Genomic DNA, 82,594 nt, shown 5'->3' with positions numbered 1-82,594 from the left:
GCCCTGGCGCCGTGCACGCCGTCGCCGTCCTGGGTGTAGCGGGCGTCGAACTCGGCCAGGCGGCAACCACCACCCCGCGAGACCTCCGCCGAGCCCTGTCGAGGCTCAGCGCACCGTCTCGGACACCGTGATGGCGGTGACCGGGCAGGCCCGGGCCGCCTCCCGGACCATCGGGTCGCCGGCGCCGTCCTCCCGGCCCGGCAGCAGGGTGCTGAGGCCGTCCTCGTCCTGGGTGAAGACGCCCGGCGCGGCGAGGGCGCACTGGCCCGCGCCGATACAGACGTCCCTGTCGATGTCGATGTGCATGACCGCAGCCCCTACCAGGTCACGGGGAGTTCCAGCATCCCCTGGATCGTGTCGCCGGGCTTGAAGGGGATCTCGTCCGCCGGGGCCGCGAGGCGGAGCGTGGGCAGTCGGTCGAAGAGGGTCCGCAGGGCGATCTCCAGTTCGGCGCGGGCCAGGTTCTGGCCGAGGCACTGGTGGATGCCGAAGCCGAAACTGACGTGGTGGCGCGCGGACCGTTGCCAGTCCAGGGTGTCGGGGTCGGGGTAGACGCCCTCGTCGCGGTTGATGACCGAGGTCGCGAAGACCACGCCGTCGCCCGCGCGGATCGTCGTCCCCGCCACCTCGATGTCGTCGGTGGCCAACCGCAGCAGCCCGTCGGCGATCGACAGCATCCGCATGAGCTCCTCGACCGCGGTGGGCAGCAGCGCGGGGTCGGCGCGCAACTCGGCCAGCCGGTCGGGGTGTCGCAGGAGCGTGTAGGTGCCCAGCGAGATCATGTTGGCGGTGGTCTCGTGGCCCGCGACCAGCAGGATGAGCGCGAGGGCGATCACCTCCTGACGGTCGAGTTCACCGTCGCGCAGCCGCTGGTGGACGAGTTCGTCCAGCACTCCGTCCCCGGGCTCCGGCTGCTTCTGCTTGTGGTCGATCAACTCGCCCAGGTACGCCTCCAGTCGGTCACGAGCGTCCGAGGTGTCCTCGGCCGTCGGTCCACGCAGCAGCCGTCGTGACTCGCCCTCGAAGAAGTCGTGGTCGGCGTAGGGGACACCGAGCAGAGCACAGATCACCGTCGAGGGCACGGGCAGCGCGAAGGCGCTCACAAGCTCGGCGGGCGGCCCCTGCGCGATCATCGCGTCCAGGCGTTCGTCGACGACCTGCTGGATGCGCGGACGCAGTTCGGTGGCGCGTTTCAGGGTGAAGGCGGGGATCATCATCCGCCGCTGGGCCTGGTGCTCCCGGCCGTCGACGCCCAGCAGCGCGGTCTTCCGGTTCCGGGCCGCGGCGAAGCGGGCCGTGGGCGCGGGGAAGTCGGGGTGGGTGCGGTCGGTGGACAGACGCCGGTCGGCCAGCAGGGCGCGGGCGGTGGCGTGCCCGCTGACCAGCCAGGCCGGACGGCCGTCGAAGAGCTCGATCCGGGTCAGTGGCCGGGTCTCGCGCAGCGGGTCGTAGGCGGTCGGCGGGTGATAGGGACAGGTGCGGTCCTGCGGGAAGGCGACGGATTCCGTTTCTGGCATGGAGACCTCGCAGACAGGGAGAACGTCGTGCAGATCTTCATTAGATGCTCCAGGCATCTATGAGGCGATGACAAGTTCGGCCAGATCAGCGACGCGCGCAATCTGGCCGGGGATGATCGCTTCGCGCCCGCGCATCGGAGGACGGCATTCGCCCCGGTGCCTCAGGCGGCGGACGTCCCAGGCCCTGGGAAAACGGGTTGTCGCCGCGCGGTCCGTACCCCCAGGATCTGGCCATGTCTACGATCGATGCCCTTCTGCCGCCCGCCGCCACAGCCGACCGTCCGGGGCGCGGCCGGCAGCAGTCCGGCCGACGGTGGAGTGCGACGCCGCCACGCTCATGACCGCCGCGCTCGTCGCGGGGCTGCTCGCGGGGTACGGCATCGCCGTGCCGGTCGGCGCGGTCGGTACCTATCTGGTCTCCCTCACCGCTCGTACGTCGTGGCGGACCGGGAGTTGCGCCGCGCTCGGCGTCGCGAACGCCGACGGTTTGTACGCCCTGGTGGCCACGCTCGGCGGCGCCGCTCTCGCCGGTGCCCTGCGGCCGGTGCTGGGACCGCTGCGCTGGGCCTCCGCGCTGGTGCTGATCGTGTTGGCGGTCGGGGGCGCGGTCACGGCCGTACGCCGGTACCGGGGCCACCGCCTCGCCACCCGTTCGGACCCGCCTCCGCCGGGCCCGATGCGGGCCTTTCTGGGACTGCTCGGGATCACCCTGCTCAACCCGACCACCGTGGTCTACTTCACCGCGCTGGTGCTGGGCACCCGGGCCGAGGACGCCGTACGGCCCCTGGAACAAGGGGTGTTCGTGCTGGCGGCCTTCACCGCTTCCGCGAGTTGGCAGGTGCTGCTCGCCGGTGGCGGCGCCTTGCTGGGCCGTGCCCTGACCGGGCACCGGGGGCGACTGGTGACGGCGCTGGTGTCGAGCGGCGTGATGACGGCCCTGGCGGCGCGGATGCTCGTGGCTCCTCAGTGAGCGGGCCGACGGTCCCAGGCGTGCGCGGGCCGGCCGGTCACGGGGTGAAGGCGCGAGCAACCGCGAGGCTGTCCTCGTACACGTGGTGTCGGACGATCAGGCCGTCCTCGACGGTGAGGTGGAGGGCGAACCTGGCGCGATAGAGGCGCCCGGTGGCCGCGGCGGTCTGCCGGATCTCGCCGAGCACCACGGCGTCCGAACCGTCCACCAGGACGCGTTCGATCTCCGTGCCCGCCTGCCCAGGGAGGTGATGGGCGGCCAGTTCGCGGTAGTGGGCCGCGGCGTCGGCCCGGGTGGCCCGGTGCCGGATCCAGGGAGTCTCGGCACTGCCGTGCTCGCCTTCGGGCCAGTTCAGCTTCCAGTCGGCCCGCTCGGCGTACAGCTCGGCGATCCGCTCCGGGTCGCCCTCGCCGATCCGCAGCAGCAGGTCCTGGACCACGGTACGGGTCGTCGGGACGGAAGTCATGGTCATGGGCGGCCCTCTCACTGGGACGGACGGCTGGCGTGCCGGGTCGTCCACGACGGTGCCGCACGCGGGCCGTCCGCGCGATTACCGGTGAAGTAATAGCCAGGGGTGCCCTTTGGTGTCGTAAGGGAAAAGAGTAAGGATGGATCTCGCCGGTTCGATGGTGAACCGTGCCGCGAGCAAGCCGTAGTCGATGACGATGGGACGGATGCCATGCCTCTTCAGGGCGAGTACGAACCCAGCCCGACGCAGTGGGTGCGCGACCAGGTGGAGCTGTACGAGAGCTCAGGCGGCACCAAGGGGACGACCCTGATGGACACGGGGATGCCGGTCATCCTGCTGACGACCCGGGGTGCGAAGAGCGGCAAGATTCGCAAGACGCCGCTGATGCGTGTGGAGCACGAGGGGCGTTACGCCGTGGTCGCCTCCCAGGGCGGGGCACCCAAACACCCCGTCTGGTACCACAACATCCAGGCCGATCCCCAGGTCGAGCTCCAGGACGGCCCGGTGAAGCAGGACATGACGGCCCGTGAGGTCACCGGGGCGGAGAAGGCCGAGTGGTGGGAGCGTGCCGTCGCGGCCTATCCCCCGTACGACGACTACCAGAAGAAGACAGAACGGGAGATTCCGGTCTTTGTGCTGGAGCCCGTCAACGGGAACTGAATCCGTCGGAAAAATATCGCCCGGCGGACGCATGGACCTGCGTCCGCCGGGCACCCGAGGGTCAGGCCCCGCCGCGCTCCCCCGTCGCGGCGGGGCTTTCTCGTGTCTCGGCGGCAGGCCGGTCGGTCACGTCGAGGAAGATCTGGTCCGCCTCCAGGACGAGGTCGGCGATCGACCGCTTGATCCGTACGGCGACCTCCTCGACCCGTTCGCTGTCCATTCCGGGCATCAGGTCGACGCGGGCGGCGACCAGGACCGAGTCCAGGCCCATCTTCATCGTGAACAGCGCCTCCACGCTGTCGATCTCGGGCTGGGCGTCCAGCAGGGCCCGGATCCGGCCGCTCGCCTCCGGGTCGGCCGCCTCTCCGATCAGCTGGTCCCGTGCCTCGCGTCCCAGCCGGTAGGCGACGTAGACGAGCAGCGCGCCGATCGTCAGTGAGGCGGACGCCTCCCACACCACCTGCCCGGTGACCATGTGCAGCGCCATGCCGATCATCGCGAGCGTGACGCCCAGCACCGCCGTGCCGTCCTCGGCGACGACCGTGCGCAGCGCCGGGTCACGCAGGCCGTCCATGCCCCGGCCCTGGCGGCGCACCTGGTACAGCGCCCTGATCAGCGAGGCCCCCTCGGCGAGCAGGGCGACGCCCAGCACGATCAGGCCCGCCACGTATCCGCTGTGCTTCTCCTCGGCCCCGTTGCGGAGCGCGTCGATGCCCTGGAAGAAGGAGAAGCAGCCGCCCATCACGAAGATCCCGACGGCCGCGAGCAGCGACCAGAAGAAGCGCTCCTTGCCGTAGCCGAAGGGGTGGCGCCGGTCGGCGGGGCGGCGGCTGCGGCGCAGCGCCGCCAGGAGGAAGACCTCGTTGAGGCTGTCGGCGACGGAGTGCGCGGCTTCGGAGAGGAGCGCCGGTGAGGCGGCGAAGATCCCGCCCACGGCTTTGGCGACCGCGATCACCAGGTTCGCGGCGAGCGCCACGAGCACCGTGACGCGTGTCTTCCGGTCGGCCTTCTGACTTGAGGATGTCCCTGTCACCTCCGCCGACTGCCCCGGTCATTTCGACTCACACCGTGCCGTCGGCGGAAAACGGGGAACGCGTTCACCAGGGCAGGCGTACCGCGGAGCACAGTGGCGGGCGTACCGCAAGGGACAGCAGGGAGGACGGCATGACCGCCGGCGAGGACGGCAACAGCGGGTACGGAAGGAAGGCGTTCAAGCGGTCCAAGAGCCACTTCGCGGACCGGATCACCGCGGACGGCCGCGACGGCTGGCCGGTGGAGGCCGGCCGCTACCGCCTGGTGGCCAGCCGCGCCTGTCCGTGGGCGAGCCGGGCGCTGGTCTCCCGGCGCCTGCTCGGTCTGGAGGACGCCCTCTCCCTCGCGATCGCCGACCCGATCCAGGACGACCGCAGTTGGCGCTTCACCCTGGATCCGGACGACCGCGACCCGGTCCTCGGCATCCGCTTCCTCAGCGAGGCCTATGACGCGCGGGAGCGGGACTACCCGGGCGGGGTGAGCGTGCCCGCGATCGTGGACGTGCCCAGCGGCAAGCTGGTCACCAACGACTACCAGCAGATCACCCTGGACCTCGCCACCGAGTGGACGGCCCTGCACCGGGAGGGGGCGCCCGACCTGTATCCGGCGGCGCTGCGCGACGAGATCGACTCGGTGATGGCGGAGGTCTACGAGGACGTCAACAACGGGGTGTACCGGGCGGGCTTCGCGACCGGTCAGGAGGAGTACGAGGCCGCCTGCGCCGGTGTGTTCCGTCGCCTGGAGCTGCTGACGCCGCGGCTTGCCCGGCAGCGCTATCTCGTCGGCGACACCCTCACCGAGGCGGACATCCGACTGTTCACCACTTTGGTCCGTTTCGACGCGGTCTACCACGGTCACTTCAAGTGCAACCGCTGGAAACTGGCGGAGAACCCGGTCCTGTGGGCGTACGTCCGCGATCTCTACCAGACCCCCGGCTTCGGCGACACGGTCGACTTCGACCACATCAAGCGGCACTACCACCAGGTGCACACCGGTATCAACCCGACCGGAATCGTGCCCCTGGGGCCGGATCTGTCGGGCTGGCTGACCCCTCATCACCGGGAGGAACTGGGCGGCCGTCCGTTCGGTGACGGGACCCCGCCGGGGCCGGCTCCGGCGGCCGAGACGGTTCCGGCAGAGCACCGGCCCACCCGCTGAAGTCCGACCCGCTGAAGACCCGCTCACACACGAAGGAGAGTGACATGGCGAAGAAGAAAAAGATGCCCCTCGCCTACAAGCCCATCGGCTTCCTGCTGGGCTGGACGAGCGGGACGCTGGCCGGACTGGCCTTCCAGAAGACCTGGAAGGTGATCCGGCACGAGGACGACGCGCCCGACGCGCTGGACCGGGACCGCGGCTGGGGAGAGATCCTTTTCGCCGCCGCGGTCCAGGGCGCCATCTTCGCCGTGGTGCGCAGCGCGGTGGATCGCGCGGGCGCCACGGCCATCGAGCGCTCCACCGGTGCCTGGCCCTCCGAGGAGAAGGGCGGCCGGGACTGACCCGCTCCCCGGCCGCCGGTTCGGACGGCGCTCAGGGGTCCTTTCACTATGAGCGACCTGATCGGACGGGCATAGTGAAAGGACCCCTCAGCCCTGCTTGGGCGCCGTCGACGGGACCAGGCGAAGGGTGAAGGAGTGGCCGGCCGGGTCGGCGAAACCGCGTTCCTCGTACGGCCCGCTGGCGTCCTTGGTCTCCAGCGGCCGCCCGCCGAGCCCGATGACCCTGCGCTCCGCGTCGTCCAGGTCCTCCACCACGAAGTCCAGGTGGGCCTGGAGGGCGTTCTCGGGACGGGGCCAGCTCGGTGGCGTCGCGTTCACGTCACGCCGGAAGGCGATCCGAAGCCCGTCGTCGGCCCTGATCTCCACCCGGTTGGCGCTCTCGTGTGTCTGCTCGGCCTCCAGCAGTTCCTTGTAGAACACCGCGAGCTTCTCCGGCTCGGCGCAGTCGAGCACGATGACACCCGCTTTCACCAAGACCATGACTCCTCCGAAGGGTTCGGGGCGCGGGACGTCTGTGCCCGGCCCTCTTCCTTGCGGATATCCCGAGCCGCCCGATTCAGTCGGTGACCGGCCGCTCACGGTGACCGGACTTCCCGGCGAACGGGGACCGGTCGCTCACGGTGACCCGCCTTCCCGACGAACGGTGACCGGCCGCCCACCGCGGCGCGACGCCCCTTGCGCCCCGATCACCGCCAGCCGTGCCGCCGCCGTGTCCAGCAACAGGTCCAGGGCCGCCGGATAGGAGCTGCGGGGCATCTCGGCGATCAGGTGGCGGGCCGTCGCCGCGATGTGCGGGTGGCTCTCGGCGGGCAGCCGGGCGTAGGTGGCGCGCCACACGGCCGCCTCCGCCTCCCGGGCGGCTCGCGGCATGGCCGCGCTCGCCGAGTCGAGGGCGCCGAAGGCGAGTGCCTGGTCGACGAAGGCGTGGTAGATCCGCACCGCCTCGGGGTCGGGGAAACCGGCCTCGCGCAGGACACCGAGGATCGCCTCGACGGCCTGGATCTCGTACGCCCGCCCGGTGACCCGGTAGGAGCTGAGCACGGCCGCCCGGGGATGGGCGAGGGCACCGGCGTGCATGCGCAGGCCCAGGTCCCGCAGGTCGGCGGCCCAGTCGCCGCCGGGCCGCCAGGTGCGCAGGGTACGGCCGATCAGTTCGTCGGCGATGGCCAGCATCAGGTCGTCGGTGCGGCGGAAGTAGCGGTACAGGGAGCTGGGGTCGGCGCCCAGGGCGAGGCCGAGACGGCGTACGGACAGCGCGTCGGCGCCGTGCTCCTCGATCAGCCGCAGCGCGGTGGCGACGATCAGTTCCTCGGACAGCACGACGCCCTGTTTGGTCGGGCGTCGGCGCCGCCGGCCGGCGGGTGGGACGACACGGTCGGTCATGGGTGCCTCCAGGGGCGGATGCGCGCACCTTATGACAACACCGTTGACCTGTTAAGGCCCCCGGCAGTTTCATGGCGGCTCACCGGGGCCGATCGGGCCCCCCGGTGCGAGCGGAGACCACACCATGTCCGACCAGCCCCTCAGAGTCGACGTCGACCCACCCGCGCGGCCCGCCCTGCGCAGGTCCCTCGGTGTGCTGGACGGCGTGGCGATCGCCGCGTCCAGCACGGCCGCGACCACCAGCATCGGCATCGGGCTCGGTGTCACGGCGGGCGTGGTCGGTCTCCACCTTCCGGCGATCATGTTGCTGGCGTTCCTTCCGGTGCTGGGAATCGCCGGCGCCTACTCCCGGCTGAACCGGGTGGAGCCCAACGCGGGCAACGGATACGTGTGGGTGGGCCGTTCGCTCCACCCGTGGCTCGGCTTCATGGTCGGCTGGGTGAACATCGTGGCGACGGTGGCGTTCCTCGCGTACACCACGGCGGTCACCGGCTCGGCCCTGATCCAGCTGGCCGGGGAGGCCGGTGTGCACCGGCTGGGCTCGCTCGCGCTGGATCCGGGGTCGACCGCGCAGACCACCGCGCTCGGGATCGTGACCCTGGCCGCGGTCACCCTGACCGCCGTCACCGGTGTCCGGACGGCGGCGCGGCTGCAGACCGGACTGCTGGTCTTCGAGTACGTCGTCCTGCTGGGCTTTTGCGGATACGGCATCGTCACCGGCCCGCACGCCTTCAGCCTGAGCTGGTTCGACCCGTTCGCGATCCCGTCGGCGTCGGCGCTCGCCCAGGGCATGCTGCTGTCGGTGTTCTGCTACTGGGGCTTCGAGGCCGCGTTCAGTGTGAACGAGGAGGTGCGCGACCCACGGGACGCGTCCCGGGCCGGCATCACCACCCTGGTGACCATGCTGGGGCTGTTCCTGCTCGGCTCGATCGCCTTCCAACGGGTGCTGTCCGAGGGGGAGTTGGCGGGGCATGGGGCCCAGGGGCTGGCGTTCTTCGGGGACCGGCTGGCGTCCCAGCCGCTGGCCGCGCTACCCCTGGTGGCCCTGATGTTCTCGGCGGTCGCCTCGCTGCAGGCCGGGGTGATCCCGACGGCCCGCGCGATGTTCGCGATGAGCCGGGACCGCACCCTGGGCCCGGTGTGGTCCAAGGTCAGCCCCCGGTACGGCACGCCGGCGGCCGGGACCCTGCTGATCGGCGCCCTGGCGACGGCGGTCGCGGTGCTCGCCCTGGTCATCCCGCGACTCTCGGACATGATCATGGCGACGGTGAACGCGGTGGGCATCGTGGTCGCCCTCTCGTACGCGCTGACCGCTCTCGCCGCCGCGGTCCGCTTCCGGTCGCTGCTGCGCGAGGACTGGCGGCAGGGCGTACGGGCAGTGGTGCTGCCCACGCTCAGCGCGACGGCCCTGCTGGGACTCGGCGGCTACCTCGCCTGGTCCTTCTACACCTCCACCGACCATCTCGAACTGCGTGCGGACAACGGCTGGTTCCTGCTGCTCACCCCCGTGCTGATGATCACGTCCGGCTTCGTGGCCGCCGCCTGGGCCCGGTGGGTGCGCAGATCCCCGTACTTCCGCACCGGCGAGGGCACCGACGCCGACGCCCCGCAGCTGCTCGCCGCCACCCCGCACTGACCTCACCGGGAACGGGACATGTACGCAGATCTCCTCTTCACCGGCGGCCCGGTCCTCACCCCCGAGGGCCGCACCGCCACCGCCGTCGCGGTCACCGGCGGGCGGGTCACCGCCGTCGGACGCGACGAGGTGCACGACCTCGCCGGGCCCCGGACCACCGTGGTCGACCTGGCCGGACGGCTGCTGCTGCCCGGGTTCCAGGACGCGCACGTCCATCCGGTACCGGCCGGCCTGGAACTCGGGCAGTGCGACCTGACCGGGACCAGGACCGCGGACGAGACCGTAGCCGTCGTGCGCGCCTACGCCGACGCGCATCCGGAGCGGGAGTGGATCACCGGCGGCGGCTGGTCGATGGAGGCGTTCGCGGGCGGCACGCCGACGAGGGAACTGCTGGACGCGGTGGTCCCCGACCGGCCGGTCTACCTGCCCAACCGCGACCACCACGGCGCCTGGGTGAACAGCCGCGCCCTGGCCCGCGCCGGCATCACCCGGCAGACCCCGGATCCGGCGGACGGACGCATCGAACGGGACGCGTCCGGCGAGCCGAGCGGGACCTTGCAGGAGGGCGCGATGCAGCTGGTCGGGCGGCTCACTCCCCCGGCCACTCCCGCCGACCGGCTGGCGGCCCTGCTGCACGCCCAGCGCCATCTGCACGCGCTCGGCGTCACCGCCTGGCAGGACGCCCTCGTCGGGGACTTCCTCGGCATGGACGATCCGTCGGACGCGTATCTGGCCGCCGCCCGGGACGGTTCGCTCACCGCGCGGGTGGTGGGCGCCCTGTGGTGGGACCGGGAGCGCGGGCCCGAGCAGATTTCCGAACTGGTCGAGCGGAGAAAGGAGTTGAGCCGGGGCCGGTTCCGCGCGGGCAGCGTCAAACTGATGCTGGACGGGGTCGCGGAGACGGGTACGGCCGCGCTGCTGGAGCCGTATCTGGACAGCTGCGGCTGCGCCACCGCCAACCGGGGGACCAGTTTCATCGAGGCCGCTCAACTCCCCAAGTACGTGACCGAGTTGGACGCTCTCGGGTTCCAGTGCCACTTCCACGCGCTGGGCGACCGGGCCGTACGCGACGCCCTGGACGCCATCGGGGCGGCGCGCGCGGCCAACGGGCCGACCGACACCCGGCCGCATCTGGCGCACCTCCAGGTGGTGCACCCCGACGACGTGCCGCGGTTCGCACGCCTCGGGGCCACCGCCAACATCCAGCCGCTGTGGGCCGCGCACGAGCCGCAGATGGACGAGCTGACCATTCCCTTCCTGGGATCCGAACGCGCCGCCCTGCAGTACCCGTTCGGCGCGCTGCTGCGCTCCGGCGCCACGCTCGCCGCGGGCAGTGACTGGCCGGTCAGCAGCCCCGATCCCCTGCACGGCATCCATGTCGCGGTCAACCGGGTGCCCCCGGGCGGCGGCCCGCCGGTCTTCCTGCCCTCCGAACGCATCGGCCTCACCGAGGCGTTGACCGCGTACACGGCGGGGTCGGCGTATGTGAACCACCTCGACGACACCGGTCAGGTGCGGGTGGGGGCGCTGGCGGATCTGGTGGTCCTGGACCGCGATCCGTTCGACGGGCCCCCGGAGGCGATCGCGCGGTCGAGGGTGGCCCTGACGTATGTGGGAGGCGAGCGGGTGTACGCGGCGCGGGATGCGTGAGCGGGGCGCGGATCGACTCCGCGGCGGGACTCTTGGACAGGTGTCCATGTATGATGGACACCTGTCCAAGAGTTTGTCGGTACGAAGTCGATATGAAGGAGTGTCCGCGCGTGGAGACGGTCGCGAATGTGCTGGTCGGGCTGGTGGCCGCCCTGCACGCCTACATCCTGGTGCTGGAGATGTTCCTGTGGCAGAAGAAGCCGGGCAGATCGCTGCACGGCTTCGATGCCGAGATGGCCCGGGCGACCGCCCCCATGGCCGCCAACCAGGGGCTCTACAACGGATTCCTCGCCGCGGGTCTGGTGTGGGGTCTGATCGCCGCCGATCCGACCGGTTTCCGCGCCCAGGTGTTCTTCCTGTGCTGTGTCGTGGTCGCGGGTGTGTACGGCGGCGTCACGGCGAACCGTCGCATCCTGTTCGCGCAGGCTCTGCCGGGCGCACTCGCCCTGGGCGCCGTCCTGCTCGCGCGATGACCCGCGGCGGACCCGGGGACCCGCGGGCCGCGCGCACCCGTGAGCGACTGCGCCGGGCCCTCCTCGACGAGTGCGCCGAGCGCCCCCTGTCGGAGGTCGGCGTGGCCGCGCTGGTGCGGCGGGCGGGGGTCGGCCGGGCGACGTTCTACGTCCACTACGCCGACCTGGAGGCGCTGGCGGTCGACGCCTGCGCGGACGTCGTACGGGAGGCCGTCGAGGCGCTGCACGCCTGGCGCGGACGCCCCGATCCGGTGCACGCGCCGCCCGCGCTGGCGGAGTTCTTCGCCTCCCTCGCCCCGCATGCCGCGCTGTACCGGGCCCTGCTCACCCCGGGCGGCGGCGGACCGCTGGGGCGTGTCCTGAACCGGGACCTGCGGGCCTACAGCCTGCGCGAGCGCGAACTCGCGGGCGCGGCCGACGCCCCGCTGGTCGCCTCCGCCGTCGCCGCAACCTTCGCCGGAGTGCTGGCCGACTGGCTGCACGGGCACCTCGAAGCCGACGCCGCCCACATCGCCGACCAGGTGTGGCAGCTGCTGGTCGCCCTGCACGCGAGCCGGTGAGAGCCGTCCGCGACGTCAGCGGGCGACGGCGGATGCCTTGAAGGTGCGCCGGTACGTCTGCGGCGCGACCCCGATCGCGGCCCGCAGGTGCTGGCGCAGCGAGGCGGCCGTGGCGAACCCGACCTGGCCGGCGATCTGGTCCACCGACAGGTCGCTCGCCTCCAGCAGGTGACGGGCCCGGGTCACCCGCTGCTGGATCAGCCAGCGGCCCGGACTGAGGCCGACCTCGTCGTTGAAACGGCGGGCGAAGGTGCGCAGGCTCATCCGGGAGTGGGCGGCGAGGTCGGCCAGGGTGAGCGGTTCATGGAGGCGTTCCAGCGCCCACGCGCGCGTGGCGGCCGTACTGACGGCGCCGAGCTCGGGGACGGGCTGCTCGATGTACTGGGCCTGGCCGCCCTCCCGGAAGGGGGGTACCACGCAGCAGCGGGCCACCCAGTTGGCCATCTCGCCGCCGTGGTCGGTGCGGACGACGTGCAGGCAGACGTCGACGCCGGAGGCCGCGCCCGCGGAGGTGAGGATCCGGCCGTCGTGCACGAAGAGCACATCGGGGTCGAGGTCGACGTTCGGATACGTGCGCCGGAACAGGTCGGCGACATGCCAGTGCGTGGTGGCCTTCCGGCCGTCGAGGAGGCCCGCCGCGGCCAGGACGAAGGCGGCGGTGCAGATGGACACGATCCGCGCGTCCGGGCGGATCAGGGCGAGCGCGTCGGCGAGCTCGGCGGACAGCTCGGTGGGGATGTGCGAGGACGCCATGGAGGCGACCACGACCGTGTCGGCCGTCGCCAGGATCTCGGGCCCGTGCTCGACACCGATCGTGAAGTCGGCGTTGGTGCGCACGGGTTGTCCGTCGACGCTGCAGGTCAGCACCTCGTACCGGCCGCCCGCCGCGCCGAAGATCCGGCTGGGGATGCCCAGTTCGAAGGGATACACACCGTCCAGGGCCAGCACCACGACCCGTTCCACCCGCTGTTCGCCACTCATGGCACGATCCTATCGAAGGTTGGCAATCGTGCCATTCCCTTGGGTGGGGCCTCTCCGGCAGGCTGGTGCGCATGAGCAGTGAGAACACGATGCGAGCCATCAGTCAGGACGTCCTCGGCGGTCCCGAGGTGCTGAAGGAAATGGAGCTGGCGCGTCCGCAGCCACGTGCGAATGAGGTACTGGTGCGGGTGCGCGCCGCCGGGGTCAACCCGACCGACTGGAAGCACCGGGCGTTCGGTGCCTTCCTCGGCCAGCCGCCCTTCGTGCTCGGCTGGGACGTGTCCGGTGTGGTCGAGGCGGTCGGCGTCGGCGTGGCCACGTTCCGGCCCGGCGACGAGGTCTTCGGCATGCTGCCGTACCCGTACGGCCACGGCTCGCACGCCGAGTACGTCATCGCCCCGGTGCGTGCCCTCACCCACAAGCCGTCCGTGATCGACCACACCCAGGCCGCCGCGCTGCCGCTGGTCTCCCTGACGGCGTGGCAGGCCCTGGTCGAGAACGCGGACCTCCAGCCGGGGCAGCGGGTGCTGATCCACGCCGCGGCCGGCGGTGTCGGGCACGTCGCCGCGCAGATCGCCAAGGCGCGGGGCGCGTATGTGATCGGTACCGCGAGCGCGGGCAAGCACGACTTCCTGCGCGGGATCGGCGTGGACGAGGCGATCGACTACCGGGAGACGGACTTCGTCGACGCGGTGAAGGACGTCGACGTCGTGCTGGACACACTGGGCGACGAGACCTCGGTGCGCTCGCTGCGCGTCCTGCGGCCGGGCGGGATCGTGGTGTCGATCCTGCCGGTCGGATCGGAGGAGTTCCTCGAGGAGGCCGAGCGGCTCGGCGTACGGGCGCTCAGGATGCTCGTGGACGCCGACCGGGCCGGGATGAGGGCGATCGCGGACCTCGTCGAGCAGGGCAGGCTGAGGCCCACGATCGCCGGCACCTTCCCGCTGGCCGATGCCGCCGAGGCGCACGCGCTGGGCGAGACCGGCCGGACCACGGGGAAGCTGGTCCTCACGGTCGACTGAGCCGGTTTCCGGTCGGTCGCGTCAAAACGTGGGCAACGGCCGTTTCAGAACGTGAGCACCGGCTTGATCGCCTTGCCCGCGCCCATGTCGCGCACCGCCTGGTCGATGTCCGCGAACGGATACGTGCTGATCAGGCGGTGCAGCGGGAGCCGCCCCTCCTTCACCAGCCGGACCAGGGCGGGGATGAACGTCTGTGTCTCGGCGTCACCGAGGGTCAGTCCCACGACCTGCTTGCCGCCGAGCATCCCGTTGACGTCCAGGGCGACCTCGGTGCCGAACGGCGGGGCGCCGACGACGACCAGGGTGCCGCGGGCGGCGAGCGCGTCGACCCCCTGGCGCAGCACGCCGACGTTGCCGGTGGTCTCCACCACGCCGTCCGCGCCCTGACCGCCGGTGATCTCCGCGAGCGCCTCACCGAGGTCCCTCTCACCCGCGATGACGGTGTGGGTGGCGCCCAGCTCCTTGGCGAGTTGCAGGCGTTCGGCCACCCGGTCGACGGCGACGACGGTGGTGGCGGGGCTGAGGGCGGCCGCCATGACCGCCGACAGTCCGACGGCTCCGGCGCCGAGGACCACGATGGTGCTGCCGGTGACCGGCTTCAGCACGTTCCAGACGGCGCCGACACCCGTCTGCACTCCGCAGCCCAGCGGCGCGATCGACTCCAGCGGTACCTCCGGGTCGACCTTGACGAGGCTGCGCTCGTCGACCAACGCCCGTTCGGCGAACGAGGACTGGCCGAAGAAGTGACCGCCGAGCGGCACCCCGTCGCGGCTGATGGTGCTGGTGCCGTCGGCGCGCCGGCCGCCGATGAGGTTCAGCGGCAGCCAGCCGGCACAGTACGCGGGGTGGCCGCCCCGGCAGTTGCGGCAGTCGCCGCAGGAGGTGAAGGACAGCACGACATGATCGCCGGGGGCGACGCCGGTGACGGCGGACCCGACCGCCTCGACGACGCCCGCGCCCTCGTGCCCGAGAACTCCGGGGAGGGGGAAGGGCAGGCCGCCGCTCGCCACACCGAGGTCGGTGTGGCACAGGCCGGTGGCGACCATCCGGACGACCGCCTCGTGCGCGCCGGGCTCGTCGAGCTCGACGTCGCTGAGGGTGAAGGGTGCCCCGCCGGACTCGACGACGGCGGCGCGGGTGGTGAGGGACATCGCAGGAACTCCTTGGAGAGCGCGCTCAGTCGAGCGAGACGACGACGGACTTGACCTTGGTGTAGGCGGCGAACGCCTCGGGCCCGTACTCGCGGCCGAAGCCGGAGTCCTTGACCCCGCCGAACGGCACCGCGGGGTCGAGCATCGCCCAGTCGTTGATCCACACGATGCCCGCCTGGAGCCGTTCGGCGACCCGGTGGGCACGGGCGAGGTTGCCGGTCTGGACGCCGGAGGCCAGCCCGTACGGCGTGGAGTTGGCGAGGGTGACGGCCTCCTCCTCGGAGTCGAAGGGCTGCACGGTCAGGACCGGGCCGAAGATCTCCTCCTGCACCACCCGGGAGTCGTTGGGGAGGTCCGCGATCACGGTGGGCTTGTAGTAGTAGCCGCCGTCCAGGTCGAGACGCTCACCGCCGCAGACCACGCGGCCGCCCTCCTTGCGGGCCAGGGCGACGTACTCCTCGACCTTCCTCAGGTGCTTCTCCCCCGCCATCGGCCCGACGACGGTCTCGGCCCGGCGCGGGTCGCCGACCGGTACACCGGGGACGGCCTCGGCGAGGATGCCGAGGAGAGTGCTGTACACCGGGCGCGCCACCAGCAGCCTGGGGCCGCCCATGCAGAACTGGCCGGTGTTGAAGACGAAGCCCTTGATGACGGCGCCGACCGCCTTCTCCAGGTCGGCGTCCTCGAAGACCACGTGGGCCGCGTTGCCGCCGAGTTCCATGGTGACGGGCTTGAGGGCCTGCCCGGCGACGCTCGCGGCGTGCCGGCCCACGGCGGTGGAGCCGGTGAAGGCGATCTTGTCGACGCCGCTGTGCCGCAGCAGCGCCTCCCCGACCACCGGACCGGCGCCGGTGACGATGTTGACCACACCGTCCGGGACCCCCGCCTTCTGGAAGAGGCGGGCCATGTAGAGGGCACTGAGCGGGGTCTCGTCGGCTGGTTTGTGCACGACCGTGTTCCCGGCCGCCAGCGCCGGGGCGATCTTGGATCCGGCAAGGATCAGCGGGAAGTTGAAGGGCGTGATCGCGGCGACCACGCCGATCGGCTCACGCCGGGTGTAGGCGAGGGCGTTCATGGGGGTGTCACGGTTCGAGCCGTGCAGCGAGTGGGCGAGGGCGGCGAAGTGCTCGTAGTCGTTGGCCGCGTTCGTCACGTCGACGGCGTGGCACAGCGTGATCGGCTTGCCCACGTCGAGGCTCTCCAGGTACGCGATGTCGTCGGCGTTCTCCCGGATCAGGTCGGCGACACGATGCAGGATCCGGCCCCGCTCGCGGCCGCTCAGCCCTGACCAGGCACCCCCGTCGAAGGCCTCACGGGCGGCGCGTACGGCGTCGTCCACATCGGCCGCGCCCGCCTCCGCGACGGTCGTGACGACCGCGCCCCGGGACGGGTCGACCACCTCGGTGCGCGCTCCGTCCGCGGCCTCGCGCCACTGGCCCCCGATGAACAGCCGGCCGGGTTCGATCTCGAAGGTGGTCATCGCCACTCCTCAGCCTCATTGCCAAGATTTCAACAAACAGGATTCCTGTTGGTTCGCAGTCTCTTTACAGACAGGTTTCCTGTCAATGCTCTAGGGTGAACTCATGCTCGACTCCCAGGCGACCAAGGCGACCCCGTCGCTCCTCTACATGGTGAAACAGGTGGAGCTCGTCGCGCGCTCCCGGCTGGACGAGCTGGTCAAGCCGTCGGGGATCACCGCTCTCCAGTACACCGCGCTCACGGTCCTGGAGCGACACGACGGACTGTCCGCCGCGCAACTGGCCCGCGACTCGTTCGTGACCGCCCAGTCGACCGCCGATCTCGTACGATCCCTGGAGAACCGCGGGCTGGTGCACCGGGAGCGCAATCCCCGCAACCGTCGCGAGCTGCTGATCCTGCTGACCGACGCGGGCCGCGAGCTGCTCGCGCACCACGCGGGTCTCGTCCGGGAGCTGGAGGAGCGGATGGTGCGGGACCTCACACGGCACCAGACCCAGCAGTTCCGGGAGGCGCTCACCAAGGCCTGGCAGGCCCTGTCGTAAGTCGTTGGTCGCAATTCGATAGTCGTCGGTCGCAATTCGATGACATATGTCAATCGAACATGCTCAAATTTGCTCCATCGAGGGTAACTTGCAGAGCGGGCAAGGGGTTTGGGATCTTCCCTGCCGCCCTGGGAGCCGGTTGGAGGCGATGGAGTCGTGCAGCAGGAACCCGCACCGCTCGCACGGCATCTGCGCATCCACCAGGACCGGGGACACACGGTGCTGGAGTTACACGGAGAGATCGACATCGCCGCGGCCATGGAGATCATCCCGCATCTGGACCATGTGACGGGACGGCCCGACACCCGTCTGGTGATCGACCTCAGCGGCGTGGAGTTCTTCGACTGCTCCGGGCTGCGACTGCTCTACCGCGCCCGGGCGCGGGTGCGGGACGGGGGCGGACGGTTACTCCTGGTGTGCACGCATCCGCTCACCCTGCGCGTCCTGCGGGTCACCGGGCTGGCCCGGCTGCTCCCACCGATGCCGACGCTGGACGCGGCCCTGGAACAGCCGGAGGCCACGTCCGGCTGGGTGTGACCGCGAGCCTCTTCGCGTACCGCCCTCGCGGCGCGCCGGCTACTCGGTCGGTGGCGCGTCGAACAGGGCGCTGACGGACTCGCCGTTGTGGATCCGGCGTACGGCCTCGGCGAGCGCCGGGGCGACGGTGAGGATGCGCAGCTTCTCGGTGCGCTCCTCCTCGGGGACCGGCACGGTGTTGGTGCACACGATCTCCAGGACGTCGGGCTGCTCCCCGATCCGCTTCAGCGCTCCGGCCGCGAACAGCCCGTGCGTGCAGGCCACCCGGATCGAGCGCGGTCCCAACTCCCGCAGCCGGTCGAGGAGTTCCAGCACCGTGCTGCCCTTGGCGATCTCGTCGTCCAGCACGATGACGTCCCGCCCGGCGACCTCGCCGATGACGGAGCTGATGCTGACGCGGTCGTCCGCGAACCGCTGTTTGGCGCCGGCCGCCACCTGCGCGCCGATCATCCGGGCGAACGCGGCGGCCTCCTTGGCGTTGCCGAGGTCCGGCGAGACGACGGTGGTGCGGGACAGGTCGTACTGCCGGAAGTGGGCGGCGAGCTCGCGCAGCGCGTGCAGGTGGTCCACCGGGACCGAGAAGAAGCCGTGCACCTGCGGCGAGTGCAGGGTCATCGCCAGGACCCGGCTGGCGCCCGCGGACACCAGCAGATCGGCGACCAGCCGCCCGCCGAGGGAGATGCGGGGCTCGTCCTTCTTGTCGGAGCGGGCGTAGGAGTAGTGCGGCATCACGACACTGATCCGGCCGGCCGAGGCCCCGCGCGCCGCGTCGCACATCAGCAGCAGCTCCACCAGATGCTCCTGGACCGGCTTGACCAGCGGCTGGATGAGGAAGACATCCCGTTCCCGGCAGTTGGCCTGGAGCTGTATCTCCAGACAGTCATTGGCGAACCGGCTGACCCGGGTGGGGCTGAGCGGCACGCCGAGATGCGCGCAGACCTCCTGGGCCAGCTCGGGATGGGCGCTCCCGCTGAACACGGCGATATCTCGCACGATCCGCTCCTAGCATGATCATTTCCGATTGCAGGGGTCATGCTACGGGCCGGGCGAATTCCGGTCGCGGACCGTCCACGGGCGCACGGCGTGATGGGGGCGCGCGCGTGCCGTCGTGTTCTCGTGCCGTGGAGCCTTCGGGACTTCGAGCCTCGAAGGGACGCTCACCAGGACACCGGCAGTCGTCGGGGACCGCGCGTCATCTGGCCCTCCCGCCACTCGATGGTGTCGGGCGTGAACTCGGCGCGCAGGCGGGGTAAGCGGACGGCCAGCCGGTGCAGGGCCATACCGAGTTCCAGGCGGGCGAGCCAGGCGCCGAGGCAGTGGTGCGGGCCGGCGCCGAAGGCCACGCTGGGCGGGTTCAGCGGTGCGAACAGGTCGGGCGGGCCGGGCGGGAAGACGTCCGGGTCCCGGTTGGCCGAGTTGAGCTGGACCGCGACCACACTGCCCGCCGGGATCGTCACTCCGCCGATCTCGACGTCGGTGAGGGCCCGGCGGATCAGACCGGGCAGCACCCTGCCCTCGCTGAGCGGGACGGTCCGCAGCAGCTGTTCGACCGCCGTCGCGGCCGCCTCCTCGCTCTCGGCCAGCCCCGGCCAGGCATCCTTCGCGTCGGTGAGGAGGTGGACGACGATGTTGCCGAGTGCGGTCATGGTCGTCTCGTGGCCGGCCACGACCAGCCCCAGCACCAGCATGACCAGGTGCCGTTCCTCGATCCTGACCCCGTCGCCCGCCGCCACCAGCGCGCTCACCAGGTCGTCGCCCGGTTCCTTGCGGCGCTCGGCGACCAGGTCGGCGGCGAAGACCCCGAACTCCCGCATCGCGCGGCCGACTTCCTCGGCGGTGTGCGCGCCGCCGGACAGGGCGTGGTCGGCCCAGGAGCGGATGCGTTCCCAGTCCGCGTGGCCGAGACCCATCAGCCGGGAGATGACCGAGACCGGCAGCGGACGCGTGAACCCCTCGATGATGTCGGCGGGGCGGGGGCCGCTCGGCGAACTCGTCGAGGAGGGCTTCCACCACCGAGGCCACCCAGGGCCGCCAGCGGGCGACGGCACGGGGGGTGAACGCCCGCTGGACCGTGCCGCGCAGCCTCTGGTGGGCGGGCCCGTCCTGGTTGATGAGCCCGTCCGGGGAGTCCAGCAGGTTCGGTACGACAAGCAGTGGCGGCGCGTCGTCGGCGTGCAGGGACCGCCGGTCGAAGCGGGGGTCCATGAGTACCTGACGCGCTTCGGCGTACCGGGTCACGAGCCAGACCGGGGTGCCGGTGGCGAGGGAGGTCGGCCGGGGCGGACCGGACTCGGGGAAGGTCACGCGGTGCATGGGACAAAGGGGGTGGGAGGTGTGGTCTGCGCTCATCCGGGTCTCCAGATGCGCTGGTAGGGAGGTTTTCTTCACGCTAGTGCGCCCCTTTGCTGCCGTCAGCGGTGCCAATCGGCCAACGAGTCGGTCTGCCAAGGCTTTTGAGGGGAATGCGAACGGCAGGAAGGAGGGCCGTCGCCATGACGACTCCCATCAGGCGCATGTCCGGGCGCATGCCCGGCTGGGCGAAGGCGGTGAGCGCCGTGGTACTGGTGCTCGTCGTGTTCTTCGCGGGGATCCGGCTGAGCGTGCTGCCGGGCCTCAAGGACCTGTTCGGCACCGAGACCCACGACCGGACCGGCCCCACACTGCTGCAGTCCATCCAGGACATCAGCCGTTACGACGCCGCCTCCGGCAATTTCCAGGTCGTCGTGGATCTGGAGAAGGACACCAAGTACCTGCCCGACGCGATTCGCGGCTCCCGCACCCTGTACGTCGGGGCGGGCTCCGTCGACGCCTACGTCGACCTCGGCAAGGTCGGCAAGAACGACGTGACGGTCAACGCCGACCGTACGTCCGCCACTCTGCGACTGCCGCACGCCCGACTCGGCAAGGCAGCGCTGGACGCCGACCGCTCCTACGCCGTCTCCAAGCAGCGCGGTCTGCTCGACCGCCTCGGCGACTTCTTCTCGGACAACCCCAACGGCGAGCAGGCCGTGCAGAAGCTCGCCGTAAGGCACATCACCGACGCCGCGAAGGAGAGTGAGCTGACGAGGCGTGCCGAGACCAACACCACCACCATGCTGAAGGGCCTGCTGGGCTCCCTCGGCTTCAAGGAGGTGAAGGTCACCTACGGCACCTGATCGGCCGTTGTGGATCCCCCCGCGGGGCGCGGGCACCGGACAGGACGGTGCCCGCGCGAACCGGCCCCACGAGCAGTGCCACACCGTCCGGAACCCGCCTCCGGGCAGGGGCGGGGAGGCGAATCGTCGGGCCGTTCGCGGGTAACCGCTTTACGACACCGGGAACTTGAAACCTGGAGGATTGGATGGCCTGGGCAGCCTCACGAACGCGAGCAGTGTTGCGCACCCGCACCTCCAAGACCGAGCGCCCTCCGCAGAAGACGAGCCGGAACGGGAGTTCCACCCAGAGATCGAGCCAGGAGCGGCGTCCCCTGCCGTGGCCGCTGCGTCTGCTGGCGGTGCTCTGCGCGTTCGCCTTCATGGTGGCGTTCGCCGTCGTCCTGGCGCGGCTGACCCTGGAGCCCTCCCCCGCGTCGGTGGAGCTGACGCACACCAACGTCCATCCGGGCCGTTCCCTGCGGGCCTATCTGGATCAGCCGGAACTGCGGGACGCCGTCAAGCAGATCGGCGGCAACCTGCTGCTGGGCGTCCCGTTCGGCATCCTGGTGCCGGTCCTGGCTCCGCGCACCCGCGGAATCCTGCGCATCCTGCTGCTGACCGCGATCGTGATGCTCATGGTCGAGTTCGCCCAGGGCGCGTTGATCACGGGGCGGGCCTTCGACATCGACGACGTCATCCTCAACACCACCGGAGCACTCGTCGGCTACCTCCTGCTGGGGCGGCGGATGAGCCGCGCGGTGCACGCGCGCAAGCCGAAGGGGTGAGGGGGGCAACCAGGAGTGGGCGGGGGGCCGGCCCGGTCGATCAGTGCCGGTGCCAGGTGAACTTGTCCCCGCCCACCCAGCGGACCACCGCCGGGTCGTCCAGGTCGTGGACCGTGATGCCGAACGCCGCGGCGGCCTCCAGAACGTCGGTGACGGTCTTCGCCTCGCCGACCACCTCGCCGTCGATCTCCACGATCCGGAACGGCGGCGTGCCCGGCTGCACCCCGAGCACCAGGATCCGTGGGTTGGCCATGTACGGGCTCGCGCTTTCGGTCATGAATAGAGCGTAGATCGCATCCCGCGGGAGGGAGAGGCGTACGTCACCCGACCAGCGGGCCGGGGACCACCGCCGACCCCGCGAGGTCGCTGCCCGGCTCGTCGTGCGCTCCCCGGGCAGCTGGGGAACTCTGGAGGTGGAGGTGGCGATGGACCCCGTCGAGGCTCTGGACCGGATCGCCTTTCTGCTGGAGCGGTCCCTCGCGCCCACCTACCGTGTGCGCGCCTTCCGTACGGCGTCCCGGGTGCTGTCCCCGCTGTCCGACGCGGAGGTCCGCGAGCGGGCGGACGCCGGGACCCTGGAGGCCCTGAAGGGGGTCGGTCCGAAGACGGCGCAGGTGGTGCGCGAGGCGCTGGAGGGGCGGGTGCCCGGCTATCTGGAGAAGCTGGAGGGCGAGGCCGCCGGGGCGCCGCCGACGACGGGCGGACAGGAGCTGCGGGCCCTGCTGCGCGGGGACTGCCATCTGCACTCGGACTGGTCCGACGGCGGCAGCCCGATCGACGAGATGGGCCGAACGGCGGCGGAGCTCGGCCATGAGTGGGCCGCCCTGACCGACCACTCACCGCGGCTGACCGTGGCACGCGGACTGTCACCCGAGCGACTGCGCCGCCAGCTGGAGGTGGTGGCGGAGCTGAACGAGACGTGGGCGCCGTTCCGGCTGCTGACCGGCATCGAGTGCGACATCCTCGACGACGGTTCACTCGACCAGGAACCCGAACTGCTCGATCAGCTGGACGTCGTGGTGGTGTCCGTGCACTCCAAGCTGCGGATGGACGCCCGCTCGATGACCCGGCGCATGGTGGCCGCCGTACGCGATCCGCACGCGAACGTCCTCGGGCACTGCACCGGACGGCTGGTGACGGGACGAGGGCGGCCAGAGTCGGAGTTCGACGCCGAAGAGGTGTTCGCGGCGTGCGCCGAGTCCGGTACGGCGGTGGAGATCAACAGCCGCCCCGAACGCCTCGATCCGCCACGGCGACTGCTGCGGGCCGCCGTGCGGGCGGGGGTGCTGTTCTCGATCGACACCGACGCGCACGCGCCCGGCCAGCTGGATTGGCAGATCCACGGCTGCGCCCGCGCCGAGGAGTGCGGGGTGCCCGCCGGGCGTGTGGTGACGACCTGGTCGCTGCCTCAGCTGCTGGCCTGGACCCGGCAGGGCCGCGTTCCGGACCGCGTGGCGAGCGGCTGACGTGGTACTCGGCGCGCTGACCTGGCGATGCGGGACGAAAGGACGGGCATATGGGACGGGCCGCGGTGTTCGACGTCGACGGGACCCTCGTCGACACCAACCACCTCCACGTCGTGACCTGGTGGGAGGCCTTCCGACAGGCCGGGCACCGGGTGCCGACGCACGCCATCCACCGGGCGATCGGGCTCGGCTCCACCGACCTGATCGCCCACCTCCTCGGCGACGACCGGGACCCGGACCAGGACGCGGAACTGAGCGCCGCCCACAAGGCGCTGTACGGGCAGTACTTCGACCGGCTGCCCGCCTTCCAGGACGCCGGGCGGCTGCTGCGGCGGCTCGACCGGGACGGCTGGACGGTGGTGCTCGCCACCTCGGCGGGCGGTGCCGAGCTGTCCGCGCTGCGTCGCGCGATCGACGCGGACGAGGCGATCACGGACACGGCGAGCGCCGACGACGTCGACCAGGGCAAGCCCGCGCCCGAGCCCGTGGAACACGCCCTGGAACTGGCCGGTGTCCCTCCCGAGCAGGCGGTCTTCGTCGGCGACACAGTCTGGGACATGCGTGCCGGCAGCCGGGCCGGGGTGCGCTGCGTCGGCGTCCTGTGCGGCGGCATCCCGCGGGCCGACCTGGAGGGGGCCGGGGCGACCGAGATCTACGACGATCCCGCGGACCTGCTGGCCTCCTTGGCGGACAGCCCACTGGCATGAGCTGCTCAATCGAGGTGAGGGGCTCCTCGACGCGGATACCCAGCGTGCATGACGCGTGTGAAAGATGGGGTACGACTGTACGGCGGCTGGGCGGCCGCCGCTTTGCGGCGGGATGCCCTTGCCGTCGGCCGGGCCGGCCGGGCCGTCTGGCGCGGTCCCGGCCGGGAGCGCGACCTGGTCGTGCAGTCGTTGAAGGCGGCCGCGGCGGCACTGATCGCCTGGTTCGTGGCGAGTGTCTGGCTGGGCGACCCGATGGCGTTGATGGCGCCCTGGGTGGCGTTGGTGCTGGTACAGGCCACCGTCTTCAGCTCGCTGCGGCAGGCCGCACAGCAGTGGGTGGCGCTGTGCGCCGGAACCCTGCTGGCGTCGGCCGCCCAGGCCCTCACCGGCAACACGCTGGGTGCGCTGGCCCTGTCCGTACCGGTGCTGATGCTGCTGGCGAACTGGTCCCGCTTCGGTGACCAGGGGATCTACGGCGCGACCACCGCCGTCTTCACCCTCGCCTCGGGGACCGTCTCGGCGTCGGCGGTCGGGCACCGCGTCGGACAGGCCCTGCTGGGCGCGGTGATCGGGGTGCTGATCAACGCTCTCGTCCTGCCGCCCATCCATTTGCGGGACGTGCGCGAGAACCTCGCGGGACTCGCCCGGGAGACGGGCGACGTCCTGCACGCCATCGGCGCGGATCTGCGTGAGGGCGAGTGGGACGCGCAGACCGCGGCCCACTGGTCGAGCGCCGCTGCCCGGCTGGAGCGGTGCCTGGACGCGCTGCGGTCGGCCCGCGCCTGGAGCCGCGAGAGCCTGCGGCTGACCGCCGGCCCGCTGCGTGCCGTTCGCAGGCCCCCGCAGCCGGTGCCGTCCGAGGACGAGGACGAACGCTGGAGCCGGGTCACCGGCCACGTCAGGGCGCTGACCCGGACCCTGGGCGTCGCGGCCGACGACCGCCGCGCGCCCTCCGTGCCCGACGGCGCGGCACTGCGCTCGTACGGCCGTCTACTGGAGCTCATCGGGGACGCGTGCCGTGCGGAGGGCTTGCGGCTGCTCAATGCGCGGGAGGACACGCGACCGGAGGCCGGCGTCGAGGACTCGATGCGGGACCTGCACGAACGGCTGCAGCACGGTCTGCGGGAGCAGGCCGCGGAGGGAGCCACCAGGACGGCGGTCCTGGGAACCCTGTTGCTGCAGGCCGAGAACCTCTGGACCGAGACCGTTCAGGACACCGGGGCCGCTCAGGACGACGAGACCCTTCGGGGCACCGGGGCCGCTCCTGAGGACGGGGCCGCTCCGGACGACGGTGTGCCGGCGGACACCGACACCGAGGCCGTCACGGACGCCGAGACCGTTCCGGGTGCGCGCGAGCGGTGACACGGATCACCCCGTTTCGCGGCAGATCGCGGAACACCCAGGTGTGGTTGCCCGTTGAACAGACCGTGGGTGCGGATGGGACAGTGTCCCCGGGCCTCACCTTTTGCCCACAGGGACGATCGTTCGGCTGAAGCCCTGTGGAGCGTTTCGCCGAGAGGCGACCGCCATCCGCGCCCACGACAGACCAGCCCCGACCGTGATTCCCCCGTCCGGTCGGGGCTTCCCTCTGTCCGGACACCGCCGCCACCGTGCCGGACCGTGCTTGCTGCCGCTTGACTTCGAGCGCGCTCCAGTCCGTAGCGTCTTGGACATGAGCACCGCACGCACCGCACAGCACAAGATCGGCTCGGGGTTCGGCGCCCACAGCACCGCCGACGACGTCCTGGCCGGCATCGACCTGACCGGACAAATCGCGCTCGTCACCGGTGGCTACTCGGGCCTGGGCCTGGAGACCACCCGCGCCCTGCGCGCGGCCGGCGCCCGGGTCGTCGTCCCGGCCCGCCGTCCCGCCGTCGCCCGGGAAGCGCTGGCCGGGATCGACGGGGTCGAGGTCGACGAACTGGACCTCGGGGACCTGGACAGCGTCCGCGCCTTCGCCGAACGGTTCCTCGCCTCGGGCCGCACACTCGAGATCGTCATCGACAACGCCGGGATCATGGCCTGTCCCGAGACCCGGGTGGGGCCCGGCTGGGAGGCGCAGTTCGCCACCAACCACCTGGGCCACTTCGCCCTCGTCAACCGGCTGTGGCCGGCCATCGAGCCCGGCGGTGCCCGCGTGGTGTCGGTGTCCTCGCGCGGCCATCACTTCTCCGGCATCCGCTGGGACGACGTCGACTGGCGGGACGGCTACGACAAGTGGCAGGCGTACGGGCAGGCGAAGACCGCGAACGTCCTGTTCGCCGTGCACCTCGACCGGCTCGCCCGGGATCGCGGCGTACAGGCCTTCGCACTGCACCCCGGCGGCATCCTCACTCCGCTCCAGCGGCACCTGCCCCGGGAGGAGATGGTGGCCAACGGCTGGATCGACGAGGACGGCACCCCGATCCCGCAGCAGGGCATGAAGACACCCGAGCAGGGCGCGGCCACCCAGGTCTGGGCGGCCACCTCACCCCGGCTGGCCGGTCTGGGCGGCGTCTACCTGGAGGACTGCGACATCGCCGAGCCCGCGCCTGCCGACGGCGAGCGCACCGGCGTCAAGGACTACGCGACCGACCCCGAACAGGCCGCCCGCCTGTGGGACCTGTCGGTGGAGCGGACGGGGGTGAACGCGTTCGCCTGAGCCGGAGGAATGCGCTCGGCATGTGTACCGGGGTCCAGGCCGTAGCGTCGACGGTGCTGGTCACAGTGCTCGTGGGCGCCCTGTAGGGACGACCCCGGGCCTCACTTCAGGGCATGTCCTCGGGCGCGGGCAGTTCGCTCGGCCCGTAGAGCGCGGCGGGCGCGCCGGTCGCCAGGGCCCAGTACCGGTCTCCGTACGACCAGTGCCACCACTCGGTGGGGTAGTTGACCAGGCCGGCCGCGCCCAGGGCGGCTCCCAGCACGGCCCGGTTGGCCCGTGCCTCGTCGGAGATGTTCGTGGCAGCGGTGTAGCAGGCGCCCTCGCTCTGCTCCGGGGACGCGTTCATGGGGGTGCCGAGGTCGAGTTCGAGGCCGTCGGCGTGTGCCAGCGTCAGGTCCACGGCAGCGCCCGCGGAGTGCGGGGCGATCTCGGGCGGGGACACATAGCGACTGGCAGCCGTGCGGATGCGGTCGGCCGACCACTGCGGGTGTTCGGCGCGCAGGTCGTCGGCGTACCGCTCGAAGTAGACCCGCTGCAGGGCCGGGGGCCGGTATCCCTCGACGAAGAGCAGTCGCAGGCCCTTCGGCAGCAGGGCCTCGGCCCGCAGCAGCCGGTCGAGGACGCCCTGCCGCAGGTGGACCTCGGCGCCGTGGGAGTCCTGGTGCTTACGGTCGTCGACGCGAAGGGAGCCCCGTACGTCGACCAGCGCTTCGCCGCACTCCCGGACCGGAACGGCGGCGACCCTGGCGTCGGACATCAGGATGATCTCACTCATGGGGTGATCATCACCTGGGCGGGCGTGCGGCCGGAAGTCGCGTGTATCGCTTTCGGCTGGGTACTCGGGGCGCTCCCCCGCCGCCCCACCGGCCGTAAGGAGCCCACAGGTGAGTACGTCAACGGGCAGCAGGATCGTCGTCACGGGCGCCACCGGGAACGTCGGCACCAGTGTGGTGCGCCTTCTCGCCGAGGATCCGGAGATCGGGTCCGTGCGGGGACTGGCCCGCAGGATCCCGGACTGGTCCCCGCCGAAGACGGAGTGGTCGGCGGTCGACCTCGCGTCGGACCAGTCCGATCTGGTGAAGGAATTCGAGGGTGCGGCCGCCGTCGTCCATCTGGCCTGGGCGTTCCAGCCCACCCACGACCCGGCGGTGACCTGGCGCACCAATGTGCTCGGCTCGATCCGGGTGTTCGAGGCGGTGGCCGCGGCAGGCGTGCCGACGTTGGTGCACGCGTCGTCGGTCGGCGCGTACTCCCCGGGGCCGAAGGCGCACGCGGTGGACGAGTCGTGGCCCACGCACGGCTGGCCGGATGCCGCGTACTGCCGGGAGAAGGCCTACCTGGAGCGTGCCCTGGACACGTTCGAGCGCGACCACCCCGACGTCCGGGTGGTCCGTATGCGCCCGGCCTTCCTGTTCAAGCGGGAGTCGGCGAGCGAGCAGCGCCGCATCTTCGGCGGGCGTTTTTTGCCGGGTCCGCTGGCGCGGCCCGAGCTGCTGCCGTTCCTGCCGGACATCCCCGGCCTGCGGGTGCAGGCGCTGCACAGCGACGACGCGGCGCAGGCGTACCGTCTCGCGTTGCGCTCCGACGTGCACGGCGCCTTCAACCTGGCCGGCGAGCCGCCCGTCGACGCGGAACTGCTCGGGGAGATGCTCGGCGCCCGTCCGGTCCGGCTGCCGCGCACCGCGGCCCGCTCGGCGGTCGCCGCCGCGTGGGGGCTGCGTCTGCTGCCGGCCTCTCCCCATCTCTTCGACGCGGTGCTGAGGCTTCCGCTGATGGACTGCACCCGCGCCCGTACGGAACTGGGCTGGCGCCCGGACCACACGGCGACGGAGGTGCTGGAGGAGTTCCTGCACGGTGTGCAGCAGGGCGCGGGGGCGCGGACGGAGCCGATGCAGGGCCACAAGGTCGGCTGACGTCGGCCCGCGGCGGTGCGGGCACGCGGTCAGGGCACCTCGCGGGCCGCCCGACGGTCAGGAACCGTCGGACGGCAGGTCAGGCGGTGGGTTCGTCCGGTACCGGGTGCTCGGGATCTTCGGCGCCCGGCTGCGGGGCGCCCCGCCTGCCCGTTCCCGACTCGTCGGTGTCGGGGACGTCGGCGGCCGCCTCGTCGGAGTCGTCGGCCTCGGTAGTGTCGATGGTGTCGCCCCGCGCGCTGCCGGCGCCCACCTCCCAGGGGTCCTCGCCGTCGTGCGCCTGCTGGTCCGGCAAGTCACGCGGCACGGGCTCACCGTTCTCACCAGGTCCTTCGCTGCGATGCTCGTCCACGACGCACTCCCTTCGTGGGTTTCGGGCTTCGTGAGTTTCGGGGCGACACGCGAGTACCTCCGAGCCGATCAGCGAAACGTGAGCCTGGCGCCGCCCCGTCCGGGCCGGGAGCGGTCGCCAGGGTGTCCCGCGGTCAGCCGGCCGCGTACACGTCCTCGACGTATCGGCCCTCCCGCACCAGCTCGTCGAGCCACCGCTGGGCGGACGACTCGTCGGCGTCCGGTGTGCGCTCGCGGTACAGGGTGCGGAACGCGTCCCGCACGCCCGGCGCCATGCGCGAACCGTCGCCGCAGACGTAGACCCGGGCGCCCGCGTCGAGCAGCTCCCAGACCTCGTCGGCCTCGGCCGTGACACGGTGCTGCACGAAGGTGACTCCGGCCTCGGGCGCGGCACTGAAGGCGGGGCGCAGCCGTACCGCACCGGCGGTCTCGGCGGCGCGCAGTTCGTCGGCGTGCAGGAAGTCGGCCTCGGGGGCGTCGCAGCCGAAGTAGCACAGAGCGGGCGGGAGTTGCTCGCCCCGGCCCAGGGCGGCGACCCGGTCGGCGACGGCTCCGCGGAAGGGGGCCAGACCGGTGCCGGCCGAGATCATGACGACCGGTCGGGTGTGGTCGACACGGAACGCCTCCCGGCAGGGCTGGACACGGGCCAGGACGGTGTCCCCGGGCTGCACGCCGACGAGATGGCCGGAGCCGACGCCCCGGTAGGTGCCCTTGTCGGAGCGGGCGGGTGCCTCCAGGAGGGAGACCATCAGGTCGACGTGCCCGGGGGCGGCCGCCGGGGACGAGGACACCGAGTAGTGGCGCGGGCGCAGCGGCGCGAGGAGGTCGAGCAGGGCGGGCCAGTCGAGGGTGGAGCGCAGGGCGGGGTAGGCCTCGAAGAGTTCCACCAGCGTGCGCGGGTCGTCCACCAGGGCGGCCAGTTGCGCTCGCTCCGGCGGGCAGGGGTTGGCGGCGGCCAGCGCGGACAGCTGCTCGACCGTCGGGCGCTGCTGCAACTCAACGTGATGGGTGAACAGTTGACGTACCGTCACCGGGCGGTCGACGGCGAGTCCGTCGCGGCGCGGGCGGGTGGCGCGGATGTCCAGCACGACGTCGAGGTCGACACCGAAGGCGTCCGCGGCCCGCTCGACGAGGGTCTTGTCGTTGGTGGGCAGGACGGTGACGTGGTCGGCGGTGCGGTAGGTGGTGCCGGCCGGGAGGGCGAGCCGGACGAACCGCTTGAGGCGGGGGTGGCCGGGCGCGGTGAGGTCGTACGCCTCCGTCACGGTCATCGGGGCCAGGTCGTACCGCTCGGCCAGGGCGTCCAGCGGACCGCCGGCCAGGGCCCGCACCTCGTACCCGGCAGTCGGCTCCGGTTCGGCGGCGCCCTGGGAGTCCGGGTCGCCGTACACCTCGAGAAGCGCGGTGCGCAGCCCGGCGGTGAAGGCGCGGACGGTGCCGGTGAGGTCGCCGGAGGCGTCCGCGGCCGCGCGCTCCAGGAGGCGGGTGGCGCCGAGGCCCGCGAGGCGTTCGTCGATGCGGGTCGGGACGTGCTGGTAGGTCGCGGCCCAGTTGCGGTCGCCGACTCCGAGGACGGCGTAGCGGATGCCGGTCGCGTCGGCGAGTTCGTCGAGGTGGGCGGCGAACTCGCGGGCGTCGTCCGTGGGTTGGCCGTTGTAGGAGGCCGCGGCGATCACGACCGGGCGGTCCGTGGGGAGGTGCCCGGCGTACGCGTCCAGGGGCGCGACCTCCGTCTCGCAGCCCAGTTCGGCGGCCTCGTCGGCGAGTTGGGCGGCGAAGTCGCGGCAGGTGCCGTAGTTGCTGCCGTGCAGGAAGAGGGCCCGGGTGCCGGCGCGGACCCGGGCCGGGAGACCGGTCTCGACGGAGGTGTTGTCGGCGGTGGCCGGGACCGCTCCCGGCAGGGGCGGGTGGGCGCGGTCGGCGGTGGTGCGCGGGGTCAGGGTGAGGGTGAGGCCGTCCGGCTTGAGGGTGAGGGTCTCCTTGACGGTGAGCCGGTAGTCGGCGTGGTCGTTCAGCCGGTAGCGGTGCACCAGCATGGCGAGCAGCATGGTGGCCTCGTGCAGGGCGAACTGCCGCCCGATGCAGGCGCGTTCGCCGGTGCCGAAGGGCTTGAAAGCGTGCGGTGAGCGGGCGGCCTCCGCTTCGGCGGTGAAGCGGGAGGGGTCGAACAGCTCGGGGTTGTCGCCCCACACCGGCTGCCGGTGCAGCATCGGCGCGACCACGGTGAGGGCCTGTCCGGCGCGCAGCGGGATGCGCCCGCCGAGCAGGGTGTCCTCGCGGGCCTGCCGGGTGAAGGCGGCGGCGGTCGGCCACAGCCGCAGGGCCTCGTTGAGGACCTGGCGGGTGTAGGTGAGCCGCCCGACCTCGTCGAAGGTCGGCTCGGGGTCGGCGGTGTCGCCCCACAGCTGGTCCACCTCGCGCTGGACGAGCTGGAGCACGGCCGGGTGCTTGGCCAGGTAGTACATCGCGAAGGACATCGCGCCGGAGGTGGTCTCGTGCCCGGCGATCAGGAAGGTGATGACCTGGTTGCGGATGTTGGTGGTGTCGAGGGTGGTGCCGTCGGCGGAGTGCGTGGCGGTGAGCATGAGTCCGAGGAGGTCGTCGGCACCGGTCTCACCGGAGGCCACCCGGGCGCTGATCACGTCGTCGACGACCTGCGCCAGGTACCCGGCGTCCGCTCGGAACGCCTCGTCGGCGGCCGCGTAGTCGCCCCCGGGGGTGCGGGCCAGGCGGGTCATCGCCCACTCCAGGCAGCGCACCATCGACTCGACGAAGGGGTGCGGCTCGTCCCGGTCGAAGGAGCCGAAGTCGTAGCCGAACCCGGCGAGCCCGATGGTGTCGAGGGTCATCCGGGTCATGTCGTCGGGGATGTTCACGGGCTGACCGGTGCGGGCGGCCCGGTCCCAGGAGCCGATCAGGCGCTGGGCGACGCGCAGCATCACCGGGTGGTAGGTGCGCATCGAGCCGAGCGCGAAGGCGGGCATGAGGATGTCGTGGGCCTTGGCCCAGTTGGGTTCGTCGTTGTACGCGGTGAACAGTCCGTCGGCGGCGAACTCGCGGACGTTCTCCAGCGCGGGGCCGACCGCCTTGGCGAACCGGGTCTCGTCGGCGAGTTCGGTGACCAGGTCGAGGTCGGCGACGAAGGTGACGTCCCGCCCGTGCAGCCGCCGTACGAGCACGGGACCGTGTTCCCGCATCAGCTCCATCGCCTGCTGGAGAGGTGTCCGGCCGGGGCCGGTGGCGGAGATGTCGACGAGGGGAACGCCGGGGAGGGACGACGCGGTCTGCGCGGTGGGGGGCATGGCGCGGCAACTGCCTTTCGCGGTACGGGAGTACTGCGATCCAGGTTGATCCACCGGGCCCACCGGTCCGTACCGACCGCCTACATGATTGTGTAGTACATGCAGGCGGGTCCCCCTTGCGCCGGGCGGCCCGCCGTGGCAGGGCGCGGACTTCGGGGCGGTGCGCGTCGGCACCGAGGCGGGAGGCGTGGGTGGATACGGACCGGCGGGAAGCCGTGGTGTGGCGCAACCGCGCCCTGATGCTCTTTGACCGGGTGTCGATGCCGGTCGCGGTGTGTGACGTCTACGGCGCCGTCCTGCTCGCCAATCCGGCGATGGCGGCCGAGTGCGGTACGACTCCGGGGCGGTTGCGCGGCCGTGAGGTGCTGGAGCTGTTCCGGCCGCAGGAGGTGACCCAGGTGGACCGGATCGCGCAGGCGCTGCGGCTGCGGCACCGGTCGCGCTACCAGGTGTCGGTGCGCTGGGAGGCGCCCGGCGGCGACGAGCGGTACGGGGAGCTGACCGCGGATCCGGTGAGCGACACCGTCGAGGAGACGCCCGCCCTGCTGGTGATGCTGCGGGTCCGTGGCGGGCGTGCGCACCGTGCCGAGGAACCCGTGCGGGTGACCGCGACGGAGGCCCGGATCCTGGCGCTGCTGGCCGGCGGTGCGACCACGGCCCGGGCGGCCCGCGAGACGGGCCTGACGACCGACGGCGTCACGTATCACCTGCGGCGCCTGTCCGCGCGCTGGGGCGCGGGCAACCGTACGGAACTGGTCGCCCGCGCCTATGCGCTGGGGGTGCTGGCCCCGGGGGTCTGGCCGCCGGCGCCTGCCGCGGAGTCCTCGAAGGCCGGCGCCTCCTCCGCGGACCCCAGGCCCACGGAATAGGCCGAGGTCTCGCGGAGGGCGACGTCCGGGGAAGGGGGCGGGGCCCCGGCGACACGGTCGGCAGCGACCTCAGCCACCCTTCCGTCCGCTCCCCCGTCCGGTCCTCCGTCCGCACCCTCGTCCGGTCCTCCGCCTGCACCCCCCGATCCTCCGTCCGCTCCCCCGTCCGCACCCCTGGAGCAGGCCGTTCCGGCGCCTTCCGGGGCGCCGAAGCGGGCGAGGGTGTGCCACACCATCTTCAGGTCCTGGAGTTCGTGGCGCCCGGTGCGGGCCGCGTCGCCGATGATCCGCGGGTCGATGCGCCCGTCCTCGGCGATCCGGGCGCCAAGGTCGACGTACTCGCGGCCACGGTAGTCGGCGTGGCGGTACAGGTCGGCCGTGGTGAGGCGGTATCCGGGGTGCCACTCGACGGGGCAGGGCAGCAGTCGGGCCGCCGTCTCGACGGGTGTGCCGCGGTAACTCGCGTCGAGGACGAGCGCCTCGACGTCCCGACGCAGGACGACCCCGGCGTGGACCTGGGCCTCTATGTAGTCGTTGAGAGCGTCCTGGTCGTCCGCCTCGGCCAGCGCGATCAGGGACATCCGGGCCGCGATCCCGAAGTCGCCCGGCTCGGCCGCGCTGTCCGGGTAGCAGAAGGTGGTCCGGGTGAGCAGCTCAGGTCTGAGCCGGAAGTGCGAGGAGCCGAAGCGCGGGGCGGCGCCGACCACCTGGCGGCGGAAGTTCAGCGCGCCGTACACGGGGCGCTCGGCGGCGGCCGCGTCGTCGTAGGCGCCCCCGAAGATACGGCTCTCCCACCGATGGCGGTCGCCGCCCGGGCGTGCGGTGAGGCCGCCGTTGCTGGTGCCGGTGACGAACTGCGAGTGGTACGCGCCGTCCTCGGCCAGCGCGCGCAGGATGGGCAGCCCCCGCACCAGCCGGTCCGGGTGGAAGTTCAGCGTGACGCGCGGACCGGGGCCGAGGCCCGGCCCCTGGGAGAGAGCCGCCACATGGAGCAGCGCGGCCCGCGCCCGCGGTGGTCCGACGTCCCGGAAATCCATTGGCCTCTCCCGAATGTGCCTGAGTACTGTAGCCGCTAACCTAGCCACCCTAGGTTTTACCGAGATCCCCAGGAGACACCTCATGAGATCACTCACCGAGCAGGACATCCGCACCTCGTTCGTCAACTGCTCGAAGGGGGAGGCCAAACGCCTGGCCACGCCCCGGGAGCTCGACGAACTCCCCTGGGATCACCTGGACTTCCTGGGCTGGCGGGATCCGGGCGCGCCCGACCGCAGCTATCTGGTCACCGAACGGGACGGGACACTCGTCGGCGTGACGCTGCGGTTCCCGTCCTCGCGACGGGGGTTTCTGCACCGCAGCATGTGTTCCCTGTGCCTGACCACCCACCCCGGGGGCGGAGTCTCCCTGATGACGGCCCGCAAGGCCGGCCCGGCGGGCCGCGAGGGCAACTCCGTCGGCTTGTACATGTGCACCGACCTGGCCTGTTCCCTGTATGTGCGGGGCAAGAAGGTCCCGGGCGGCGGGTCGCGACTGGAGGAGAGCCTCACCGTGGCGCAGCAGATCGCCCGCACGACGGACAACCTGTCCGCCTTCCTGGACAAGCTCTACGAATGAGGCGCCGCCACCCCCGTACCGACGTTCCGGCCGCGCCGCAGCCGTACGGCACACTGTGGTAGCGGAACGACAACCTTCGCTTTCTTGCGGACAGTTCCGGTCCAATACGTACCTCCGGTACATATGCGAAAGGGAACAGCGCGAGGATGCGAGATGTACGTGAGTGGACGGCGTCCCTCGTGCGGGTCGACAAGCTGCGGGACCCGGTGGTCGTCCGGGCACTGCGGTCGGCCGCCGCGGCGACGGTCGCCTATGTCATCGCATTGCGCCTCAGCCCGGAGGCCGCGCCGCTCACCGCACCGCTGACCGCGCTGCTGGTCGTCCAGGTCACGCTGTACTCCACGCTCACCACCGGTATCCGCCGGGTGAACTCCGTGGTGGCCGGGGTCCTGGTCGCCATCGCCTTCAGTCTGCTGGTGGGGCTGACCTGGTGGAGTCTCGGGCTGCTGATCGTGGCGGCGCTCGCCGTCGGGCATCTGGTGCGGGTCGACGAGTTCGTGAACGAGGTGGCGATCAGCGCGATGCTGGTACTCGGCGTCACCACCGTCGGGGACACGGCGTGGGCGCGCGTACTGGAGACGCTGATCGGCGCGGTCGTCGGGCTCGGCTGCAACCTGCTGCTCGCTCCCCCGGTGTGGGTGGGCGAGGCCGGGGAGTCGATCGAGGGGCTGGCCCGCCGGGTCAGACAGCTGATGCTGCGCATGGGCGAGGAGGCCGCGGGCATGACGCCCGTCGAGCACGCGACGGAGCGGCTGCACGAGGCGCGCCGCCTCGATCACGACATCGTCGAGGTGGACGCGGCCCTGCGGCAGGCCGAGGACAGCCTGCGGTTCAATCCCCGGGTGCGCGAGGGACTGCTGCACCGGGTGGTGCTGCGTACGGGGCTGGACACCCTGGAGATCTGCACGGTCGTGCTGCGGGTACTCGCGCGCACCTTCACCGACCTCGCGAAGAAGCGCGACCCCGACCCGCTGTTCGCACCGGCGACCGGTGCCGCCGTGGAACGGCTGCTGTCGGAGATCGCCGACGCCGTGGTCAGCTTCGCGGTGCTGGTCACCACGCCGGTGAGCCTGAACGCGGACGCGGCGGAAGCCCGGCTGACCGCCGAACTACGGCAGGCCGCGGCCACCCGCGACAAGCTGGCGCAGCTGCTCCTGGAAGAGGTCCAGCGCGACGCGAGCCAGTGGCAGCTGCAGGGCGCGGTACTGACCGAGGTGAACCGCATCCTCGACGAACTGGACACCGAGCACCGCTCGCGCCGACTGCTGGAGGAACTGGACCGTACCGCCCGCGAGCAGCGGGAACGCATGCCGCGACTCACCCGGCTGCGGGAGAGCCTGCGGGTGCCCGAGCAGCTGCGTCGCGACCGCTAGGTTCGTTCGGATCAGGCCGCTCTCCGGCCCAAGACCGGCAGGCCTGGCGTACCGCCGCGCCCCGTGCGATGCCAGGTGCCGTTGTTGCGCCTGACAGGTGATCCACGTCAAGGTGACTGTCACGGCCCGAACGAACGAGAACCTGAGGTGGAGACATGGACCGGGGCGGCTGGACCAGGCGGCGCTTCGTCGGTGCCCTGACCGGGACGGCCGCCGGAGCGGCGCTGCCCGCCTGCGGCACCGAGCCGGGACCTGATGCCGCCTCCGCTCACGAGGCGAGCCCCAGTGCCTCACCCGCACCGAGCACGACCCCGCGTCCCACCGGGCCCCGGCCTCTGTACCTCGGCACCTACACCACGGTCGACGGCGGCGGCACGGGTATCGGCCTCGCCACCTACGACGCCGACAGCGGCCGCATCAAGCGGACCGGGACCATCACCCGGGTGGCCGACCCGTCGTACCTCGCCGCGCACCCGGACGGCCGCACCCTGTACGCGGTGAACGAGCGCGACGACGGCGCGGTGACCGCCGTACGACTGGCCGACCGCACGATCCTGGCGGTCCGGAGCACGGGCGGGGCGGGGCCCTGCCATCTGTCCGTGCATCCGGGCGGGCGCTGGCTGCTGAGCGCGAACTACGGCTCCGGCAGCGTGGCCGTGCATCCCATCGACGCCTCGGGCTCGCTCGGCGAGCGCACCGACCTGGTCACGCACTCCAGTCCGGCGCCCGGGCCGGGCCAACAGGGCCCGCACGCGCACCAGTTCATCACGAGTCCGGACGGCGGTCATGTGCTCGCCGTCGACCTGGGCACGGACACCGTGTACACCTACCGGCTGGACGAGCGCACCGGAAAGCTCACCGAGGTCGCGCAGGCCCACACCCGTCCCGGCGCCGGGCCGCGCCACCTCACGTTCCATCCCAAGGGCCGGTACGCGTACCTGGCGAACGAGGTCGACAACACGGTCGCGGTCTGCGCCTACGATCCGGACAGCGGCCGCCTCACCGTGGGCGAGGCCCAGTCGACGGGCACCGGCTCCGGCACCAACTACCCGTCGCAGTTCCTGGTGACCTCGAACGGCAGGTACGCCTATCTGGCCAACCGGGGTCACAACAGCCTCACGCGCTACGCGGTGGAGGCCGACGGTGCCCGGCTCAGGCTGCTGGACACGGTGCCGGTGTCCGGCGACTTCCCCCGGCAGATCGCCTTCTCGCCGGACGGGAGGCTGCTGTTCGCGGCGAACCAGAAGTCGTCCACCGTCAGCGTGTTCCAGGTGAACGCGAACGGAGAACTCCGGCTGACGGGCGAGCCGTTCGCCTCACCCGTCGCCGTCTGTGCGCTGCCGCTGTAGAGCCCGCGGGCAGGAGGCGGCGGCCTGGGTGAGCAGGACGTGCATGCGTTCGGTGAGCCGGGTGACGTCGTCGGCGGGCGCGTGGAACGCCAGTCGTACGTCGCCGTGGGAGCGGACGCGCTCGATACGCAGCGTCAGTCCGTGCCGGTCGACCGCCAGGGGCTGTACGCGGACCGCGCCGTGCAGGCTGTCGGGGTCGACGAGACGGGTGAGCCGCTCGACCGCGTCGGCGTGGCAGTCGGCGAGGTGGGTGAGCAGCCGGGCCTCGGCAGTGGCGAGCGGGTCGGGCGCGGCGGCGGCGAACTCGTCGGGGTCGACGACGACCGCGCCCGACGCGCCGCGCAGCACCACGCGCGTGGTCCGGAACGCCAGTCGGCCGTCCTCGGGAACGAACCAGCCGGCCATCCAGAGCCGGGCGCGGATCCGGCTGCGCACCGGGACGGGCGCGGCGTCGGCGAACTCCAGTACGGCCGAGGTCTCGCCGCGGGGCGCGCAGATCGCCGCCGCGAGCAGCCTGCTGTCCTCGGGCGCTTCCAGGAGCACCCGGCCGTCCTCGGTCACGCTGTGCGCGCCGACGAACTCCTCCCGCCCGCCGTCCGCGGTCACCGCGCAGGACCACGCGGCGGCGAGCGCCGATCGGGCCCGTTCCGCCGCGGAAGGCGCGGCTGTCCAGCCCTGGCTGTCACCCATCCGAAACCTCCTAAGGTAAGGCTCACCTAACCTATCGAAGATCGGCGGTGAAGCCAACCAGGGGGCCGTGAGTGAGCCGCGCGCGTTCAAGCATCGGGGGCGCTCTTCAGAGCCTCTCGTCCCCGCACGTCACGTGCGCTCAGGGCGCGAGGACGCCCAGCAGTGCCCGTGCGCACAGGTCCCGCACCTGGTCGTGGGAGAGGTTCGAGCCGCGCAGCCATTCCAGGCAGACGGCGGTGGTGAAGGCCAGCCAGCCGCGGACGGCCAGGGCGAGGTCGGGGCGCGTGTCCAGGAGGGGACCGAACTCGGGGTCCGCGACGAGTGCGGCGAGGATCTGGCGCTCCTGCGCGGCCAGCGCCCGCCGGTAGACCCTGCGTACCGTGCGGTCGCCGGCCGCGTCGGCACGGTGGAAGGCGCGGTAGCCGTGCGCGTGGGCCCTGACGTATTCCAGGTACGTGTCCAGGCCGGCGGTGAGTTGCTCACGGACCGGCATGCCGGGAACGGCCTGTGTCATGCGCAGCATGCGCGCGCTCTCATGCTCGACGACCGCAGCGAAGAAGTCCCGTTTGGTGGGGAAGTAGTGGTAGAGCAGCCCGCGCGAGACGCCCGCGATCTCGGCGACCTGTTCGATCCGGACCTCGTCGTAGGGACTCTCCGAGAACAGTCGCGTGCCCACCGAGAGCAGTTGCCCCCGGCGCTCCTCGGTGCTGAGCCGACGACGCGCGCGCTCGCCCTGTTCCGCGGACATGCCCGCACTTTACTTGACCTCGATTCACCAGCGGGACGAGACTGAGACGCTATTGAACCCGTGTACAACATGGTCGAACCCGCGCCTGGATCAAGGGAGTTGGCGTCATGGCGGATACGAGGACGGGCAACGTGCTGCCGAAGGGATTCCGTGGCGCCGAGCTCGGCTGGCCGAAGCTGCACCGCATCCCGCACCCGCCCCGTCGGCTGCCGCTGCTGGGTGACGTGATCGGCGCGAGCGGGCGCGCACCGCTGCAGGACACCCTCCGCCACGCCCGCCGGCTGGGGCCGATCTTCCGGCGCAAGGCCTTCGGCCGGGAGTTCGTGTTCACCTGGGGCGCGGATCTCGTGACCGACCTGGCGGACGAGTCCCGGTTCGCCAAGCACGTGGGGCTCGGGGTGGCCAATCTGCGGCCGGTGGCCGGGGACGGGCTGTTCACGGCGTACAACCACGAGCCCAACTGGCAGCTGGCGCACGACGTCCTGGCTCCCGGCTTCAACCGGGAGGCCATGGAGGGCTACCACGCGATGATGGTGGCGGTGGCCGGCCGGCTCACCGACCACTGGGACCGCGAGCTGGCCGCGGGCCGGGCGGTGGACGTGCCCGGGGACATGACCAAGCTGACGCTGGAGACGATCGCGCGGACCGGCTTCGGGCACGACTTCGGATCCTTCGAACGCTCCCGCCCGCATCCCTTCGTGACCGCGATGGTGGGCACCCTCACCTACGCGCAGCTCCTCAACACCGTGCCCTCCCCACTGCTGCTGCGGACGGCCGCCCGTCGCAACGAGGCCGACGTCGCCCACCTCAACCGCACGGTGGACGAGCTGATCCGGGCCCGGCGCGCGGGCGGCGGCGGGAGCGGGGACCTGCTGGACCGGATGCTGGACACGGCGCATCCGGAGACCGGGGAACGGCTGTCGACCGAGAACGTCCGGCGCCAGGTCATCACGTTCCTGATCGCGGGCCATGAGACCACCTCCGGCGCGCTCTCCTTCGCCCTGCACTACCTCTCCCGCCACCCCGAGGTCGCTGCCCGCGCCCGTGCCGAGGTGGAGCAGGTGTGGGGCAAGGCCGAGGTGCCCGGCTACGACCAGGTGGCCAAGCTGCGGTATGTGCGCCGGGTGCTGGACGAGTCGCTGCGGCTGTGGCCGACGGCGCCCGCCTTCGCCCGGGAGGCCCGCGAGGACACCGTGCTGGCCGGGGCGCATCCGATGCGGCGGGGCGCGTGGACGCTGGTCCTGCTGCCGATGCTGCACCGGGATCCCTCGGTCTGGGGAGCCGAAGCGGACCGGTTCGACCCGGACCGCTTCGAGGCGAAGGCGATACGGTCCCGGGCGCCCCACACCTACAAACCGTTCGGGACCGGGGCGCGGGCCTGCATAGGCCGGCAGTTCGCGCTGCACGAGGCCACGCTGGTCCTCGGCCTGCTGCTGCGCCGCTACGAGTTCCGGGCCGACCCGGCGTACCGGCTGCGGGTGGCCGAACGGCTCACCCTGATGCCGGAGGGGCTGCGGCTGCGGCTGGAACGGCCGTCCGGCGCGGCGAAGGCCTCGGCCGACGCTCGTGCGTCCGTTGCCGCCGCCTCACCGGAGGACGGGCGGTCTCGCCCCGCCGATGTCTCCCCGGGGGCCCGCCCCCAGGAGGTGTCTCCCGCGGCGGACGGGTCCGAGGCTCCCTCAGGGCCGCGGTGTCCAGTGCACCGGGCGGGTGACTGACCCGGGAAGGCGGGTGCCGGGGCCGCCCCTGGCCGCGTTCAGCTGGGGCTGGGTGAGGAAGAAGGCACCCGTCAGGTCCGCGTCGGTGAGGTCGGTGTCGCGCAGGTCGGCGCCTATCAGGTCCGCCGCGCGCAGGTCGGCGCCGGTGAGGTCGGCGGCGATGAGGTAGGCGCCGCGCAGGTTGGCGCCCCTGAGGTCGGCGCCCTTGAGGCGGGCTCCCATCAGGTCCGCGCCCCGGCGGTTCTTCTTCCGGCCGCCCACGCCTGCCCGTACCAGCTCGCTGGTACGCAACAGCAGGACGTTCACCTCCTGCCGATGCTCCCCCACGTCCAACGCGTCGAGCTCCTCCGGGGTTTGACGGGTGAGCGCCTCGGTCCGCTCCAGTGCCTCGCGCAGGTCGGCGTGGACCGGGCGGGCCGCCGGGAGGGTGAGGGCCTCGGTGAGGTACCAGAGCAGTTCGTGGAGCTGCCGGACGACCGGGAACACGTCGACCATGCGACGGGCCTGCTCGCGCGGGCCGGTGCGCCAGTCCTGGCCGCCGAAGGTGACCTGCGAGACCTTCTGGCCGGCGCCGAAGCAGTCGTAGACCGTGCAGCCGTTGAAGCCCTTCGTCCGCAGTTCGGCGTGGATGCCGCAACGGTGGTCGCCCCGAAGGTTCGGGCAGGGCTTGCCCGCCTCCTTGTCCAAAGCGAAGTCCGCCGAGGCGGCGAACGGCAGGGCGACGCAGCACAGGCCGAAGCACCGCTCGCAGTCGCCACGCAGGTCGGCCCGGTCCGTCAGTTGGTCTCGCATCCCACCAGCGTACTTACCCGCACGTCATGAGCGGCCACCCGCCCGCTCACCCCACCGCGGACCTCCCGGACCACACCCCCGGGCACACCGGCCGGGGCCGCCTGAGCTCAGCCGAGATCGAGGGTGTCCGGCAGATCGAGCTCCGCGAGGCGCTCGGGGTCGGCCAGGATGTACATCTCGACGATCCGGCCGTCGGCGACGGTGGCGCCCATGACCGACTGCAGGCGCCCGTCCGGCGCGTTGACCATGCCGACCGCGCCGTTGACGAGTGCCATCCGGGCGAACGGGGCGAACTGCCGGAACAGCATGGCCTGTTCGGCCACCGCCCGCGCCCCGTGCACCAGCTTCGAGGCGGCCGCGCCGCCGACCAGGGCGCCCGAGTCGACCCGCAGCACGATGTCCGGGTGCAGCACCGCGAGCAGCGCGTCGAAGTCGCCCGCCACGGAGGCCGCCATGAAGGCGTCGACGACCTCACGCTGCCGGCCGAGGTCCCGGTCGGCCGAGACAGTGGCCCCCTGGACGCGACGCCGGGCGCGGCTGGCGAGTTGGCGGGTCGCGGCCGCACCGCGGTCCAGGATCGGGGCGATCTCGTCGAAGGGCACGGCGAACATGTCGTGCAGGACGAACGCGAGCCGCTCGGCGGGCTCCAGCGTCTCCAGGACGATCATGAGGGCGAGACCCACCGAGTCGGCCTGGAGGACCTCCTGTTCCGGGTCGGCCTGGTCCAGGGCCCGGACCAGGGGATCGGGGATGAATGTGTCGTCCAGCGGGTCCTCGCGGCGTGCGGTGCGCGAGCGCAACAGGTCGAGGCAGACCCGGCCGACCACGGTGGTCAGCCAGCCGCCGAGGTTGCGGATCTCCCCCGCGTCGACGCGGCCCAGCTTCAGCCAGGTCTCCTGGACGGCGTCCTCGGCCTCGGCCAGCGAGCCGAGCATCCGGTAGGCCACCGCCCTCAGGTGCCCGCGGTGTTCCTCGAAGCGGTCCGCCAGCAGTTCCGTCCCGTTCACGCCGTCCCCCATACCGTCCCCCCATGTCCAGTCCATTGCCGAGTCGAGGCGTGATGATCCAACCACGTCGGTCTTCTCGTCGACATGCGCCCGGCCCCGGGCTATCGGCCGAACACCTCGAACGCGACAGCCGGCTTCCCGCCGAAGCGCTCTCCGGTCGCGGCGGCGTTACCCGTCAGGAAGCCGCGGGCGTACGTCTCGGGGTCCTCGTCCGTGAGCGCCTCGATGTAGGTGCGGTGTTCCAGCAGCGAGTGCACCGCCCGCTCCAGACCCGGCCCCGCGTCCACGGCGTGCGTGGGCGTGCTGGAGCCCGCGACCGCGACCCAGCGGACGCCGTTCCACGGCCGCAGGCCCTGCTCGCCGAGCTCCGGGAAGATCCAGCGGTTGCCCGCGTCGCCCGCCGCGTCCAGCGTGGCACGCCCGACCGCCACGTGGTCCGGGGTGTTCCAGGCGACCCCTCCCCAGGTGTCCCGGTGGTTGAGGGTGATGACCAGCTCGGGCCGGTGCCTGCGGATCGCGGCGGCGATGTCGCGGCGCAGCGCGGTGCCGTACTCGATGATCCCGTCCCGGTGGTCGAGGAACTCCACCACCGACACACCCACTCGGGCCGCGCTCGCCCGCTGCTCGCGCTCACGCAGCGGGCCGCACTCGGCGGGCTCCAGCGTGTCGATGCCGGCCTCCCCGCGGCTGGCGAGGACGTAGGCGACCTCGCGGCCCGCGTCTGTCCAGGCGGCGATCGCCGCGGAGCAGCCGTACTCGAGGTCGTCCGGGTGCGCCACGACCGCGAGGGCACGGTGCCAGTCGTCGGGCATGGGCTGGAGCTGCGCGGGCTTCGGCTCGGTCATGACCGCAGACTAGTGCGCGCCGACGGCCTCGGCGGGCGACGCCCGTTCAGCGCGCCGAGGGACTCCGACCGGTTCAGCGCGCCGAGAGGCTGGAGCGTCGGACCACCAGTTCGGGCTGGAGCACCACCCGCCGGTGGTCGTGACCGCGTGAGGCGCCCTCCGCCTCCGTCTCCTCCAGGAGGAGTTCGGCGGCCAGGGCGCCCATGGTGACGGCGGGCTGGCGGACCGAGGTGAGCGGGACGGCCGCGGCGGCCGCGAACTCGATGTCGTCGTAGCCGACGATCGCGAGGTCGTCGGGGACCTTGACGCCGGCCGCGTACATGGCCTGCAGGACACCGAGGGCGAGCAGGTCGTTGGCGCAGAACACGGCGGTCGGGCGGTCGGCGAGGCCGAGCAGGCGTGCGCCGGCGTCGCGTCCGGCGGCCACGTCCAGCCGCTCGGTGGGCAGCTCGCGCAGGCACTGGGGGCCGAGGCCCGCCTCGGCGAGCGCGTTCAGGGCGCCGGTACGGCGGTCCCGGACCTGGTTGAGCCCCGGCGGGCCGCTGACGTACGCGAGGGAACGGTGTCCGGCGTCCACGAGGTGGCGCACGGCGAGCGCGCCGCCGGCCACGTCGTCGACGGAGACCGAGCACTCGGTGGTGCCCTCGGCGACCCGGTCGACGAGGACGAAGGGGATGCCGTGGCGGCGGAACGACTCGATGTTGCGTCCGGTCGCGTCGGCCGGCGTCAGCAGCACACCCCGCACCCGCTGCTCGGCGAACAGGGAGAGGTACTCCGCCTCCTCGCCCGGGTTCTGGGCGCTGTTGCAGACCATCACACCGAGTCCGGCCTCCCGCGCGGCCCGCTCGGCACCGCGCGCGACGTCGACGAAGAAGGGGTTGCCCATGTCGAGGACGAGCAGCCCCATGATCCGGCTGCGGCCCGCGCGCAGTTGGCGCGCGGACTCGCTGCGGACGTAACCGAGCCGGTCTATCGCGGAGAGCACCCGGGCCCGGGTCTCGGTGGCGACCGTGTCCGGGCGGTTGATGACGTTCGACACCGTGCCGACGGAGACTCCGGCGGCACGGGCGACGTCCTTTATACCCACCGACTGGGCCATCAGGCAGGGACCTCCACGAGGGTGAGGGGTGGCCGGGAGACCCTCACATTACCGTCATCACACCGCGTATCCGGCCCGGTCACGCGGGGAGTGCGAAGTCGACGACGTGCAGCGCCGACGGGGTCGTGCCGCTCGACTTCTCCTGGTACATGAACGACAGGACGTTGTCGGCCTGGACCCGCCACTCGTCGATCACCACCTCACCGAAGGCGCCCAGGCCGCTGCCGTCGAAGAGGACCTTCCAGTCGGTGTACCCGGAGGCCGCGGACGCTCCGGCGATCCGGCCGAAGGGGAAGATCGCATACGCGTTGTCGTACCTGTCCAGGACCAGCTTGGTGCGCTGGCTGGAGTTCAGCGGGACCGGGATCTCGGTCTTCTGCCAGCTGCCGGAGGCGTTCTTGCGGAGATGGAAGGCGCGGCCGTTCGCGGTGCGGTCGGCGACGTAGTTCGTGGTGCACTGACCGAAGCGGCCGGGGACGTAGCTGATGATGGCGTGCGGCCGGCCGGCCGAGTCGGTGGCCTGGCTCTCCTGGTTCATCAGGGAGTGGTCGGGGTTGAGCGCGTCGACGACGAGGCCCGTGTCGGTGACCGCGACCTTGTCCGAGCCGCCGGTCGTGCCGACCACCGTGCCCGCGTTGTTGCGCCAGGTCCGGCCGCGGTCGTCGGAGTAGACGTAGCCGGTGTCGTGGTTGGTGATGCCGCCACCGTCGCACATCACGGCGCCGTTCTGCTCACGCCAGGTGAAGAAGGTGTGCAGCCGGCCGTTGCGGTCGTAGTCGATGCCGTGCAGGTACATGTTGCGGGCCGTGCTGGAGCCGTGCTCGCTGGTGTAGGTGCCGGTGGAGCTGGACCACTCGCCGAGCGCCGTCCACTTCGAACCGTCGTACTCGGCGAGCGCGTTGCGGCCGTTGCCGGAGATCGCGACCCGGTAGCTGAGCTGGAGCTTGCCCTCGGGGGTCGAGACGAACTGGGGGTAGGTGAACTGTGTGGTGAGCGCGAGTCCGTCGAGCGTCGACTGGGGTGCGCCGAAGCGGGCCGGTGTCCAGCTGAGTCCGGACGGGTTGTCCATCAGCCCGGCCACCGACTTGACGTAGGTGAAGCCGTCGCTGTGCGAGTCCATGTTGAGGTGGAGGCGGCCGTCGACCTTGGAGACACCCATGGAGATGACGTTGTGTGAGTCGTCGGCCTTGAGCGTGTGGCCGACCTGGACGGTGGACCAGGTGCCGCCGCCGAGGACACGACGGGCGACGACGGCATTGCGGTCGGCGGTGTACCAGGCGGCGTACTGGTAGCCCTCGTAGGTGAGCAGCCCGTTCTTCTGGAACGAGTTGTTGTTGACCAGTCCGTCGTACGACACGAAGAAGACGGCCTGGCTGTCCAGGGTGGTCGTGCCGGTCCGTCTGACCGAAGGGCCAGGGTCGGCGGCTCGGGCCGTGCCGGAGGCGAACGCGGGGGTCACCGCGGCTCCGGCGAGGGCGGCGCCCAGCAGGGTGCGTCTCCTCATGTCGGCAACTCCATTGTCAGGCGAGGTGGAACACTTCGGTGAGCGGTTTCATGGCCTCGTCGGGTCGGGCGCCGTCCAGTGACTCGAAGAACGGGGCCATGTCCGCCTGCCAGCGGGCGTTGACGTCGGTGGCCTCCATGCCGGCCACGGCGGCCTGGAAGTCCTCGGTCTCCAGATAGCCGACGAGCAGGCCGTCGTCACGCAGGAAGAGGGAGTAGTTGTGCCATCCGGTGGCCGAGAGAGCTTCGAGCATCTCCGGCCACACGGCGGCATGACGTTCGCGGTACTCGGCGAGCCGGTCCTCACGGACCTTGAGCAGGAAACAGACGCGCTGCATGAAGTACCGCCGCCTTCCTAGAAGTTGAACTGGTCGATGTTCTTCGCGTCGAAGACGGTCGGCTTGCCGAGGCTGATCACGCCATCCTTGCCGATGGTGTACGAGCCCATGCCACCGGCCTTGAAGGTCTCGCCCTCCTTGCCGGTGATCTGCCCGGAGGACAGCGCGACCGCGGTCCGCGCGGCCAGCTCGCCGAGCTTCGCCGGGTCCCACAGCTCGAACCCCTCGACGGTGCCGTTCTTGACGTACTTGCGCATGTCGTTGGGGGTGCCGAGGCCGGTCAGCTTGACCTTGCCCTTGTACTTGGAGCCGGAGAGGTACTGGGCGGCGGCCTTGATGCCGACGGTGGTCGGGGAGATGATCCCCTTCAGGTTCGGGTGTTCCTGGAGCAGACCCTGGGTCTGCTGGAAGGACTGCTGCGCGTCGTCGTTGCCGTACGCGACCTTCACCAGCTTCATGTCCTTGTACTTCGGATCCTTGAGCTCGTCCTTCATGAACTCGATCCAGGTGTTCTGGTTGGTCGCGGTCTGCGCGGCGGACAGGATCGCGATCTCGCCCTTGTAGCCGATCTGTTCGGCGAGCAGTTGCACCTCGGTGCGGCCCAGGTCCTCGGCGCTGGCCTGCGAGACGAAGGCGTTGCGGCAATCGGGCTTGGTGTCCGAGTCGTACGTGACGACCTTGATGTCGTTCTTCATGGCCTGCTTGAGCGCGGTGCACAGGGCGCCCGGGTCCTGCGCCGACACGGCCATGGCGTCGACCTGCTGCTGGGTGAGGGTGTTGACGTAGCTCACCTGGCCCGAGGTGTCCGTGGCGTTGCTGGTGCCCACCTCCTTGTACTTGGAGCCCAGCTCCGTCAGGGCTTTCTCGCCGCCCTTGTCGGCGGAGGTGAAGTACGGGTTGTTGACCGCCTTGGGCAGGAAGCCGACGGTCAGGCCCTTCTTGGTGGCGGCGTTCGGGTCGGCCTTGCCGGCGGCGGCGGCGGCGTTCGAGCCGCTCTCCTCCTTGACGTCGTCCTTGGAGGTGCCACCGCAGGCGGTGGCGGCCAGGGCGAAGGAGGTGACGGCCGCGAGGGCCGCACAGGCACGGCGAACTGATGACTTGTGCATAGTGAGTCCTTTTCAAGAAGGGGAGTACGGCGCGCCCCAAGGGGCGCGGGGGTGTATTGACCTGCTGCTCCGCCGCGGGGCGCGACCAGCCACAGACAACCCGCGGCTTTCGAACGGCCTATCCAGCGGAGCGTGCCGCCGCCCGTGCGACGGAGATCTGCCGTGCCACCCGGGGGCCGAGCACGGACAGGACGAGCAGCACGCCGGTGACGACGATCTGCGACTGGGCGGAGACATCCTTGAGGCTCATCACGTTCTGCAGCGCGCCGAGCAGGAAGACTCCCGCGATCGCGCCGCCCAGCGTGCCCTTGCCGCCGTCGAAGTCGATGCCGCCGAGCAACACCGCGGCGATGACGGAGAGTTCGAGCCCGGTGGCGTTGTCGTAGCGGGCGCTGGCGTAGTGCAGGGCCCAGAAGACGCCGGTGAGGGAGGCCATCAGACCCGTCAGCGTGAACAGGATCAGCTTCTGCCGCTTGACGCGGATGCCGGCGAACCGCGCGGCCTCCTCGCTGGCTCCGATCGCGAAGACCGACCGGCCGAACGGCGTGGCGTGCAGGGCGACCACGGCGATCGCGAGCAGCACCAGGAAGGGCAGCAGGGCCTGCGGGAGGAAGGTGTCCCCGATGCGTCCCGCCGCGAAGTCCAGGTACTGCGTGGGGAAGTCGGTCACCGCGTCCGAGCCGAGCACGATCTGCGCGATGCCCCGGTAGGCGGCGAGGGTGCCGATGGTGACGGCCAGGGACGGCAGCCCGAGCCGGGTCACCAGCAGGCCGTTGACCAGCCCGCACACCACGCCGAGGACCAGACAGATCGGGATGATCGTCTCGATCGTCATGCCCTCGTTCCACAGGGCGCCCATCACCGCGCCGGACAGGCCCGCCGTCGAGGCGACGGACAGGTCGATCTCGCCGGAGGCCACGAGCAGGGTCATGGGCAGGGCGACCAGCGCGATCGGGAGCGTGTTGCCGATCAGGAACGACAGGTTGAGGGCGTTGCCGAAGCCGTCCACCGTGGTGAAGGACAGCAGCAGGACCACGATGAGCAGGGCGCCCACGGCTGAGTCCCACCTCTTCACGGCGGACCAGCGGACGGCGCGCGCGGGAGCGGAGTCAGCCATGGCGGGCGTTCCTCTTCTTCAGTGCGGACGCCACGCGCAGGGCGACGATCCGGTCGACGGCGATGGCGAGGATGAGCAGGACACCGTTGATCGCGAGCACCCAGACGGAGCTGACCCCGAGGGCGGGCAGCATGCTGTTGATGGAGGTCAGCAGCAGGGCGCCGAGCGCGGCCCCGTACACGCTGCCGGAGCCGCCGGTGAAGACCACGCCACCCACCACAACCGCGCTGACCACGGTCATCTCGTATCCGTTGCCGGTCCCGGAGTCGACGTTGCCGAACCGGGCCAGGTACATCGCGCCGGCGAGCCCCGCGAGGGCGCCACAGAAGGTGTAGGCCGCCAGGATCCGCTTGCGTACGGGGATGCCGGCGAGCCGGGCGGCCTCCGGATTGGAGCCGAGCGCGTACAGCTCACGGCCGCTGCCGAAGTGCTTGAGGTAGTACGCCGTGGCGACGAGGACCACGAGCGCGACGAGCGCCAGGTACGGCACGGCCGAGATGCCGCCGGAGCCGAAGTCGATGAATCCGTCCGGCAGTCCCGCCGCGGTGATCTGCTCGGAGCCGACCCAGATGGAGTCGATGCCGCGGATGATGTACATCGTGCCGAGGGTGACGACGAGTGCGGGCACCTGGCCGAAGCTGACCAGCAGGCCGTTGAGGAGCCCGAAGCCGATGCCGAGCAGGACGGCGAGGGCGATCGCCACGACGGAGTCGCCGCCGCCCTGGAGATACGTGCCGGCCGCGAAGGCGCTGATGCCGAGCGTCGAGCCGACCGACAGGTCGACGTTGCGGGTGATCACGACCAGCGACTGGCCGGTGGCGACCAGCATCAGGATGGTCGCGTTCAGCAGGAGGTCCTTGATGCCCTGCTCGGAGAGGAACTCACTGTTGCCCAGCTGGGTGATGACGATCATCACCAGGAAGACGGCCAGGATGGCGAGTTCGCGCATCTTGAAGACGCGGTCCACCAGCCGGGTGCCGCTGGACTTGGGCACCTCGGCGGCGGGAGCGGGGTTGGGAGCGGTCACCGTCATGCGGCGGTCCTCCCGGTGGCTGCGGCCATCACGGATTCCTCGGTGGCGTCGGAGCGTGGGATCTCGGCGGTGAGCCGGCCCTCGTGCATCACGAGGACGCGGTCGGCCATGCCGAGGATCTCGGGCAGGTCGGAGGAGATCATCAGGACGGCCACGCCGTCGGCGGCCAACCGGCTGAGCAGCCGGTGCACCTCGGCCTTCGTACCGACGTCGATGCCGCGGGTCGGCTCATCGACGATCAGCACCTTCGGGCCGGTGGCGAGCCACTTGGCGAGGACGACCTTCTGCTGGTTGCCGCCGGAGAGCGTGTTGACGGTGTCGGCGATCCGCGCGTACTTGACCTGGAGCTTGACGGCCCAGTCGAGGGAGCGGTCGCGTTCGGCGGCGCGGTTCATCAGACCCGCCTTGACCGTGGTACGCAGTCCGGTCAGGCCGATGTTGCGCTCGATGGACATGTCCATCACCAGGCCTTGGGCGCGGCGGTCCTCGGGCACGAGGGCGAGGCCCGCCGCCATGGCCGTGGAGGGCGCGCCGTTCGTCAGTTTCCGTCCGTCGATCTCGACCTCCCCGGCGTCCCAGCGGTCGACGCCGAAGACGGCCCGGGCGACCTCCGTGCGCCCGGCGCCGACGAGCCCGGCGAGGCCGACGATCTCGCCGCGCCGGACGTCGAAGGAGACATCGGTGAAGACGCCCTCGCGGGTCAGCCGCCGTACGCTCAGGGCGACTTCGCCCGCGTCGACGTCCAGCTTGGGATAGAGATCCTCGAGGTCGCGGCCGACCATGCGGCGTACGAGGTCGTCCTCGGTCATGCCGTCGATCGGCTCGCTGGAGATCCGGGCGCCGTCGCGCAGGGTGGTGACACGCCGGCAGATCTGGAAGATTTCCTCCAGTCGGTGCGAGATGAACAGCACGGCCGACCCCTGGTCGCGCAGGGTGCGCACGACACCGAAGAGCCGGGCCACCTCGCTGCCGGTGAGGGCGGCGGTCGGCTCGTCCATGATCAGGACGCGGGCGTCGAAGGAGAGGGCCTTGGCGATCTCGACGATCTGCTGGTCGGCGATCGACAGGCCGCGGGCGGGACGGTCGGGGTCGAGTTCCACACCGAGGCGCTGCATCAGCGCCAGGGTGGCCGCGTGAGTGGCCTTGTGGTCGATCCGGCCGAGGGCGCGCCGCGGCTGGCGGCCCATGAAGATGTTCTCCGCGATCGACAGGTCGGGGAAGAGCGTGGGTTCCTGGTAGATCACGGCGATTCCCGCGTCGCGGGCGTCGCCGGGGCCGTGGAACTGGACGGGCGCGCCGTCGAGGAGCACCTGACCGGCGTCCGGTCGGTGCACCCCTGCGAGGGTCTTGATGAGGGTCGACTTGCCCGCGCCGTTCTCGCCGGCGAGGGCGTGCACCTCACCGGGGAACAGCTCCAGGGACACGTCCCGCAGGGCGCGCACCGCTCCGAAGGACTTGGAGACGTCCTTGAGCGACAACACCGGGGCCGGACCCGCTTCGGACGGGTGGGTCATGAGGGGCTCCTCGACGACGCCGGCGGAATCCGTCACAGCGTCGTGAAAGGTTTCAACTTGGTTGCCGGGACGTTAGGCGCGCCACGCATGTCACGTCAATGGGTCCGCCTCGAAAATGTTTCGATAGCCAAAGGTCACGGTCAGGGCACGGAGGACGAGGTGTGCCGCACCCCTTGACACCCCTACGGGCGACCCATAGCTTCGCGCTCTGAATCGATTCATACAGAGGAGCCCCGATGACCGAGCTCGCCGCGGTGAAGTCCGCTCTCAGGACCCAGGCAGTCGAAACGCCGTCATGGGCGTACGGGAACTCGGGCACACGCTTCAAGGTGTTCGCCCAGCAGGGCGTTCCACGGACGCCGCAGGAGAAGCTGGACGACGCGGCGAAAGTGCACGAGTTCACCGGAGCGGCGCCGACGGTCGCCCTGCACATTCCCTGGGACAAGGTCGACGACTACGCCGCGCTGGCCAAGCACGCCGAGGACCGGGGGGTGCGGCTGGGGGCGATCAACTCCAACACCTTCCAGGACGACGACTACAAGCTCGGCAGCATCTGCCACCCGGACGCCGCGGTGCGGCGCAAGGCGCTGGACCACCTGCTGGAGTGCGTCGACATCATGGACGCCACCGGTTCGCGGGATCTGAAGCTGTGGTTCGCCGACGGGACGAACTATCCCGGTCAGGACGACCTCCGGGGACGCCAGGACCGGCTCGCCGAGGGCCTGGCCGAGGTGTACGACCGGCTCGGTGACGGCCAGCGGATGCTGCTGGAGTACAAGTTCTTCGAGCCCGCCTTCTACGCGACGGACGTGCCGGACTGGGGCACGGCGTACGCGCACTGTCTCAAGCTGGGCGAGAAGGCGCAGGTCGTGGTCGACACCGGGCACCACGCCCCGGGCACCAACATCGAGTTCATCGTCGCCACGCTGCTGCGCGAGGGGAAGCTGGGCGGCTTCGACTTCAACTCGCGGTTCTACGCGGACGACGACCTCATGGTCGGTGCCGCGGACCCCTTCCAGCTGTTCCGGATCATGTACGAGGTCGTGCGCGGCGGCGGGTTCTCGTCCGACGTGGCGTTCATGCTGGACCAGTGCCACAACATCGAGGCGAAGATCCCCGCCATCATCCGGTCCGTGATGAACGTCCAGGAGGCCACCGCGAAGGCGCTCCTTGTGGACGGGGAGGCCCTGGCCGAGGCCCAGCGGTCGGGTGACGTGCTGGAGGCGAACGCCGTGATCATGGACGCGTACAACACGGACGTGCGGCCACTGCTTCGTTCGCTTCGCGAGGAGATGGGGTTGGATGCCGACCCTATCGCCGCGTATCGGCGGTCCGGGTGGGCCGAGAAGATCGTCGCGGAGCGGGTTGGTGGGCAGCAGGCCGGGTGGGGGGCGTGAGCGGCTGTTTCGCGTCTGCCGGGTGAGCCCGGTCGCAGGCTGCGGGCCGTATGTGGCTGGTCGCGCCCGCGCGGCGGAGCCGCACATTGACACAGACCCGCGCCCCTGAAGGGGCGCTGTCCGAACCCTCGTTTCGAAGGACTGAACAGACATGGCACGCCATCCCGAAGCCGACGCTCTCCTCGCCCGGTCGCACCGGCTCGGCGCTGATCCGCGCAACACCAACTACGCCGGCGGCAACGCGTCCGCGAAGGGCACCGCCACCGATCCCGTGACCGGCGGGGACGTGGAGCTGATGTGGGTGAAGGGGTCCGGTGGGGATCTCGGCACCCTGACCGAGGGCGGCCTTGCCGTGCTGCGGCTGGACCGGATGCGGGCGCTCGTCGACGTCTACCCGGGAGTGGAGCGCGAGGACGAGATGGTCGCCGCGTTCGACTACTGCCTGCACGGCAAGGGCGGCGCCGCACCCTCCATCGACACGGCCATGCACGGCCTCGTGGAGGCCGCGCACGTCGACCACCTGCACCCGGACTCCGGGATCGCGCTGGCGTGCGCCGCCGACGGGGAGAAGCTCACGACGGAGTGCTTCGGCGACACGGTGGTGTGGGTGCCGTGGCGGCGGCCCGGCTTCCAGCTCGGGCTGGACATCGCGGCGGTGAAGGAGGCCAACCCGCAGGCGATCGGCTGTGTCCTCGGTGGGCACGGGATCACGGCCTGGGGTGACACGTCCGAGGAGTGCGAGCGCAACTCGCTGCACATCATCCGGACCGCGGAGGCGTTCCTCGCCGAGCGGGGCAGGCCGGAGCCGTTCGGCCCGGTGATCGACGGGTACGAGGCGCTCGCGGAGGGCGAGCGGCGGGAGCGCGCCGCGGCCCTGGCGCCGTACGTCCGTGCCGTGGCGTCGCAGGACAGGCCGCAGGTCGGACACTTCACCGACTCCGATGTGGTGCTCGACTTCCTGGCCGCCGCCGAGCATCCGCGGCTCGCCGCGCTCGGCACCTCCTGCCCCGACCACTTCCTGCGGACGAAGGTCCGCCCGCTGGTCCTGGACCTGCCGCCGACGGCTCCGCTCGACGAGGCGATCGCCCGGCTGAAGGAGCTGCACACCGAGTACCGCGAGGAGTACGCGGCCTACTACCAGCGGCACGCCGAGCCCGACTCCCCCGCGATGCGCGGCGCCGACCCGGCGATCGTGCTGGTCCCGGGCGTCGGCATGTTCTCCTTCGGCAAGGACAAGCAGACCGCCCGGGTGGCCGGCGAGTTCTACGTCAACGCGATCAACGTGATGCGCGGGGCGGAGGCGGTCTCGACGTACGCGCCGATCGAGGAGTCGGAGAAGTTCCGCATCGAGTACTGGGCCCTGGAGGAGGCCAAGCTCCAGCGGATGCCGAAGCCCAAGCCGCTCGCGACGCGGGTCGCGCTCGTCACGGGTGCCGGCAGCGGGATCGGCAAGGCGATCGCGCAGCGCCTGGTCACCGAGGGCGCGTGTGTGGTGGTCGCGGACCTCGACGCCGAGAACGCCGCTCGGGTCGCCGAGGAGCTCGGCGGGAGTGACAAGGCCGTCGCGGTGACCGTGGACGTCACCTCCGAGGAGCAGATCGCCGACGCGTTCAAGGCGGCGGCGCTGGCCTTCGGCGGCGTCGACCTCGTGGTGAACAACGCCGGCATCTCCATCTCCAAGCCTCTTCTGGAGACCTCGGCGAAGGACTGGGACCTCCAGCACGACATCATGGCGCGCGGTTCCTTCCTGGTCTCGCGCGAGGCGGCCCGGGTGATGATCGCGCAGGAACTCGGCGGTGACATCGTCTACATCGCCTCGAAGAACGCCGTGTTCGCCGGGCCCAACAACATCGCCTACTCCGCGACCAAAGCCGACCAGGCCCACCAGGTGCGGCTGCTGGCCGCCGAGTTGGGTGAGCACGGCATCCGCGTCAACGGGGTCAACCCGGACGGGGTGGTGCGCGGCTCGGGCATCTTCGCGGGCGGCTGGGGAGCGAAGCGGGCGGCCGTGTACGGCGTGCCCGAGGAGAAGCTGGGCGAGTTCTACGCCCAGCGGACCATCCTCAAGCGCGAGGTGCTGCCGGACCACGTCGCGAACGCGGTCTTCGCGCTGACCGGCGGGGAGCTGACGCACACCACCGGCCTGCACGTCCCGGTCGACGCCGGTGTCGCGGCCGCCTTCCTGCGATGAGCGCGAACGTGAAGTCGTACGCCGCGGTCGACCTCGGCGCGTCCAGCGGACGTGTCATGGTCGGCCGCGTCGGCCCCGACAGCCTGGAGCTGACCGAGGCGCACCGTTTCCCCAACCGGCCGGTCCGGGTGCCGGAGGGGCTGCGCTGGGACGTGCTCGGGCTGTACGGGGGCGTCCTGGACGGGCTGCGGGCGGCGGGAGCCCACTGCGGTGGACGGCTCGACTCCGTCGGCATCGACAGTTGGGCGGTGGACTACGGCCTGCTCGACGCCGACGGGGCGCTGCTCGGCAACCCCGTGCACTACCGGGACTCCCGGACCGAGGGGGTCGCGGAGAAGGTGTGGGCGACCGTGCCCGCTCCCGAGCTGTACGCGGCCACCGGCCTGCAGTACGCCCCCTTCAACACCCTCTACCAGTTGGCCGCGGCCCGCCTGTCCGACCAACTGGCCCATGCCAGGCGGTTGTTGCTCATCCCCGACCTGCTGACCTACTGGCTCACCGGCGAGCAGGGCACCGAACTGACCAACGCGTCGACCACCCAGCTGATCGACCCCCGCACACGCGACTGGTCGGACGACATCGCCTCCCGTCTCGGGATCGACCTCGGTCTGTTCGCGCCGCTGCGGCAGCCCGGTGACCCGGCGGGCGTGCTGCGGCCCCAGGTGCTGGAGGAGGCCGGACTCGCCGGTCCGGTGCCGGTCACGGCGGTCGGGTCGCACGACACCGCGTCCGCGGTCGCGGCCGTCCCGGCGGGCGGCGAGCGGTTCGCGTACATCTGCACCGGCACCTGGTCGCTGGCCGGTCTGGAGCTGGCCGCGCCGGTGCTGACCGAGGAGAGCCGGCTGGCCAACTTCACCAACGAGTTGGGGCTGGACGGCACAGTCCGCTACCTGCGCAACATCATGGGCCTGTGGCTGCTCCAGGAGTGCGTACGGGCCTGGGGGCAGACCGATCTGGGAGCGCTGCTCCTCGACGCGGCCAAGGTGCCGGCGCTGCGGTCGGTGGTGGACGCCGGGGACGCCGCGTTCCTGGCGCCCGGCCGGATGCCGGAGCGGATCGCCGAGGCGTGCCGAGCCTCGGGGCAGCCGGTGCCCGAATCGCCCGCCCAGATCACGCGGTGCATCCTCGACTCCCTCGCCCTGGCCCACCGCCGGGCCGTGGCGGACGCGCGGCGGCTGGCCGACCAGCCGGTCGACGTCGTGCACATCGTGGGCGGCGGCACCCGCAACGCGCTGCTGTGCCAGCTGACCGCCGACGCCTGCGGGCTGCCGGTGATCGCGGGTCCGACCGAGGCGGCGGCCCTGGGGAACGTGCTGGTGCAGGCCCGGGCCCACGGGCTCGTGGGCGACCTGGCGGGGATGCGTGAGCTGTTGGTCCGCACCCAGCCGCTGACCCGCTACGAGCCGCGCGGTGACGCGGCCCGGTGGCACGAGGCGCAGGCCCGGCTCGCCAGGCGGTGACCGGGGCTCCCCCCGGCACCCGGCCCGGACTAGGCTTCACCCATCCGATGACCGACCACAAGGAGCCGCGATGCGTGTCGCCCTGTTCCTGACCTGTGTCAACGACACGTTGTATCCGGACACCGGGCGCGCCGTGGTGAAACTGCTGACCAGGTTGGGCGTCGAGGTCGACTTCCCGATGGCGCAGACCTGTTGCGGGCAGGCGCACTACAACACCGGATACCGACATGAGGCGGAACCGCTGGCGCGACATTTCTCCGATGTCTTCGGGGACTACGAGGCGATCGTGACGCCGTCCGGGTCGTGCGGGGCGATGGTGCGGGAGCTGTACCCGCGGATGGGTGAGCGGGCCAGGGCCGAGGGACGCGGGGACACCCTCGCGGCCACCCTGGCGCCGGTGGTGCCGAAGACGTACGAGCTCACGGAGTTCCTGGTGGACGTGCTGGGGGTGACGGACGTCGGGGCGTACTACCCGCACACGGTGACGTACCACCCGACCTGCCACGGCCTGCGCGGGCTGGGTCTTGGCGACCGGCCGCGGCGGCTGCTCCAGGCCGTGAAGGGGCTGGAGCTGGTCGAGTTGCCGGGCGCCGACGAGTGCTGCGGCTTCGGCGGGACGTTCGCGCTGAAGAACCCGGACGTCTCGGCGGCGATGGGCGCGGACAAGGTGCGCAACGCCGAGTCGACGGGGGCGGAGGTGCTGTGCGCCGCCGACAACTCCTGTCTGATGCACCTCGGCGGGACGATGACCCGGCTCAGGACAGTCATGCGGCCGGTGCACATCGCGGAGATCCTGGCGAGCACTCAGGAGGAGGAGGTATGAGCGGCACGTTCGTGGGGATGCCTGCGTTTCCCCCGCCCACCCACCCGGCGTTTCCCGAGGCCGCGCACGAGGCGGTCGGGAACCAGACCCTGCGCGGCAATCTGCGCCACGCCACGCACACCATCCGCGCCAAGCGCGAGAAGGCCGTGGCCGAGGTGTCCGACTGGTCCGCGCTGCGGGAGGCCGGCAAGCAGATCAAGGACCACACGCTGCGCCATCTGGAGCGGTATCTGGTCCAGCTGGAGGAGGCGGTGACGGCCGCGGGCGGCACGGTCCACTGGGCCGCCGACGCCGAGGAGGCCAACCGGATCGTCACCGAACTCGTCCAGGAGACGGGCGAGTCGGAGGTCGTCAAGGTCAAGTCGATGGCCACCCAGGAGATCGGCCTGAACGAGGCTCTGGAGGCCGCGGGCATCCGGGCCTACGAGACCGATCTCGCCGAGCTGATCGTGCAGTTGGGCAAGGACCGTCCCTCGCACATCCTGGTCCCGGCGATCCACCGCAACCGGGGTGAGATCCGGGACATCTTCGCGCGGGAGATGAACGAGTGGGGCCGCCCGGCCCCCGAGGGTCTCACCGACACGCCCGCCGAACTCGCCGAGGCCGCCCGGCTGCACCTGCGGGAGAAGTTCCTGCGTGCCAAGGTCGGCGTCTCCGGCGCCAACTTCATGGTCGCGGAGACCGGCACGCTGGTGGTCGTGGAGTCCGAGGGCAACGGGCGGATGTGCCTGACCCTGCCCGAGACGCTGATCTCGGTCGTCGGCATCGAGAAGATCGTGCCGACCTGGCGGGACCTGGAGGTCTTCCTGCAGACCCTCCCCCGCTCCTCGACGGCCGAGCGCATGAACCCGTACACGTCCATGTGGACCGGAACGACGGACTCCGAGACCGCTGACGGGCCGCGGACCTTCCACCTGGTCCTCCTCGACAACGGCCGCACCGACACCCTCGCCGACGAGGTCGGCCGCCAGGCCCTGCGCTGCATCCGCTGCTCGGCGTGCCTGAACGTCTGCCCGGTGTACGAGCGGGCCGGCGGGCACGCCTACGGCTCGGTCTACCCGGGCCCGATCGGCGCCATCCTCAGCCCCCAGCTGCGGGGTACGGGGAGCGCGATCGACGCCTCCCTGCCGTACGCGTCCTCGCTGTGCGGGGCCTGCTACGAGGTGTGCCCGGTGGCCATCGACATTCCGGAGGTGCTGGTGCATCTGCGGGAACGGGTCGTGGAGGGCGGCCAGGTGATCCGGGAAGGCAACAGGGTGGTCCTCAAACCGGCCAAGGGGCACGCGGCGGAGCGGGCGGCGATGCGCGCGGCACGCTGGGCGTTCTCACGTCCGGGGGCGCTGCGCACCGGCCAGCGACTCGCGTCGCGCACCCGCCGCTTCCATCCCCGTACCCTGCCGGGCCCCGGCAGCGCGTGGAGCGGCACCCGGGATCTGCCGCCGATGCCCGCGGAGCCGTTCCGCGACTGGTGGCAGCGTACGCACGGTGGAAAGGACGGCGCGAAGTGAGCAGCAGGGAGCGGATCCTGGGCCGGGTGCGGCGCGCGCTGAGTGACGTACCGCGCGACGACACTCCCTACGAGCAGGCCGTCTCGCGGGAGTATCTGCGCGAGCACGGTGACCGGGACGTCGAGCAGACGGTGGATCTGCTGGCCGAGAACCTGGCGGACTACCGGGCGATCGTGCACCGCTGCCCTGCCGCGGATCTGGCGGCGACGATCGCCGGGATGCTGGCCGCGCGGGGCTCGAAGACCGTGGTCCTGCCCCCGGGGCTGGACCCGGAGTGGCTGGCGCAGACGGAGGCGGAGCGGATCCCCGACCTTCAGGAGAGCACCCCCCACGAACTGGACCGGGTGGACAGCGTGGTGACGGCGTGTGCGGTGGCGGTCGCCGAGACCGGCACCATCGTCCTGGACGGCTCCCCCGACCAGGGCCGGCGCCGTATCACCCTCGTCCCCGACCACCACATCTGTGTCGTACGGGTGCCCGAGCAGGTCGTCTCCTCGGTGCCTCAGGCGCTCGAACGCCTCGACCCGGCCCGCCCGTTGACCTGGATCTCCGGCCCGTCGGCGACCAGCGACATCGAGCTGGACCGGGTCGAGGGGGTGCACGGCCCGCGCACCCTGGAGGTGGTGCTGGTGACGAGCTGATCCGGTGACCCGTGCGGGGCGGCGTCTCTGTGGCCGGGGCGGGTTCGGCGCAGCCGCCCCCGTTGAGCACAGCCACCCCGTGACACCGGGGTGAACAAGCGCTTAGATAGTGAGCCGACCTGGTCCGCGCCCCGCTGGAGGCCCCGTTGCTGTTCACTTCCGTCGACGACGTCTCCGCACGCCTGGCCCGGACCGGCTATCTGGCCTCCGCCGCCGTCGCCACCACCGTCTTCCTCGCCGACCGCCTGGGCAAGCCGCTGCTCGTCGAAGGGCCCGCCGGTGTCGGCAAGACCGAGCTCGCCAAGGCGGTGGCCGAGGTCGCGGGGGCGCGACTGGTGCGTCTGCAGTGCTACGAGGGCGTCGACGAGTCCCGCGCCCTGTACGAGTGGAACCACGCCAAGCAGTTGCTGCGCATCAGCGCGGGCCGCGACGAGAGCTGGGACGAGACCCGCACGGACATCTTCAGCGAGGAGTTCCTGCTCCCCCGCCCGCTGCTGACCGCGATCCGGGGCGACGAGCCGAAGGTGCTGCTGATCGACGAGACCGACAAGGCCGACGTCGAGGTGGAGGGCCTGCTGCTGGAGGTGCTCAGCGACTTCCAGGTGACGGTGCCCGAGCTGGGCACGGTCACCGCGACCCGCCGCCCGTTCGTCGTTCTCACCTCGAACGCCAGCCGTGAACTGTCGGAGGCGCTGCGCCGCCGCTGCCTGTTCCTGCACATCGGCTTCCCCGAGGCGGAACTGGAGCGCCGGATCGTACGGCTGAAGGTTCCCGGCCTCGACGACGCGCTGGCCGAGTCTGTGGTGCGGGTCGTCGGCGCGCTGCGTGAGATGGACCTGCGGAAGGTGCCGTCGGTGGCCGAGACCATCGACTGGGCCCGTACCCTCCTCGCGCTCGGTGCCGACATCCTCGACGAGACCGTCGTACGGGACAGCCTGGGCGTGCTGCTGAAGCACCAGGACGACATTCTCAAGGCCGGTGCGAAACTGGATCTGGAGGCCTTGTGAGCGCGCCGGCCGGTGTCGCGGAGCGGCTGACGTCACTCGTCTCGGCGCTGCGCGCGCACGGCATCCGGGTGGGCACCGGCGAGAGCGTGGACGCGGCACGGGCGGTGGAGGCGCTGGGCCTCGCCGACCGGGAACGGCTGCGCGAGGGACTGGCGGCGACCCTGCTGCACGGCACGGCCCAACGGCCGGTGTTCGACCCGGTCTTCGACCTGTACTTCCCGCGGGGTGTCGGCGCGCCCGGCACGGAGCCCGCCGACCGGGACGATCTGCGCGAGCGGCTCGCGGCCGCGCTGGCCGCGAACGACCGGGCGCTCCTTGACCGGTTGGCGGCCGAGGCGGTCGACGGGTTCGGCGGCTACGGTTCCTCGCCCGCGTCGGACGGCTGGTCGTCCCACCAGGTGCTGGACCGGCTGCGTCCGCAGACACTGCTCGCGCGCGTCCGGGACAGCGTCCGCGCGCAGGGCGGCGCTGCGGGGTTCACCGACCGGTTGCTGGAGGACGAGATCCGGCAGCGCATCGAGGTCTTCCGCCGGATGGTGGCGGCCGAGGCGCGGCGCCGGGTCGCCGAACGGCGCGGCCGCGACGAGATCGCCCGGCGGGCGGTGGCCCCGACCGCCGACCGGGTCGACTTCCTGTTCGCGGGGAAGGCCCAACTCGCCGAGCTGCGCAGGACGGTGCAGCCGCTGGCCCGCAAGCTGGCCACCCGGCTGACGGCACGCCGGCGGCGGACCACGAGGGGCACGATCGACCTGCGGCGCACCTTGCGTGGGTCGCTGTCCACGGGCGGGGTCCCGATGCGCCCGGTGCTGCGGCGCCGCCGTCCTGCGCGCCCCGAACTGGTGCTGCTGTGCGATGTGTCGGGCTCGGTGGCCGGGTTCTCCGACTTCACGATGCTGCTGGTGCAGGCGCTGCACGACCAGTTCAGCAAGGTGCGGGTGTTCGCCTTCGTCAACCGGATCGACGAGGTGACCGGGCTGCTCGTGCACGGCGCGGCCGACCCGGAGGGGCTGGGCGCCCGGATCCGCTCGGAGGCCGTGCTCACCGGCTGGCACGGCAGCAGCGACTACGGCGTGGCGCTGGGCGAGTTCGCCGAGCGGTACGGCGACGCGGTCGGCCCGAGGACGACCGTGCTGATCCTCGGTGACGCCCGCACCAACTTGAGCGACCCGAACCTGAACGCCCTGCGGCGGATCGCGGAACAAGCCCGTCGTGTCCACTGGTTGAACCCGGAGGCGGGCGCGCAGTGGGGCACCGGCGACTCGGCGGCCCCCGCCTACGCCGAACTGGTCGAGATGCACGAGTGCCGAACCGCCCGGCAGCTCGGCGCCCTGGTCGGACGTCTGCTGCCGGTCTGATCGCCGGTGACCATGTACCGCGGACGAGGACGCTCATCCCGTGTCCCCGCCCGCGGCGGAGCTCATGGGGACTTCGCGTAGTCAGTGGCCATGCCGCCCGCGAAGTCGTACACCACGGCCTGCTCGTCGCCCACGACCCAGGCGTCGTGTCCGGGCGGGCAGACGAAGACGTCGCCGGGGCCCACCTCGCTCTCGGCGCCGTCGTCCATGCGGATGCGCATGCGTCCCTGGACGATGTAGCCGTTGTGGTGCACCTGGCAGCTGTCCGTGCCCGCTATCGGAGCCACGGATTCCGTCCACCTCCAGCCCGGCTCGAACGTCGCCACCGCGAAGTCGAGGCCGGTGAGGTGGACGGCTTCGAGGTGCCCCCGGGGGAAATCGCGCCGCTCGTCAGCCTTTTCGAGTGTCTTGATCTCCAGCATGACGGCTCTCCCTTCCGGCCGTTGTCCTTACGGCCGGGGCCGGTCTCCGTCTCCCCGCCCACCACGAGCGGAACCGGCGGGGGCCGAGCCCCATCACCCCCATCGTCCGCCCGTCCGCCCGGTACCGCTATCCGGGTGACGGAGTTTTGTGGTCAGTTTTCGGCCGGGCACAGCCGCGCGAATCGTTCCGCGTCGATGTTCCCGCCGGAGACGATCACTCCGATCCGGCGGGGCAGCCGCCCTGCCCGCCCGGCGAGCAGGGCGGCCAGCGGGGTGGCGCCGCTGGGCTCGATGACGATCTTCAGACGCTCGAACGCGAACCGCATCGCCTCCCGGATCTCGTCGTCGGACACCAGGGCGATGTCATCGACGAGCCGCCGGTTGACGGAGAAGGTCAGCTCCCCCGGGGTCTCCGCGGCCTGACCGTCGGCGATGGTGCGCGGCACCGGGATCGTGACCCGTCGGCCCGCCTCCAACGATTGCCGAGTGTCGTCCCCCGCCTCCGGCTCCACGCCGATCACTCGGACACCGCCGTCCAGGCCCTTGGCCGCGGTGGCGCTGCCGGCGATCAGTCCGCCGCCGCCGACCGGAGTCATCAGCGCACCCAACTCCCCTACTCCTTCGAGGAGTTCCAGTGCCGCGGTGCCCTGGCCCGCTATCACGTGCGGGTGTTCGTAGGGCGGGATGAGGGCAAGGTTCCGCTCGGCGGCCAGGGCCTCGCCGATGGCCACGCGGTCGCCGGTGTAGCGGTCGTACGTCACGATCTCCGCGCCGTAGCCGGCGGTGGCCGCACGCTTGGAAGCCGGGGTGTCCTCCGGCATGACGATGACCGCGGTGGTGCCGAGCTCGCGGGCGGCCAGGGCGACGGCCTGGGCGTGGTTGCCGGAGGAGTAGGCGGCGATGCCCCTGGCCAGCTGCTGAGGGGTGAGCCGGGAGGCCGCGTTGTAGGCGCCGCGGAACTTGAAGGCGCCCACCCGCTGGAAGTTCTCGCACTTGAGGAAGACTTCGGCGCCGACCAGTTCGTCGAGGGTGTGCGAGCGCAGGACGGGGGTGTGGTGGGCGACGCCCTTGAGTCTGGTGGCCGCGTCACGGATGTCGTCGAGGGTGACCGGCTGAGTGGTGGTCGTCACGCGTGTCCTCCATGGGAGTCGGATGTCGCGTCGGTGGTGGCCCGGGCCTGGGAGAGGTAGCTGTACGCGGAGGCGCGGGAGATGCCGAGCCGGGCGGCGACCTGTTCGACCGCTCGCCGCACGGCGAACACTCCACGGTCGTCGAGACCGCGGAACAGTTCCACGCGCTCCGCACGGTCCAGTGCCGCCCAGCAGCGGTTCTGGTGGAGTTGGTGGGCGTCGAGTATCACGTCGACGACGGAGTCGATGTCATTCCCGAACGTGGTCACCGGCAGTTCGGCCGGCTCCCGACCGGTCCCGGCCAGGGAGCCGAGGAGACTGTGGGCCTCGGTCACCGCGGAGACGTCGAGATTGACACAGACCGCACCGAACACCGCGCCCGTCGAGTCCCGCAACACCATCGTGGAGGACTTGACGATCTGCCCGCCTCCGGTGCGGGTGCGGTAGTTCAGCTCGTCGGCGGCCTCGTCGCCGCGCGCGACCATCCGCATGCCGATCTCGCTCATCGCCCCGCCCACCGCCCGCCCGGTCACCGAGCCGGCGAGGGCGACCACCGACTCCTCCGGGCGCCGGTAGTCATGGAGGACCACCTCGCACATCGGCCCGAAGGTCGCCACGAGCCCGTCCACGACCGGCTTCAGCGCGGCGAGGATCGCGTCCCGCTCGGCTTCCCGTCCCTCTTCGACCGACATCGCACCCCACCTCTCCTCACATCCCGCCCCTCAATCACGGATTCAGACTACACGTCCAATCGCTGGACTAAAAGTCCAATCCCTTGGGAACTTCTTGGGGACTTTTCCCTGCGGTCACGCTGCGCGCACCGTTCATGGCGGTCCGGGATCTTGACGGCCGCAATGTTACCGGTAACATCACTGCGTCGGAGAAACGAGAGGTGTGCCGTGCCGGGGGAAGAACGCGTCGTCGACAGCAACAGGCACAACAGGCAGACGTCCTCGGCCGCGGACCGGCCGGACACCCCGGTCTTCAGTCCTGCCGCCGTGGTGGCGTCCTGCGTGGGCTTCGTCCTCATCGGTGCCCTTCAGGCCCTGTACGGGCCGGCCATCCCGGCGTTCCGCGAGGAGTTCGGACTGACTCCCTCGGCCGCCGGCCTGGGGCTGAGCGCCCACTTCGTCGGCGGGGTGGCCGGTGTACTGCTCTTCGACCGGCTCTATGGCCGCCTCGGCAACCGGCAGATCCTCGGCGCCTCGTACCTCCTGATGGCGATCGGCGCGGCGGGCTTCGCGCTCGCGCCGAACTGGCCGGCCGCGCTGGCCGCCGCCCTGTTCGCCGGACTCGGCTTCGGCGGCATCGACTACGGCCTCAACCAGTTGTTCGCGGTCGGCTTCGGTCACCGTTCGACCGCGATGCTGAACATCCTCAACGCGCACTTCGGCCTCGGCGCGATCCTCGGTCCCGCGCTCGTCGGCGCGGTCGGCTCCGCGCACTATCCCGCGGTCTTCCTCGGCTTCGCCGTCGCCAACCTGCCGCTGCTGCTGTGCCTGAGGGGCGTTCGCGACCGGGCACCGCAGCCGTCCGGTGTCCCGGAGTCCGGCGGGACGCGGGTCCTCGGCCGCAGCCTGGGTTCCGTCCTGGCGGTGTTCGTCGCGCTCTACGTCCTGCATGTGGGCGTCGAGGCGGGCGTCGGCGGCTGGGAGCCCACCCACCTGGAGACCGTCGGGTACGGCGCCGGGTTCGCCGCGACCGCCACCTCCGTGTACTGGCTGATGATGACCGTCGGCCGGTTCCTGGTCGCGCCGGTCGCGCTGCGCTTCTCGGCGCAGACCATCATCACCGTCTCCTGCACGGGCATGACGGCCTGTCTGCTGCTGGCGTCGGTCCCGGCCCTCGCGCCGTACGCCTACGCCGGGGTCGGACTGTTCATCGCCCCGATCTTCCCCACCGGGCTGCCCTGGCTGCACCGGGCGGCCCCGCGTGCCCGCCGGGCCGGTGCCCTCGTCATCGCCGCGTCCATGGTCGGCGGCGTCGCCGCGGGCCCGGCGCTCGGTGAGGCCATCGAGGCGTCCGGCATCCGCGCGGTCCCGCTTCTGCTGTGCGCGATCTCGGCGCTGTGCCTGGCCGCCACGCTCTGGCTGATCCACGCCACCCGCACCGCGGACACCTCCCGCACGGGGGACTCCTCCCACACCGCCGACACCTCCCGCGCGGCGGACGCCCCCGCCCCCAGCACCTCCCGCCCTGCCGGCACCTCCGACACTCCCAACACTCCCGGCACCCCCAGCACCGCCCACACCCCCGGCCCCCGCTGAACCGGCCCTGTCGCACCCGACCCGAAGGGAACCCCCGCATGCCCGCTCTGACGACGTCGTCCGACGGTTTCCTCCTGCACGGCGAGCCGTTCCGGATCATCTCCGGCGCTCTGCACTACTTCCGCGTCCACCCCGACCAGTGGGCCGACCGGCTGCGCAAGGCACGGCTGATGGGGCTCAACGCCGTCGAGACGTACCTGCCGTGGAACCTCCACGAACCACAACCCGGCACGCTCGTCCTCGACGGTCTGCTCGACCTGCCGCGCTTCCTGCGGCTGGCCCAGGCGGAAGGCCTGCACGTGCTGCTGCGCCCCGGCCCGTACATCTGCGCCGAATGGGACGACGGTGGGCTGCCCGGGTGGCTGATCGCGGACCCCGGCATCCGGCTGCGCACCAGCGATCCGCGGTTCACCGGCGCCCTGGACCGCTACCTGGACCAGCTCCTGCCCCCGCTGCGGCCGTATCTCGCCGCGAACGGCGGGCCGGTGATCGCCGTACAGGTGGAGAACGAGTACGGGGCGTACGGCGACGACACCGCGTACCTCAAGCACGTCGAGCAGGCACTGCGTTCCCGTGGGGTCGACGAGCTGCTGTTCACCTGCGACCAGGCCAACTCCGAGCACCTGACCGCCGGCAGTCTGCCCGGGACGCTCAGCACCGGCACCTTCGGCGGCCGTGTCGACGAGCACCTGGCCGCGCTGCGCGCGCACCAGCCCGAGGGCCCGTTGATGTGCGCGGAGTTCTGGATCGGCTGGTTCGACCACTGGGGCGGCCCGCACCATGTGCGGTCGGCCGAGGAGGCCGCGGCGAACCTGGACCGGCTGCTGGTCGCGGGCGCGTCGGTCAACATCTACATGTTCCACGGCGGCACCAACTTCGGCTTCACCAACGGCGCCAACCACCACCACACCTACGCGCCCACCGTCACGTCGTACGACTACGACGCCCCGCTCACCGAGAGCGGCGACCCCGGCCCCAAGTACCACGCCTTCCGCGAGGTCATCGCCCGGTACGCGACGGTCCCCGACGAACCGGCCCCGGCGCCCGGCCCCAAGCTCCCGCCGGTCACCGTCGACCTGGACCAGCGGGTGCCGCTGCTGCCGTACGCCCGGAAGCTGGAGGGGGTCGTGCGCGCGCAGGACCCGGTCACGATGAACGAACTCGGCGTGCACGGCGGCCATGTGCTGTACCGCACCACCGTTCCCGCCGCGGGAGACGGGCTGCTGCACTTCGAGGGCGGGGTCGGCGACCGCGCGCAGGTCTTCGTGGAGGGCGCCTCCGTCGGCGTACTGGAGCGCGAACGCCGCGACGAGACACTGCCCGTGCGGGTGCCGCACGCCGGTGCCGTGCTGGAGGTTCTGGTGGAGAACCAGGGCGGGGTCAATTACGGGCCGCGCATCGGCGCGCCCAAGGGACTGCTCGGTCCGGTGTCCTTCCAGGGTGTCGCGCTGCACGACTGGGAGTGCCGGCCCGTGCCGCTGGGCGACCTGGACGCGCTGCCGTTCGCGCCGTCCGACGCGGTCACGGACGCCGTGCCCGCCTTCCACCGGGGCACGTTCGAGGTGGCGTCCCCGGCCGACACGTTCCTCGCGCTGCCCGGCTGGACCAAGGGCCAGGCGTGGGTCAACGGCTTCCACCTCGGCCGTTACTGGAACCGGGGCCCGCAGCAGACCCTGTACGTCCCCGGCCCGGTGCTCCGTCCGGGCGTCAACGAGCTCGTCCTGCTGGAGCTGCACGCCACGACCGGCACCCGCGCCCAGCTCACCGACACCGCCGACCTGGGACCGGTGGGCGAGTGACGACCCGCCCGCACCATCTGCGGGTTCCCGCTCCCGCCGGCCCACCGCTGACGGGTCACCTGCCCTTCGTCGACGTTCCCGGCGTGCCCGATCCGATCGGGGTCACCAGCCGTTGGCTCACGCGCGGCGGGCGCCCCTGGTTCCCGGTCTCGGGCGAGTTCCACTACTCCCGCTGTCCGGCCGACGAGTGGGAGGAGGAACTGCTGAAGATGAAGGCGGGCGGGATCACCGCCGTCGCGAGTTACATCATCTGGATCCACCACGAGGAGATCGAGGGCCGGGTCCGCTTCGACGGCGACCGCGACCTCAGGCGTTTCGCCGAGCTGTGCGCACAGCACGGCCTGGACTTCGTCCCGCGCATCGGCCCCTGGTCCCACGCTGAGGTCCGCAACGGCGGCCTGCCCGACTGGCTGCTGGCCCGCGACTGCGTCCCGCGCACCGACGACCCCGCCTATCTGGAGCCGGTGCGCGGCTGGTTCGCGGCGATCGCCGAGCAGTTGCGGGGCCTGGATCGGGCGCACGGGGGCCCGATCGTGGCGATCCAGATCGAGAACGAGCTCTACGACCGGCCCGGCCACCTGCTCACCCTCAAGCGGATGGCCCAGGAAGCCGGTCTCAGTGCCCCGTTGTGGACATCGACCGCCTGGGGCGGGGTCCAACTGCCGCCCGACGAACTGCTTCCGCTGTACGGCGGCTACACCGAGACGTTCTGGACCGAGGCGGACGGCGGCTGGCCCGACACCTGCCGCACGCACTTCTTCTTCACCCACCAGCGCGACGACGAGGGCATCGGCGCCGATCTGAGACCCACCACGGTGCGCGGCGGCGAGCCGGACGTGTTCGCGGACCGGTTCCCGTGGGCCACCTGCGAGTTGGGCGGCGGCATGGCCGTGTCGTACCACCGCAGGCCGCGCGTCGACGCCGACGACATCGGCGCGCTCGGCCTCACCAAGATCGGCTGCGGCTCGGTCTGGCAGGGCTTCTACATGTTCCACGGCGGCACCAATCCCACCGGTGAGCTCACCCCGCTGCAGGAGTCCCACGCCACCGGCTCTCCCAACGACCTGCCCGTCCTGACGTACGACTTCCAGGCACCGCTCGGCGAGTACGGCCAGTACCGGCGGACGTATCACGAACTGCGGCTGCAGCACCTGATGTTGGCCGACTTCGGGCATCGCATCGCGCCGATGGAGTCCGTGCTGCCCGAGGTGCGGCCGACGGGGCAGAGCGACCGGGAGACCCTGCGCTGGGCGGTGCGCGGCGACGGCGGTTCGGGCTTCCTGTTCGTCAACAACCACCAGCCCCACGAGCCGCTGCCGGACCACCCGGACACCTCGTTCAGGGTCGAGTTCCCCGGTGACGCCGGGACGTTGACCCTGCCGAGCAGCCCCGTCGCCGTCCCGTCGGGCGCCTACTTCTGCTGGCCGTTGCGGCTCGACGTCGCGGGGCTGCGGCTGGATTGGGCCAGCGCGCAGCCCGTGTGCCTGCTCGACCTGGACGGCCGTACGGTCCTGGTGCTGGCCGCCGTAGACGGCATCGCTCCCGAACTCGCCCTGGACGCGGCCACGGTGACGTCGGTCAGCACACCGTCCGGGGACACCACCCCGGCCGCCGGCCGGCTGCTGGTGACCGGGCTGCGGCCGGGTACCGACGCCCTGGTCGAGGTGGAGACCGCGGCAGGCGAGCGGGCCGGCCTGCTGGTCCTGGACGCGGCGACCGCCCGCACCGCCTACCGGGGCGTGGCGTGGGGTGCCGAGCGACTGGTGCTGAGCGAGGCGGGCGTCGTCTTCGACCGGGACGAGGTACGGCTGCACGGTTCGACCTCCGCTGTCTCGTTCGCGGTGCTGCCCGCTCCGCCGCGGGCGCCCGTGATGGACGGGGCCGTGGTGACTGAGTCGGCGGACGGCGTGTTCACGCGGTACTCGGCGCGGGCCGAGACGACGGCCCACGACGCCACGGCGTTGAACGGGGCCGGGACCGGCGGCGCTGTCGTGCGGTGGGCCGGGGGTACTGACGCTCCGGTCGTGCCGCTGCGGCCGGCCGGTCCGGCGCCGGAGCCGACGACGGGTGTGCGGGGCCGGGCGAGCGCGCCCGCGGAGAAGTACTTCGACAGCACGGCCGCCGAGTACCGGATCGACGTCCCGGACGGCCTGCCGCCGGGAACCTTACTGCGGCTGCACTGGACCGGGGACGTGGGACGGGCGTACGTCGGGGACACGCTCGTCGCGGACCAGTTCCTCTCCGGGCGGGTCTGGGACATCGGCCTGGACCGGCTGCCCGGTGAGACCCTCCGGGCAGAGGGCCTGCGGCTGCTGGTGCTGCCGTCGCACCCCGACGCGGCGGTGTACGTGCCGCGGGAGGCGGGCGACTCGGGACGGACGGCGGCGGTGACACGCGCCGAGTGGGTCACCGCCCGCACCTGGGCACTTCGGCCCGGCTGAGCTCGCGCACCCGTGCCGTTCCGAGGGCCCGGCCCCCCGGGTCCTCGGGACCGTCCCGTCGTACGCCCGGCCTATGCTGTGGGCCTGCCGGGCGAGACCAGACCGCCGTACCGACGTCGAGGAAACCGCCACCATGACTCCAAGCGCCGCCGACGGAGCCGTTCCGAAGTGGCGCAGCAGACGGAACTTCGCGGGGTCGCGCCCCGTGATGGACGACGTGGCCCGGCTGGCCGGTGTCTCCAAGCAGACCGTCTCCCGCGTGCTCAACGACCATCCGTCCGTCCGCGCCGAGACGCGTGAGGCGGTACTGGCGGCCATCCGCACGCTCGGCTACCGCCCCAGCCGCAGTGCCAGGTCGCTGGCGAGCGGCCGGACCCGGATGCTCGGTGTGATCTCCTTCGACGCGGCCCGTTACGGGCCCGCGTCGATCCTCACCGCGATCAACACGGCGGCGCAGGACGCCGGTTACCTGGTCAGTTCCATCGCGCTCGACACCGCCGACCACGACACGGTCGTGGAGGCGGTGGACCGGCTCTCGGCCGAGGGGGCGGACGGGGTGATCGCCATCGCGCCGCAACTGTGGGTGGGGCGGGCGCTGGCCGACACCCACCTGGACATTCCCCTGGTGGTGCTGGAGAACGGTCTCGACACCGAGACCGCGCTGGTCACGGGTGACTCTCGGGCCGGGGCCCGGATGGCCACCGAGCATCTGCTGGGGCTGGGGCACGCCACGGTCTGGCACATCGCGGGCCCCACCGGCTGGACCTCCGCCGACCACCGGCTGGCCGGCTGGCGGTCGACCCTGGAGGACGCCGGGGCACGGGTCCCCGAGCCGCTGGTGGGTGACTGGAGCGCCGACTCCGGGTACGAACTGGGCCGGCGTCTGGCCGCGCGCCCCGACGTCACGGCGGTGTTCGTGTCCAACGACCAGATGGCCCTGGGTCTCCTGCACGCCCTGAACGAGGTGGGACGTTCCGTCCCCGGCGAGGTCAGCGTCGTCGGCTACGACGACATCCCGGAAGCCGCACACCTCCTGCCGCCCCTGACCACGGTCCGCACGGACTTCTCCGAGATCGGCACCCGCTGCCTGCGCCTTCTCCTGAACCGCATCGACGGCTCCGACGCACCGCCCCGCCCCGAGTCCCTGGTCCCGGTCGACCTGGTGATCCGCGCCAGCAGCGGGCCCGCGCCGGGACGCTGACCGCGCGTGCCTGCCGTTCCCTGCGCTGTGAGGCCAGTACCTGTGCGCTGACAGTCGTGCGCCCCCGCGTTTGTGGACATAGCGTGGAGATCGGTGGCCCCGCGGACTCCGTGTCCGCTGGAAGCCGCCCCGCCGGAGAGACCGGCGCATCGCACGAAAAGCAGGAGACACACATGTCCGACGTCGCTGAGCCGGTTCAGCCGGTCCTGGAGCCGGCGGCGGCCGCGTTCGCCGCGGCGACCGCCAACCCGCCCTATCTCTTCGACCTGCCTCCCGCCGAGGGCCGCAAGGCCGTCGACGAGGTGCAGTCCGGCGACATCGAGAAGCCGGCCGTCGACGAGGAGTGGATCACCGTCCCCGGCGGCCCCACGGGCACCGTGCGGGCCCGGCTCGTCCGGCCGGCCGGCACCACCGGCGTCCTGCCGGTGATCCTCTACATCCACGGCGCGGGCTGGGTGTTCGGCAACGCGCACACCCATGACCGCCTGGTCCGGGAACTCGCCGTGGGCGCGAACGCCGCCGTCGTCTTCCCGGAGTACGACCTCTCGCCCGAGGCCCGCTACCCGGTCGCCATCGAGCAGAACTACACGGTCGCGCGCTGGATCGTGGAGCAGGGCGCGACCAAGGACCTGGACGCCTCCCGGCTGGCGGTCGCCGGTGACTCCGTCGGCGGCAACATGACCGCCGCGCTCACGATCATGGCCAAGCAGCGCGGAGACGTACCCCTGGTCCAGCAGGTCCTCTTCTACCCCGTCACCGACGCGAACTTCGACACCGGTTCCTACCACCAGTTCGCCACCGGCTACTTCCTGCGCCGCGACGGCATGCAGTGGTTCTGGGACCAGTACACGACCGACGAGGCCGAACGCGCGCAGATCACCGCGTCGCCGCTGCGCGCCACCACCGAGCAGCTGACCGGTCTGCCGCCCGCTCTGGTCATCACCGGTGAGGCCGACGTGCTGCGCGACGAGGGCGAGGCCTACGCCAACAAGCTGCGTGAGGCCCAGGTCCCGGTGACCGCTGTGCGTTTCCAGGGCATCATCCACGACTTCGTGATGCTCGACGCCCTGCGCGAGACCCACGCCGCCGAGGCCGCGATCACGCTGGCCGTCGGCACCCTGCGCACCGCGCTGCACGACAACTGAGACATCCGGAAAGCCACAAGGAGAGCTCTTCATGCCCACCACCCCCACCGTCCTGCTCGTGCACGGCGCCTTCGCGGACGCCGGCAGCTGGTCCGGGGTCATCGCGGAACTGCAGAACAACGGCGTCCCCGTGGTGGCGCCGCCCAACCCGCTGCGCGGTCTCGTCTCGGACGCCGCGTACGTCGCCTCCGTGGCCGCCCAGATCGACGGACCGGTCGTTCTGGTCGGTCACTCCTACGGCGGTGCGCTCATCACCGTGGCGGGCACCACCGAGAACGTCGTCGGTCTGGTCTACGTCGCTGCCTACGTGCTCGAAGAGGGCGAGAGCCTCGGTGAGCTGCAGGGCCGCTTCCCGCTCTCGCCGCTCGTCACGAACCTGAAGGAGTGGACGTACCCGGTCGAGGGCGCCGAGCCCGCGGTCGAGGTGACCATCAAGGCCGAGGAGTTCCCGGCGATCTTCGCCGCGGATGTTCCGGCCCCCGTCACCAAGGTGCTGGCCGCGGCCCAACGCCCGCTCGCCGTCGCGGCTTTCGAGGAGAAGGCCGCTGTCGCCGCGTGGCAGACCAAGCCGTCCTGGGCGCTGGTGGCCGCCGCCGACCAGGCGATCAACCCGGAGGTGGAGCGCTTCGGCGCCGAGCGGGCCGGGGCGACGATCGTCGAGTTGGAGGGCGCCTCGCACGCCGTGGCGGTGTCCCGGCCGAAGGAGGTCGCCGACCTGATCCTCGACGCGGTGCGCGCGACGAGCTGACGCGGGAGCGGGCGGCGCGGACGGATGCCGGGCAGGTGTCCGTCCGCGCCGCCCGCTGTGGTGTGGCGTGGCGTGCTGCGGGTTTTCCTGGCGGGCCGCGGTCACCGCGACGACGGGCGGGCGCCACGAGGGCGTCGGCGCCCCGCTGTGGTCGGCCCGGTCACCGCGACGACGGGCGTGCCGCTGTGGTCGACCCCGTCACCCGTGCAGCCATATCCGCAGGGGACCGACCGGCTCGAAGCCGTGCCGTACCGCTGCCGTCAGGTCGTCCCCATGCTCGTAGCCGACCACCGGCAGGGTGGGAAAGAGCCGGTGCACCGCGCCGAGGACGACGGGCCAGGCCAGGTCGGGGTCGCCGTCGCGGGCGAAGACGTTGGAGACGCCGACCACATGCTCACCACGGCTCGCCACCGCTCCGGTGACGACCCTGCCGTCGGCCGAGTGTCCGGCGAGGACGAATGTGTCGGGGTCGTCAAGGAGTTCCGGCCGAAAGAGGTGCACCGTGCCGTCGTCCCGGGCGAGTGCCCACGCGCGCAGCGTGTCCGGGTCCCCCGCCACGTCCCAGCCGAGATCCGACGTGCGGGAGGGCGGGCCGGCGGGGCGGTGGATCCACCACGCGTCGAACAGGACCCGGTAGCCGGCCCCGGTCAGGTCGAGGTCGGCGAAGCTGTCCTTCACGGAGGCGCCGGGAGTGGTGGTGTCGACGCGGGCGGCCAGCGCGTCCGGGTCGGCGCCAGGCACCAGCGTCACCGCGTCGGGATAGTACGGGGGTGTGCGGGCGACCGCGGCCCAGGTCTGCGCCTCGAACCCGCTCGCCACCCCGTGCGCTCGGCTCATCGCCGCACACCACTCGGCGTTGTTGCGGGCGGCGGCCCGGACCAGGGACTGCTTCGACGTCGTCACGAGTGCGGATCATGGTTGGTGACGGGCCGTCCGGTCGAACCCTTTTCCTTTTCGGTGTGGTCGAGAGCTAGTTTGAATCTCTCGCCCGCGCCCTGAAGGGGACCCGCTCATGTCCGGCCGTGCCACCATCCACCACGTGGTTCCGTTCGACGACTGGAACGCCGACCCCGATCGTCCGTACGCGCCCGCGTCCCTCGCGGTGGACGGATTCGTCCACTGCTCCCCCGACGCCGAGACCACGCTGGCCGTCGTCAACGCCTTCTACCGGACGGCGCCCCGGCCGCTGCTGACGCTGGTCCTCGCCGCGGACCGGCTGGACTCCCGTCTGGAATGGGAGGCGGCGGCGCCCGTCCCGCCGCCCGGCGTCCCGGCCGACACCTTGTTCCCGCACGTGTTCGGGCCCCTCAACCGCGACGCCGTCGAGCGCGTCCTGGAGGTCCAGTGGGACGAGCGGGGACAGGCGACGGGATTGCGGGAAGTACGGTGACCAGGTCGGTCCGCCGGTTCGAGGAGGACCTCTCCCCGCTGGTCCGCCCTCACAGCGAGATGGCGCCGGTGAGCATCGCCACCGCGGTCATCACCAGCGTGGTGCCGAAGGCCCAGCGGAAGATGAAGCGCTGGTGCTCGCCGAGTTGTACGCCGCTCATGCCGACCAGGATGAAGGTGGAGGCGGTGAGCGGGCTGAGCGGGAAGCCGGTGGTCATCTGGCCGAGGATGGCGGCCCGGGCGACCTCGGCCTGGTCGGTGCCGAATCCGGACGCGGTGTGCGAGAGGACGGGCAGCACGCCGAAGTAGTAGGCGTCCGGGGTGAAGGCCAGGCTCAGCGGCATCCCGGTGACGGCGACCAGGGCGGGCAGATGGCCGCCGAGCGAGTCGGGGACGACGGAGACCAGCGCCTCGGCCATCTCCGAGATCATCTTGGTCCCGGTCAGTACACCGGTCAGCACCCCCGCAGCGAAGATCATCGTGGTGACGAGGACCACGCTCTTGGCATGCTTCTCCAGCAGGGCCTGTTGCGCTTCCCAGGTCGGGTGGTTGACCAGCAGGGCCAGCGCGAAGGCGAGCGCGAACAGGACCGGCAGCGGCATGACCTCCAGGACCAGACCGACCAACAGGACCACGGTCAGCAGGGCGTTGAAGCCGGTCAGCCACACCGGCGGCCGCTCCGCCGCCCGCACCAGCGGGGTGCCGGGCCCGTCGCCGGCCAGCTGCGCCGGCACCGGCTGCTCGACTCGCTCCTGGACCGTCTCCTCGGCCGCCTCCTCGGTCACCGCCGCGCCGGCCAGCCGGCTCCGCTCGCGTCGGCCGATCCAGTACGAGGCCAGCAGCACCCAGAGGACACCGGCCCCCATCGCGGGCAGTACCGGCGTGAAGACCTCCGAACTCTCCAGCTTCAACGCCGCCATGGCCCGGACCGTAGGACCGCCCCAGGGGAGCATGTTCATCACACCCGCGCCCAGGCACACGGTGCCGGACAGGACCAGAGGGCTCATGCCGAGCCGCTTGTAGACGGGCAGCAGAGCCGAGACCGTGATGAGGAAGGTCGAGGCGCCGTCACCGTCGAGGGACACGCACATGGTGAGCACGGCGGTGCCGACGGTGATCCGGGCCGGGTCGTTGCGGGCGGCGCGGAGGATGAGACGGATCAGCGGGTCGAAGAGGCCGGCGTCGACCATCAACGTGAAGTAGAGGACCGCGAAAGCGATCATGATGCCGGTGGGCGCCACCGTGGTCAGTCCGGCCAGGACCATCTCGCCCAGCTCACCGGCGAAACCCCCGACGAGTGCGGCCAGGACCGGCAGCAGCACCAGCGCCACCAGCACGGAGACCCGCTTCGTCATGGTGAGCAGCAGGAACAGGCCGATCGTGGAAAACCCCAGAGCTGCCAGCATCGATGTCGCTCACTTCCTCGTCTAAGGCTCCATGCGTCGCGGACGAGTGTCGAAGCGGCGGGATGTCGGAGTCCAGCATCAAACCGAGATCTATCCATGTCGTCTGCGCATCAATGCCCCTCGCGCGTGCCTATGCTCACTCGCCATGGAGAACAATCTGCGTCAACTGGCGGCGTACGCGGCCGTCGCACGGGCGAAGAGTTTCACCGCGGCCGCCGCCCGTCTGCATGTCTCCCAGTCCTCATTGAGCCGTGCCGTAGCCGATCTGGAGCGGCAGTTGGGGACCCTGCTGCTCGAACGGGACACCAGGAACGTCCAGTTGACGGTCGCGGGGGTGGAGGCGCTGCGGATAGCCGAGCAGATCGTGAACGCCCATCGCTCCGGCATGAAGGAACTCGAACGGTTCCTGCTCGGCGAGGCGGGGACGGTGGCGGTGGCCACGCTCCCGTCCGTGGCCGCCGTTCTGCTGCCTTCGGCGATCGCCGGTTTCCGCAGACAGTGGCCCCGGGTGACGATGCAGATCATGGACGGTCTCGAACAGTCGGTGCTCGGCCGGGTCCTGTCGGGGGACGCCGACTTCGCCATCACCACCGGTGAGCCGTCGGGGCAGTTGGAGCACCGGCCTCTGGTACGGGACCGGTTCGTCGCGGTCCTGCCGCAGGACCATCCGCTGGCCGAGGGGCCGGAGGTGTCCTGGGAGGAGTTGTCCCGCGAGCCCTTTCTCGCCGTGGGGCCGGAGTCGAGCGTGCGGCGGCTCACCGACGCCGCCTTCGCGCAGATCGGCGTGCGGGCCGCGCCTGCCACCGAGGCCGGGAACGTGGCGACGGTGGGCGGGCTGGTCGCGGCCGGCCTCGGCGTGTCCGCGCTGCCCGCCCTCGTCCTGCCGCTGCTGGGCACCGGATCCATCGTGCATCGTCCGCTCGTCGGACCCGTGGTCGACCGGCGCCTGGATGTCGCCCTGCGCGCGCGAAGGGCCCTGCCGGTGGCGGCCAGCCGGTTCCTGGAGACCTTGCAGGACTCCCGGGCCCGGCACAACGACCTGCCGCCCGGGGTCTCCTGGGCCTTGTGACGTCGACTCATGCGGAAACGGCATGGATTGATGGGTCTCTCTTGCTGGACAGGCATCCTCCGATCTCGGCACGCTGAAGCGGACGGCAGGCCCTGCTGGGCCGACGGATCGGACGAGGGAGCACAGTGGTTTCGAACGGGCAGCCTGACCTAGGGGGCCGTGGGCAGCTCCGCGGCCTGAAGGTGGTCGAGTTCGCACATGTGGTGGCCGGCCCGCTGGCCGGTTCCCTGCTCGCCGACCAGGGCGCCGACGTGGTGCACGTGGAACCGCCCGGCTCCGGCGACGCGGCCCGCGCGATGGGGCCGCGCAAGGACGGACACTCCCTGTGGTTCAAGGTCGCGGGCCGCAACAAACGGTCGGTCACCCTGGATCTCCATCACCAGGCCGGCCGCGACCTCGCGCACCGGCTCGTCGCCTGGGCGGACGTCGTGATCGTCACCCTGCGCAGTGGACGGCTGCGTACCTGGGGTCTGGACTGGGAGTCCGTGCACCGCATCAACCCCAAGGCCGTGCTGCTCCAGATATCCGGCTTCGGGGCGACCTCCTCGCAGGCCGACGCGCCCGGTTTCGGCAAGGTGGGCGAGGCGCGCAGCGGTGTGGTGCACCTGACCGGGTTTCCCGGCGGCCCTCCGGTGCACACCGGTTTCTCGCACGGGGACTCCGTGACCGGGCTGATGGGCGCGTACGCCGTCCTCGCCGCGCTGCACCGCCGTGACCACGATCCCGACTTCGACGGTGAATGGATCGACCTCGCCCTCTTCGAACCGCTGTTCAGGCTCGTCGAGTGGCAGGTCATCGTCCACGACCAGCTGGGGTCGGTCCCCGAGCGCTCCGGCAACCAGCTGGCGGTCGCGCCCGCCGCCGTGATCAACACCTACCGGTCCCGTGACGACGAGTGGATCACCGTGACCTCGGCGACCCTGCGCTCCGTCCGCAACATCGCGCGGCTGCTCCAGCTCGACGAGGAGCGGTTCATGACGGCGCGACAGCAGTACGCGGGGCGCGCCGAACTGGACGACGGGCTGCGGGCGTGGGTGGCCGAGCGCCCCGCCGCCGAGTGCCTGGAGGCGTTCACCGCAGCGGAGGTGGTGGCGTCACGGGTGTTCAGCGTGGCGGACATCGCCGACGACCCCGTCTACGCCGAGCGCGAGGACATCGTCACCGTCGACGACGCGGACCTCGGACCCGTCCGGATGCAGGCGGTGCTGCCCCACTTCAGGCAGCGGCCCGGAAAGGTGTGGCGGACCGGGCCTGCCCTGGGTCAGGACAACGACCTCGTCTACCGCGAGTGGCTCGGCCTCGGCGTGGAAGAACTCGCGGAGCTGGAGAAGCACGATGTCGTCTGACTCCGACGCCTGCCCTGTGGCCCGTCCGCGACTGCGCTCCCTGCTGTTCGTGCCCGGCACCCGGACCGACTGGCTGCCCAAGGCCGCCGCGGCGGGCGCCGACGCGGTCGTCCTGGACCTGGAGGACGCGGTGGCGCACAGCGGCCGGACGTCGGCGCGTGACCAGGTGGCCGAGGCCGTCGCGCGGGCGGACGACGGCTTCCCGGCCCTCTTCGTCCGCGTCAACCCGCTCGATGACTGGTCAGCCGCCGAGGAACTGCGAGCGGTCGCCCGTCCGGGGCTCAGCGGCATCGTGCTGCCCAAGGTGAGTGGCCCCCTCGACGTACGCCACGCCGACCGGTTGCTCTCCTGGTGCGAGCGTGAACACAGCCTGCCCCAGGGGCAGTTCGCGCTCGTCCCGCTGCTGGAGACGGCACCCGCCCTCCGCGAGGCCTACGACTGCGCGGCCGCGGCCCGTCGCGTCGCCTACCCGGGCGCGATCACCGGAGCCGGGGGCGACGTCGAGCGTGCCGTGGGGTACCGCTGGAGCCCGGAGGGGAACGAGACGCACGCCCTGCGCTCCCGGGTCCTGCTCGACGTACGCGCCGCGGGAGCGGTCCACCCGGTGGGCGGCCTGTGGACCCGGGTGGGCGACCTCGACGGCCTGCGCGCCTTCGCCGAGCAGAACCGCGCGCTCGGCTACACGGGAATGATGGCGATCCACCCGTCCCACGTCCCCGTCCTCAACGAGGTGTTCTCCCCCTCCCCCGCCGAACTCGCCCGCGCCGCACGGCTGATCGCCGCTGTGGAGCAGGCGCAGGAGCGGGGCGAGGGAGCGGTGGCCTTCGAGGGGGAGATGGTCGACGAGGCCATGGCCACGACAGCGCGCGCGGTCCTGGAGGACGCGGCCCGCCCGACGGTGTGAGCGAAGCCCGGCACGTTCGCCGCTCCGGTGATCAGCTACAGGCGCGTGGCGTACCGACCGCGCTCCCCGGTGACAACGTTCGGCACAGTCGTTCTGACCACTCCGGCTGACAGGCGGTGCCGTCGGCCCCGGGCCCTTCACGACGAGACAGGACAGCTATCACCAGGCAACCTGCGACTTTGTAAACTCCCTGATCCCAGCGTCCCCTTAAAACACGTCCAAACACGAGTTTCACACGACGGCAGCCATCCGAAGATCATTTCTTCCTGGGGCAGACTCAACTGGCATACGCCGGGTCCGGCGATTTGGGTCAGCTCTGCGTGTGACCGACGCTCGGGCAATCAAGATCCTTGATGAATTGGGGACGACCACCCCCAGTCATGGGCGGGCTGGGCTAGACTGCCGGTTATGTCTCGTCCTGACTCGGCGCTATTCGCTGCTGGCCATGGATTTTATCAATTTGCGATATCGCGTAGCTCCTTTGATCGCAGCCTCTACTACAATCTCTTGCTGCAGCCGTCGCTCGCGATCCCGGACCATTATTTCTTGCAGGGCCGCTGGCTTGGTGATCACCTTGCCGAATACTCTGCTCGGGACTCGTGGATAGAAATCGGGCTTCGGAACGGATTCGTCACGCCGTACTTCCGCCGGGAAGGAAGCAGCCTGTCCGAGCTGCTTGCTTTCATGGAGGGCTCCGATCGACGCGGCTTCAGCACCGAGGCGCAACGCATCGCGGAAAGAATTGACAGGACACCCTTCAGGGCGAGCCATTGGTCCTCAGTGGACAATTCGGCGTTGTTCGGGGCTGCGTTGACGAGCTATCTTGGCGCAGAACAGGCGCCCATGCTGGGGACGGGACTGGACCCGGACGACTTCGTCGGGTTCTGGAACCGCAGTCGCGAGTGGATAGACCTAGAACTCGCGGTCGCGTTGGAGCGGTCGAGTACCCTGCTCGGCTCGGAGGGAATTCTGCTCAGCCAGCTGATCCAGGTCTCCGGTGAGCGACTTCTGGGCGGCGACTTAGGGCGGATCGAAAACATCAGCGAGCTTCTGTCGCGGGTGAAGTCCCAGGTCGGCGTCACCGCCGAACGCGACTTGCGGCTCTATTACACCTGCGCGTGCGAACTCTACAATCGAAGTCTGGCGAGTACCATTCTCACGGCCGGCAACAGCCCACGATGGGAGCCGTTCGTCGCCGCCATGGATCTGTGGCGCAACAACCTGTTGTCAGGAGAGGCGGATGCGGATGGGGTCGTCGACCACCCGGACGAACTGATCGATGTTTCCATTCGCCTTCCTCGGCCCGCTCATCTACGGTTGGTGAGCGGCGACGTTTTGCTTACTATTCGGCGCTCGCCTGCCTGTGAGCGCTACTTCGAAGCCCTCTCTCACTGGAGGAGTGCGCCCACCGACCAAATACTGCGTGACGAACTCGTCAATTCTCTCCGCAGATATTCGGATGAGATCATGAAGCATGTCGGCAAAGAGGTCGGAGTGCTAGGTTTTCGTCCGCATTTCATCTCGAAGGTCTCGGACGTCAGCGGCATAGCGGAGAAATTACCTGGCGTTGTGCAGGGGTTTCTCGCGGTGGGCGCAACGGCAGGAGCGGCGGCGGCCGGCACTTCGTCGCCCCTCATTCCGGCCGGGTTGTTTTCGCTGTTCTGTCTCCAGGTAGCCGCAAAATATGTATCGCCCTCCGAATCGGCAAAAGTTCTGATCTCTCCTCGCCTGGGTGTACGAATGCATGCCGACATCACCGTCAGCCACCGTTAGCAAGCAACTCATTTCCTCCGCACGCGGCAGCGCGGCTGCAAGCAAAGAAAATTCGAGGTCGATGGAGCTAGTTCTCGTGCGGCACGCAACCAGCATGCGTTCGAGGGTGGGCATTTGGGGCAGGCTGTACGATGCCCCCCTGGTCGAGGGATTTGAAGAGCAACTCGCAGAGACACGAGCTGCGTTGAAATCCCTTGAGGACCCGAAGGTGTCCTCTTCACCGCTCTCGCGATGTCTGGAGACCGCGGCCTTCGTATTTCCTAGTAAGGCTGTTCACATCGTCGGAGAATTCCGTGCGTACCATTCGGGATTCTTCGAGGAGAAGACTGAGTCCTTCATTCGTGAGCATAACCCAGAATACATGACCCTATCCTACCGGGACCGATTCTTGCGGCCGCATTTCGATGAGGAAAGCATGGAGGCGCAAGCATCGCGAGTTAAAAGAGGAATCCTTAGGGTGCTTGGTGAGGGTGACCCGATTTTGGTGATCGTAGCGCATTACAGCACGATCAACATAATCGCCCACATCACCTCACTGAACTGGGAAACCGATACGTATGCGGATGGTACCTACGACGTTGCAGAGGGTGCGTTCATCCGAAAGACGCTGGATCCTGTGGTTGTTCTGGCGGGTATCAGGGAACGAATCGCCCGAAATAAGTCGGGCCCTCCGGCGTGTGAAGGAAGGGGTGGAAATGCCTGAGGGAGAACGTTCACTCGGAGGTTTTGTCGTCTTTGAAGGCTACGACGGCGCGGGGAAATCTTCCCTGATCAATGGCGTCCGCGAAATGCTGGCCGATAAGGACATTCGTGCCGTTGGCCGCAAGACCGAACCTGAACTGGTCGACATCTCCAGGGTGCTGGAGCGTGAGGACCTTCGACATCAGGGGAACGTGGAGGTGCTGTTGAGGATTGCGCTGGAAATCGAAAGAGAGAGCATCATCACTCGATCGCGCCTCAATAACGAAATCACTGTCTGTGACCGTGGTGTGATCAGCCTGATCTCGTGGTTCGACTACCTCGGAGTGTCGAGAGAGCCATGTGAAAGGCTACTGCAAGGTCTCATGGAATATCACAGCAATGCGCTCACGGTCGTCTGCGCCGCCGACTTCGACACATGCTGGAAACGCATCTCGAGCAGGGGTGAGCAATCACGGAAGGAAAAGCTCGGGAAGGACGTGAACAGTAAGTATTTCGCCATGTACGAGGCGAATGTCCTGCGCTATGCCGAGACGGCGGCGGACGTCGTGTTCGTCGATACCGTTGGTTTGGACCTCGCCGAATCAACGTCACAAGTCGTGCAGGCGCTCCGAAGCCGTGGCATGAGCCGCTCTTGACGTGGTTGAGGTTACCTCCACGCTCGGTGGCAGGGCCCCGGCATGGTGATGGGGATACCGGACCGATCAGGGAGAGGTGACGACCGCGCCCCGACCCCTCATCTCCGCAAGACAGGGTCGGGGCGCCGGCCTGTCTGCACAGCCCGCCGGGCCCAGCTAGGTTGTGCCGCATGAGCAACCTTGACCGCGCCCCGGTACCGAGCGCGTGCGGCGGCCGCGGGTTCGTCGTCGCCGAACCCGTCCGCGAGCTGCTGAGTCCTCGACGAGTGCAGCTCGGCGAGTCAACCGAGGTGCGCCGACTGCTGCCGAACCTCGGCCGACGCATGATCGCCGCCTGGGCCTTTGTTGACCAGTACGGTCCGGACGACATCGCCGATGAGCCCGGCATGCAGGTGCCCCCGCATCCGCACATGGGCCTGCAAACAGTCAGTTGGCTGCACGAGGGCGAGGTGCTGCACCGCGACTCGACCGGCAGCCTGCAGACCATCCGCCCCCGTGAGCTCGGGCTCATGACGTCCGGCCGGGCGATCAGCCACTCGGAGGAGAGCCCGAAGTCGCATGCCCGTTTCCTGCACGGCGCGCAGCTGTGGGTCGCACTGCCCGACGCGCACCGGCACACCGACCCGAAGTTCGAGCATCACGCCGAGCTGCCGACGGTCACGGCGCCCGGTCTCACGGCGACCGTGATACTCGGCGACCTCGACGGCTCGACGTCGCCCGGCTCGACGTACACGCCGATCATCGGCGCCGACGTCACCCTCGCCCGGGGCGCCGACGTCCGGCTGCCGCTCGTGCCCGACTTCGAATACGGGGTGCTCTCGATGTCCGGCGAGGTGCACGTCGACGGTGTGCCCGTGCTGCCCGGCTCGATGCTGTACCTAGGCTGCGGCCGCAGCGAACTGCCGTTGCGGGCCGAGTCCGACGCCGGGCTCATGCTGCTCGGCGGCGAGCCGTTCGACGAGGAACTGATCATGTGGTGGAACTTCGTCGGGCGTACGCAGGCCGAGATCGAGCAGGCTCGCGCCGAATGGATGACGGGCAGCCTGTTCGGCGAGGTACACGGGTACGACGGCGCCCCGCTCGCCGCCCCGACGCTGCCCGCAACGCCGCTTAAGCCACGCGGGCGGACGCGGTAGACCAGGACGACAACGCCCCCGCTTGCATCGGGCGGATTCTCGGGGTCCTCGCAACACCTGATGGCTTACGCGGCTGTCAGTAGATCACGCAGGCGCTCGGCTGGGGTTCTCCAGCCGAGCGTTT

Annotated in this window: 76 protein-coding genes and 2 pseudogenes; 45 read left to right on the top strand and 33 right to left on the bottom strand. The window is 71.1% G+C overall.

Going from position 1 to position 82,594, the window contains the following annotated elements:
• Positions 1–105 precede the first annotated feature (105 nt).
• Positions 106–306, bottom strand: coding sequence for a ferredoxin (locus tag ABZ027_RS31280; protein ID WP_356774135.1), 201 nt, complete (start codon positions 304–306; stop codon positions 106–108).
• Between the two features lie 11 nt (positions 307–317).
• Entirely contained in the window at positions 318–1,517 is a 1,200-nt protein-coding gene (locus tag ABZ027_RS31275; RefSeq protein ID WP_356774133.1) for a cytochrome P450, read from the bottom strand.
• Positions 1,518–1,854: 337 nt separating this feature from the next.
• Here ABZ027_RS31275 and ABZ027_RS31270 point away from each other — a divergent pair, with 337 nt between their 5' ends.
• Positions 1,855–2,487 (top strand): LysE family transporter, encoded by a 633-nt coding sequence (locus ABZ027_RS31270; RefSeq protein ID WP_356774143.1) that lies wholly within the window; start codon positions 1,855–1,857, stop codon positions 2,485–2,487.
• 37 nt (positions 2,488–2,524) lie between these two features.
• Here the strand turns inward: ABZ027_RS31270 and ABZ027_RS31265 are convergent, their stop codons facing one another.
• On the bottom strand, positions 2,525–2,953 hold the full coding sequence (locus ABZ027_RS31265) for a nuclear transport factor 2 family protein (protein ID WP_356774141.1): 429 nt from the start codon (positions 2,951–2,953) through the stop codon (positions 2,525–2,527).
• A gap of 213 nt (positions 2,954–3,166) precedes the next feature.
• On the opposite strand from ABZ027_RS31265, the gene ABZ027_RS31260 reads away from it, so the two are divergent.
• A complete protein-coding gene (locus ABZ027_RS31260) occupies positions 3,167–3,616 on the top strand; it encodes a nitroreductase family deazaflavin-dependent oxidoreductase (protein WP_356774131.1) in 450 nt (149 codons plus the stop codon).
• 61 nt (positions 3,617–3,677) lie between these two features.
• Here ABZ027_RS31260 and ABZ027_RS31255 read toward each other — a convergent pair whose 3' ends face one another.
• Complete coding sequence (locus ABZ027_RS31255) at positions 3,678–4,649, bottom strand: cation diffusion facilitator family transporter (protein WP_356774129.1); 972 nt, start codon at positions 4,647–4,649, stop codon at positions 3,678–3,680.
• 131 nt (positions 4,650–4,780) lie between these two features.
• Between ABZ027_RS31255 and ABZ027_RS31250 the strand changes: the two genes are divergently transcribed.
• Positions 4,781–5,806: a glutathione S-transferase C-terminal domain-containing protein gene (locus ABZ027_RS31250; RefSeq protein ID WP_356774127.1), complete on the top strand. Its 1,026-nt coding sequence runs from the start codon at positions 4,781–4,783 to the stop codon at positions 5,804–5,806.
• Positions 5,807–5,850: 44 nt separating this feature from the next.
• A complete protein-coding gene (locus tag ABZ027_RS31245; protein ID WP_356774125.1) occupies positions 5,851–6,147 on the top strand; it encodes a DUF4235 domain-containing protein in 297 nt (98 codons plus the stop codon).
• Between the two features lie 87 nt (positions 6,148–6,234).
• Here the strand turns inward: ABZ027_RS31245 and ABZ027_RS31240 are convergent, their stop codons facing one another.
• Entirely contained in the window at positions 6,235–6,627 is a 393-nt protein-coding gene (locus ABZ027_RS31240) for a VOC family protein (RefSeq protein ID WP_356774123.1), read from the bottom strand.
• Between the two features lie 135 nt (positions 6,628–6,762).
• Positions 6,763–7,530, bottom strand: a complete 768-nt coding sequence (locus tag ABZ027_RS31235; protein WP_356774121.1) for a TetR/AcrR family transcriptional regulator — start codon at positions 7,528–7,530, stop codon at positions 6,763–6,765.
• Between the two features lie 124 nt (positions 7,531–7,654).
• Here ABZ027_RS31235 and ABZ027_RS31230 point away from each other — a divergent pair, with 124 nt between their 5' ends.
• The 4 genes from ABZ027_RS31230 (at position 7,655) to ABZ027_RS31215 (ending at position 11,849) form a co-directional block, all read left to right on the top strand.
• Complete coding sequence (locus ABZ027_RS31230) at positions 7,655–9,166, top strand: APC family permease (RefSeq protein WP_356774119.1); 1,512 nt, start codon at positions 7,655–7,657, stop codon at positions 9,164–9,166.
• Positions 9,167–9,184: 18 nt separating this feature from the next.
• Complete coding sequence (locus tag ABZ027_RS31225; protein WP_356774117.1) at positions 9,185–10,816, top strand: amidohydrolase; 1,632 nt, start codon at positions 9,185–9,187, stop codon at positions 10,814–10,816.
• 110 nt (positions 10,817–10,926) lie between these two features.
• Positions 10,927–11,289, top strand: coding sequence for a DUF1304 domain-containing protein (locus tag ABZ027_RS31220; protein WP_356774115.1), 363 nt, complete (start codon positions 10,927–10,929; stop codon positions 11,287–11,289).
• The gene (locus tag ABZ027_RS31215) at positions 11,286–11,849 is read left to right on the top strand and encodes a TetR/AcrR family transcriptional regulator (protein WP_356774113.1); all 564 of its coding nucleotides are present in this window, start codon (positions 11,286–11,288) and stop codon (positions 11,847–11,849) included. Before ABZ027_RS31220 ends, ABZ027_RS31215 begins: the two co-directional genes overlap by 4 nt.
• A gap of 15 nt (positions 11,850–11,864) precedes the next feature.
• On the opposite strand, the gene ABZ027_RS31210 is transcribed toward ABZ027_RS31215, so the two are convergent.
• The gene (locus tag ABZ027_RS31210) at positions 11,865–12,830 is read right to left on the bottom strand and encodes a helix-turn-helix domain-containing protein (RefSeq protein WP_356774111.1); all 966 of its coding nucleotides are present in this window, start codon (positions 12,828–12,830) and stop codon (positions 11,865–11,867) included.
• Positions 12,831–12,901: 71 nt separating this feature from the next.
• Between ABZ027_RS31210 and ABZ027_RS31205 the strand changes: the two genes are divergently transcribed.
• The gene (locus ABZ027_RS31205; RefSeq protein WP_356774109.1) at positions 12,902–13,852 is read left to right on the top strand and encodes an NADP-dependent oxidoreductase; all 951 of its coding nucleotides are present in this window, start codon (positions 12,902–12,904) and stop codon (positions 13,850–13,852) included.
• 44 nt (positions 13,853–13,896) lie between these two features.
• Here the strand turns inward: ABZ027_RS31205 and ABZ027_RS31200 are convergent, their stop codons facing one another.
• Positions 13,897–15,003, bottom strand: coding sequence for an NAD(P)-dependent alcohol dehydrogenase (locus ABZ027_RS31200; RefSeq protein ID WP_356774107.1), 1,107 nt, complete (start codon positions 15,001–15,003; stop codon positions 13,897–13,899).
• Positions 15,004–15,028: 25 nt separating this feature from the next.
• Entirely contained in the window at positions 15,029–16,483 is a 1,455-nt protein-coding gene (locus ABZ027_RS31195) for an aldehyde dehydrogenase family protein (protein WP_356774105.1), read from the bottom strand.
• A gap of 103 nt (positions 16,484–16,586) precedes the next feature.
• Between ABZ027_RS31195 and ABZ027_RS31190 the strand changes: the two genes are divergently transcribed.
• Complete coding sequence (locus ABZ027_RS31190) at positions 16,587–17,024, top strand: MarR family transcriptional regulator (protein WP_356774103.1); 438 nt, start codon at positions 16,587–16,589, stop codon at positions 17,022–17,024.
• Between the two features lie 156 nt (positions 17,025–17,180).
• Positions 17,181–17,561, top strand: a complete 381-nt coding sequence (locus ABZ027_RS31185; protein ID WP_356774101.1) for an anti-sigma factor antagonist — start codon at positions 17,181–17,183, stop codon at positions 17,559–17,561.
• A 39-nt stretch (positions 17,562–17,600) separates the two neighbouring features.
• Here ABZ027_RS31185 and ABZ027_RS31180 read toward each other — a convergent pair whose 3' ends face one another.
• Together ABZ027_RS31180 and ABZ027_RS31175 are read right to left on the bottom strand one after the other, a co-directional pair.
• Positions 17,601–18,554 (bottom strand): ribose-phosphate diphosphokinase, encoded by a 954-nt coding sequence (locus ABZ027_RS31180; RefSeq protein WP_356774099.1) that lies wholly within the window; start codon positions 18,552–18,554, stop codon positions 17,601–17,603.
• A 164-nt stretch (positions 18,555–18,718) separates the two neighbouring features.
• Positions 18,719–19,910, bottom strand: a pseudogene (locus ABZ027_RS31175) (cytochrome P450).
• 143 nt (positions 19,911–20,053) lie between these two features.
• On the opposite strand from ABZ027_RS31175, the gene ABZ027_RS31170 reads away from it, so the two are divergent.
• Together ABZ027_RS31170 and ABZ027_RS31165 are read left to right on the top strand one after the other, a co-directional pair.
• Entirely contained in the window at positions 20,054–20,716 is a 663-nt protein-coding gene (locus ABZ027_RS31170) for a DUF4230 domain-containing protein (RefSeq protein WP_356774097.1), read from the top strand.
• 185 nt (positions 20,717–20,901) lie between these two features.
• A complete protein-coding gene (locus tag ABZ027_RS31165) occupies positions 20,902–21,480 on the top strand; it encodes a VanZ family protein (protein ID WP_356774095.1) in 579 nt (192 codons plus the stop codon).
• Positions 21,481–21,520: 40 nt separating this feature from the next.
• Here ABZ027_RS31165 and ABZ027_RS31160 read toward each other — a convergent pair whose 3' ends face one another.
• Positions 21,521–21,757 (bottom strand): hypothetical protein, encoded by a 237-nt coding sequence (locus ABZ027_RS31160; protein WP_356774093.1) that lies wholly within the window; start codon positions 21,755–21,757, stop codon positions 21,521–21,523.
• Positions 21,758–21,905: 148 nt separating this feature from the next.
• On the opposite strand from ABZ027_RS31160, the gene ABZ027_RS31155 reads away from it, so the two are divergent.
• The 4 genes from ABZ027_RS31155 (at position 21,906) to ABZ027_RS31140 (ending at position 26,294) form a co-directional block, all read left to right on the top strand.
• Positions 21,906–22,946, top strand: a complete 1,041-nt coding sequence (locus tag ABZ027_RS31155; RefSeq protein ID WP_356774091.1) for a PHP domain-containing protein — start codon at positions 21,906–21,908, stop codon at positions 22,944–22,946.
• Between the two features lie 50 nt (positions 22,947–22,996).
• Positions 22,997–23,653: an HAD family hydrolase gene (locus ABZ027_RS31150; protein WP_356774089.1), complete on the top strand. Its 657-nt coding sequence runs from the start codon at positions 22,997–22,999 to the stop codon at positions 23,651–23,653.
• Between the two features lie 48 nt (positions 23,654–23,701).
• Positions 23,702–25,015, top strand: a complete 1,314-nt coding sequence (locus tag ABZ027_RS31145; protein ID WP_356774087.1) for an aromatic acid exporter family protein — start codon at positions 23,702–23,704, stop codon at positions 25,013–25,015.
• Between the two features lie 310 nt (positions 25,016–25,325).
• Complete coding sequence (locus tag ABZ027_RS31140; RefSeq protein WP_356774085.1) at positions 25,326–26,294, top strand: SDR family NAD(P)-dependent oxidoreductase; 969 nt, start codon at positions 25,326–25,328, stop codon at positions 26,292–26,294.
• A gap of 106 nt (positions 26,295–26,400) precedes the next feature.
• Here the strand turns inward: ABZ027_RS31140 and ABZ027_RS31135 are convergent, their stop codons facing one another.
• Positions 26,401–27,069 carry a M15 family metallopeptidase gene (locus ABZ027_RS31135; protein WP_356774083.1) on the bottom strand — a complete coding sequence of 223 codons (669 nt, stop codon included), beginning with the start codon at positions 27,067–27,069 and terminating at the stop codon, positions 26,401–26,403.
• A 109-nt stretch (positions 27,070–27,178) separates the two neighbouring features.
• On the opposite strand from ABZ027_RS31135, the gene ABZ027_RS31130 reads away from it, so the two are divergent.
• Entirely contained in the window at positions 27,179–28,207 is a 1,029-nt protein-coding gene (locus ABZ027_RS31130) for an SDR family oxidoreductase (protein ID WP_356774081.1), read from the top strand.
• Between the two features lie 79 nt (positions 28,208–28,286).
• On the opposite strand, the gene ABZ027_RS31125 is transcribed toward ABZ027_RS31130, so the two are convergent.
• Together ABZ027_RS31125 and ABZ027_RS31120 are read right to left on the bottom strand one after the other, a co-directional pair.
• Positions 28,287–28,514 carry a hypothetical protein gene (locus tag ABZ027_RS31125; protein ID WP_356774079.1) on the bottom strand — a complete coding sequence of 76 codons (228 nt, stop codon included), beginning with the start codon at positions 28,512–28,514 and terminating at the stop codon, positions 28,287–28,289.
• A 178-nt stretch (positions 28,515–28,692) separates the two neighbouring features.
• Positions 28,693–31,860 (bottom strand): cytochrome P450, encoded by a 3,168-nt coding sequence (locus ABZ027_RS31120; protein WP_356774078.1) that lies wholly within the window; start codon positions 31,858–31,860, stop codon positions 28,693–28,695.
• A 191-nt stretch (positions 31,861–32,051) separates the two neighbouring features.
• On the opposite strand from ABZ027_RS31120, the gene ABZ027_RS31115 reads away from it, so the two are divergent.
• The gene (locus ABZ027_RS31115) at positions 32,052–32,729 is read left to right on the top strand and encodes a PAS domain-containing protein (protein WP_356774076.1); all 678 of its coding nucleotides are present in this window, start codon (positions 32,052–32,054) and stop codon (positions 32,727–32,729) included.
• A gap of 182 nt (positions 32,730–32,911) precedes the next feature.
• Here ABZ027_RS31115 and ABZ027_RS31110 read toward each other — a convergent pair.
• Positions 32,912–33,766, bottom strand: a pseudogene (locus ABZ027_RS31110) (DUF3626 domain-containing protein); the annotation flags it as partial.
• Positions 33,767–33,848: 82 nt separating this feature from the next.
• Here ABZ027_RS31110 and ABZ027_RS31105 point away from each other — a divergent pair.
• From ABZ027_RS31105 to ABZ027_RS31095, 3 genes are all read left to right on the top strand, one after another.
• A complete protein-coding gene (locus ABZ027_RS31105) occupies positions 33,849–34,343 on the top strand; it encodes an FBP domain-containing protein (protein WP_356774074.1) in 495 nt (164 codons plus the stop codon).
• 146 nt (positions 34,344–34,489) lie between these two features.
• Positions 34,490–35,716 (top strand): aromatic acid exporter family protein, encoded by a 1,227-nt coding sequence (locus ABZ027_RS31100; protein ID WP_356774072.1) that lies wholly within the window; start codon positions 34,490–34,492, stop codon positions 35,714–35,716.
• A 155-nt stretch (positions 35,717–35,871) separates the two neighbouring features.
• Positions 35,872–37,065 carry a lactonase family protein gene (locus ABZ027_RS31095; RefSeq protein WP_356774070.1) on the top strand — a complete coding sequence of 398 codons (1,194 nt, stop codon included), beginning with the start codon at positions 35,872–35,874 and terminating at the stop codon, positions 37,063–37,065.
• On the opposite strand, the gene ABZ027_RS31090 is transcribed toward ABZ027_RS31095, so the two are convergent.
• Both ABZ027_RS31090 and ABZ027_RS31085 read right to left on the bottom strand, forming a co-directional pair.
• A complete protein-coding gene (locus tag ABZ027_RS31090) occupies positions 37,033–37,755 on the bottom strand; it encodes a DUF2470 domain-containing protein (RefSeq protein WP_356774068.1) in 723 nt (240 codons plus the stop codon). The two genes, ABZ027_RS31095 and ABZ027_RS31090, sit on opposite strands and share 33 nt — an antisense overlap.
• Before the next feature lie 139 nt (positions 37,756–37,894).
• Positions 37,895–38,503: a TetR/AcrR family transcriptional regulator gene (locus ABZ027_RS31085; protein WP_356774066.1), complete on the bottom strand. Its 609-nt coding sequence runs from the start codon at positions 38,501–38,503 to the stop codon at positions 37,895–37,897.
• A 107-nt stretch (positions 38,504–38,610) separates the two neighbouring features.
• Here ABZ027_RS31085 and ABZ027_RS31080 point away from each other — a divergent pair, with 107 nt between their 5' ends.
• Positions 38,611–40,221, top strand: a complete 1,611-nt coding sequence (locus tag ABZ027_RS31080) for a cytochrome P450 (RefSeq protein WP_356774064.1) — start codon at positions 38,611–38,613, stop codon at positions 40,219–40,221.
• On the opposite strand, the gene ABZ027_RS31075 is transcribed toward ABZ027_RS31080, so the two are convergent.
• The 10 genes from ABZ027_RS31075 to ABZ027_RS31030 form a co-directional block, all read right to left on the bottom strand.
• Complete coding sequence (locus ABZ027_RS31075) at positions 40,183–41,013, bottom strand: pentapeptide repeat-containing protein (RefSeq protein ID WP_356774062.1); 831 nt, start codon at positions 41,011–41,013, stop codon at positions 40,183–40,185. The genes ABZ027_RS31080 and ABZ027_RS31075 overlap by 39 nt on opposite strands.
• A gap of 107 nt (positions 41,014–41,120) precedes the next feature.
• Complete coding sequence (gene sigJ, locus ABZ027_RS31070; protein WP_356774060.1) at positions 41,121–42,020, bottom strand: RNA polymerase sigma factor SigJ; 900 nt, start codon at positions 42,018–42,020, stop codon at positions 41,121–41,123.
• 101 nt (positions 42,021–42,121) lie between these two features.
• Positions 42,122–42,865, bottom strand: a complete 744-nt coding sequence (locus ABZ027_RS31065; protein WP_356774058.1) for a PIG-L deacetylase family protein — start codon at positions 42,863–42,865, stop codon at positions 42,122–42,124.
• 73 nt (positions 42,866–42,938) lie between these two features.
• Positions 42,939–43,964 carry a LacI family DNA-binding transcriptional regulator gene (locus tag ABZ027_RS31060; protein ID WP_356774056.1) on the bottom strand — a complete coding sequence of 342 codons (1,026 nt, stop codon included), beginning with the start codon at positions 43,962–43,964 and terminating at the stop codon, positions 42,939–42,941.
• Between the two features lie 79 nt (positions 43,965–44,043).
• Positions 44,044–45,468 carry a BNR repeat-containing protein gene (locus tag ABZ027_RS31055; RefSeq protein WP_356774054.1) on the bottom strand — a complete coding sequence of 475 codons (1,425 nt, stop codon included), beginning with the start codon at positions 45,466–45,468 and terminating at the stop codon, positions 44,044–44,046.
• A gap of 16 nt (positions 45,469–45,484) precedes the next feature.
• The gene (locus ABZ027_RS31050) at positions 45,485–45,805 is read right to left on the bottom strand and encodes an L-rhamnose mutarotase (protein ID WP_356774052.1); all 321 of its coding nucleotides are present in this window, start codon (positions 45,803–45,805) and stop codon (positions 45,485–45,487) included.
• A gap of 17 nt (positions 45,806–45,822) precedes the next feature.
• Positions 45,823–46,911 (bottom strand): rhamnose ABC transporter substrate-binding protein, encoded by a 1,089-nt coding sequence (gene rhaS / locus ABZ027_RS31045; protein WP_356774050.1) that lies wholly within the window; start codon positions 46,909–46,911, stop codon positions 45,823–45,825.
• 118 nt (positions 46,912–47,029) lie between these two features.
• Entirely contained in the window at positions 47,030–48,028 is a 999-nt protein-coding gene (locus ABZ027_RS31040; RefSeq protein WP_356774048.1) for an ABC transporter permease, read from the bottom strand.
• A complete protein-coding gene (locus ABZ027_RS31035; protein WP_356774046.1) occupies positions 48,021–49,061 on the bottom strand; it encodes an ABC transporter permease in 1,041 nt (346 codons plus the stop codon). The genes ABZ027_RS31040 and ABZ027_RS31035 overlap by 8 nt, the downstream gene beginning before the upstream one ends.
• The gene (locus tag ABZ027_RS31030) at positions 49,058–50,575 is read right to left on the bottom strand and encodes a sugar ABC transporter ATP-binding protein (protein ID WP_356774044.1); all 1,518 of its coding nucleotides are present in this window, start codon (positions 50,573–50,575) and stop codon (positions 49,058–49,060) included. The genes ABZ027_RS31035 and ABZ027_RS31030 overlap by 4 nt, the downstream gene beginning before the upstream one ends.
• A gap of 236 nt (positions 50,576–50,811) precedes the next feature.
• Here ABZ027_RS31030 and rhaI point away from each other — a divergent pair, with 236 nt between their 5' ends.
• The 8 genes from rhaI (at position 50,812) to ABZ027_RS30990 (ending at position 60,957) form a co-directional block, all read left to right on the top strand.
• The gene (rhaI, locus tag ABZ027_RS31025) at positions 50,812–51,972 is read left to right on the top strand and encodes an L-rhamnose isomerase (protein ID WP_356774042.1); all 1,161 of its coding nucleotides are present in this window, start codon (positions 50,812–50,814) and stop codon (positions 51,970–51,972) included.
• 151 nt (positions 51,973–52,123) lie between these two features.
• Positions 52,124–54,163: a bifunctional aldolase/short-chain dehydrogenase gene (locus tag ABZ027_RS31020; protein WP_356774040.1), complete on the top strand. Its 2,040-nt coding sequence runs from the start codon at positions 52,124–52,126 to the stop codon at positions 54,161–54,163.
• Positions 54,160–55,623: a rhamnulokinase family protein gene (locus tag ABZ027_RS31015; RefSeq protein WP_356774038.1), complete on the top strand. Its 1,464-nt coding sequence runs from the start codon at positions 54,160–54,162 to the stop codon at positions 55,621–55,623. The genes ABZ027_RS31020 and ABZ027_RS31015 overlap by 4 nt, the downstream gene beginning before the upstream one ends.
• Positions 55,624–55,693: 70 nt before the next feature.
• Positions 55,694–56,446, top strand: coding sequence for a (Fe-S)-binding protein (locus ABZ027_RS31010; protein WP_356774036.1), 753 nt, complete (start codon positions 55,694–55,696; stop codon positions 56,444–56,446).
• A complete protein-coding gene (locus ABZ027_RS31005) occupies positions 56,443–57,954 on the top strand; it encodes a LutB/LldF family L-lactate oxidation iron-sulfur protein (RefSeq protein ID WP_356774034.1) in 1,512 nt (503 codons plus the stop codon). Before ABZ027_RS31010 ends, ABZ027_RS31005 begins: the two co-directional genes overlap by 4 nt.
• Positions 57,951–58,595, top strand: coding sequence for an LUD domain-containing protein (locus tag ABZ027_RS31000; protein WP_356774032.1), 645 nt, complete (start codon positions 57,951–57,953; stop codon positions 58,593–58,595). Before ABZ027_RS31005 ends, ABZ027_RS31000 begins: the two co-directional genes overlap by 4 nt.
• Positions 58,596–58,744: 149 nt before the next feature.
• Positions 58,745–59,602 (top strand): MoxR family ATPase, encoded by an 858-nt coding sequence (locus ABZ027_RS30995; protein ID WP_356774139.1) that lies wholly within the window; start codon positions 58,745–58,747, stop codon positions 59,600–59,602.
• Positions 59,599–60,957, top strand: coding sequence for a VWA domain-containing protein (locus tag ABZ027_RS30990; RefSeq protein ID WP_356774030.1), 1,359 nt, complete (start codon positions 59,599–59,601; stop codon positions 60,955–60,957). Before ABZ027_RS30995 ends, ABZ027_RS30990 begins: the two co-directional genes overlap by 4 nt.
• A gap of 62 nt (positions 60,958–61,019) precedes the next feature.
• Here the strand turns inward: ABZ027_RS30990 and ABZ027_RS30985 are convergent, their stop codons facing one another.
• From ABZ027_RS30985 to ABZ027_RS30975, 3 genes are all read right to left on the bottom strand, one after another.
• On the bottom strand, positions 61,020–61,379 hold the full coding sequence (locus tag ABZ027_RS30985; protein WP_356774028.1) for a cupin domain-containing protein: 360 nt from the start codon (positions 61,377–61,379) through the stop codon (positions 61,020–61,022).
• A gap of 152 nt (positions 61,380–61,531) precedes the next feature.
• Positions 61,532–62,509 carry a pyridoxal-phosphate dependent enzyme gene (locus ABZ027_RS30980; RefSeq protein WP_356774026.1) on the bottom strand — a complete coding sequence of 326 codons (978 nt, stop codon included), beginning with the start codon at positions 62,507–62,509 and terminating at the stop codon, positions 61,532–61,534.
• The gene (locus ABZ027_RS30975) at positions 62,506–63,201 is read right to left on the bottom strand and encodes a PAS domain-containing protein (RefSeq protein WP_356774024.1); all 696 of its coding nucleotides are present in this window, start codon (positions 63,199–63,201) and stop codon (positions 62,506–62,508) included. The genes ABZ027_RS30980 and ABZ027_RS30975 overlap by 4 nt, the downstream gene beginning before the upstream one ends.
• A gap of 306 nt (positions 63,202–63,507) precedes the next feature.
• Here ABZ027_RS30975 and ABZ027_RS30970 point away from each other — a divergent pair, with 306 nt between their 5' ends.
• From ABZ027_RS30970 to ABZ027_RS30945, 6 genes are all read left to right on the top strand, one after another.
• A complete protein-coding gene (locus tag ABZ027_RS30970; RefSeq protein WP_356774137.1) occupies positions 63,508–64,776 on the top strand; it encodes an MFS transporter in 1,269 nt (422 codons plus the stop codon).
• Between the two features lie 38 nt (positions 64,777–64,814).
• Positions 64,815–66,575, top strand: a complete 1,761-nt coding sequence (locus tag ABZ027_RS30965; RefSeq protein WP_356774022.1) for a beta-galactosidase family protein — start codon at positions 64,815–64,817, stop codon at positions 66,573–66,575.
• On the top strand, positions 66,572–69,016 hold the full coding sequence (locus ABZ027_RS30960; protein ID WP_356774020.1) for a beta-galactosidase: 2,445 nt from the start codon (positions 66,572–66,574) through the stop codon (positions 69,014–69,016). The genes ABZ027_RS30965 and ABZ027_RS30960 overlap by 4 nt, the downstream gene beginning before the upstream one ends.
• A gap of 133 nt (positions 69,017–69,149) precedes the next feature.
• Positions 69,150–70,217: a LacI family DNA-binding transcriptional regulator gene (locus ABZ027_RS30955; RefSeq protein ID WP_356774019.1), complete on the top strand. Its 1,068-nt coding sequence runs from the start codon at positions 69,150–69,152 to the stop codon at positions 70,215–70,217.
• A gap of 173 nt (positions 70,218–70,390) precedes the next feature.
• The gene (locus ABZ027_RS30950; RefSeq protein ID WP_356774017.1) at positions 70,391–71,362 is read left to right on the top strand and encodes an alpha/beta hydrolase; all 972 of its coding nucleotides are present in this window, start codon (positions 70,391–70,393) and stop codon (positions 71,360–71,362) included.
• Between the two features lie 31 nt (positions 71,363–71,393).
• Positions 71,394–72,110, top strand: coding sequence for an alpha/beta hydrolase (locus ABZ027_RS30945; RefSeq protein WP_356774015.1), 717 nt, complete (start codon positions 71,394–71,396; stop codon positions 72,108–72,110).
• Positions 72,111–72,308: 198 nt separating this feature from the next.
• On the opposite strand, the gene ABZ027_RS30940 is transcribed toward ABZ027_RS30945, so the two are convergent.
• Entirely contained in the window at positions 72,309–73,013 is a 705-nt protein-coding gene (locus tag ABZ027_RS30940) for a hypothetical protein (RefSeq protein ID WP_356774013.1), read from the bottom strand.
• Positions 73,014–73,122: 109 nt separating this feature from the next.
• Between ABZ027_RS30940 and ABZ027_RS30935 the strand changes: the two genes are divergently transcribed.
• On the top strand, positions 73,123–73,500 hold the full coding sequence (locus ABZ027_RS30935; protein ID WP_356774011.1) for a DUF952 domain-containing protein: 378 nt from the start codon (positions 73,123–73,125) through the stop codon (positions 73,498–73,500).
• Positions 73,501–73,549: 49 nt separating this feature from the next.
• On the opposite strand, the gene ABZ027_RS30930 is transcribed toward ABZ027_RS30935, so the two are convergent.
• Positions 73,550–74,905 (bottom strand): citrate:proton symporter, encoded by a 1,356-nt coding sequence (locus tag ABZ027_RS30930; protein ID WP_356774009.1) that lies wholly within the window; start codon positions 74,903–74,905, stop codon positions 73,550–73,552.
• A gap of 145 nt (positions 74,906–75,050) precedes the next feature.
• Between ABZ027_RS30930 and ABZ027_RS30925 the strand changes: the two genes are divergently transcribed.
• The 7 genes from ABZ027_RS30925 to ABZ027_RS30895 all read left to right on the top strand — a co-directional run bounded on the left by ABZ027_RS30925 (position 75,051) and on the right by ABZ027_RS30895 (position 82,470).
• Positions 75,051–75,974 (top strand): LysR family transcriptional regulator, encoded by a 924-nt coding sequence (locus ABZ027_RS30925; RefSeq protein ID WP_356774007.1) that lies wholly within the window; start codon positions 75,051–75,053, stop codon positions 75,972–75,974.
• Between the two features lie 125 nt (positions 75,975–76,099).
• Positions 76,100–77,320, top strand: a complete 1,221-nt coding sequence (locus tag ABZ027_RS30920) for a CoA transferase (protein WP_356774005.1) — start codon at positions 76,100–76,102, stop codon at positions 77,318–77,320.
• Positions 77,310–78,224, top strand: a complete 915-nt coding sequence (locus ABZ027_RS30915; protein ID WP_356774003.1) for a CoA ester lyase — start codon at positions 77,310–77,312, stop codon at positions 78,222–78,224. The genes ABZ027_RS30920 and ABZ027_RS30915 overlap by 11 nt, the downstream gene beginning before the upstream one ends.
• A 408-nt stretch (positions 78,225–78,632) precedes the next feature.
• Complete coding sequence (locus ABZ027_RS30910; RefSeq protein ID WP_356774001.1) at positions 78,633–79,997, top strand: hypothetical protein; 1,365 nt, start codon at positions 78,633–78,635, stop codon at positions 79,995–79,997.
• 61 nt (positions 79,998–80,058) lie between these two features.
• Entirely contained in the window at positions 80,059–80,700 is a 642-nt protein-coding gene (locus ABZ027_RS30905; protein WP_356773999.1) for a histidine phosphatase family protein, read from the top strand.
• Positions 80,693–81,334 (top strand): AAA family ATPase, encoded by a 642-nt coding sequence (locus tag ABZ027_RS30900; RefSeq protein WP_356773997.1) that lies wholly within the window; start codon positions 80,693–80,695, stop codon positions 81,332–81,334. The genes ABZ027_RS30905 and ABZ027_RS30900 overlap by 8 nt, the downstream gene beginning before the upstream one ends.
• 170 nt (positions 81,335–81,504) lie before the next feature.
• Positions 81,505–82,470, top strand: coding sequence for a pirin family protein (locus ABZ027_RS30895; RefSeq protein WP_356773995.1), 966 nt, complete (start codon positions 81,505–81,507; stop codon positions 82,468–82,470).
• The last annotated feature ends 124 nt before the right edge of the window (positions 82,471–82,594 follow it).

It is taken from the genome of Streptomyces sp. NPDC006332, from assembly GCF_040612855.1.
Lineage (GTDB): Bacteria > Actinomycetota > Actinomycetes > Streptomycetales > Streptomycetaceae > Streptomyces.
This window is presented reverse-complemented; position numbering and strand designations above follow the sequence as displayed.

What these genes read in the sequence shown, in the direction of transcription:
- ABZ027_RS31165 (WP_356774095.1), top strand. Translation starts at nt 20,902, where the DNA reads ATGGCCTGGGCAGCCTCACGAACGCGAGCAGTGTTGCGCACCCGCACC.
- ABZ027_RS31065 (WP_356774058.1), bottom strand. Translation starts at nt 42,865, where the DNA reads ATGACCGAGCCGAAGCCCGCGCAGCTCCAGCCCATGCCCGACGACTGG.
- ABZ027_RS31005 (WP_356774034.1), top strand. Translation starts at nt 56,443, where the DNA reads ATGAGCGGCACGTTCGTGGGGATGCCTGCGTTTCCCCCGCCCACCCAC.
- ABZ027_RS31015 (WP_356774038.1), top strand. Translation starts at nt 54,160, where the DNA reads ATGAGCGCGAACGTGAAGTCGTACGCCGCGGTCGACCTCGGCGCGTCC.
- ABZ027_RS30950 (WP_356774017.1), top strand. Translation starts at nt 70,391, where the DNA reads ATGTCCGACGTCGCTGAGCCGGTTCAGCCGGTCCTGGAGCCGGCGGCG.
- ABZ027_RS31020 (WP_356774040.1), top strand. Translation starts at nt 52,124, where the DNA reads ATGGCACGCCATCCCGAAGCCGACGCTCTCCTCGCCCGGTCGCACCGG.
- ABZ027_RS31135 (WP_356774083.1), bottom strand. Translation starts at nt 27,069, where the DNA reads ATGAGTGAGATCATCCTGATGTCCGACGCCAGGGTCGCCGCCGTTCCG.
- ABZ027_RS31250 (WP_356774127.1), top strand. Translation starts at nt 4,781, where the DNA reads ATGACCGCCGGCGAGGACGGCAACAGCGGGTACGGAAGGAAGGCGTTC.
- ABZ027_RS30930 (WP_356774009.1), bottom strand. Translation starts at nt 74,905, where the DNA reads ATGCTGGCAGCTCTGGGGTTTTCCACGATCGGCCTGTTCCTGCTGCTC.
- ABZ027_RS30945 (WP_356774015.1), top strand. Translation starts at nt 71,394, where the DNA reads ATGCCCACCACCCCCACCGTCCTGCTCGTGCACGGCGCCTTCGCGGAC.
- ABZ027_RS30985 (WP_356774028.1), bottom strand. Translation starts at nt 61,379, where the DNA reads ATGCTGGAGATCAAGACACTCGAAAAGGCTGACGAGCGGCGCGATTTC.
- rhaS (WP_356774050.1), bottom strand. Translation starts at nt 46,911, where the DNA reads ATGCACAAGTCATCAGTTCGCCGTGCCTGTGCGGCCCTCGCGGCCGTC.
- ABZ027_RS31240 (WP_356774123.1), bottom strand. Translation starts at nt 6,627, where the DNA reads ATGGTCTTGGTGAAAGCGGGTGTCATCGTGCTCGACTGCGCCGAGCCG.
- ABZ027_RS31245 (WP_356774125.1), top strand. Translation starts at nt 5,851, where the DNA reads ATGGCGAAGAAGAAAAAGATGCCCCTCGCCTACAAGCCCATCGGCTTC.
- ABZ027_RS31145 (WP_356774087.1), top strand. Translation starts at nt 23,702, where the DNA reads ATGACGCGTGTGAAAGATGGGGTACGACTGTACGGCGGCTGGGCGGCC.
- ABZ027_RS31150 (WP_356774089.1), top strand. Translation starts at nt 22,997, where the DNA reads ATGGGACGGGCCGCGGTGTTCGACGTCGACGGGACCCTCGTCGACACC.
- ABZ027_RS30895 (WP_356773995.1), top strand. Translation starts at nt 81,505, where the DNA reads ATGAGCAACCTTGACCGCGCCCCGGTACCGAGCGCGTGCGGCGGCCGC.
- ABZ027_RS30935 (WP_356774011.1), top strand. Translation starts at nt 73,123, where the DNA reads ATGTCCGGCCGTGCCACCATCCACCACGTGGTTCCGTTCGACGACTGG.
- ABZ027_RS31270 (WP_356774143.1), top strand. Translation starts at nt 1,855, where the DNA reads ATGACCGCCGCGCTCGTCGCGGGGCTGCTCGCGGGGTACGGCATCGCC.
- ABZ027_RS31225 (WP_356774117.1), top strand. Translation starts at nt 9,185, where the DNA reads ATGTACGCAGATCTCCTCTTCACCGGCGGCCCGGTCCTCACCCCCGAG.
- ABZ027_RS30905 (WP_356773999.1), top strand. Translation starts at nt 80,059, where the DNA reads ATGGAGCTAGTTCTCGTGCGGCACGCAACCAGCATGCGTTCGAGGGTG.
- ABZ027_RS31140 (WP_356774085.1), top strand. Translation starts at nt 25,326, where the DNA reads ATGAGCACCGCACGCACCGCACAGCACAAGATCGGCTCGGGGTTCGGC.
- ABZ027_RS31215 (WP_356774113.1), top strand. Translation starts at nt 11,286, where the DNA reads ATGACCCGCGGCGGACCCGGGGACCCGCGGGCCGCGCGCACCCGTGAG.
- ABZ027_RS31095 (WP_356774070.1), top strand. Translation starts at nt 35,872, where the DNA reads ATGGACCGGGGCGGCTGGACCAGGCGGCGCTTCGTCGGTGCCCTGACC.
- ABZ027_RS31055 (WP_356774054.1), bottom strand. Translation starts at nt 45,468, where the DNA reads ATGAGGAGACGCACCCTGCTGGGCGCCGCCCTCGCCGGAGCCGCGGTG.
- ABZ027_RS31075 (WP_356774062.1), bottom strand. Translation starts at nt 41,013, where the DNA reads ATGCGAGACCAACTGACGGACCGGGCCGACCTGCGTGGCGACTGCGAG.
- ABZ027_RS31060 (WP_356774056.1), bottom strand. Translation starts at nt 43,964, where the DNA reads ATGGCCCAGTCGGTGGGTATAAAGGACGTCGCCCGTGCCGCCGGAGTC.
- ABZ027_RS31155 (WP_356774091.1), top strand. Translation starts at nt 21,906, where the DNA reads ATGGACCCCGTCGAGGCTCTGGACCGGATCGCCTTTCTGCTGGAGCGG.
- ABZ027_RS30910 (WP_356774001.1), top strand. Translation starts at nt 78,633, where the DNA reads ATGTCTCGTCCTGACTCGGCGCTATTCGCTGCTGGCCATGGATTTTAT.
- ABZ027_RS30925 (WP_356774007.1), top strand. Translation starts at nt 75,051, where the DNA reads ATGGAGAACAATCTGCGTCAACTGGCGGCGTACGCGGCCGTCGCACGG.
- ABZ027_RS31105 (WP_356774074.1), top strand. Translation starts at nt 33,849, where the DNA reads ATGAGATCACTCACCGAGCAGGACATCCGCACCTCGTTCGTCAACTGC.
- ABZ027_RS30975 (WP_356774024.1), bottom strand. Translation starts at nt 63,201, where the DNA reads ATGTCGGTCGAAGAGGGACGGGAAGCCGAGCGGGACGCGATCCTCGCC.
- ABZ027_RS31090 (WP_356774068.1), bottom strand. Translation starts at nt 37,755, where the DNA reads ATGGGTGACAGCCAGGGCTGGACAGCCGCGCCTTCCGCGGCGGAACGG.
- ABZ027_RS31210 (WP_356774111.1), bottom strand. Translation starts at nt 12,830, where the DNA reads ATGAGTGGCGAACAGCGGGTGGAACGGGTCGTGGTGCTGGCCCTGGAC.
- ABZ027_RS31010 (WP_356774036.1), top strand. Translation starts at nt 55,694, where the DNA reads ATGCGTGTCGCCCTGTTCCTGACCTGTGTCAACGACACGTTGTATCCG.
- ABZ027_RS30965 (WP_356774022.1), top strand. Translation starts at nt 64,815, where the DNA reads ATGCCCGCTCTGACGACGTCGTCCGACGGTTTCCTCCTGCACGGCGAG.
- ABZ027_RS31050 (WP_356774052.1), bottom strand. Translation starts at nt 45,805, where the DNA reads ATGCAGCGCGTCTGTTTCCTGCTCAAGGTCCGTGAGGACCGGCTCGCC.
- ABZ027_RS30915 (WP_356774003.1), top strand. Translation starts at nt 77,310, where the DNA reads ATGTCGTCTGACTCCGACGCCTGCCCTGTGGCCCGTCCGCGACTGCGC.
- ABZ027_RS31160 (WP_356774093.1), bottom strand. Translation starts at nt 21,757, where the DNA reads ATGACCGAAAGCGCGAGCCCGTACATGGCCAACCCACGGATCCTGGTG.
- ABZ027_RS31230 (WP_356774119.1), top strand. Translation starts at nt 7,655, where the DNA reads ATGTCCGACCAGCCCCTCAGAGTCGACGTCGACCCACCCGCGCGGCCC.
- ABZ027_RS30955 (WP_356774019.1), top strand. Translation starts at nt 69,150, where the DNA reads ATGACTCCAAGCGCCGCCGACGGAGCCGTTCCGAAGTGGCGCAGCAGA.
- ABZ027_RS31195 (WP_356774105.1), bottom strand. Translation starts at nt 16,483, where the DNA reads ATGACCACCTTCGAGATCGAACCCGGCCGGCTGTTCATCGGGGGCCAG.
- ABZ027_RS31190 (WP_356774103.1), top strand. Translation starts at nt 16,587, where the DNA reads ATGCTCGACTCCCAGGCGACCAAGGCGACCCCGTCGCTCCTCTACATG.
- ABZ027_RS31170 (WP_356774097.1), top strand. Translation starts at nt 20,054, where the DNA reads ATGACGACTCCCATCAGGCGCATGTCCGGGCGCATGCCCGGCTGGGCG.
- ABZ027_RS31235 (WP_356774121.1), bottom strand. Translation starts at nt 7,530, where the DNA reads ATGACCGACCGTGTCGTCCCACCCGCCGGCCGGCGGCGCCGACGCCCG.
- ABZ027_RS30900 (WP_356773997.1), top strand. Translation starts at nt 80,693, where the DNA reads ATGCCTGAGGGAGAACGTTCACTCGGAGGTTTTGTCGTCTTTGAAGGC.
- rhaI (WP_356774042.1), top strand. Translation starts at nt 50,812, where the DNA reads ATGACCGAGCTCGCCGCGGTGAAGTCCGCTCTCAGGACCCAGGCAGTC.
- ABZ027_RS31100 (WP_356774072.1), top strand. Translation starts at nt 34,490, where the DNA reads ATGCGAGATGTACGTGAGTGGACGGCGTCCCTCGTGCGGGTCGACAAG.
- ABZ027_RS31205 (WP_356774109.1), top strand. Translation starts at nt 12,902, where the DNA reads ATGAGCAGTGAGAACACGATGCGAGCCATCAGTCAGGACGTCCTCGGC.
- ABZ027_RS31200 (WP_356774107.1), bottom strand. Translation starts at nt 15,003, where the DNA reads ATGTCCCTCACCACCCGCGCCGCCGTCGTCGAGTCCGGCGGGGCACCC.
- ABZ027_RS31260 (WP_356774131.1), top strand. Translation starts at nt 3,167, where the DNA reads ATGCCTCTTCAGGGCGAGTACGAACCCAGCCCGACGCAGTGGGTGCGC.
- ABZ027_RS31080 (WP_356774064.1), top strand. Translation starts at nt 38,611, where the DNA reads ATGGCGGATACGAGGACGGGCAACGTGCTGCCGAAGGGATTCCGTGGC.
- ABZ027_RS31280 (WP_356774135.1), bottom strand. Translation starts at nt 306, where the DNA reads ATGCACATCGACATCGACAGGGACGTCTGTATCGGCGCGGGCCAGTGC.
- ABZ027_RS31120 (WP_356774078.1), bottom strand. Translation starts at nt 31,860, where the DNA reads ATGCCCCCCACCGCGCAGACCGCGTCGTCCCTCCCCGGCGTTCCCCTC.
- ABZ027_RS31265 (WP_356774141.1), bottom strand. Translation starts at nt 2,953, where the DNA reads ATGACTTCCGTCCCGACGACCCGTACCGTGGTCCAGGACCTGCTGCTG.
- ABZ027_RS31085 (WP_356774066.1), bottom strand. Translation starts at nt 38,503, where the DNA reads ATGTCCGCGGAACAGGGCGAGCGCGCGCGTCGTCGGCTCAGCACCGAG.
- ABZ027_RS31035 (WP_356774046.1), bottom strand. Translation starts at nt 49,061, where the DNA reads ATGACGGTGACCGCTCCCAACCCCGCTCCCGCCGCCGAGGTGCCCAAG.
- ABZ027_RS31030 (WP_356774044.1), bottom strand. Translation starts at nt 50,575, where the DNA reads ATGACCCACCCGTCCGAAGCGGGTCCGGCCCCGGTGTTGTCGCTCAAG.
- ABZ027_RS31040 (WP_356774048.1), bottom strand. Translation starts at nt 48,028, where the DNA reads ATGGCTGACTCCGCTCCCGCGCGCGCCGTCCGCTGGTCCGCCGTGAAG.
- ABZ027_RS31275 (WP_356774133.1), bottom strand. Translation starts at nt 1,517, where the DNA reads ATGCCAGAAACGGAATCCGTCGCCTTCCCGCAGGACCGCACCTGTCCC.